Consider the following 115,343-nt stretch of genomic DNA (forward strand, 5'->3'; position numbering starts at 1 on the left):
GGTGGTTATTGCGGCGGGGCTCACCTCTTCCCATCCCGAACAGAGAAGTTAAGCCCGCCTGCGCAGATGGTACTGCATTATTGTGGGAGAGTATGTCGTCGCCTTTCTTTTGAAAACCCCGTTTCTAACGAAACGGGGTTTTTTGTTTTTGGGAATTTTTGGGAATTTAAATTCAAGATTACATTTTGTCAATTTGATTAATCTGTTTGAATAATTTTTATTCAGAGCTATTTGTCTTTATTCTTTTAGGAATGTGGCTTTAAAACGCTTAGAATGCATCGAAAAGCCTGGGTCGGATCTGTGTTTGTTTATTAAATTTAGTGTCGGAATAGGCTGGAGAAGTATCTGTTGAAGATTGGGTTAATGTTTAGTGGACTAACGGCTATACACCAATTTTAGGTTATTGGTGAAAATGATGTGATTAGTGGTTTAAGCCGAGTTGTTAAGAATATATAGTTACCAAATACGAACCTTTGAGATTTGATGGAGTAAATACTGTTGGTTTGAAATGAAAAGGATTTGAGAAAACAGTTGAACAGGATAAGATTCTAAACTTTGTTCGTCACTCCAAAAGGGGAATTATTAAAGGCTTTGATATTTAAATATATAAAAATGCTAAATTTATATGTTTAATAAATTAACTCATCATGACAAAATACAGCACAAATTCTAAGGTCGATTTTTATTTTGAAAAGGCAGAAAAATGGAAAGACGAAATCGAACAAATGAGGGAAATTGTTTTAGACTGTCATTTGTCTGAAGAATGGAAATGGGGATCTCCGTGTTATACGTTCGAAAAAGCAAATATTGTATTAATCCATTATTTTAAAGAATATTGTGCTTTTTTGTTTTTCAAAGGTGCTTTAATGAAAGATCCGGATAATATTTTGATTCAACAATCAGATAATGTACAGGCAGCGCGTCAAGTTCGATTTACGAATGTTGAAGATATTTTAGCTAAAAAAGAAATTCTAAAAAAGTATATTTTTGAAGCGGCTGAAATTGAAAGGTCAGGACAAAAAGTAGAGCTGAAAAAAGTTTCTGATTTTGAAATTGCAGACGAGCTTCAGCATAAATTTGATTCTGATGCTGTTTTTAAAAAAGCTTTTTACGCTTTAACTCCAGGAAGACAGCGAGCGTATTTGCTTCATTTTTCCCAACCTAAGCAATCTAAAACAAGAGAGGCTAGAGTAGAAAAAAATATTCAGCGAATTCTGGATGGAAAAGGATTGAATGATTAAAAAATATCAATAAAAAGAAAAAACTCCTTTAATGAAAAGGAGTTTTTTTTTGTTTTATAATTTTAAGAGATTTGTTGCTCTACTATATTTTTCTTTCGAATAGAAATAATTGATTGCAGTAAAACAGAAGTCATGACCAAGCTTATTCCTATGTAAAAAGAGAAATTAACGGATTGGCCTTCATTAAAAAATAAAAAAGCTAATATTATTGAATAAATTGGCTCTAGGTTGAAAGTTAGATTGATGGTAAATGCTGGAATCTTTTTAAGTGATTCTGCGAACATAACATAAAGGGCAACGGTACAACATGATGCTAAGATTAATAGATAGAAAGTATCTGTTAAGCTTGGAATGAAAGTTTGGTCTGGAAAATTGTAAAAATAAAAAGGCAATGCGAATCCTAGAACTAAAGTTCCGCCAAGCATCTGATAAAAATTAATTAATTTACTGTCATAAAATTGTACCAGTCTTTCGTTGTAAATAGTATATAAGGCAGCAAATGCAGACGACATTACTCCAAGTAAAATTCCTAGTTGATACGAAGAATCAAAATGGAAAATTAAACTTATCCCTAATAAAGTTAGCATACTTAATAAAACCTGACCTAGATTAAATCTTTTTTTATTGAGAATAGGTTCAAAAAAAGCTGTAAAAAAACTAGTCAGACAATAACAAACAACACCTATAGATATGTTAGAATACTTAATGCTGGCATAGAAAAAAATCCAGTGAATGGTGATAAGAACTCCAGCTTTAGAAATTTTTGCTATTTCAGAAAATGATTTGAGCGTTTTAATATTGTATATTTTTAAAATAAAAAATAGGATAATAGAAGCAAATAATACTCTATACCAAACTAAGGTAATTTCGTTAAGAGAAATAAGTTTTCCGAAAACGCCTGTAAAACCAGCAAGTAAAACTGCAGTGTGCAGTATCAAATAAGATTTTTTCATAAGAGGTTGTCTATCCTTTTTTGGAGGATATATTTTTGAATATTAATAATGTGATTGAGGTAAAGACACAAAAAATCGGACTGAAGATTCAGTCAAGTGTCAATACTAAAAAGAAGTAGTATTAATTTTCTGGTGGTGAAAGACAACCTGCTACGTGCATGTTTAAATTTGAATTTTAACAAACTTATAAAAATGATGGGGAATGAAAAAGTTAAAAAAGTTATTTAAATGTGAAACTTTAAACAATTTAACAACTGAATTGAATAAATCTGATTTTGATTTGAGTATTTATTTGTAGAACTTGCAACGTCACCAAATTACGTAATTTATAAGTATACTATAATCTAATGAGTACAAGCCAGTCAACCACAGCGGTTCTTGAAACAAAACAGCATTTTGAAATTTTAGACGGACTAAGAGGCATCGCAGCATTTGCTGTTGTGGTGTTTCATTTTATGGAATGGATTTTTACAGATCCAAGTCAAAACTTTATTGGGCACGGATTTTTAGCTGTTGATTTTTTCTTTTGCCTTTCTGGATTTGTAATTGGATATGCTTATGATGATCGTATTGCAAAAATGGGTCTTCACAATTTTTTTATATCCAGAATTATAAGATTGCACCCTTTGGTTATAGCGGGATCAATATTAGGGTTATTGGCTTTTTTGTTTGATCCGTTTGGGGGGCATTTGGAATTGTATAGTACAGGAAAAATTATTTTAACATTTATATGTTCCTTATTTCTTATTCCGTTTCCGGTTATTGAAGATCGCGGATTTAATTTATTTAGTTTTAATGCGCCTGCATGGTCTCTTTTTTGGGAATATATTGCTAATATTGTTTATGCACTTGTACTTTATAAAATTCGCAAAAACTTTTTAGTTGTTCTTACTTTAATTTCTGCAGTTGCAATTTGTTATGTTGGATATAGTTCTGGAAATTTAATAGGCGGATGGAGTGGACCAACTTTTTGGGACGGCTGCGCGAGAATATCGTACTCTTTTTTGGCGGGATTGCTAATTTACCGATCCAATTGGATTATCAAAAATAAATTGGGATTTGCCGGATTGACTATCTTATTGCTTTTGGCTTTTGTAATGCCTTTTTCAAAGTGGAATTGGCTGACTGAACCTTTTGTGGTTTTATTTTACTTTCCGTTATTAATTTCTTTGGGTGCTGGCGCTCATTTAAAACCTTGTTTGAAAAAGATATGCACATTTTCGGGTAACATTTCATATCCGTTATATATGACACATTATGCTGTACTATGGATGTTCGGGAATTACTATGTCAATTATAAACCAAATACAATACAGCTTACATTTATCGTAACAACGAGTGTGATACTTTTAGTTGGCTTTGCTTATTTTGTAATGAATGTTTATGATAAGCCATTAAGAAAATATTTGACAGACAGGAGAAAAAAATCATTGTGAAAAGAATAATCTTTCAATATCATAAAATTTAAGATGAAAGAATATTACTTAATTTTAATGCTTGCATTGTTTTTTAATTATTCAAAATCACAAATCAAAAAAAATCAATCTAAAATGAAAGCAGAAGCGACAGTTAGTTTAATTAATATTTGTAAAAGTAAGCTTGATATTTTTGATCGTTTTATGAATAAAGGAACAACCGATGTTGAAATACAGGAACTGGAAAAATTTACAGATCAAAAATTACCTGCATCTTATATTCAATTATTGAAAACTTATAACGGAGAAAAAAGAAGTTTGGGTTTCTTGGGAGGATTTGGATATTTAGGTGTTGAAGAAATTAAAAGTGAATGGCTATTTTTTAAAAATGCTCCTGACACAAAACCTGAAGCTATTAATCAGGTCAAAAAAATTACTGATATTTTGTATTCCACTAAAAGAATCCCATTTGCCCACGATGGCTCGGGAAATTTTCTTTGTATAGATTTTATTCCAAATACAGACGGTATTTTAGGGCAGATTATCTATCTTCCATGCGGAGATCCTGAGCCGGTTTCGGTAATCGCAGATAACTTTGAAGATTTTCTAAATTTAATGATAGGAAAAATTGAGTCTGAAAAATTGAAACTAGTTGATGAAAGAGAAGATTGGGACGCAAAAGACTGGGAGAAGGCAGATATTTATTTTGAGAGTACATGGAATGATGATTGGAGTGATATTGCAGAAGAATATAATACAAAAAAATAGTTTCGTTGTTCAAAATACAGAACCAATTCGGAGATGTTGGAGCCGAGAAAAAGATGTCTGAAAAAAAGGATTAATGAAATTTTAGGAACAGCATCATTTAGAAACTACAAAATAAAAATGAATGGGCTTTAACCGATTAGAAATTCAAAAACCTGATGAATCGGGCTATTATGTTTTAGATGAAGAATATCTTCTTTCCTGTATTTACTCAGATGGCTGGACAGAACGTCTCTTAAGATTTGAAATTTTCGTTGATATTTATTATGAATGCAGGGGAGAAATTGGCTTTTATTCAGGAGAAAAAGATAGTAAAGAAATTGAAAGTTTATTGGGGTTTGAATTGCCTACTGAAATCAAAAAACTGATAGATCTTTTAATGAATCAAAAAGAATTGCAATTAAAAAAGTACTATTCTGATTTTTTTATGGAAGATTCTAGCAGACTTCATTTTGTTATTAATCGTGACGGAATTTCGCATAATTCAGGAATTGGAATTATGTTGAAAAAACTCGAAAATCCAAACGAATCAGAAAAGTTACTTTTTCTTTTGAAAGAAGAATTTGAAAAACTTCGAGAAGGCCTTTACAACAAAATGCTTTTAGAACGAGGTCTGATTAAAGAAGTTGTGACATCTAAAAAGAAACGAAACAGGCGCTTGTAAAATATCTTATATTTATAAAACGTTATTCGAAATCTAAACTTTTACTGCTAATAGAAATTGCATGAAAAACACATTTTTGCTGGTTTTTTTATTATTAAGTTCACTTTCATTTGGGCAAAATCCTTCTTTTAAAATCAAATATTCTGAACAACTTGCGGTTTTTGTGTTCTTAGAGAATTTATCTGATTATTATCCAGATAATGTTTTTAAAACAGAATTTCAAAAATCAAAGTACAATGTCGAGAAGTATAAAAGCTTAATCTCAAAATTTGATCAATTGTCTATTTCGTATAGTTTTCGGTTCGAAGATTTTCCGTACGGCTCAAAGAAAACAATGCAGACAAAAGATATCTTGAAAAAGAATTTAATAGAGACAGATAATTTAAATGATTTCAAACTTCGTTCTGCTGGAATGATTCCTAATAAAACTTTGAGTGATTTAGGCGAATGTATTTCTGAATTTACACCAATCTATAATGAACTGATTTATAATTCGAACAAAGAAAAATTTGAAAAACAGTTGGATGAAATTATCAAATATTCTGATGAACATCACATTGAAGATTACTTTAAAACAGGATTAGTATTTTATAATTCTAGTTGGGATAATTCAATTCCGTTTGAGGCAGCCTTTTATCCTTTACCCAATTCAAAAGGTTTTACCGCTTCTGCATTCTGCAATAATTTCGTTAGCGCCATTCAAACCGATTTAAAATCTCATAAAGATTTGTTTAGTGTAATGATGCACGAAACATATCACATTGTTTATGACGAACAATCGCTTGAAGTTAAAACGGCAATTGATACTTATTTTAAAGAAAATAAATCGAAATGCAGCAATTATGCTTATCAGCTCATGAATGAGGTTTTGGCGACGGTATTGGGTAACGGTTATGTTTACGAAAAATTAGATAATAAAGTTGATGAAGGAGAATGGTATAATAATAAATATATCAATTTGATGGCACGAAAAATTTATCCGTTAACTCAAGAATATATCGAACAGAAGAAACCGATTGATAAGAATTTTATAGATCAGTACATTGAGCTTTATGAGACCAATTTTCCAGATTGGATAAACGAAATGAATAATATTATGACGTATCGTTATGTGATTACTGAAAATGAAAAAGATTTTAATGTAATAAACAAAATGTTCCGTTATCGCTCCAGAACAGAATACGAAGATCAAATTACAGAAAGCAGTATTGAAAAAATGAAGCAGACACCATTGACCAAAATGGTAATTATTTCAAAAGATAATAAAGAAAAGATAAAACTCTTAAAAGGCAAGTTTAAAGAACTGAAAAACTGGAAAGGAAATCCAGATAAAGAATTTGCAGATAAGATTTTCTTAGATGACAAAAGTCAATTGATAATTATAAATCAGAAAAAAACTGATTTGGAGGTATTGATTAAACTAATTGAATTGTGATTTTGGTTAGAAAAAATGGAAATATTCTGTCATTCCTTTTGTTTTTTATTTTTTTTCAAAATATTCAAGCAAAAGAAATAGTGGCTATAAATCATAAATGTGAAGAAATAAAAGTTATTCAAAAGATTGAATTTAAGTCTAAGTACAAATATTTCTTTTTTAGAAAAACTAATCACAAAAAGGTTACACGAATTGATAAAATTATTGATGAAAATGGAAAAACATTAATAAAAGTCAAAATGAAATCAACCGAAAGAGGTGATGAGTATCTGTTTCGAAAATTTCATAGGATATTAATTATCAATAAAGAAATACATGAAGTTTCTTGTGTTGTTGGTCAAGAATCAGGAAAGGTAATAGTTTATAATTTTTGCGGCGAAAAAGTAAAAGAGTTTAGTTTAAAGTCGGAAGAGCTATTCGAAAAGTATAAGTTTTAGTGCTTGAAAATGTAAAACCAAAAAAACTTCCTAGCAATTAAGAAAGTTTTTTTTGACTTAAACTATATTATAAATTATCCTTAATTCGTTTTGTTATTTCTTCAATTGTTCCCATTCCGTCAAAAGTCAAGACTTTAATTTTTGACTTCATATATTCAATTGCTGGTCTGGTTGAACTTTCAAAAACTTCAATTCTTTTAAGATGAATATTAGCATCTTTGTCATCTTTTCTATTAGAAGTTTCGGCTCTTTTCTGTGCTCTTTTTAAAAGTTCTTCTTTGGGAACATCGATATTAATTACTTTTCCAATTTCCAGATTTTACGAGTTCCAACAAATCATTTACTTGCGGTTCAGTTCTTGGGTAGCCATCTAAAATAATTCCGTTTGCATTTATGTTTTCATCCAATATTTTGCTGAAAAGATTTTTCATTATAGAATCAGGAACCAGATCTCCTTTTTCTTCATATTGAGACATTATTTTTCCAATTTCTGTTTCATTTTGTTTTTCCAAACGGCATCTGTCACCAGTCGAAATATGCTCAAATTTAAGTTCGTCTTTTAAAATTTCGCATTGCGTGCCTTTTCCAGAATAAGGAGGCCCAGTAATTATTAATATTTCCATTTTATTTATAAAGTTTTTAATTTTCTTTTGATTCTTTAAAGTTAAGGATGATTTGTTCTAACCTAGCAAGGAGTCGTAAAATTTAAAAGAAAAATATCTCTTTTCTCTGATAATGCAAAACCTCATTATGAGATATTGATAAAAAAATTGTCGAAGAATGCGACAATTCATCAGCTGTAAATGACAATTCGGTCAATAAAAATTGAATGTTTTATTGAATAAAAATACTTTTACATCAAAATCAAAACAACCATAATCCATAACCATGAAGAAAATTTTAAAATTTATCAAAATCACGTTTATTAGCCTTTTGAGTATTATTTTGCTTTTTATTGCTTATTTATATATCAGCAACAAATTATTTTTAGAATCGAAAAATGATGATAATGTAAAGTATTTGGCAGAAAATAAAGTTCAGATTGGAGCTTCTATCGACGGAAAAATATTTGATGATGAGTTTTATAAGTCACAAGTTTTTTTACTAGGAGAAATTCATGGTTATGCAGATAACCAAAAGATAGATCTGGAAATGCTTTTTTTCCTGAATAAAAAATTAGTAATCAAGTATTATATTGCCGAAATGGATAGCTTGACAGCTAAAAAATTGAATGCTTTTTTATTCTTAGAAAAAGAAAAGAATAAAGTGGCTTTGAGAGAAGTTGTTGAATCTATCAAAAGAAGAATTCCGCAACAGTCAAGTCAGGAATTATTTGATAAATGGAGTGCGGTGCATGATTACAATCAAAATTTGGCTGATTCTTTAAAAATTACTGTAATAGGAATTGATAAAAATTTTGATGATGAATCGAAAGGTTCTAGAGACGAAGCGATGGTGAGCAATTTTAAAAATGCAGTTCAGGAAATGCACCTTGAGAATGAAAAGTTTTATGGCCTTTTCGGATATTTTCACGCACTGCAAAAGAAAACAGAATCGGGTAGAGCAACTTTTGCAGCAGGATTAAAAGACTCGGGAATAAAAGTGACAAGTTTTGTAAGCTATACTATTGATAGCGAAATGTATCTTCCGAAAAATCCTCAGTTTCCAACTCCTAAAAATGAAAAAATAGATTGGATAAATGCCGATGGTCCATTAATGCTTGTAAAAGGAATTAATGATCTAAAGGAATTGAGCAAGCCAGAATCTATTACACTTTTTAAACTTAATTCGAAAAATTCGCCTTATTTGAAATCACAAAATTTGATAACAGTAAAATCTAGAGCTTTTGGAGAAAATATTGTGCCTCTCAAAGATGCTTCTGCAGCTGATTATTTTCAATATGTGTTTTTACTGAGAAATTCTGCAGCATTGACGAAATTGAAATAAGAATTTCTTTGTAATTTTTAGAAACTCCATTAGAAATAATGGAGTTTTTTTTATGTAAAAGCTCATTTCTCGTGTTTTAAAATTTTAAAAGTAAAAACAATTAGTATATTTGTAACTTATAAGTATAGACTATACTCTATGCTTTATTGTTTTTTCATCAAAAAAATAAAATTATGCTTGTAAACGAATTGTCGAAAAGAACAGGATTGTCAATCCACACTATTAGATATTATGAGAATTTAGGAATGATTAAGGGAATGACTGATGAGAATGTGACTTCTAATAATTACAAACATTATGATGCTAATACTATTGAGCGTTTAGAAATTATAATAGAAGCAAGAGAAGTCGGGTTTACTTTGGCAGAAATAAAAAAAATATTAATTAGCTGGTTTGAGACAACTGACTCTAAACCAGAAACATTGGAACTTTTTCAAGCGAAAATAAAAGAGATCGATGATAAAATGAAATATTTTAAACAAACCAAAAGTCTTCTTGAAAAAGTATGCGAGAAAATACAAAGTAATAATGATTGATTATTAAAGTGTAAAAGCGTGTAGAGAACTCCTTAAGAATTTAAGGAGTTTTTTTATGGTTCTTATTTTAACTATTTAAGAAAAGTTTTATGTGGAATTTAAGAAATTAACAAGAGATTTTGCAAATAGTCTTATATTCGCTTTTGAACTCGTAGAATGAAATAGCATACTAAAATAAACTATAGATAACAACTAGAATTAAAATTAGAAAACTAAATTATGCAAGAAGAAATAACCAAGCATTCAAACAAAATTTACAAAGCAGTGAAAAAGTCAGAACACACGTTGGGTGAGAAAGTAAAAGAGATCATTATAGAAATATGCATAATCGTTTTTGCTGTTACACTTTCAATATCATTACACAGTTGGAGTGAACATAGGCATCAGCAAGAAGAAGTGCGTGCGTTTCTTGCTAATTTAAGAAATGATCTAAAGAATGATGTAGAAAGTATTGACAGAGAATTGGGAATGTACCAAAAGACAAACGCAGACTACGAAAAAATTCTGGCATTAACGACTTCTCAACTTGACAGTATTTATAAATCTAAAGGTAAAGTAAACTTTCCAATTCATTCACATGGACAAACAATGACTATCGGTAATTACGAAAGTTTTAAGTCTAGTGGTAAACTTGGCTACATTGAAGACGAAAAATTGAAACAGAAAATCTTAAACTATTACCAAATATTTGTGCCAGCTGCTAATGAAGTTGATAAAATGTACACTGAATTTTTGTTTAAGTGTTTTGATAAAGAAATAGAAAATGCAGATAAGCCAGAAAAAGAATTGTATTCAGACCCAAAATATAAAAAGACACTTGCATATCTTGTTAAATTAGGTAAGAATAATATAAGGGTTTATAAAGAAAACACAAAACCACTTGCAGTTGAGCTTATTAAAGAAATTGACAAAGAGTTGGGTAAATAAAAAGAAAAACTCCATTAGAAATAATGGAGTTTTTTTTATGTCTAAACAGGATATTTTTCTTTTACCAATTCATAAGGATATCTTCGATTGTAATGTAGCCTAAAAGATAGAGAATAAAAAGGATTGTACTTAGTATTATTCCTCCTATACTAGTGTAGAAGCTGTTTATTGTCCAGTAAGAAGGGGAGTCTTTTTGATTTCTGTAAAGTTGTTTTAAATCCCCAATTCCCATAAAAAATAAAAGAAAAATGAAGATAAGAAAAGCATAAAGCGTTTCCATGTAGTTGTGTTGTTTGGTGTTGTTAAGGTTTGGGAAATTACAAAAAAAACTCCTAAATATCTTAAGGAGTTTTATGGTTGGCAATGATAACTTGTTTCGGTTTGCAAATGTGTAAAAGCAAAAAACTCCAAAATCAAATGACTTTGGAGTTTTTGGAATTTTGTGGGCGATGAGGGGTTCGAACCCCCGACCCCCTCGGTGTAAACGAGGTGCTCTGAACCAGCTGAGCTAATCGCCCTATTTTACTAGGTTGCTATCGTTTGTGATTGCGAGTGCAAATATACGTTTGTTTTTGAGTTCTGCAAACAATTTTGCTAAATCTTTACCGATTTTCGAGTAGGATTTCTCCTTTTAGTTGAAAAGACAAGAATGTATTTAGTTAAATGAAAAATGAAAAGTATATTGAGAATATTAATTATTTGATTAATAGCTCTTTCTTCAATTTGTCAAATGCAATTATATCTGCTCGTAAAACAAAAGGATTATTTTTAGAATTAATATCTATCCATTCTAATTTTTCCAATCCTGGAATTTGAACATTTAAATCTTCAATATTTAGTATTTTGACGGTATAATAAATATTAAGAATCTGTTTGTTGTCTTTAATGCGAGATTCAATGAAATCTTCTTGTGTATAATGATGATCTAATATTTCTATTTTTAAATTTAGTTCTTCATGAAATTCGCGATGAAGACATTCAATTGTTCCTTCTCCAAATTCAAGACCGCCTCCTGGTAATTTGCATATTGGTATTCCTGCATATTTTTCATGCAAAGCCAAAATTTTATTGTCATTTATGCAAAAGGCATAAACTCTAACATTAAATCCTATTAGTTCACTCATAATTTTGATTTTTTGAATTAGAAGAAATTTAAAAAAGGCATAAAAAAAACTCCTTAATTTCTTAAGGAGTTTCTTGGTGGGCGATGAGGGGTTCGAACCCCCGACCCCCTCGGTGTAAACGAGGTGCTCTGAACCAGCTGAGCTAATCGCCCTATTTTACTAGGTTGCTATCGTTTGTGATTGCGAGTGCAAATATACGCCTGTTTTTGAGTTCTGCAAACAAAAAACAATAAAAAATAAAACTTTTTTAAAAATAACTTATATCTGTTTGTTTATGAATTTGTTATTAAAATGAATTTTTTAAGTTTTTTTCTAAATCAAAAGTATATTTTAGTCTAAAGGCAATTCGGCAACGACAAAAGTGCTTCCACCAACATAAATAAAATCATTTTTGGAAGCATTTTTCTTTGCTTCCGTGAAAGCAAGGACAACAGAATCGAATTTATCTCCTATTAAATTGAAGTTTTCAGCCGCATTTTTTAAAGTTTCAGCAGGCAAAGCTCGTGACGAATTTGGATGACAAAAATAATATGTGGCCTCTTTTGGGAAAAGTGGCAAGATAGAATCCAGATCTTTATCGTTTACAACGCCCAAAACAATATGAAGTTTTTCGTATTTTTCGTTTTTCAGCTGATTCATTACAACCGATAATCCGTGTTTGTTGTGAGCCGTGTCGCAAATAATTTTTGGGTTTTCTCCCAATTGCTGCCATCTGCCTTGTAAACCAGTATTTTTTACAACATGCAATAAGCCTTCTTTTAATTGTTCAATCGAAATCTTAAAATCAGTTTCATTATTCAAAATCGAAATCGTCTGCTGTACCGTTTTTTTATTATGAAACTGATAATCTCCAATCAAGTCAGACAAATAAATCTGATCGATTAAATCTGATGCAAAATAAATCGGAGCTTTATTTTCTTCGGCTTTAGCCAAAAACACAGGTTTTGTTTCATCTGTATATTCACCAATAACAACAGGAACATTTGGTTTAATAATTCCAGCTTTTTCGCCAGCAATCGCTTCCAAAGTATTTCCTAAAAATTGAGTGTGATCTAAACCAATATTGGTAATTACCGAGACTAAAGGCGTAATTATATTTGTAGCATCTAATCTTCCGCCAAGACCTACTTCGATAATGGCAATATCAACTTTTTCTGCTGCAAAATAATCAAAAGCCAAACCAACCGACATTTCGAAGAAACTCATATCATTAGCTTCAAAAAAAGATTTGTGTTTTGCGATAAATTCAATCACAAACTCTTCAGAGATTTCTTTACCGTTTATTTTAATTCTTTCTCTAAAATCTTTCAAGTGCGGAGAAGTATATAATCCGACTTTATAACCTGCTTCCTGTAAAATAGAAGAAAGCATGTGCGAAGTAGAACCTTTTCCGTTTGTTCCCGCAACGTGAATGCATTTCAGCTCGTTCTGCGGATTATCAAGATGGGCTGCCAACAATTTGATATTCGTTAAATCTTCTTTATACGCAGAAGCACCTTGCAATTGGTACATTGGAAGTTGATTAAACATCCAATTGGTGGTCTCTTGATAGTTCATTTGTTTAGATAAAATGGTTGTTGATTGAAATAAATTTCGATTTTTGTAGTTTAATATTACAGCGAAAATTATCTTTATTGCAAATTTCAAATATTTTTTAGAATTAATTATTAAAAACCAGAATTAATATATGTTTACTTTTATTCAGTTACAAACAGATACAATCGCAAATGCTTCAAATGTAGTGGTCGAGAAGATCGCGGCACCGCAAAATGAAATTTCAATGTTTGGTTTCATTATGAAAGGGGGAGTGTTTTTGATTCCAATCGCGTTGTTGTTGTTTTATACTATCTACCTGATTTTTGAACGTTATATGTACATTAGCCGCGCGTCTAAAATTGACAGCAGATTAATGCAAGATATTGGCGAAAAATTACATTCTGGAAATATCGAATTAGCAAGAACAATTGTAGAAAGAAACAATACTGCTGCCGGAAATATTTTGAAAGAAGGGGTTTTGGTAATAGGAAGACCAATTGCAGAAATTGAAGCCAACATGGACCGTGCTGCCGATATCGAAATTGGCGAAATGGAAAGACATTTAGGCCATCTTGGACTTATTGCTGGTATTGCACCGACGTTAGGTTTCATCGGAACGATTTCTGGAGTTATTAAAATTTTCTACAGTATTTCGGTTACCGAAAATATTAGTATCGGAAATATTTCTGGAGGTTTATACGAGAAAATGATCAGTTCTGGATCTGGATTAATTGTGGGTATTATTGCTTATAGCGCTTACCACTTATTGAACGGAAAGATTGATAATTTTGCTTTAAAAATTCAGAAACAGATTTTAGAATTTGTCAATATAATTCAAAGAGCATAAGCCATGTCTATTAAAAGAAAAAGAAGATTTCACGCCGAAGTTGCGACTTCATCTTTGAGCGATATCATGTTTTTCCTGCTGTTGTTTTTCTTAATTATCTCAACACTGGCAAATCCGAATGTTATTAAGATGACATTGCCAAAAGCTAAAGCGAATGAAAAGACCAATAAACAGTTAATTAGTTTATCGGTTACAGAAGATAAAAAGTTCTACATTGACAAACAAGAAGTAGATTTTGAAAATCTAGAAACCAGCTTAATGTCTAAAATAGGAGCAGACAAAGAACAAACCGTTGTAGTTAGAATTCCGTTCAACCTGCAAGTTCAAGACTTAGTAGATGTTTTACAGATAGGAGTGAAGAACAATTTGAAGTTTGTAATTGCTACAAGTCCGAAATAGATTTATCATTAGGGCGTGACCACAATAAAAAAAATGGGCCAATCAGCTAAGTGTTGATTCGCCCATTTTTTTATTCTGGTCGGGCTATACGCGCTACTTCGGTAGCCAGCTCCTATCCCTCATGCGAACAAAAACATGAATTTTACACAACACTTTGTCATCCTGAGCGGAGTCGAAGGACACGCTAGAAGCTCGACAAAGATTGATGATTCTCTTTGTGGAATCACTTGTGTGTCCTTCGACTCCGCTCAGGAAGACAAGCTAATCGTAAGAATAAAAGCAACAAAAAAGGCTTTCAGAATTTTCTGAAAGCCTTTTTCTATTATAGCAGATTTAGTGTAAATCCGTGACTCGAGCCCGAAGGGCGAACAGACGAAGTAAATTCGTGTTTTAATTCAAGTTAAAATTATAAATAATTCTTCCAACTTGTTTTGGAGCAGCATTATCATCAGCAGACCATTTTGTATTTAATGCGGCAATTTTGGCTTGTTCTAATAAGCAACTTGCTTTGTTTGTTGTTCCTTTTATTCCGGCAGTCGCACTAACGGTTTTTCCAGTTTGATCAACTGTAACTTCAACCACAACAGTTCCTTCTTCATTGCAAGTATATTTTGGTGCAGGTTTAGATAATGCTTTTCTTCCATTCAAAGAATATCCAGATCCGCCACCAGAACCGCCACCACTTCCAGCTCCGTAACCGCTTCCGGTTCCAATGCCATTTCCAGTTCCGTTACCGCCTCCAGTTCCTCCGCCAGAGCCACCAGAACCGTAATATCCGCTAGAGTTTAGACTTCCGTTTGCTTTTCCTTTGTTTCCAGCCGCTTTATCGTCTCCGTCACCACCTTTATTCGAACCTTTCATTATGCTTGCTAGCGCATCATTTGTTGAGTTAGAAACTTTTGGTTTCTCTGGCACAGGTTTTTGTATTGGTTTTTCAACAGGAACAGGTTTTTTCGGTTTTTCTTTTGTTGGAATTACAACGTCATTTTCTGCAGTTGTATTTTCCTGTGTAATTATCGATTCCTCTTCTGGAGTTGCTTTTGCAGGAGCTTGTTTTACATTGTTTTTTACATCTAGAACTTCACTTTTATAATTAGCACCAGAACCTAAATCACTGTCTCCAAAATTTATGGTCACGCCACCTCCGCCACCTCCGCCATCAGCAAGAGCTACATTGTTTTCTGGATTATATGGTGGCCAGAAACGTATAAAAAACAGCAATAGAATTATTACTGCATATATAGCTGTTGTGAATAGCAATGATTTCTTTTGATTTGAAGAAATTGAGGAACTCATTTAAATTCTAAATTTTGAAATGTATTATTTTAAAAACGTTTAAAAGTAGTAAAAATTGTTTAGAATGAAAGAGTAAGGCGAGATTTAACCGCAAAGTTCGCTAAGAGTTTTTTAAAGTTAATTATAACGCAAAGCACGCTAAGTTTTACGCAAAGTAACGCAAAGTTTTAATTGACTTAAATTTGAGTGAATCTTAAGATTAAAAGTTCACAAAGCTTTGTCAAGATAAAGCTTTGCGAACTTAATATTTAGATATTGCTTGCGCTTCAAACAAAAAAAATCTTAGCGAACTTTGTGTTAAAAACTGCTAGCTATTTAAACGCAAAGTTCGCTAAGTTTTACGCAAAGAAACGCAAAGTTTAATTTTTTTTAATTTGAGTAAATCTCCGATTGAAGATCGCAAAGCTTGATCTAGATAAAGCTTTGCGAACTTAATATTTAGATATTGCTTGCGCTTCAAATTAAAATGCCTTAGCGTACTTTGCGTTAAAAAATCTACGCCACAAAAAAAACGAGCCAAATAGAAATCTGGCTCGTTTAGAATAAAGTAAAAAAAAATTACACTAACTGTTTCAATGCAATTTCAAAAGCAGTTGCACTGATATTTGTTTTAGACGAACTCAAAGCGTGAGCTTTAACAATCGCATTTTTAATAGTTTCTGAAGTATCATTAAAAATAGCCTCATCTGTCATTTGTACTTTTTTCTCCATGAAATAAGCAAAAACTCTTGCCATTCCGCAGTTTGAAATAAAGTCTGGAATCAAACTTACTTTGCTGTCAACTTCTTCCATAATAGAACCGAAGAAAATTTCTTTGTCAGCAAAAGGAACATTTGCACCACAAGAAATTACTTCCAATCCGTTTGCAACTAAACTGTCAATTTGAGCTTGTGTCACCAATCTTGAAGCAGCGCAAGGCGTGAAAATCTCAGCACCAATAGTCCAGATTTTAGAATTGATTTCTTCAAACGGAATCATGTTGTCGGCAACTAATTTGTTTCCGTCTTTATTTAAGAATAAAGTTCTGATTTCTTCAAAAGAAAAACCATCTTCTTTAATCAATCCTCCGTCGCGGTCGATAATTCCGATAACTTTTGCTCCCATTTCAGCTAAATAAAAAGCTGCTGCAGAACCAACGTTTCCAAAACCTTGTACGATCGCTTTTTTACCTGTAATGTCTCCTCCGTAAGTTGCATAAAAATGACGAACTGCTTCGGCAACACCAAAACCAGTAATCATATCAGCAACAGTATATTTTCTAGTTACGTCTGGTGAGAATTTTGGGTTTTCGATAACCTTAATTACACCTTGGCGCAATTGTCCAATTCTATTAATTTTATCAGCTTCTGTTGGTTTGAAGTGTCCATTGAAAACTCCTTCTTGCGGATGCCAAACACCGCATTCTTCTGTCATTGGAATTACTTCGTGAATCTCATCAACATTCAAATCACCTCCAGTTCCATAATAGCTTTTTAATAACGGAGAAACGGCTTTGTACCAACGCTGCAAAACACCTTTTTTGCGAGGATCGTTTGGATCAAAGTTAATTCCAGATTTAGCTCCTCCAATTGCAGGACCAGAAACTGAGAATTTAACTTCCATAGTTTTAGCCAATGACAAAACTTCATTCATGTCTAAGCCTTTTCTCATTCTTGTTCCTCCACCCGCAGCTCCTCCACGAAGTGAATTAATAACAGTCCACCCTTCGGCTTCTGTTTCAGAATCTTTCCAATTGAAAACAATCTCAGGTGCTTTGTTTTCAAATTGTTGTAATAAATCTTTCATTTTGTTGTGATATGTTTATTTTGCGTAAATGTATAAAATAGAATAATGCGAATAATGTATTTCGCATCAAATTTATAAAACAAAAAAGAAAAGCCGAAAACTATTTGGTTTTCGGCTTTCGGAATATTTAAAAAATTAAGACTTATTGTCCTAATAAGTGTTTTTTCAAAGTTTCGTCAACTGGTTTGTCAGAAAGCCAGATTCCGAATAATGCTTTTTTGAAATCGAATCCAGGAATTTTTCCTTTTAGAACTTCATTTTTACTCACATAAACATTTTGGTCTAGCGGATTGTATGCTAAAATGAAAACATCTTTTTCTGTAATGGCATCGCTTAGATAACTTTTTAACTGCTCAATTTTTGGACGCAATTGCTCAAGATTTGCTCCCGCAGATTTTTCAAAACCTGTGTTCATTGCTTTTGTCAGTTTACTTGAAGAAACCATAGAAGAAGTAATTTCGATTCTAACAGCCATTTCAGTATCGCTATCAATAATGAATTGTGGATCTTGAGTTAATTGAGATAAATACAATGCCTGAACATATACTTCTAACCACATTTTTGATCTTCCGCCTGCTCCGTTTAATTGTAATGACTTGCCTTGAAATTCTATTTTTCTAGGAACTGTCACGCCATTAACATCAATTTGAGTTTGGGCTGAAACAGTAGAAAATTGTAAACTTAAAAGGACTGTCAGTAAAAGTAAAATCTTTTTCATATTCTATCAAATTTTTATTTTTAAGGCAAAAATAATAGTAATTTATTAATATTTGGGTCATATTGAAAATGTTTTTTTACTAAAATTTTGTTGTTTGTACTTTGTATTACATTAACAATCAAATTAGTAAGAGTAGGTTTACGTACTTTTACTGATTTTAAGAATTGTTTAATTTTTTGAATGTTTAAAAATCGGATTTTTTAGATTTAAATGACCTTTTAAGTTAAATTTTTCAATTAGAAATTTTATAGAAATTGTTATCAAATTAATGCTCTTTTGAAAAAAAAGTTAAATAATCACGAAAACGTTATCGTAATCTTTGCTGATCTATTAATTTTATATGCGCGCATTGTAATTTAAACATTTAAAAAGTATCTTTGGAAGCCTTTGCATTAAAAAATAAGGCATCGAAAAATCACAAAAAAACATAAAAAAATCATCAACTAAAGAAATCTGTTTGAAATCTGGTTGAGAAAAACATTTAAAGTAAACTACTATGGATTTTAATCTTACCGAAGAACATTTAATGATTCAGCAGGCAGCAAGAGATTTTGCTCAAAATGAATTATTGCCGGGAGTTATTGAGCGTGACGAAAAACAAATTTTTCCAACTGAGCAAATCAAAAAAATGGGTGAGCTTGGATTTTTGGGAATGATGGTTGATCCTAAATACGGAGGAAGCGGTCTTGACGCTATTTCTTATGTTATTGCAATGGAAGAAATTTCTAAGGTAGATGCTTCTGCTTCTGTTGTTATGTCAGTAAACAATTCATTAGTTTGCTGGGGATTACAAGAATATGGCACTGAAGAACAAAAACAAAAATATCTTCCAGGTTTAGCTTCTGGAGAAATTCACGGAGCTTTCTGTTTAAGTGAACCTGAGGCAGGAAGTGATGCAACTTCACAAAAGACTACCGCAATTGATATGGGCGATCATTATTTAGTTAATGGTACAAAAAATTGGATTACAAACGGAAACACAGCTTCTGTATATCTAGTAATTGCACAGACGCATCCAGAATTAAAGCACAAAGGAATCAATGCTTTGATTATGACGAAAGATATGCCTGGTTTTTCAGTTGGTCCAAAAGAGCAAAAAATGGGAATCCGTGGATCTGATACGCATTCTTTAATGTTTTCTGATGTGAAAGTTCCAAAAGAAAATAGAATCGGTGAAGATGGTTTCGGATTTAAATTTGCGATGAAAACTCTTGCTGGAGGTAGAATCGGTATTGCTTCTCAAGCTTTAGGAATTGCTTCTGGAGCTTATGAGTTGGCTCTAAAATATTCTAAAGAGCGTAAAGCTTTTGGAACAGAAATCTGCAATCATCAAGCAATTGCTTTTAAATTGGCTGATATGGCTGTAAACATTGAAGCAGCTCGTCATTTATGTATGAAAGCGGCTTGGGATAAAGACAATCATAAAAATTACGATGTGAGTGGTGCAATGGCAAAATTATTTGCTTCGCAAGTTGCAATGGACACTGCAGTTGAAGCTGTTCAGATTCACGGAGGAAATGGTTATGTAAAAGAATACCATGTAGAGCGTTTAATGCGTGATGCAAAAATTACTCAGATTTACGAAGGAACTTCTGAAATTCAGAAAATCGTAATTTCTAGAGCAGTTATTGCTGGATAAATAAAATTTTAGAATTTAATTTTTAAACCCTTTCGGCTTTTAGTTCGGAAGGGTTTTTTTATGATTATTCTTTTACTTTTCATAAGTTTATACCTTAAAGTAATTTTTTGTTTCTTACACAATATTAAATCAAACCAAACATTATGAAAAAGCTATACTTTCTGCTTCCTCTTATTTTTTTAGCGTGCAAATCGGGAACTTCAACGAAAAAAGAAAATGAAGTAAAAACAGATTCGAAGCCAATAGAAATCAGTTATAAAGTAAAGGAAACTGAAATTTCAGATTTTCTAAAGTATCTTTCTTCTGATGAATTGGAAGGTCGTGAAACAGGAACTAAAGGAATTGAAAAAGCGGCAGTTTTCTTGGAAGATTTTTTAAAGAAGAACAAAATCAAACCTTATTTTAAAACCTATAGAGATACTTTGACAAATTTTGCTTCGCCAGCTTTTAATATTGTTGGGGTTATTGAAGGAACAGATCCTGAACTTAAAAAAGAATTTGTGGTATTGAGTGCGCATTACGATCATATTGGCATTGAGAAAAAAGATCAGGCTGATAAAATTAATAACGGGGCAAATGATGATGCTTCGGGCGTGACTTCTGTAGCGGCAATGGCAAAATATTTTAGTGAAACAAAATCGAATAAGAGAAGCATTTTAATTGCTTTCTTCGCAGGAGAAGAAAAAGGATTATTGGGATCTAAGAGTTTAGTTCAGAAATTGAAAAAGCAAAATTTCAATCTTTATACCCAATTAAATATTGAAATGATTGGTGTTCCGATGAAAAGGGATTATCTAGCTTATATTACTGGTTTTGATAAATCGAATATGGCGCAAAAAATAAACGAATATACAGGAAAAAACACAATCGGATTTTTGCCAAAAGAAGCAGAATATCAATTATTCTATCGTTCAGATAATTATTCGTTTTATGAGGTTTTCAAAAAACCATGCCAGTCTATAAGTACTTTTGATTTTGAAAATTTTGATTTCTATCACCATGTTTCAGATGAATTTAAAGTAATGGATATTCCTCATATTACTGCATTCACACAAGAATTATTGCCTGCTGTGACCAAAATTGCTGTTTCGCCTACGCAAGAAATAACCATGAATAAATAAGACGCTGTTTTACAGCATTTGATTATTTTTGCGACATGAAAAATATTATCGTTACAGGAACAAGCAGAGGAATTGGTTATGAATTGGCCTTGAAATTTGCTGAAGCTGGCCATCAAGTTTTGGCCATTTCCAGAAAAATACCGCAAGCACTTTTAGAAAATAAAAACATAACTTGTCTGTCTGTTGATTTGGCAGATGAAACAGCTTTAGATCAGGTTGACAGTTTTCTTTCTTCAACATGGAAGAGAGTAGATGCAGTGGTTCATAATGCTGGTGCTTTGCTTCTAAAGCCTTTTGCAGAAACTACTCAGGCAGATTTTGAAAACATTTATAAAGTGAATGTTTTTGCTGTTGCTAATTTAACCCGTATCTGTATTCCGTATTTGGAAAAAGGAAGTCATGTTGTGACTATAAGTTCTATCGGCGGCGTTCGCGGAAGTTTGAAATTCGCTGGATTAGCGGCTTACAGTTCGAGTAAAGGAGCTGTAATTACCTTGACGGAATTATTGGCAGAAGAATATAAAGAAAAGGGAATCTCCTTTAATGTTTTGGCTTTAGGCTCTGTTCAGACCGAAATGTTAAACGAAGCTTTCTCTGGTTATCAAGCGCCAATTTCAGCAGAAGGAATGGCAACTTATATTTATGATTTTACGCTTAACGGAAATAAATATTTTAACGGAAAAGTTCTTGAAGTTTCTTCAACCAACCCTTAATTAATTATAAAATGTCAGGCTGAGCGAAGTCGAAGCCTTTTGTTCTTTTAACCAATCGAAAAACTCAAAACTCATAATTCATAACTAAATTGAGCGAAACTTTAGCTAAATATATTCCCGAACATGCGGTAAAACCCGTTTTTGATTTGATAGTGGCCAATCAGGTTCACTTGAAGATTGTAAACGAGCGTCAGACGCGTCACGGAGATTATAGACGCGGTCCAAGCGGAAAGCATGAAATTACGGTTAATGCTAGTTTGAATAAATACCGTTTTTTGATTACGTTGATTCATGAAATTGCACATTTGGTTGCTTTTGAAAAATTTGGACGAAATATAAAGCCGCATGGGAACGAATGGAAATATACTTTTCAGCGTTTAATGGTTCCGTTTATTCGACCAGAAATATTTCCGGGACAGATCCTGCCTTTGCTTGCGAGACATTTTAAAAATCCTTCTGCAAGTAGTGATACCGATACGACTTTGTCTTTGGCATTAAAACAATATGACAAGGAAAATGATAAAAATTATGTTTTCGAAATTCCTTATGGAAGTATTTTTAGAATTAAAAATGGCAAAGTTTTTAAAAAAATAGCTGTTAGGACAAAACGTTTTGAGTGTTTAGAAATTAGTTCTGGAAAAACGTATCTTTTTAATCCGAATGCTGAAGTTGAATTGATTACTTTAAAAAACTCCAATACCTAAATTCCAACAATTGGAAAAATCAATAAAAAAATCCCAAATTCCAATAAGCAACTTGGAATTTGGGATTTTTAATATTTTGGAATTTAAAAGATTATAATCCTTTCAAATAAGCTTCACGTACTTTCTTAAATAAGTTTGAAGAATAAACGAACTTAACGATTGCTTCATTATCGGTTCTAAAGATTTCTTCTTTAGTTCCCTGCCAAGCTTTTAATCCTTTCTTTAAGAAAACAATATTCTCTCCAATCTCCATTACAGAGTTCATATCGTGAGTATTGATTACAGTTGTAATGTTGTATTCTTTTGTGATTTCTTGAATCAAGTTATCAATCAAAGTCGAAGTATTTGGATCTAAACCAGAGTTAGGTTCGTCACAAAACAAATATTTCGGATTGTTTACAATTGCACGAGCAATAGCCACACGTTTCTGCATACCTCCAGAAATTTCAGAAGGCAGTTTTTTGTGGGCATCAACTAGATTTACTCTCTCTAAAACGAAATCAACGCGTTCTTTGATTTGCGCTTTGTTGTTATTGGTAAACATTTTTAGTGGGAAAGCTACATTTTCTTCAACAGTCATCGAGTCAAATAAAGCACTTCCCTGAAATACCATTCCGATTTCGGTTCTCAGGTCGCGTTTTTCATCTTTGTCTAAATCTGAATAAACCCTTCCGTCAAATTCAATTGTTCCTGAGTCTGGCGTGTGAATTCCTAATAGCGTTTTTAATAGAACTGTTTTTCCAGATCCACTTTGTCCAATAATCAAGTTGGTTTTACCAGTTTCAAAAACAGTCGAAACGCCTTTTAAAACTTTACTGTCTCCAAATGATTTTTCTATATTTTTTACTTCTATCATTATCCTAATAATAATTGAGTTAATATGTAATTTAGAAGGATTATAGTGACAGATGTCCATATAAATGCTGTTGTACTTGCTTTACCAACTTCTAGTGCACCACCTTTCATATAATATCCATGAAAAGATGGAATTGTTGCCAATAACATGGCGAAGATTAAAGTTTTGATAAATGCATACGTAATATGAAAGGGAATGAAATCTTTTTGAGCTCCCATAATAAAATCTGCACCGGTTGAGAATCCACCATATGCACAAGCAAGCCATCCTCCAAAAATTCCTAAAAACATACTAATTCCGATTACGAAAGGATACATTAATAAAGCGACTATTTTTGGAAAAACTAAATAGTTTACGGAGTTTACTCCCATAACTTCTAAAGCATCAATTTGTTCTGTAACACGCATTGTCCCGATACTTGAAGTAATGTAAGATCCCATTTTTCCAGCCATAATTACCGAAATAAAAGTAGGCGCAAACTCCAAGACTACAGATTGACGTGTAGCAAAACCAATTAAATATTTTGGGATTAAAGGATTAGTTAAGTTTAATGCTGTTTGAATGGCAACAACTCCTCCGATGAAAAAAGAGATAAAGCAAACAATTCCAAGAGAGTCAATAATAAGATCGTCGATTTCTTTTAGAATTAGATTTTTCATAACAGGCCATTTGGTCTGTTTATTGAAAATTTCTTTCAGCATTAAAAAATATTTCCCAACTTGGGATAAATAACGAATTAGCATCATAATTTTTAAATATTGGCTAAGGTAAAAAGAAGTTACGAGTTATGAGTTATGAGTTCAGTTTTTTCGAGTGTTTTACTAATCAAATTAACTTTTCTTTCATTTTTTTTAAACGATAATTTCTAATAAACTTAGCTTGTTCGGGAGTTACTAATAAAGGAGTTTTTGCGCTTTTAGCTTTCATAAATCCTTTGATGTAATCTAAAAATAGAAATGGTTTTTTCTTCATCATGGCCAATTTTGCCGAAGCAATTGCTGTGATCCAGAAGCCATATCCTAAAGTGTAAAAAGCTTCACCTTGTTTGTAGCGAGCTGTTTTGTTGTAATTTGCACCAGTCGGTTTTAGATGCTTTACATGTAAAGATTGATCGGTAACAATTTTCCAATCGTAATATTTACATAATAATTCATCTACAGTATCCCAACCCATAGCAGGACGTAGGCCTCCAATTTGCTGAAAAGTTTCTTTTCTGTACGCTTTTAAGGCTCCTCGAATATGATCTTTGTCAGTAAGATTTTCTAGAACCCATTCGCCATTTTTATCAATGTAGCAGAATCCGCCGGCCATGCCAACTTTAGGATCTAATTCGAAATGTTTAATGATCGTTTCAAAATAGTTTGGAGGAAAAATTAAATCTCCGTCTATTTTTACAATGATATCATAATTAGAATCTAAAGTTTCAAAACCTTTCTGAAAAGCTTGGATCACCTTACTTCCTGGAAGATGTATTGCATCTGAAGTTTTATTTACAACAGAGATGTAGGGATTCTCTTTTGCAAAATCCAATACAACTTCTTCTGTTTTATCAGTCGAATTATCGTTTACAACTACAATTTTTGCTGGCAAAACAGTTTGAGTAACTAGAGACTGCAATGTCAAGCCAATCAAATCTTGTTCGTTGTGTGCGGGGATGACGATGTAATATCTCATATCAAATTCCAATTTTTAAATTGCTTCGCCAGTTTGCTAGCGCTCGTGTCCAAATTCCAAATCTCTGAGAATAAATCCCAATCTTCTAAAATTCCAAATTCCAATCTTACCTATATGGTTAAAATTGGAATTTGGAATTTTAATATTGGAATTTATTTAATCTTTTCCGCAACAACAATATAATATCTTGGAGTAAAATATCTTAATAATGGTCTGATTCCAAGTTTTTTTACTGGATGTGTAAATTGAAGACGGTCAGTTATTTTCCAACCAGTTTTTTCCAAAAGCCAGTCCAATTGCCAATCTTCAAATTCGTGGTAATGTCTGTCCCACATATCTGTTTTAGAACGATATGCTGGTGAAAACCATAAACGTAACGGAATTGAAATTAACAATTTATCACATTTTACATTTTGTAAAATAGTATATGGATTTAGTAAATGTTCGAAAATTTCAAAAGCTGTAAAAACAGTATAATCTTCTGTTTGTAAAGCTGTTTGATCGTTGTCTAAATCTTCGCCTTTTGTGTTTTTTACAGTATAGCCGTTTTCTTCCATTATTTTTGAAAACGGATTTGGCACGCCAAAATCAAAAATAGTTTCAGATGTGCTAACATGTTTTTTTAAAAACTCTAAAGTAAGTTTGAATCTTTTATTCGGAAACGTTTTTTCGTACATAGTCATTGCGAACGAACTAATCTTTCGTTCATGAATTGTTAATTAGGTCGCAAATATACTAAAAAAGTCCGCACTATTAAGATGCGGACTTTTTTAAGTTTTCAGTCTCAGTCATAGTTTGCAGTCAGTTAAACTGAATACTGTGACTGTAAACTGCGACTAGTATCGATAAACAAAAGCATTAATGTTCATTCCTGCTCCGACTGAAGCAAAAATAAGAACATCGCCTTTATTGATTTCATGATTTTCAACTTTTCCCTGAAGAATTAAATCATATAATGTAGGGACAGTTGCAACACTACTGTTTCCTAAATCGTGAATGCTCATTGGCATAATATCTTTAGGAGCTGTTTTGTCGTATAGTTTGTAGAAACGTTCTATAATCGCCTCGTCCATTTTTTCGTTTGCTTGATGGATAAGGATTTTTTTCACTTCGTCAATTCCGATGCCGCTTTTGTCCAAACAGCTTTTCATTGCACAAGGAACATTGCTTAAAGCAAATTCGTAGATTTTACGTCCATACATTTTAATGTATTTCGTATCTGGATCTAAATCTTTATTGTATGATTTTCCGAAGAAAAGGTAACCAGCTTCATCAGTTGCATAAGTAGCACTTTCGTATGCTAATAATCCAGTTTCGTCTGTTGAAGCTTCTAATATTGAAGCACCTGCACCATCAGAATAAATCATAGAATCACGGTCGTGATCATCTACAACTCTCGATAGCGTTTCAGCTCCAATTACCATTACTCTTTTTGCCATTCCAGATTTGATGAAAGCATTGGCTTGTAAAACACCTTCGATCCATCCTGGGCATCCAAAAATAATATCATACGCTACACATTTAGGATTTTTGATGCCTAGTTTGTTTTTAACGCGTGTTGCTAAACTTGGTAAAATATCAGATTGAGTAGTTCCTGGTTTTACATCTCCAAAATTATGGGCGATGATAATATAGTCTAAAGTTTCTGCATCAATTGCAGCATTTGCAATTGCTTTTTCAGCAGCAAAGAAAGCTAAATCGGAGGCATTGTATTGTGGTTCGGCATAACGGCGATTTTCAATTCCCGTAATACCTTTAAATTTTTTAATTACAACTTCATTAGGATAACCAAAAGGAGTTCCGTCCTCATTTAAAAAAACATGTTTATCAAAATCTGTGTTTTTTACTTCTAGATTAGGAATATAGCTCCCAATGCCAATAATTTTTATTTTCATTTTTCCCTTTATTATCCGATAAATTTAGTGCTAATGTATAAATAATATTATGATAACAATCATAAAAAATAGTATGCGTGCATATAATTATGAAATAACTATTTTTCGCTTGATATATTGTTTTTCTTCTAATGATTTTTTAATATTTCCTATATTTCAAACGATTGAAGACGATTTTGGAGGTGAAGTTTTTTCGAAGTTTTTTCGATTTTATAAAAATAATTTCACAAAACATTGGCTAAAAGTTATGTTTCTTTAAATCAGATTGCTTCTTTGTTGTTTGGTTTAATAAAAGTTTCAAGTTTCAGGTTTCAAGTTACGCTAGAACCTGAAACCTGAAACTTGAAACCTGAAACTAAAAAATAAACCCGACAGAGTTTTAAAATCTGTCGGGTTTGAATATCTATAAGAAAACTAAATTTTAGCTTTCCATGTAAGCTTCAATAGGAGCACAGCTACAAACTAAATTTCTGTCACCATAAGCATCGTCTACACGACGAACAGATGGCCAGAATTTATTGTCAGCGATGTAATCTAATGGGTAAGCTGCTTTCTCTCTAGAATAAGGGAAATCCCAAGCATCCGTAGTTAACATTGCTAATGTGTGAGGTGCATTTTTTAATACATTGTTTGTGTCATCAGCAGTTGCTGCTTCAATCTCTTTTCTGATTGAGATAAGAGCATCACAGAAACGATCTAACTCAGCTAAATCTTCAGATTCAGTTGGTTCAATCATTAAAGTTCCAGCAACTGGGAAAGAAACCGTAGGAGCGTGGAAACCGTAATCCATCAAACGTTTTGCGATATCACCAACTTCGATTCCGTTTTCTTTAAATGAACGGCAATCTAAAATCATTTCGTGAGCCGCTCTTCCGCATTCTCCTGTATAAAGAATAGGGTAGTGTCCTTCGAAACGTGCTTTCATGTAGTTAGCATTTAAGATTGCGTGTTCTGTAGCACTTTTTAATCCTTCAGCACCCATCATTGTGATGTAGCCGTAAGAGATTAAACATACTAATGCAGATCCGTAAGGTGCAGATGAAATAGCAGTAATTGCTTGCTCACCACCAACTTTTAAGATTGGGTTTGTTGGCAAGAACGGAACTAATTTTTCGTTCACACAAATTGGTCCAACTCCAGGTCCACCACCACCGTGAGGAATAGCGAATGTTTTGTGTAAGTTTAAGTGACAAACGTCAGCGCCAATAGTAGCAGGATTTGTTAATCCAACTTGTGCATTCATGTTTGCACCATCCATATATACTAATCCGCCGTTTTCGTGGATTAATTTTGTGATTTCAATAATTGAAGACTCATAAACTCCGTGAGTAGAAGGATATGTAACCATTAAGCAAGATAAGTCATCTTTGTGTTCAATAGCTTTTGCTCTTAAATCTTCTACGTCAATGTTTCCTTCTGGAGTTGTTTTAGTAACAATGATTTTCATTCCAGCCATCGCAGCAGAAGCAGGGTTTGTTCCGTGAGCCGATGAAGGAATCAAACATACATTACGGTGACCTTCGTTTCTTGACATGTGGTAAGCACGAATTGCCATTAATCCAGCATATTCTCCTTGAGCACCTGAGTTTGGCTGTAAAGTTGTTCCAGCAAATCCAGTGATTACATTTAATTGTTGCTCTAATTTTTTAAGCATTGTAATGTAACCTTCAGCTTGCTCAACTGGTGCAAACGGGTGAATGCTATTCCAGTTTGGCATTGAAAGAGGTAACATTTCAGAAGCTGCGTTTAATTTCATTGTACAAGAACCTAATGAAATCATTGAGTGATTCAATGATAAATCTTTACGCTCTAATTTTTTGATGTAACGCATCAATTGGCTTTCTGAATGATGATTGTTGAATACATCATGCGTTAAGAAAGAAGAAGTTCTTTCTAACGAAGCTGGTAATTGGCTAGCTTCAGTTAATTCAGAAACTGTGAAAGTTTCTTTTCCTAAAGCTTCAGCAAAAATGCTAATGATTTGGTTGATGTCTGCAATTGAAGTTGTTTCGTTGAACGAAATCGAAACGGAGTCAGCATCTGGATAGAAGAAGTTTACTTCATTTTTCTCCGCAACAGCTTTTACTTTTTGAGCATCAGCTTTTACTAAAATAGTATCAAAGTAAGCAGTGTTGGTTTGGAAAACTCCTAATTTATTTAAAGCTTCAGCGGTAGTAACTGCAGATGCGTGAACTTTGTTTGCAATATATTTTAATCCTTCTGGTCCGTGGTAAACGGCATACATTCCAGCCATAACTGCCAATAAAACCTGAGCAGTACAAATGTTAGAAGTCGCTTTTTCACGTTTAATATGTTGCTCACGAGTTCCTAAAGCCATACGTAAAGCGCGGTTTCCATTTGTATCAACAGAAACTCCAATAATACGACCTGGCATAGAACGTTTGTACTCATCTTTAGTTGCAAAGTAAGCTGCGTGAGGACCACCGTAACCCATTGGCACACCAAAACGTTGTGTTGTTCCAACAACTACTGCAGCGCCCATTTCTCCCGGAGAAGTTAAAGTAGCTAATGATAAAATATCAGCAGCAAAAGCAACTTTGATTTCGTTTTCTTTTGCTTTAGCAACAAAAGCACTGTAATCATTTACTTGACCATATTTTCCTGGGTACTGTAAAATAGCACCGAAAAATTCATTTGAAAAATCAAATGTTTCGTGGTTTCCAACAACTAATTCAATTCCAATCGGAGTCGAACGTGTTTGAAGTACAGATAAAGTTTGTGGTAAAATTTCTTCAGAAACGAAGAATTTGTGTGTATTGTTTTTCTTTTGATCTCTTGTACGAACGTCAAATAATAACGCCATAGCTTCAGCAGCAGCAGTTCCTTCATCAAGTAAAGATGCATTTGCAATTTCCATTCCTGTCAATTCAATAACAGTAGTTTGGAAATTTAAAATAGCTTCCAAACGACCTTGAGCAATTTCTGCTTGGTAAGGCGTGTAAGCGGTGTACCATCCTGGGTTTTCGAAGATATTTCTCTGAATTGGAGCTGGAACAATAGTTGGATGATAACCCAAACCAATGTACGATTTGAATACTTTATTTTTCTTTCCTAATTCCTGAATATGATTTGCAAATTCATATTCTGTCATTGCAGGATCTAAATTCAAAGGTGCTTTTAAACGAATATCATCCGGAAGGGTTTCGTAAACAAGTTGCTCAATTGAGTCAACTCCAATTGTTTTCAGCATGTGCTGAAGATCGGTTTCTCTTGGACCAATGTGTCTTAAAGCAAAAGCATCTGTTTTCATGTAGCTATCTAAGTTTTTTAAATTAATGTGTTCGTGCACTTTTGCTACACGAATCACATTTAAAAGTAAATGTGTTGTTTTTTTGTGGCGCAAAATTAAGTATTATTAATAATTTATTAGGTATTTTTAACTTCATTTTTTGTCAAATTTCCAACTAATGGTATCATTTGTTAATAAATGATTAGATTTGAGGTATGATAGTATCAAAACGCTTCTTAGATTTTTACTTGAATAGCAGTATTCATGTGGCTTTGTCGTGTTATGCACTTGTGCGAATAACGTTTCATGTATTTCATATTCAATATGATGAGCCAATGGCTCTTTTTGTTTTTTTTGGAACAATTGTAGGATATAATTTCGTAAAATATGATGCGTTGGTTCGCGTAAAAAAAAATCCGATAGGAACTCAGCTAAAAATTATTGCTGTTTTGAGTTTCATTTCTGTCGTTTTAGTCGGGTATTATTTTTTCCATTTAAAGAGAATTACGCAAGTAGTCTCGGTCGGAATTTTTGCCATAACGGCGCTTTATACTTTGCCATTTTTTCCAAACAGAAAAAATGCCAGAAACTGGGCAGGTGTAAAAATTTACATTGTTGCACTCTGTTGGGTTGGAGCAACTTTAGTTTTGCCATTAATAAATGCTGAAATTCCGTTTACGATAGATTTCTTCATCAAATGCATTCAGCGGTTCATTTTGGTTTTTGTATTGATTTTGGTTTTTGAGATTTTAGATTTGGCCAATGACGATCCTCATCTTCAAACCGTTCCTCAGACAATCGGAGTGAAGAAGACCAAGCTTTTAGGATTTTTATTATTGATACCCTTTTGGTTTTTAGAAGTTTTTATTTCAACTTTCAATATTCATGACGCCATTATAAATTTGATTATGGTCGTCATGCTGATGTTGTTTATTTTTTTCGCCAATCCAAACCGTTCCAAATATTACACTTCTTTTTGGGTAGAAAGCGTTCCAATTTTTTGGTGGCTGATGGTCGTTTTTCTATAAAGAAATTTTGGGCGTGCCCCCAATAATACAAACGGGCAAAATTACTTTGCGCTTATTCGCCCGCTTGTATTATCGGGGTCGGGCTATCCGCGCTACTTCGGTAGCCAGCTCCTATCCCTCACGCAAACCGTAAAACATGGAGATTCATTTGTAAAATATAATTAAGAACATTACAGATGGTTGAAACCGAGAGCTATGTTTGAATTATCTTTTTTATCTGCTCAATTTGTTGAATCTGCGAGAGGAAAAATTATTTCGTTTTCTGCTCCGCCAAAGCTTTATTCAAATCAGCTTTTGCTTCATTTAGTTTTTTTCTTTTTTTATCGATTTTTTCTTTGCTTTCCTTGTCTTTAATGGCTTCGTTTAAATCGGCAGTTCTTTCGTTAACTTTTTGCTGTTTTTCTTTTACCTTTTTGTCAAGATCTTTGTTGACTGTTTTAGTCGTGCAATTTTTTTTGGTTTGCGCAATAGCTTCTTCAACACCTTTTATCTGATTTTGATTTCCAGCTTTTTTTGCAGCAGCCAATTTTGTGTTCAATTCACATAATTTTCTTTCGCATCCTTTTAGAGTTGCACAATTAGTTTGGGAAAACCCAATAAAAGAAAGGGTAAAAAAAGCTACTGTTAATATCGTTTTTAATTTCATAAGTATGTTTTGATTAATTTGTTTAAATCATTTAGAAGTGGATTACTAATAAAAGTAAGAAAATTATCTTAACTAAGTTTTTCCGATACTTCTTTCAAAACTTTATTTCTTTCCAAAAGAAAATTAGTAAGATGTTTTTCTAAAAATAAAATATCGAAAAGTTCTCCAAATATCCCGAACGGAGTTTCGTATTGTAATACATCTTTCATGATTGTTACGCCATTTTGTTCCTCAAAAATATGTTCATGTCTGAACGATTTGAATTTTCCTTCTTCCATTTCATCTACAAAATAATCGTAAAAAGCCATTACAGGAATTCGGGTTTTGTGTGTGAGATAAACCCCGAAATGTTTACCACGCCAAGTCACCGTTTCGTTTAAATTAATCAAACCAGATGTTACACCGGCAATTGCTTTTTCTTTTGTAAGACTTGCAGATTGTTGGTGAATATCGATATTTCTAGAAGCATCAAAAACGATTTGTTTTGGTGCTTTTATTTTGGTTGTGAGGTTTATTGTTGTCATTTTGTTGGTTTAACAAAACCCGACAGGTTTTTAAAACCTGTCGGGTTTCAGTGTAAATTATGAGATTTAACTTTGCCAAAGTTGTTTAGAGTAATAAATCTTCAAAAGCCTCATCAATCTCCCCAAACTTAAATTGAAACCCATTTTCCAAAAGTCGTTTCGGAATTACATTTCTACTTTTTAAAACTAATTCTGTTTCTGTGCGAATAACAAAAGATCCAATTTCTAGAAAGAATTTATTTAACGGAATTCCAAAAGGAAAGCCAACAGCATTTCGAAGTTTCTGCATAAAATCCGCATTTCGAATTGGTTTAGGAGAAACGATATTTATAATTCCTGAAATTTCTTTTTCAATAATAGAATCAATCGCATTGGCAAAATCTACTTCATGAATCCAGCTTACAAACTGATTTCCTTTTCCTTGTTTTCCTCCAAAACCAATTTTTGCCAAAGTTTTTAAAGGAATTAAGGCACCACCATTTTTTCCTAAAACTATTGAAGTTCGAAGAGCCGTTTTTATTGTCTTTGGAGTTTCGGTTTTAAAGAATGCTTTTTCCCAAGATAAAGCGACATTTATAGAAAAGTCATTTCCAATTTCGCCATCAGTTTCATCCATTTGTTTGTCTAAAGAGAACCGATAAATAGTTGCCGTTGACGAATTCAGCCAATGTTTCGGCGGATTTTGGCAATTTAAAACCGCTTTATTTAAAATCTTTGTGCTTTCAATCCTAGACCAAAGAATTTCTTTTTTGTTCTTTTTTGTATAACGGCAATCAACAGATTTTCCTGCGAGATTAATTAAAACCGTAGCATTTTCCAATTCCTTTTCCCAGCCCGAAAAAGTTTTAGCATCCCAGTTTACATATTTAATTCCGTCTACGGTTTGAGATTTTCCGCGTGTTAAAATTACAATTTCATCAAATTTATTTTTGAAATGATTTACTAAAACTTGTCCTAGAAAACCTGTTCCAGCGGAGATTATGAGTTTTTTCATTAGCGTAATTTTATAGCCACGAATTCACGAATTATTATTTAATTAGTGAATTCGTGGCGAATCTTTTTAATTAAGAATTAAAATCAAAGCAAGAATTCTATAAAGAACCCAAGTGAAAGATAGATAAAATGGAAGTTTTAAAATTTTAATTCTTCTAAAATGTTCCAAAAACATAATCAAAACCGTTACTCCAAACCAGCCTAAAATTATCATCTGCGGAAGCTGAACAATCTGACTCAAAATTAAAATCGGCGTTAAAATTAAACTTCCCATCAAAGAAACCGTCATTAAATTTCCAGCATAATTGAGTATGGTTTGTCTATCAAATTTGAAAAGAAATGAACTCTGAAAAACAATTTGTCCAAAAGCTAAAATAAGTTCTCTTGTAATTGTGCTTTTTGGAAAATTCAAGATCAAATTAGAATATCCAAATAAAACGAAAGTTGTTATAGTCAAAGCAAATCCGAGGAATAAAAAACGGTATTTATAATTGAAATCGGGAATGCATTGCAATTTGTTTTCCTCTTTCGCATTTCCTGGAATAATTACTTTTCGATTATAAGAAACAAAAGAATATAGCTTTTTTAGAATGTAATGAATCGGTTTTATGGTTGCAACTTTTTCAATTAAGGGAAAAGAAAAACCAATAACTTTTATTAAACTATCGATTCCGTATTTTACCGTTTTATTTTTATTATCTACTAAAGCAATTTCGTTTAGAGCGCGTTTCAAGTCCACAAAATTTTGTTCTTCGGCAGATAATTGACAATAAGATTTTCTTCCGTTTTCATCAAGCATGCCACTTTTTACAAATCCAGTAGTATATAAATTGCAAAGTGGGCAATCTTCATCATAAAGTAAAGTTTGGTTTTCTAACGTTTTCATGATTTTTGGTTTTAAAGATGAATAGTTTTAAGCATATAATTTTTCTTCTGTAGAGATCAATTCAATTTTTCTTTTATTCTTCACCGTAATTTTTGATCCTTCAGCCAGAAAAACAGAAGTTGGGTTTTGAGTTTGAAGGAATCCAAAATCACTTCCATAATTTTTTTCGAAATCAATATCAATTTTATGATTTACAACTTCAAATTGTTCCCATCTTGGATGTGTTACTTCATATTCAAAAGTGGTTTCTTTATCGATTTTTGTATATCCGAAGTAATGTTCTGTAATGAATTCAGCTTCAGAATCGATTTCGATTTTACTTAAAACTTTTTTGGTTTCAATTTCGATTGTATTCCATTCTTTGTCATTTTTCCATTGATAAATAAAAGTATTTGTATTTTCATTTTCAATAATTTTATGTCTCATTTTCTGAGTTTCATAATGTTCTTGATACAAAGTATTGGCAATAAAAGTGATGGCTTTTTTAGGAACAATTTCTTTTATGAAAACTACTCCTCGTTTCCATTCGCCATTTTCAAAACGTTTTACATAAAATCTCAGATTTACTTCCTCAAAATTGATATGAAATGGAACTTTTAATCCCAAAACTTTAGTGTTTTTAAACATAAATCCCACTAAGCTCACATAACATTTGTTGTTCCAGATATCGATCTCGGTTCCTGTGGGAAGATATTTTTCTAATATTCTAGCATCAATTTCATAATTGAAAAGAGCTAAGTTTTGCCATTCTGCTTTTAAGAAGTTCATAATTTCTTTTTTTGATTGTAAATAATAAACGTAAGGAAGAATATCAATGAAATTGGCAACAAGAAAAGCCAGCTAAATTCTCCATTCCAAATCAGGAAGAAAAGAATGACCAAACCAAAATAAATATAGATTAGTTTGTTTTTTGGAAATGTTAAAACAAACAAAATAGCAGCTAAAACTTGTAGTGCTCCCGTAAATGCTATTCCATAAGCTCCTGCCAGTAAAAACGTTAATGCGCAAATATTGATAATTTCCACTATTTTAAAAGTTATTTTCATAATTACTGTTGTTTTTAAACTTTCAGAAAAAAATGAAAGTTTGAATTAAATTTTTTTTATTTCATCATTTTGATAACCAATTTCCCTAGCCAGTTTTCGTTGAATTCAGTCATTTTGTCCAGCATATTATCAGCTTTTAAAACGAAATCATACAATTTAGTTGTCTGATCCACAAAATGTTTTTCTTCTGCAGAATCTTTTGCTTCAATTGTCGAAACTTCTTTTAAGATTTTAAGTGCTGGTTTTATTTCTCTTTTGCTTCTTTCTCTGGAGATTTTTGCAGCCAATTCGTCTAAATCTTTTTCAGCTGTGAAAAATTCTTTTCTTTCTCCAGCTTTAAATTCTTTATAAACAATTCCCCAATCCATTAATGCTCGTAGGTTCATGCTGGCGTTTCCGCGAGAAATTTGCAATTCTTCCATAATGTCTTCCATAGAAACAGGCTGGTTCGAAACCATTAATAAAGCGTGGATCTGTGCCATCGTTTTATTAATTCCCCACTGAGAACCTAATGCTCCCCAGGTTTGTACAAACTTATTTTTTGCTTCTTTGAATTCCATGGATCAAATGTAAGTAAAAGTTTTTAAACTTTCAAAAATAATTGAAACATATTTAACAAATTATAAAGTTGTGTTAATTCGACGCTTGAAATTTTCGATTAAATAATGAGAAGGATATTTTTGTAAAAATCACTTTTTATGGAATTATACTACACATTTTCGGTGCTGATTGTATTGGCATCTTTCTTCGCCTATTTAAATTTAAGATTTTTAAAACTTCCGGGAACCATCGGAATTATGATTATTGCCATGTTGGTTTCAGTAGGAATTCGTCTTTTAGGAGATTCTTACTTTCCTGCGACGACAAAGCATTTTTTTGAATTGATAAAAGAATTTGATTTTAACGAAATCCTAATGGGAGCGATGTTGAACTTTCTTTTATTTGCAGGAGCTCTTCACGTAAATATGGCTGATCTGAAAGAACAAAAAGTTCCTATAATGATTTATTCTACGGTTAGCGTTGTGCTGTCAGCTTTAATCATTTCGATGCTTTTATATTATATCGCACCACTTTTAGGAATAACAATACCTTATATATTTTGTTTAGTTTTTGGAACCTTAATTTCTCCAACCGATCCGATTGTGGTTTTAGGAGTTTTAAAAGAAGCAAAAGTCCCAAAAAGAATTGAAACCAAAATTGTTGGTGAATCTCTTTTTAATGATGGAGTAGCGGTCGTAATGTTTGCTGTTGTTTTAAAAATGGCAACCGATCCAACATTTGATGCGACTTTTAATTCAATCACTTGGCTGTTTATTAAAGAAGGAATCGGCGGACTTTTATTAGGAGCTGTTTTCGGATTTACAGCTTCAAGAGTAATGAAAAAAATCGATGATTATAAGGTTTCGGTTTTAATTACGCTTTCTATCGTGACAGGAGGATTTTTAGTTGCTCAAGCGTTGCATGTTTCTAGTCCGCTTGCAATGGTGGTTTCTGGATTGATTATTGGAAATTATGGTAAAAAAGTTGCGATGAGCGAAGTAACTAAAGATTATCTAGGAAAGTTTTGGGAGCTTATCGATGAGATTTTAAATGCCGTTTTATTCCTTTTTATAGGTTTTGAACTGTTGTTGCTTCCAAATTTAGACAAACAGTTGTTGACAGGCGTTATTGCCATTTTTATTGTGTTGTTTTCAAGATTAACTGCTATAGTTTTACCGTGGAAATTCTTCGATATTTTTAAGTTTTTCGGAATCAAATCTGCTTACAACAAAGGTTCTCTAATGGTTTTAGTTTGGGGAGGAATTCGTGGTGGAGTTTCTATTGCGCTAGTACTTTCTATGCCGGAAGGAGAATACAAAAATCTGCTTCTTGAAGTTACTTATATTGTTGTGCTGTTTTCAATTGTAGTGCAGGGGTTGACGGTTGGGAAATTAGCGAAAAGAGTTTTGGAGAAAGAGTAGAGAAAATAGAATATAGAACCAAGAGTAAAGATTTTATTTTTAAGTTATTTGAAAAAAGATCTGCAAGAATATTTGCAGATCTTTTTTTTATGATTTTTTGTTTTGATATTTTAGTAAGACGTGTTTTGTTTGAGAGATTTTTCTTATTTTTAATTTCTGATTCAATTTGCAACTAAATTTTAGTTGCAAATTGAAGATTTAATGATAAATTTGTATGAGTAAGATTGATAAACTTATTGAAAGATTAAAATCAAAACCAAAAGATTTTTCTTGGGATGAAATGTTGAAAGTTTTAAAGCATTTTGGTTACGAACAAATTTCACAGGGAAAGACTGGTGGTTCAAGAAGGAAATTTGTAAATGAGAACAAACAGATTATAAGTCTTCATGAACCGCATCCACAGAAAGTTTTGAAGGGATATCAGCTTGATATTATTATTGAACATTTGGAAATGTAAGATGAAAAACTATTTAGAATATAACGGATACATTGGTACATTAGAATTTTCTGCAGATGATAAAATATTCTTTGGAAAAATTCATGGTATAAACGATTTAATAACTTTTGAAGGTTCTTCGGTTACAGAATTGGAAGAATCTTTTAAAGAAGCTGTTGATGATTATTTAGAAACATGTAAATTATTGAATAAGACTCCAGATAAAACTTATAAAGGATCTTTTAATGTGAGAGTTTCCCAAGAATTGCATCAGAAAATAGCTCTTTTAGCTTCTAGAAAAGGAATAAACTTAAATGAAATTGTAAAAGAAGCTTTATCTTATGTTGTTAAACATGAAGAAATTTTAAATTAAAAAACCGAAACAGAAAGTGTTTCGGTTTTTTCTTTATCGTTTATCGTCTTTAGAATAATTAGATTCTCCATTAATATTAATTTCTCCACCTAAAAAACGAGGTTCGCGATTTCTTAAAACATCAAAAAAAGATTTAAAAACTGAACCATATTCTCTAAAACGAACATAATTGTAACCCAAATATTCTCCTTTATTGGCAGAATATCCAGAAGATTTAATACCGAGTTTTTGTCCAATATAAATTGCTCGATTCAAATGATATTCCTGCGAAATTAAAGTTGCTTTTTTAATCTTAAAAATATGTTTTGCACGGTACATGGTCGAATACGTATCAAAGCCAGCATAATCAATGAAAATCTTTGTTGTATCAACACCGTGATTGTAACAGTAGTTTTTCATAACCGTTAATTCATCATATTCATCGCGACCATTATCACCCGAAAGTAAAATTTTATTGATTCGTTTTGCTTTCCAAAGCATAATTCCCGCATCAAGACGATCTTTTAAATACTTGCTTGGCTGATTTCCATTAATTCCCGCACCAAAAATAATTCCGACATCATTCTTTGGGAACTTTTTTATTGAATAATAAATGTTCTTTTTGGTTGAAGATTTGACGTAGTAATTTACCGAAACAATGGCAATCAATCCGATAATGGCAAGATAAAGTGCTATTTTAAAATATTTTTTCACGGCTTGTATTTGTAAGATTAAGATTTAATATCGCTAAGATAGCTAAAGTAAAATCAAATAAAAAACCGAAGCATTTCTACTTCGGTTTCAAAATTCGGTTCTCTAAGAGGCTTAGCAACTTAGAACCTTAGTATCTTAGAATCTTTACAACAATCCTGCTCTTTTCAATAAAGCTTCAGGTTTTGGTTCTTGACCTCTAAAACGTTTGTACAAAGTCATCGGATGTTCTGTTCCTCCTTTTGAAAGTACATTGTCTTTGAATTTCTTCGCAATTTCGTCATTAAAGATTCCGTTTTCATGGAAATATTCAAAAGCATCAGCATCTAGAACTTCTGCCCATTTGTAGCTGTAATATCCAGAAGAATATCCACCTTGGAAAATATGAGAAAAAGCAGTACTCATAGCATTTTCTTTTACATCAGGATACAATTGCGTGTTCGCAAATTGTTCGGTTTCGAAAGCTTTTAAATCTGTAATCGAAGTTGGATCTTGTCCATGCCAAGCCATATCTAATAATCCAAAACTTAGTTGGCGCAATGTTGCCAATCCTTCCTGGAAACTTGCACTTTCTTTAATTTTCTGCACATATTCAATCGGAATAATTTCTCCCGTTTCATAGTGATTTGCAAACAGGGCCAAGGCTTCCGGCTCGTAACACCAGTTTTCCATAATCTGACTTGGTAATTCTACGAAATCCCAATAAACAGAAGTTCCAGATAAACTCGGATAAACTGTATCGGCTAACATTCCGTGTAAACCGTGTCCGAATTCGTGGAATAAAGTTGTTACTTCATTAAAAGTCAATAACGAAGGTTTTGTTTCAGTCGGTTTTGTGAAATTACAAACGTTAGAAATATGTGGTCTTTCGTTTACGCCTTCTTTTACATATTGCGATTTGAATGAAGTCATCCACGCACCGTTTCTTTTTCCTTTTCTTGGGAAGAAATCAGCGTAGAAAATCGATACTAAATTTCCATCATTATCTTTTACTTCATAAGTCGTAACTTCTTCATGGTATTTATCGATATCAAAAACTTCCGTAAAAGTTAAACCGTATAATTTTTTGGCAACGGTAAACGCTCCGTCCAAAACTTTTTCTAACTGAAAATAAGGTTTCAGTTTTTCATCGTCTAAATTAAAAAGCTGCTGCTTTAATTTTTCAGAATAATAAGCGCCGTCCCATTTTTCCAATTGTTCGATTCCGTCTAGTTTTTTCGCGAAAGCAGTTAATTCTGTAAATTCTTTTTGAGCTGCAGGTTTTGCTTTTGCTAATAAATCATTAAGGAAAGAAAAAACTTTTGCTGGACTTTCGGCCATTCTTTCCTCCAAAACAAAATGAGCATGCGTTTTATAACCTAATAAATTGGCTCTTTCGTGACGAAGTTTTGCAATTTTCAGAACGTTTTCTTCATTGTTGAATTCGTTTTTTTGGAAACCTTTTGCACCAAAAGCTATTGCCATTTTTTTACGCAGTTCACGATTATCAGCATAAGTCAAAAACGGAACATAACTTGGATGATCTAAGGTAAAAATCCATCCTTCTTTTTCCTGATTTTTGGCTAATAATCTCGCTGCTTCGATTGTTCCTTCTGGAAGGCCAGACAAATCTTTCTCATCAGTTAAATGCAATTCGAAGTTGTTGGTTTCGGCCAAAACATTTTCGCCAAATTGTAAACTCAATTTCGATAATTCTTTGTCGATTTCTCTTAATTGATTTTTCTTGTCTTCTGGCAAATTAGCTCCGTTTCTCGAAAAACTTTTGTATTTTTTGTCTAATAAAGTCGTTTGTTCTGGATTCAGATTTAAACTTTCTTTTTGATCATAAACAGCTTTTACTTTCGCAAACAATTCCGCATTTAAGCGAATGTCATTTCCAAGTTCTGAAAGCCAAGGCGAAACTTCCTGTGCAATTTTCTGCATTTCGTCATTCGTTTCAGCCGAATTTAAATTGAAGAAAATGCTAGAAAGACGATCTAAAATATCACCCGAATAATCCATTGCCACAATTGTGTTTTCAAAAGTTGGCGCTTCCGGATTATTTACAATAGCATCAATTTCGGCTTTAGCCAAAGCAATTCCTTCTGTAAAAGCAGGAACATAATCTTCGATTTTAATTTGCGAAAAAGGTGCAGTGTTATGTTTGGTATTGAAATATTGTGTTAAGACACTCATATTGCAGTTTTTTATCCTGCAAGGTTTTCAAAACCTTGTAGGTATTTTTGAAGTATTTTAATTTTGATTGCGATAATCAGACCTACAAGGTTTTGAAAACCTTGCAGGAATTTATGGAAGAATTATTTCTTCAAACCTTCAGCCGCTTTATTAACTGCCGCTTTCAGTTCTTCTTTATAAGAAATAATAGTATCTAAAACTTTTTTATCGTGGCTTCCGATGATTTGAGCCGCTAAAATTCCAGCATTTTTTGCTCCGTTTAAGGCAACAGTTGCAACAGGAACGCCACCTGGCATTTGCAGAATCGATAATACAGAATCCCAACCATCAATAGAATTGCTAGATTTTACAGGAACTCCAATTACAGGAAGCGGAGACATTGAAGCTACCATTCCTGGTAAATGCGCCGCACCGCCCGCTCCAGCAATAATTACCGAAATACCGCGGTTGTGTGCATTTTTACTGAAATCGAATAATTTCTCCGGCGTTCTGTGTGCCGAAACGATATCTACTTCAACTTCTACATTAAATTGTTTTAATATGTCGATTGCATCCTGCATAACTGGCATGTCTGAGATGCTTCCCATTATAATAGCTACTTTGCTCATTTGTTTTTTGTTTGTTTTGTTTCAGGTTTAAAGTTTTAAGTTGTTGGAAACTGAAAACACTCTTTGTTTAGTTTTAACTGAATACTATGACTGCGACTGAAAACTGATTACTGAGAAATCACTTTAATAGTTTCCTTAACTTCCTGCGCAATTCTTCTTGCTTCAGCCATATTTTCATTTACGATGGTTACGTGGCCCATTTTCCTGAAAGGGCGAGTTTGTTTTTTGCCGTAGATATGTGGTGTAACGCCATCCCATCCTAAAATGGTTTCGATGTTTTCATACACAACATTTCCAGAATAGCCTTCGGCACCCACTAAATTTACCATAATACCAGCAACTTTACTGTCTGTGTTTCCCAACGGAAGATCTAAAATAGCGCGTAAATGATTTTCGAATTGTGATGTATAACTGGCTTCAATAGAATAATGTCCAGAATTGTGTGGGCGAGGAGCAACTTCGTTTACCAAAATTTCATCGTCCTGAGTCTGGAACATTTCAACTGCTAAAAGACCAACATGATTAAAATTCTCTGAAACTTTTAAGGCAACTGCTCTCGCTTTTTCTGCTACTTTATCATCAATTCTTGCTGGGCAGATTACGTATTCAACTTGGTTGGCTTCTGGATGAAATTCCATTTCGACAACTGGATACGTTTTCATTTCTCCCGACGGATTTCTAACCACAATTACCGCCAATTCATTTTTGAACGGAACCATAGTTTCTGCAATACATTCGACATTTGGAAGCGTATCTAAATCTGAAGCTTGGCGAACTATTTTTACACCATTTCCATCATAACCAAATTCGGTGCATTTCCAAACAAATGGCATCTCGACTCCGCTCGATGTGACAGAAGATTTCAATTTTTCTAAATTTTCGAATCTTTTATATGGTGCGGTTGGGATATTATTTTTAGCGTAAAAATCTTTTTGAACACCTTTATTCTGAATTCCTTTTAAGGTTTTTGGAGATGGATATACTTTTAAGCCTTCATTTTCCAATTGCGTTAAAGCTTCAAGATTTACCAATTCGATTTCGAAAGTCAAAACATCGACTTGTTTTCCGAAATTGTAAACCGTTTCATAATCCATTAAATCACCTTGAAAAAACTTGTTGCAGGCAATTTTACTTGGCGCTTCGTCGCTTGGATCCAGAACGTAAGTTTGTATATCAAATTTTCGGGTGTCGAACAAAAGCATTTTACCTAATTGTCCGCCGCCTAATATTCCTAATTTAAAATCAGAAGAAAAATAATTCATTTTGTGTTGTGTTTTTGCAAAGATACTTTTTAATCTTTTTTTAGCCAAAATTTAGTTTTTTCTGCCACAGATTAAAAGAACTAAAAAGGATTTTTTTGTTTGTCACGAATTACACCAATTTGCACGAATTTTTCTTTAACTCAATTTTAAAATTAATTAGTGAAAATTGGTGTAATTCGTGGCAACTAAAAACTATTTTATTTTCTTCAAAACTTCTTTGGCGACGGCTTTGTACGCGGCGGAATGGTCTCCGAAATCTTTATCGATTATCACTTTGAGTTCGGGATGAATCCAGTCGTAATAATTTCCTAGAATATATAAAGTGCGAATAGAGTAGGCTTTTGTAGCTACTTTGGTATCATTGATCAGCCAATCAAATGAAGCTTCAATGCAGTCTTGCAGATTTTCTTCCGAGAATTTTATGCCATTTTCATTTTTCTTGTAATGGGATTTTACCAAAAGCTGTGTCACTTTTGCAATAGGACGCATGGCACTTTCGTCTTTTAAAACTTTTAAATTTGAACAGAAAAAATCTAGATGAGGTTGGAGCCAATTTAATTCTTCGTAAGAAACAAATTCTAGAATCCAGCAGGCTTTATGATTGTTTTTGTCTTCGGGCGAAAAGCAAATTGAAATCAATTCATTAAAAAGTGAAGGATTTTCTAAAACATCTTGTGCTGCTTTGAGACGGTTTTCTCTGTAAGCATTAACATAATCCAGTTTTTTCTGAAGTTCGGAAAGCATTGTTTTGAGATTTAATACGTTGCTAAAATAGATAATTTAATGAGATAATTCCGTAATAGTTTATAGGTAATCCGGGATAGTAAAATCGTGGTTGCGCATTTCCAACTCCGGTTGCATTGGTCAGAATCATCGAAGCATATTTTTCATTCCAGACATTATTTATGCCTGCGTCTAAATGTGCCTTTAATCCATATAAAATCTCAAATTGATAGCCTGTTTTTAAATTTAATAAAGAATAAGCATCTGAAAAATTGGCATTGGAATCGTTCATTGGAATTTTATCTGTGAACTGAAAATCGGCTGAAAAGTAAAATCCTGAATTTGTATTTAAAATAAAACCTGCGTTTGCTGTATTAGCCGGAACTCCAGTTAATTTATTTCCAGAATAATCATTTCCGTTATCGACAAATTCTTTGAATTCATAATTTCCGATTGAAGCGCCGACATAAGAATTAAAATTGAACGTTCGATTTATTGGCCAATTGTGATTTAGTGAAATTTCAATTCCTTCATGGAAAGTTTTTCCAGCATTTACGCCTTCGTATTGATCGTCTCCGATTCTTTTTGCAACCAATAAATCTTTAATTTCCATTCGATAAATGGCAATTTGTGTGTAAAGTTTTTTATTGAAGAAATGCAATTTTCCGCCCAACTCAAAATTATAACCTGTTTCTGGTTTAATATTTTGATTGATGTTTCCCGTTGAGGTTAAAGTTTCTTCGGTTGCGGGAAGAGAGAATCCTCTGCTTGCGGAAAAGTAGAAAGTCTGAATTTCATTTGGCTTGAATAAAAAAGAAAGTTGTGGCGAAAATATTCCATTAAAACTATATTTCTCCATCGGATTATTCGCGGAAGCGGGAAAATCATTCTGCAATTCAAATTTGGTTTTGTTGTAATTTAAACCTGCCTGAATCTCAAAATACTCAGAGAGCAAAGTTCTGATTTGAGAGAAAACATTATAAAAAAGCCTTTTTTGATTGCTTGCCGAAAGCTGGTCACCTTGCAAACTTCCATTTCCGTTATTTTGCAGATATAGGTTTTCGAAAGTATTGCCACTGTAATTATCTCTGAAATATTCTAAACCAGCAATAAACTGATTTTTGATTTTTCCGATATTGAAATCTCCTGAAAATTGTGTTCTCGCACCTGAAGCAAAAGTATATTGACGCAAAATATCAAAAGGACGCGGTTCGTTGCTGTCTTTATAATTAATAAAAACTGAAGTCGAATTATTCAAATGATCATTAATTTTAAAATCATAAGCTAATCCGCCCAAAGTCGATTTATATTCTTTAAATCCTTTTGAAGCAACCCAAGTTGGCGCTCCAGCCTGCGGATTATTTTCGAACGTTGTTTTGTTAATTGAACTAGGAATAAAAGCCTTCAAATATGTATAGTTAGAAAAGTAAGTCAGTTTGCTGTTTTTCTTTCTAAATAATTCTCCGCCGAGCGTAATTCCTTCTCGATTGTAAGCACTGTTTTCGCGCCAACCGTCTGTTTTTAAATTGTGATAACTCAGATTTATAGATGCACTTTTTTCATTCAAATTAAAACCTATTCTATTTTTCAATAATCCAAAAGAACCAAAAACAGAACTTATTTCCATTTGATAGTTGGATTTATTGAATGTTTCTGGCGAAATCAAAATCGCACCGCCCAATCCCGAGCCATAAATGCTCGAAAGAGGACCTTTTATAACTTCAACCTGATTGATATTTTGAAGATCAATATCATCAATAACTGTTTCGCTGTTTCCGGAAGTCAGCGGAATACTTCCGTAAAAAGCCCTTATTTTATTGGTTCCGTATGGAGTTCTCGCGCCAATTCCGCGAATCGAAATTCGGGTTGTCGTGATATTTGAAGATTGCATAAAAACACCCGGAATCGTATTGATTACATTACTGATGTCTGCAGTATTATTTCGAAGCAATTCTTTTTCGGATAAAATGCCAATTGAAGCTGGGCTATTTTGCAAATCCCGATTAATATGTAACGGACTTATTAAAACTTCATTCAGTTTTTGAGTTTTAACAGAATCAATATTTTGGACTTCTTTTTCTTGTGCGGTTAGATTTTGGATGATAGTAAATGCAAAAAGAAGAAGAAAATATTTTTTGAGGATCATGTATAGAATAAGATTAAGGGCGTATTAATTTAACACATAGAAACATAGTATTGATTGAGGCAAAAAAGGCGTTTCAAATTGTATAGTAACTTCTTTTTAAGCAAAAATCCATGTTTCTATGTGTTTAAAATTATCTTTTTTACAAGTTATCCCACAAAGTATTCGGATTGGGATTTGATATTAAAAAAATGAAATTTACTTTTTAACGGTAACTTTCCAAATCGTATTACTGCTGTCATCATTTACTAGAAGCGATCCGTCATTCATAACGGTTACTGCAACTGGGCGTCCATAAACTTCGGCCTTTTCATCATTCGAAATAAAACCAGTTAAAAAATCTTCTGGTTTTCCTGAAGGTTTTCCGTCTTTAAAAGGAACAAAAAGCACTTTATACCCAGAAATTTTAGAACGGTTCCAAGAACCATGCTGTCCTATAAATGCTCCGTTTTTATATTTTGCTGGGAATTTATCTTTAGTGTAAAAAGCCAATCCTAACGATGCAGTATGCGCACCAACAGGAACATCTGGCACAATTGTTTTTTCTACTAAATCTTTTCTTTCGCCTTTCATTCTCGGATCAGGAATGCTTCCAAAATAAGAATAGGGCCATCCGTAAAAACCATCTCTTTTTACACTTGTAATATAATCTGGAACCAAATCATCACCTAATTCATCACGTTCATTTACAGCAGTCCACAATTCTTTATTGATAGGATTCCAATCCATTCCAACAGGATTTCTTAATCCCGAAGCATAGATTTTCTCACCAGTTCCATCAGGATTAATTTCTAGAATTGCTGCACGACGAATTTCTTTGTCCATTCCATTTTCTCCATTATTACTTCCAGAACCTACAGAAACGTAAATTTTGCTTCCGTCAGAGCTTGCCAATAAATTTCTAGTCCAGTGATTATTGTAACCACCGGCAGGAAGTTCGAGGATTTTTTCGCCTTTTGTTTCCAATTTTAACGGATTGTTTTTATAAGGATAACGATATAATCCATCCGTATTAGCAATGTAGAAAAAGTCTTTAAGAACTAGCATTCCAAAAGGTTTATTCAAACCAGAAATAAAAACTTCTCGAGTTTCAAATTTTCCATCTTTCTCTTTATCTCGTAAAACAGTAATTTGGTTTTTACTGGTGCGCGTTCCGCTTTCTACTACAAAAATATCTTGGTTGGGAGCAATGTAAGTCCAACGAGGATTCTCAAATCCGTCAGCAAATTTAGTTACAGTAAAACCTTCGGGCGCTTTTGGAGTTTTGCCAGCTGGCCAGCCAATTACTTTACTGTTTTTGGTTTTAGATTCGGTTGCATAAGGTGCAGGAAGCGTAATGTCTCCAATGGCAGTTTTTACAATATTTCCAGGCTGTTTCGCCAAAGCTATTTTTTCTTCTTTTTTTACTTGCCCATTACAGGCAGTCATTAAGGCTAATACGAGTATATAAATTAAGGTTAAGGATTTTTTCATTGGTTTTTTGGAGTTAAATAATTACAGCACAACAATTTACGGAAATTTCAGACGCCTTCAAAAAATAATTTGTAAACATTAACTGATATTTAACATTCTTAAAAAATATCTCGATACAGTTTGTTTTGATAGAAGCTGTTAATTTCTAATTCTTTATCTTTGTCCATTATTTTAAAAAGAAAAATAATGATACAACTTCACGATAAACAATTTGTTCCGTTTATTTCGGCAAAAGAAATTGATTTTGCTTTGACTAAAATGGTTGCTCAGGTAGAAGACGATTTTGGAGATGACACGCCAATTTTTATTGGAGTATTAAATGGTGCTTTTATGGTCGTATCAGATTTTCTAAAAAAATATAAAAGACCATGCGAAATTTCGTTTATCAAAATGGCTTCGTATGAAGGGACAGAAAGCACAGATTCGGTTAAGGAATTAATTGGAATCAATCAGGATCTTTCAGGAAGAACGGTAATTATTATCGAAGATATTATTGATACCGGAAACACAATCGAAGAATTAAAGCACTTGTTTAAAGCGCAAAATGTAAAGCATTTTAAAATAGCAACATTATTCTTTAAGCCAGAAGCATATAAAAAAGATATTAAAATAGATTATATAGGAATTAGAATTCCGAACAAATTTATTGTGGGTTACGGGCTAGACTATGATGGTTTAGGAAGAAACTTAACTGAAGTTTACAAATTAGCAGAATAACAAAACACAACTAAATATTCATTTAAAAACTTCTGAAAGACAGAAGTAACAACACTCATTTCAATTATGATTAACATCGTTTTATTTGGAAAGCCTGGTGCAGGAAAAGGAACTCAGGCAGAATTTTTAAAAGAAAAATACAATTTAACACACCTTTCTACAGGAGATATTTTTCGTTTCAATTTAAAAAATGATACTGAACTAGGAAAAAAAGCAAGAGTTTTTATGGACAATGGTGAATTAGTTCCTTGCGAAGTAACAACTGCAATGTTAATTGATGAGGTAAAAAAACACCCAGATACAGCAGGATTCTTATTCGACGGTTACCCAAGAACAATTAATCAAGCTGAGGCTTTAGATAAATTTTTACCAACAATAGGATCTAGTGTAACAGCTACAATTGCTTTAGAAGCTGATGACGAAATTTTGGTGAAACGTTTATTAGAAAGAGGAAAAACAAGCGGGAGAGCTGATGATCAAGACGAGGAAAAAATTCGTGTTAGATATCAGGAATACAATGAGAAAACAGCTCCGCTTATTGGATATTACAAAGAACAAGGTAAGTTTCATGCTGTAGACGGTATTGGAACTATCGAACAAATTACAGAGCGATTAACGTCAGTTATAGATAATTTGTAGAAACTTATTCCAGCTGTACGTGAATCCTGATAGCTATCGGGACGCAAAAAAAACTATTTTTCTAACTCTAAAACGGGCTTTTCAAATGTTTTTGATGATCAATGTTTTTGAGTTAGAAAAATTAGTTTTTTAGTTCACAGCCATTTTTTAAGATTACAAATTATATTTAACTAGACCATTTTATAACGAATCCCCTATCAATTGGAAATACTAATTATATTTTTTCTAATTCTATTAAACGGAGTTTTCTCCATGTCTGAAATCGCTTTGATTTCGGCCCGTAAAAACAGGTTGGAAACAGCAGCGAAAAAAGGCAACAAAAGTGCTAAAACAGCACTCGATTTAGCCAATTCCCCAAATAAGTTTTTATCTACAGTACAAATCGGAATTACCTTAATCGGAATTTTGACAGGTATTTATTCTGGTGACAAAATCACCGCAGACGTTGAACTTTTTGTAGCTGGTTTTGCAGTTCTAAAACCTTACGCTCATTCAATTGCTGTTGGAATTGTAGTTGTAGTTTTAACTTTTTTCTCATTGGTTTTAGGAGAATTACTTCCAAAACGAATCGGATTAAATTATCCAGAAGCAATTGCAAAAATGGTTGCAATGCCAATGAAAGTAATTTCGATTATTACGGCACCGTTTATTTGGCTGTTGACTTCATCAACAGATTTTTTACTGAATGTTCTTCAGATAAAACCAACTGCTGACGGAAAAGTGACCGAGGAAGAAATTAAAGCCATTATTAAAGAAGGAACAGAAGTAGGAGAAGTTCAAGAAATTGAACAAGATATTGTGGAGCGTGTTTTTCATATTGGAGATCGAAAAGTAAACTCCTTAATGACGCACCGCAAGTCAGTTGACATGCTGCCATTAAAAGCAGATAAAGAAAAAATCAAAGAATTAGTAGTTCAGGATCTCCATGCGGTTTATCCTGTTTACAATGATAATTACGACGATATTGTGGGAGTTGTAACATTGAAAAATATCTTCGCACATATTGAGAAAGATAATTTTGATTTGAACTCAATTTTGTCTGATGCACCTTATTTGATGGAACAAACTACGGCTTATAAAGCATTAGAAAATTTCAAAAAAACAGGTGTTCATTATGCTTTAGTTTCAGATGAATATGGTGTTTTTCAGGGTATGATTACATTGAATGACATTTTAGAGGCTTTAGTTGGTGATGCAGCTGAATTTTATAAAGATGAATTCCAGCTTATAGAAAGAGAAGATGGTTCGTGGCTGGTTGATGGACATTATTCGTTGCACGATTTCTTAACGTATTTCGAATTGGACGAATTAACGAACGATTATGAAGTAAATACCGTAAGCGGAATGATTATGACTGAGCTTTCTCATATTCCAAAGGAAGGAGAAAAACTAGTTTGGCAGAAATTCGTCCTAGAGGTAATCGATATGGACGGTGTTAAGATTGATAAAGTGCTTGTAAGAGCATTAAAAGAGTAGAGAGAAAATTTGTTTCAGGTTTCAGGTTTCAAGTTTTAGGTTATGTATTAAGCAACTTGAAACTTGAAATCTGAAACTTGAAACTTTACATAAACAAAGAAAATGACAGAAGGAAATTTTGTAGATTACGTTAAAATATTTGTTTCTTCCGGAAAAGGAGGCAAAGGATCTACGCATTTGCATAGAGAAAAATTTATTCAATATGGTGGCCCTGATGGAGGGGATGGAGGCCGTGGTGGGCATGTGTATTTAGTTGGAAACAAAGGACTCTGGACATTATTTCACTTAAAGTTTGCGCGTCACATTAAAGCGGGTCATGGTGGAGATGGTGGAGGTGATCGTAGTACTGGTGCAGATGGAGAAGATAAGTTTATTGAAGTTCCGTTAGGAACCGTCGTAAAAGACAAAGAAACAGGCGAAACACTTTTCGAAATAACAGAAGATGGCGAAAAACAAATTCTGGCAAGAGGAGGAAAAGGAGGTTTAGGAAACTGGCATTTTAGAAGTTCAACCAATCAAACACCTCGTTATGCACAGCCAGGTTTGGCTGGTGTAGAAATGGATATTATTCTGGAACTTAAAGTTTTGGCAGATGTTGGCTTAGTTGGTTTCCCAAATGCAGGAAAGTCTACTTTGTTGTCTGTTTTAACTTCAGCAAAACCAAAAATTGCCGATTATCCGTTTACGACTTTAAAACCAAATTTAGGAATCGTAGCTTACAGAGATTTTCAATCTTTTGTAATTGCTGATATTCCTGGAATTATTGAAGGTGCAGCTGAAGGAAAAGGTTTAGGACATTATTTCTTGCGTCATATTGAGCGTAACTCAACGTTATTGTTTTTGATTCCGGTTGACACGGCAGATATTAAGGGAGAATATGATATTTTGGTTAACGAATTAACGAAGTACAATCCTGAAATGTTAGATAAAGAACGCCTTGTGGTAATTTCAAAATGCGATATGTTAGACGATGAACTAAAAGCTGAATTGAAAGCAGAATTAGATGTTTCTTTCAAAGGTGTTCCTTATATGTTTATTTCGTCTGTTGCACAACAAGGTTTGACAGATTTGAAGGACAGACTTTGGAAAATGCTTAACGAATAAAAAGATATTTTTTTAAATATAAAAAACCACTAACAATTCATCGTTAGTGGTTTTTGTTTTTAAATTGGAATGTTTTTGTATTCAAAAGCATACTAATTTTTGTAATATTCTATTTTCCTTTCTGCTACAGCATCTGGAATCGCATTTTTTTGATTGACATACATTTTACAAAGCGTCCAGTTATTTTTACTGTCAAAAGTGTAATCAAAAAGTATTGAAATAAGGATTTCTTCTCCCACCTCATTGTCATAAGACGTCATGGAACTTACATTACCAAAGTCATCGTATTTATAAACGACCTTATCACTATCAAATTCGTTGTGGGTATTTTCACTGTCGATGTGTTTTTCCATTTCGATTACTTTATTGTTCTCGATTTTGTAAATTTCTTCATATAAGAATTCTTTTCTTTTATAAATCGTCATTTTTGTGATTTGGCCTTGATCATTATAAGTGTAATTGACATTTAATGTATTGTCGTTAAAAATCTCTCGATCGTAGAATGTTTCTGTGCTGTGACTACTATATTGGTCAAGCGGAATAATAATCTGCTTTTTAACAACCTGTCCTTTCGGATTGTAGAAAAACAAAGTCCTACGGTCGAATTTTAAAGTATCCTCCTTTGGAAATTCATCGCTAGAATAATCATTAAAGTAGAGTTCTTCAGTGATCTTTTGATTTTCTGTTTTGTACTCATATTTGATCTCTTCTTTTGAATCGTCATATGTGTGTGTTCTGTTTGGATTCATTCCGAACAAAAAGTTGCATTGCGAAGCGATTTTTTGTTTGTTAAAAAAATCAACTGAATCAATTTGAAATTTAAAAACCTGACCTTTTTCAAATTCTTCATTTAAATTGGAAATTCTTTTATCAGAACGTTCAATAATCATTCCGTAGGTATTGAATTTTTTGTAATACAATTCACGATCATATTCGTCAGTAGCATAGTAATTATGCAGAACTGGATTGTATTTATAAAACAAATTCGAATTCCAGCGCTCGTCATTACTAACTTTTATAGCCGTTTTTACTGTTTTTACATTTCCTTTTAGACCAAATTTTTCCCAGTCATTCTTAAAAATATATTCAGAACCAACTTGTGAGAAACCGTAATTTATAAATAATAAAACTACGATTAGAGTTTTTATTTTATTCATAGTAAGTGATTTCTTTGGTTACTAAAGTCTCTTTTTTAATTGTTTTTTTTCCATTTTCAGAAATAGTTGTTGAAATGTTTAATTTGATCCAGTTTCCGGTTGCATCAAATTCGTATTTATAAACTCTGCTTTCTATATAATTATTTTTATTAGTAACGGTTCGCTGACTTATTAAGCCATTTTTAAGTAGAGCTGTATCCGTTTTGCCTTTTTCTGTATAAATTTGTTTTATTAAAATATTATTACTGTCGTAATTATACGTCGCTTTATATACTGGGTCTTTATAAAAGCAATTCTCTTCAATGAGATTGTCTTTTAGGTCGTATTTATAACTAAATGTAAGAGGTGTTTCTTTTGGTTCGATCAAAAAACTCAGCAACTCTCCGTATCTGCTTTCTTCTATAAGTCTGTTTTTAGCATCGTACTTGTAATAAGATCGCACCTTTGCTTTTTTCGGATCCTTTTTATTGTCATCTGATGAATATTCTATGGCCTCTATTTTATAGCCTGCTGTATTATATTTGTAAGAATAATAGTTGTTGGCCCCAAAATAAGTATCCTCATCTTTTTTGATTTCTTCCTGAGAGATTTTATCTTCCTTATCATTAAATTTTTTGATAAAATCCACTCCGATTGCACTTGTATAAAAAGATTTTTCAAGTTTTCCTTTGTTGTTATAAACCAGACTGTCTCCACCAATAGTGTCTATTGGGAAATAAACAGGAGGATGTAAGTTTATTTTTTTTGTCAATCTTCCCGATGCATTAAAAGTTTCGTACAAACCATAAATATTTGGATTAAGTAGTTTTTTAATGTTTTGCTGTTTTGGGGTGTTTTCGATTGTAAAGAAACAGGTTTTAATTGTTCTTACTTTTCCGTTTAAATTTCTTTCTTTTAATTGAGTTTTGGATTCAGGCTTCTCGATCAAAAATTCCTGAATTACTTGAGCATTCATATGAGCGCTTACAAGAAAAATGACAAATAAAATCAGTTTTTGAAAAGAACTGTGCTGTGGTTTTTTTATCATAGAATAAATATGATTTTTGGGTTGCGAGACTTTTTTGTTTTTTGGAAAGATAGAAAATTTCTTTTTTGTAATACAGATTTGAAACTCAATATTATTTTTTGATTATAGAATATTAAATTCGTAATAAACAGTTAAAAATCTATTCTCATATTTAATTTTAGAATCGTTTAAGATGGAATAATTGTCAAAATGGCTTATATTCGCATCACTTAAACAAAATAACATGAAAAAAGTAATTTTATTCTTGACCATGTGCCTTATGGCTTTCCCGATGAGAGCCGATGAAGGAATGTGGTTTTTGATGTTTATCGAAAGATTGAACCATAGAGATATGGAAAAAATGGGCTTGCAATTGACAGCCGAAGAAATTTACAGTATCAACAATCATAGTTTGAAAGATGCTATTGTGCAGTTCAATGGAGGATGTACAGCTGAAATTGTTTCAAATAGCGGATTGGTATTGACTAATCACCACTGTGGATACAGTGCGATTGCAGAACTTTCGACTGCAGAGCAAAATCATTTGAAAAATGGTTTTTGGGCAAAAAATCGTTCTGAAGAATTAAAGCCTAAATCTTTGTTTGTTCGTTTCTTCGTTCGTATGGATGATGTTTCAAAAAGAATCTTGTCAAAAGTAAATGATACTATGACAGAAACGGAGAGAAATAAAGTTATTCAGCAAGAAATCGCTTTGATTGAAAAAGAAAACAGCGAAAACGGAAAATACACTGTTTCTGTTCGTCCTTTCTTTCAAGGAAATGAATATTACTATTTTGTTTACCAAGATTATACAGACGTTCGTTTAGTAGGAACTCCTCCTGAAAGCGTAGGTAAATTTGGTGGAGATACTGATAACTGGGAATGGCCTCGTCAAACTGGAGATTTCTCTATGTTTAGAGTTTATGCCGATAAAAATGGAAATCCAGCAGCTTATTCTAAAGACAATGTTCCATTGCAACCAAAACACCATTTACCAGTAAGTTTAAAAGGAGTAAAGGAAAATGATTTTGCAATGATCTTAGGCTATCCAGGTAGAACAAACCGTTGGATGCCAGCTGGAGGAATTGAGCAAAACATTAAATATGCTTATCCTGCATGGGTTGAAGGTGCAAAAACCGGAATGGATGTAATGAAAAAGTATATGGATAAAGATGCAACTGTTCGTTTACAGTATGCTTCTAAATATGCTTCGACTGCAAACTACTGGAAAAACCGTCAGGGTATGATCGATGCTTTAACAAAAGCAGGTACGGTTGATACTAAAACGGAACAAGAAGATAAATTCTATGAGTGGGCTACAAAACCTGCAAACAAAGAAAAGTACGAGAATGTAATTCCGACTATTAACGATTATTACAGAGAAACAAACTTAAAAGCGCGTCACGATAACTATTTGACACAGCTTTTACGTACTTCTGCTTATGCAACTGCACCAGCTAATTTAGGAAACGCTTTAATTGCTTATTACAAAGAAAATGATGCAAAGAAAGCAGAAATGCTTCCTAAAATCAATGCAATGGTAGAAAGCATTTATGGAGATTTTTATGCGCCATTGGAAAAAGATGTTTTAACAGCACAATTGAATTTATATGCTGCAAAAGCTGCAGAATACGGACTTGCTCCAGAAATTGCAAAAATGAAAACGGCTAACAGTGGTGATTTTACTGCTGATGTAGCAAAAGCAACTGAAGTTAGTTATTTTACGACTAAAGAAAAAGTATTAGCATTTTTGGCTGATCCGAAACCATTAGCAATTGTACACGACCCGTTGTATATTATTTCTAATGATTTATTGACAAAATACCGTTCTAAAACAGACGATCAAGCAAAAGCTGATGACGGTTTTGCAACTGCTTACCGTAAATTGGTTGAAGGTTTAAGAGAATCTAAATTGAACGCAATTAAATATCCAGATGCAAACTCTACGTTGAGGTTGACTTACGGAAAAGTTCGTGCTTTACCTGCAGATCCTCGCAACGATGCTAAAATCAATAACTATACTACAATGGAAAGTATGGTTAAAAAATACAAAGCAGGAGATCAGGAATTTGACTTGCCAGCTCGTTTATTAGAATTAAACAAGAAAAAAGATTTCGGACAATATGCTGATAAAGCGGGTTACATGCCAGTAAACTTCTTAACTGATAATGATATCACTGGAGGAAACTCTGGTTCGCCAGTTCTTAACGGAAAAGGAGAATTAATTGGTATTGCTTTTGACGGAAACATCGAAGCAATGGCTGGAGACGTTATTTTTGATTCTAAATTACAAAGAACTATCAACGTAGATATTCGTTATGTGCTTTGGATTATCGACAAATACGCTGGTGCTAAAAACATTATCGATGAATTGACTATTGCGAAATAATATTCAGTTTTTTTATAAAATTAAACCCGACAGTTCTAAGCTGTCGGGTTTTTTATTGTTTTTTACTTTTGTGCAGTATGTCATCCTGAGCGAAGTCGAAGGCTTACCAATTGGAGTGGGTCTTCGACTTCGCTCAGACTGACAAAAATATAGATTGTATACTTTCGTTGGAATTTGGACACGAGCGCTAGCGAACTGGCGAAGCAATTTAAAAATTGGAATTTCTAATTCACTTTCACTCGAATTCCTTTTGTATGACTTGCAAATTCAGGCGCATACATACTTTGAATTGTCGTGATTCCGTTTGAGAATTCTCCGCTGTTATTTACTCGAATATCATATTCTAAAACATACGTTCCTTTATTGATTTGATCAAAGAAGAAATGTGTTGCGGCATCTTTTGTACTCATATAATAGCCCAAACCATTTCTGTATTGATATTCAGAAAGAACATTGACAGGTTCAAAACACGAAGCACGCATATCTTTCAAATGAATATATTCAGAATCTTCTTTGGCAGTGATAATTAATCGAACAGTAACTAAATCGCCAGTTTTCAGTGGGTTTTTAGATGTTATTCGCTGTAATTGATCACCTTTTAAAGTGTTTTTCTTCAAATACAATTCTTTCGAAACAGATAAAACAGCGCCAGTATTATTTTTAATTTTATCTAAATCCTCAAAATACTGCCAATAAACACCACCAAAAGCAGGAACTTTAGATTTGTTCTGAATTTTGATTACGGCCATATCTTTTTTAACTTCTTCAGCTTTCCAGTTTAATTTGATATAACCCGTTTCGGCTTCTTTTTGGTTTTCGACTAATTTTTTGGTTAAGATTTTTTCATCTCCCAATTTAATAACGGTATTGTCTTTTACCGAAAGCCAATCGGTTCCTTGCATTAGTAAAGCATAAATAGCTTCAGTCGTTGATTTTGTTGTTGGCCAATTTTTGGTTTGTTTGTTTTTTAATAACCAAACTTTCATCGCGTCAACAGATTTTGTGTCATTGTTTATTTCGGTGAAAGCCTCAATCAACAACGCCTGAGTTTCTATAGGCGCCTGATACCAATACCAACCTGCTTTATTGGCAATCCAGTACATTCCCCAATCTTCATTGTTTGATGAAGTTTCTTTTAAACTTTCGATGATTTTCTTGGCACTTTCCTTTTCTCCAAAACGATTTAAAGTTAAAGCAGCCAATCCTTTTTCATAAATAGAATAATTCAGCCATTCTTTTTTGGCAGTTTCCAGATATAATTTAGTTGCTTTTTTCAACGTATCAGAAAGCGGATATTTCTCTAAATAAAAACTTCTTGTATATAAATAATGTAAATCAGAATAAGGATTAACCCAGATTAGTTTATCAATTTCTTTTAATTTTTTTGTTCGGGTTTGATAATATTCTAAGAACTTATTGTCTAAAAATGGAATTCCAGTTTTAGTGATTTCATCAATTTTAGAAATATTGTTTTTAGTTAGTTTTTCTAAATGACCTAAACCAGCCAATATATGTCTGGTAATATATTCACTTTCAGAACCGCCGTCAAACCAGCCAAATCCACCAGATGATTTTTGTTTTTGTTTTAATTTTTCGAAAGTTGCCTCTTGAGAAGTTTTCATTTTTTCTAAATCAAACAAAAGAGCTAGATTTTTTTTCTTTTCATTTTCATTTTGAGCATCATTTAGCCACGGAGTTTCTGCCAAAATGAGCGATTTTAATTCTTCATTTTCTTCTAGTTTAGAAGTAGATTTTCCGTTTTTTCTCCAATCTTCAAAAACAGTAGCAATCTTCGGATTACTCGAAATGATTTCTGTTGCCAAAGCATTGGCATAATAACGCGCAAAAGTCTGTTCGGCACATTCGTGTTCGTATTCCATTAAATACGGTAAAGACTGAACGGCAATCCAAGTTGGATTAGAAGTATATTCCAGGGTAAATTGATGATTTTTTAAAGTAGCTGAATTGTTGTTTTTTAAGTTTTCGAAAGTATATTCTTTAGTAGAATTTTCTCGAACCCAAATCGGAATACTTTCCGTAACCAACATATTATTTGTCAAAACTGGAATAATATTTTCTTCTCCATCCGAAAAATTACCTGCTTTTGCCACAATTCGATATTGAACGCCTTGCAAACCTTCAGGAATTGTAATGGTCCAATTTGCTGTAGTATTTCCGAACGCTGGAATTGTAAAGTTTTTGATGTTTTTTACGTTTAGCATTTTGGTATCAATCGGCTTCATGGTTTCGGCATCAAAAAACTGTAAACTTGCGATTCCCGTTTTCGCTTCAGCGGTAACATTCGAAATTTTAGCGCTAATAACAATAGTATCTTTTTCTCTAAAGAATCTCGGGAAATTTGGCATCACCATTAATTCTTTCTGAGTAACAACACTTTTTTCTAGATAACCAGAAACAGCATCTTTATTGTGCGCCAGCAAACGAAGTTTCCAAGCCGTTAACGCTTCGGGAGAAGTAAAATTGAAACTTACTTTTCCTTTAGAATCTGGTTTTAAATTCGGGAAAAAGAAAGCGGTTTCTGAGAGATTTTTTCTGGCTTTTACTTGAGTTAGAGCTTGCATTGCTTTTTGGGTTGTCACAATGATTGCTCCATCTTTTCCTCTAGAACCATATGCTAAACTTGCTTCCTTGGGAGCTAAATAATCAATAGATAATAGATCTTCAGGATTAATCTTTTCAAAATTAATCTGTGAAGAAATATCTCCATCAATTATATATAATATAGATGAATCTATAGCAATAGAAGTCAATCCACTAATTATTTTTTTGCCAGGAATGAACTTTATTTTGTTGGTTTGATAATAATATTCAGAATTTTTAGTCGTTTCCTGCGCGTACGCGAGAACAGGCTTAACAAATTTAACCATGCTTACATTTACCGCTGCAGAATCGACCACTCTTTCACTTACCGCTCCCGCACCAACTGGTTCATCAATAGTTAAAACGGCATCTGGATCTCCTTTTATGGTTTCGCTTCCGACTTTTTTATCTTTAATATCAGCAATTGTGATACCCAGCGCTTGGCCATATCTACTATTGTAAAAATTGAAGCCAAACCATTTTAATCTTATTTCTTCATTAGTAATTCTTGAAAAAGGCAATCTTTCGTTTAAGTTTTCAACAGAAAGATACGTCATCTCAAAACCTAATTTTGTTTTATAGATTGCATTATTAAAATTGTAACGATTTACAACATTTAACGGATTCCAGTTTTCTTTTGCAAATTGATCTAAAGAGCTGTCGTACATAGACGCCAACACTTCTGCTTCATTTTTTGTATAAAGACTATTTAATTTAAATGACCAGTTTTCTGTCGTTCCAGGTTGTAACTTGCTTCTAAAACTTTCTACGCTCCATTCTAATTTCGGCTGTTGTGTTTTTAGAGCAACAGAAAGATCAGTTGTAAAAGAATCATTTTCAAAAACACTTTCAAATGTTAATCGTACTTGATTTTCGAATTCATTTTTTACAGGTATTTTAATCGTTGATTCGTGGTTTTGTAAATGAATATTATTTTCAAAATAAACTTTGTTATTATAATTTCCATTAGCTGTAATGTATAATTCTGGAATAACTGATGATAGTTTTACAAGAACAAAACCATCTTTTTTCGGATCTTTATTCAGCTGCTCGGCAGTAAATAATTTACTTGGATCAAATTTGTCTTTACTTTGTTTAAGACTAAAATTCGTAGTAGTTTCTATCGGATTATCAAAACTATCTTTGGCAGAAAATACAATTTTGTAATTTCCAGATTTATAATTCGAAATAAAATCGAGTACTAATTTTTTGTCTTTTTGAGTATCTATGTTTTTTGAAAACAGTAAAGTTTTGTTAGATTTTGAAAGTGTATCTTCTTTTAAAATTTCATAAGGAAATAGTTTCTCAAGTTCTTGTGCTGAAATAGTTTGAACTTCGGGTTCGTCTAAAACTCTGTTTTTAAATTTATTAGAAAACGGACTTACAAAATATAATTTAATTTCGCCTTTTGCAGCTAAAAATTCTCCGTTTAAATTGGTACTGTTTAAAATTATTTCGTTTTTATTTTTAGTTTCAATTTTATTCGGAATCTGTGCATTTAAGATCAAATCGTGATAACCAACTTTTATAATGGTTTCTGCTGAATGCGTTTCGCCGTTTATATCTGTAACAGTAGCTTCAATTTTATAATTAAAAACAGGTAATTGTTCTTTAAGGTTATTTTTTGACGGTAGTGCAGTAAAATCAATGCTAAATTTACCAGATGCGTCAGTTTTTGTTTCACCAACAGCTAAAGTTTCATTATTATCTCCTCCATAATAATTTCTATAAAAAGTGGTGTATCTCGTTACAGAATATTTTACAATTGCGTCAGAAATATTACTTCCGGCAAAAGCTATTGCGTTTCCTTTAACCTTAATTGGCTGGTTCAATTGAAAGCTTTCTTTTTTAGTATCAAAAGTAACTTCAAATTTTGGACGTTTATATTCCTCCACAATAAAGTATTGGGTAGCGTTTTCTAATTGTACATTATTCCAGTAATCAATATTGCTGTCTGCGATTTTATCTGGTCTTTGTGCTTTAATATGAAAAGAACCTGTCAATCTATTTTTAGGCAATATAAATTCACCAGAAAACGAACCGTATTCATTCGTTTTCACGTCAAATTCTTTTATGTTCTGATAATTAATATCTGTAACTAGAATTTTGAATGATGTATTTGCGTTTATACTAGTTTTGTTGTTATTTTTTTGAATAGCAATTCCTTTATAATAAACCGTCTGGCCAGGTCTGTAAATAGCGCGGTCTAAATAAAACTGAACTTTACCGCTAGGTTTTTCATCGCTAGAAAGCTTATATGTTTCTGTATTTCGAATATAATTTTTGTGAAATACAATCGTGTCATTATCTTTTGAAAGTTTAACGATTCCATAGTATGAATCATTATTAGAAACTTCAAAAGATGCTTTTCCGCTTGCATCAGTTTTTACAATTTTAGTCGCAAATTCAATAGTAACATTTTCGAGAGGTTTTCCTGTTTTTCGATGCAAAACCTGATAGGTTTCGGTTTGGTCATTTTTTGAAACAAGAGTAGACAAATTTGAAACCGTGATAATTTGATAACCTTCTGCTTTTTTGTTTTTTATTTCAGAATCGCTTTCTACATAAACCAAATAATGTCCTATTGCTAGTTTTGGCAATATTATTTCTGTAGAAGATTCGTAATAATCATTTTTGTTCGGAAGATTGTAAGTTTCAGAACTAACTTTAGTTTGTTTTTTAAGAATTGAATTTACTAAACTGTCTTTTTTGAGTTCAGATAAATCATAAAAATCAACTGTTTTAGATTGCGCAATTTTGTAAAAAGATACGATGGTATTATTTACGTTTTTGAAACGAATTAAAGCCCTAGTATTTTCGTTTTCGTAACTGTTTTGCAGAAGTTCAATCGACAACTCTTTAGTAAGAATCTGTTTTTTTTGTATTGAAGCAAGTTTTGCAGTATTCGATTTGTCATTAATCTTTATGATTTCATCAAGAATGACAAGCGCTTCGATATTATTATTTGGCTTTGTTTCTTTTGAAGCATTATCGGTTAAAAAAGTGGCTTTGTCTAATTTAATATCTTGAATAAGATCTTTATCCTGAACTTGTTTTTCGAGTTTATCTAAAAATGCATAGTAATCAAAAGGGTCTTTTGTTAGGTATGTGTAACAAAATTTTGCACGGTCAAATTGATTTTTGAGTGAAGGATTACTAGTTTCTTTTTTTTGGTACAAAGACAACACTTTTTTGATGTTTTCATCTTTCACAAAATCAAGATTGAGTTTTGTAAACAAGTCAGAGTTTCCTAATAATTGTTCTTTATATACTAAGAAATCACTGGATCGAATATCCCAACTGTTTATTTTTTCTGTATAAAATTCGATGTTTTCTTTCAGTAAAAAATCCCATAAAGTTTCTTCTTTAAATTTTTCTAAAGATGAAAATTCAAAAATAGCTTCATATTTACTTAATGGAGTCGCTTTTAATACGGCTTCATTTTCTAATGTTTTTTCAAAAGCGCGGACAACATCTTCTTCTGGTATAGGAATTTGAGGAACATAATCTGAATGCGGAACTTCTACAGAATCAATCGCGGTGTCGCCATAATCTACAACAGCGGCAGAATCTACAACAGCTGCTGCTTCGTCAACTTCTACTACGGCTGAATCTACTACAATAGTGTAATCATAATCAGAATAATCTTTTAGGTATTTGGCGTAAATTAAATTTAAAATCGCTTTAGAAGGTATAGAAACGCGATTAATATCTCTTTTGAGATTCTCTACAATTTTAGTTTTAGAATTTTCATCTAGAACTTGCAAATATTTTGACTGATAAAAGAAGCATTTTATCATCTGTACTTCATCTTTTTTGGATACAGATCTTTTGTAGATTTTGGCTACAACTTCATTTGCCGATTTTATTTTGCCTTCGTTTTCTAATGATATGGCTTTAGACCATTTTTTATCATTCTGTTGTCCAAAAATTACTGAAGAGATTAATAAGAATACAAAAAGTATATTTTTCATAAGAAAGTTTTAATCTTTAGATGAATTAATTTGCCGTTTGGTTGGGAAGATTTCAAATTATTTTTAAAAATAGTTTTCGTACAAATTAATAATTTATTTTTAAAACCAAATAGAGCATTCTATATTTCCTTATTTTTGAAAAATAATTAACTGGTTTAATCGTTGAATTGTGTATTCGTTTAATAGAATAAACGATTCAACATCTAAACGATTCAACGTATTCAATGAAGACACATTTCATCGCAATTGGCGGAAGCGCTATGCACAATCTGGCATTAGCATTACATAATAAAGGATATCAAGTTACAGGAAGTGACGATGCTATTTTTGAACCTTCAAAATCAAGATTAGAGAAAAAAGGAATTCTTCCTGCAGAATTGGGTTGGTTTCCAGAAAAAATCACTTCAGATATTGATGCGATTATTTTAGGAATGCATGCAAAAGCAGATAATCCTGAATTATTAAAAGCGCAGGAATTAGGTTTAAAAATTTATTCATATCCTGAATTTTTATACGAGCAATCTAAAAATAAAACGCGTGTTGTAATTGGTGGTTCTCATGGAAAAACTACAATTACTTCTATGATTTTGCATGTAATGCATTATCATAATATTGCAGTCGATTATATGGTGGGCGCGCAATTGGAAGGTTTTGATACCATGGTGCATCTAACAGAAGAAAATGATTTTGTGGTTTTGGAAGGCGATGAGTATTTATCTTCGCCAATTGACAGACGTCCAAAATTTCATTTGTATCAACCAAATATTGCTTTGATTTCTGGAATTGCTTGGGATCATATTAATGTTTTCCCAACTTATGAAAACTATGTGGAGCAGTTTGAGATTTTCATCGAAAAAATTACAAACGGCGGAATTTTAGTTTATAACGAAAATGACTCTGAAGTAAAACGTGTTGCTGAAGCGGCGACAAATCCGATTAGAAAAATCGCTTATTCAACTCCAGAATATTCTGTGAGTGATGGAGTAACTTTACTAAAAACTCCAGAAGGCGATATGCCGATTGAAGTTTTTGGAGCTCATAACTTAAATAATTTGGCAGGAGCAAAATGGATTTGCCAAAATATGGGTGTTGACGAAGCAGATTTCTACGAAGCAATTGCGAGTTTTAAAGGCGCTTCTAAACGTTTAGAAAAAATTGCGGAAGGAAAAGGAAAAGTTGCTTATAAAGATTTTGCACATTCGCCAAGTAAAGTGGCTGCAACAACAAAGGCAGTAAAAGAGCAATATTCAAATAGAACTTTAGTTGCTTGCCTAGAGTTACACACTTATAGCAGTTTAAACGCTGAGTTTTTAAAGGAATATGAAGGCGCTTTAGAATATGCTGATGTTGCTGTTGTTTTCTATTCTCCAGATGCTGTTAAAATTAAGCAATTGGAAGAGGTTACTTATGAGCAAATAGCGACTGCGTTCAATAGAAAAGATTTAATTATTTATACCAATCCAGCTGAGTTTAAAGAGTATTTATTCAATTTAAATTTAGATAATTCTGCGCTTTTATTAATGAGTTCAGGAAATTATGGGGGTTTAAATTTCGATGAGGTTAAAGGTTTGATTGCCTAAATTCGTCAATTAGAAAATTAGAGAATGTGCCAATTGTTTTTCAGTTGGCACATTTTTTTATAATTATCTAATTGAAAAATTTTCTAATTATTTAATTCAAAGTTCCTTCGTATTTAAAATGTCCCACTATTTTGTAATCAAATAGACAATCTTCTAAAACTTGTCCGCCGCCGACATTATGAACAATTAAATTACGTTTTCCGTCAGCAGATTTTTTATTGGTTACAATTCCAATATGCGGAAGTTTATCGTTAATCATCCAAGTTACTAATTCTCCAGTTTTGTAATCTTTTGTATTTTGAGTTACAGGTAATTTGGTTCCTTTTCTTTCAAAGAATACTTCAAGGTTCGGAACTCTTCTATGGTCAATATTAGTATCGGTTTTTGTCATTCCCCATTTTTTTAGATTTGGATAAAGAGAAAAATTTTCGATCATATCTTCATGGACTTCTTTTTGCAAATCGATGTTTAAAATTCGATACGAACGAATTATAACATCTGTACAAACTCCCTTGTCTTTTGGAACATCTCCATTTGGGTAATCAATTTTGAAATAGGCGGGATCATAATCAATCGACGGATCAATTATTGAAATTGCGGCTTGAGATAATTTTTCGCCAAAAGTTTTGGGTTCGTTATAATTTGAAACAGCTACACTTTTGTTTTCTTTTTGGTGGCATGATAGAAAAAACAATAAAATAATGCAGGAGATTAATGGTTTCATTTTCAGATAATTTAGTTTTTAAAGATACTAAAATTTAAAAACGCCTGATATTAATTGAGAGATTTTTCTTCTTTTTTAAATATCTTCGCTTCTTAAAATTATAATTATGGAAGTGGGACATTTTGCTATAAAAAATTGGTCTGATGATGACAAACCTCGCGAAAAATTAATGCTCAAAGGAAAAGAGGCTTTGAGTGATGCTGAATTATTAGCAATCTTAATTGGCTCAGGAAGTCGTAATGAATCTGCGGTTGCATTAAGCCAGCGTATTTTAGCTAGTGTTGGCGGATTAAATTCATTGGCAAAATTATCTATTGCTCAATTAATGAAATTTAAAGGAATAGGAGAGGCGAAAGCTGTTACAATTGTTGCTTCTTTAGAGTTATGTGCACGTCGGAGATCAGAAAAAGCAGTTGAAATAACTAAAATAACCTCAAGTAAAAAAGTTTTCGATTTAATGCAGCCCATAATTGGTGATTTGTCTCATGAAGAATTTTGGGTGCTTTTTCTTAATAATTCCAATAATGTGATTTCTAAGGTTCAATTAAGCAAAGGAGGAATTGGCGGTACAACTGTAGATGTCAGATTGATTTTTAAATTGGCGTTTGAGAAATATGCTACCGCCCTGATTCTGTGTCATAATCATCCTTCTGGAAGTTTGATGCCTAGTGATGCCGATAAACAAATTACTAGAAAAATTCGCGAAGCAGGAAACAAGTTAGATGTTAAAGTTTTAGACCATATTATTATAACTGAATCAAAATATTATAGTTTTGTAGATGAAGGAATTTTTTAATACATGAATACCAATATTACAGACATCTTTTTTGATTTAGATCACACGCTTTGGGATTTTGATAAAAACTCAGAAATGGCTTTTGATCGAATTTTCAAAACTAAATATCAAGAAATCGTTACTCAAGATTTTATTAAAGAATATATTCCGATCAATCAAGAATGCTGGAGATTGTATCAGAATGACAAGATTACACATCAAGAACTGCGTTATAATCGTTTGAAGTATTCGTTTGAAGCTTTGAATTATGTAATTTCAGAAGAGAATATCTTGGAAATTGCTAATGATTATATTGAATTTCTTACTGATAATAATTATCTTTTTGATGGAGCAATTGAAGTTTTGGAATATTTAAAGCCAAAGTATAAACTTCATATCATTACAAACGGATTTGCCCATGTTCAGGAAAAGAAAATTAATAATGCTTCGCTTGGAGATTATTTTAGCACAATTACAAATTCCGAATTAGCTGGAGTTAAAAAGCCAAATAGTATTATATTTGATTATGCATTAAAACTGGCAAATACTTCAAAAGAAAACAGCATAATGATTGGAGACGATTTTGAAGCTGATGTTAATGGGGCTTTAAATGCAGGTTTAGATGCTATTTTCTTTAATGAGAAAAAAGTTGACGTTTCAGAAAACTATAAACAAATTAACCATTTATTAGAACTAAAAAAATATTTATAATGATGAGAATTAAAATTTTACTTGCTGCAATTTTATGTTCAGTTGTTGGATTCGCGCAGTCTATTAATGATTACAAAGCTGTAATTATTCCGTTGAAATATGAGTTTATGAAGACTGATAACCAATATCGTTTGGCAACTTTAAGTAAACAAAATTTAACTAAATCTGGTTTCGAAGCTTTTTATGCAAATGAGCAACTTCCAGATGGTTACACAGATCGTTGCCAGGTTTTATATATTGATGTAATAAAAGATAGTGCATTTTTAGTAACTAAGCTTATCGTACAATTTAAGGATTGTTTTGGTCAAGTTGTTTATACTTCAGAAGTAGGAAGAAGTAAGGAGAAGGATTATGATTTAGCTTACAAAGAAGCATTGGATAATGCTTTTAAGTCAGTCATTACTTTACATTATAAATACAGCGGTAATCCAGTCGCGACTTCAAAAACACCTGTTCCAGCAAAAACTGTTGCAGCTACAGCAGTTACTACTGTTGCAGCGACACAAATTGTTGCTGCATCTACACCAGATTTGAAAGATCCAAATTTGTTATATGCTCAACCAACTGAATCTGGTTACCAATTGATCGATAAAACGCCAAAAGTAGTTATGAAACTTTTCAAAACTTCACAACCAAATGTTTATATCGCTACAAAAGATAATGTTCAAGGTTCTTTGATCTTAAAACAAGATGGACAATGGTATTTTGAGTCTTATCAAAACGACAAATTAGTTTCAGAAAAAATTGTAGTAAAATTCTAAATACAAAGTACGACTTAATAGCCGTATTTATCTTTCCAACGGTTCTTTAAAAATTCGCGGGTACTGTTCTCTCTAGAATTGTTTCCAGGATTGTAAAGAACCGTTTCTTTTATGGCATCGGGCAGAAATTCCTGTTCTGCAAAATTATTGGCATAATCGTGCGAGTATTTATATTCATCTCCATATCCTAATTCTTTCATTAGTTTAGTTGGTGCATTTCGCAAATGAATAGGAACTGGCAAATCACCAGTTTGTTTTACCAATTGTTGAGCAGAACCTATTGCCATATACGAAGCATTGCTTTTTGGCGAAGTAGCCAAATAAATTGCACATTGGCTTAATATAATACGGCTTTCTGGGTATCCAATTGTAGTTACAGCCTGAAAAGTATTATTGGCCATTATAAGTGCAGTTGGGTTAGCATTGCCAATATCTTCGCTAGCCAAAATAAGCATTCTTCTGGCAATAAATTTTACATCTTCACCGCCTTCAATCATTCTTGCCAGCCAGTAAACAGCTCCGTTGGGGTCACTGCCACGAATAGATTTAATAAAGGCAGAAACTATATCGTAATGCTGTTCGCCAGTTTTGTCATAAAGAACCGTATTTTGCTGCACAAGTTCTAAAACGCGATTGTTGGTAATAGTAATTTGATCACCAGCCGAAGCATTAACGACAAGCTCAAATACATTTAAAAGTTTTCTTCCGTCACCGCCAGAAATACGCAGTAAAGCTTCTGTTTCTTTTAAATTTATTTTTTTTGTCAGTAAGTAAGTGTCAGTTTTCATTGCACGCTCTAAAAGAGCTTCTAAATCGGCTTTTGTAAAAGCATTTAATATATATACTTGGCAACGTGACAATAATGCAGGAATCACCTCAAAACTTGGGTTTTCGGTTGTTGCACCGACTAAGGTGATCCAACCCTTTTCTACGGCAGCTAAAAGTGAATCTTGTTGTGACTTGCTAAATCTATGAATCTCATCAATAAATAGAATAGGATTTTTAGCAGTGAAAAGTCCGCCACTTTGTTTTGCCTTTTCAATAACATCTCGTATGTCTTTAACGCCAGAATTTATGGCGCTTAGGATATAAAAAGGTCTTTTTGACTCTTGAGAAATAATTTGAGCCAAGGTTGTTTTTCCTGTTCCGGGAGGTCCCCAAAAAATCAAAGAAGGAATTATTCCTTTTGATATTTGCTGTGTTAAAGAACCAGTTGGGCCAACCAAATGCTGTTGGCTTATGTAATCTTCTAATTTTTGCGGACGAATACGCTCTGCTAAAGGTGCTTCCATAGATACAAAATTACTATTTTAAGATTTAAATTTCATTTATTCAAAAGTTAAAACAGTTCATAGAGAGAAGGATTGTTCCGATTTGGGACATTTTTTTATCTCGATATGACAAAATATCAGTAAATTATTTTTGGATAGTTTTTTGAGTTCTATTAGATGTTATTTTATAAAAATATGAGCGACACTAATTTTAAGTTTTCAAATTCGGTTATTGGACTTCCATTATTTTTTGTCCTTTTTTTATGGGTTGTATATTGGCTTCAAATACGGTTCGATTTTGATTTTTACCGATACGGAATTTATCCTCGAGATTTTTTAGGACTTCGTGGTGTTTTGTTCAGTCCTTTTATTCATGAAAATTTAGATCATTTATATAATAATAGTATTCCGCTTTTAATATTACTGGCAGCGATGCAGTTTTTTTATCCAAAACAGACTTTAGGAGTTATTGGGTACGGGATTCTATTTTCAGGATTGATTACTTGGGTAATAGGAAGAGAGAATTTCCATATTGGAGCCAGTGGATTAATTTATGTTCTGGTTAGTTTTGTTTTCTTTAAAGGTATTCAAACTAAATACTATAGATTGGTAGCTTTATCTTTAACGGTGATTTTGCTCTATGGCGGAATGATATGGTATGTTTTTCCAGATGTTGACCAATCTATTTCTTGGGAAGGGCATTTAGCCGGACTTATTACAGGTTTTGTGCTTTCATTGTTTTACAAAGCGCCCGAATATGCCAAGCCAATTGTTTACGATTGGCAGCGTCCAGATTTTGATCCAAGCAGTGATCCGTTTATGAAGCATTTTGATGAAAATGGAAACTTTGTTGTTTTTCCTAGTGAAGAGGTAGAAGATAATTTGGGATATTTTTTGTCTAGTCATCCAGTAAATTATATTATGACCAAAAAAGAAGCTCCTGAAGAAGATGCCACTCCATAATTTTCGTTAAGATAAAAAGATTAAATTTGTTAGGTAACAAGTTAATTTTTGTGCATTATGAAGAAAATGAAGTTTTTAGTTTTGTTCTTGTGTTTTGTTTTTAATGTAAAAGCTATTGCTCAATGCGAAATCAAAAATAGGGTGCAAGCAGATGGAAGTATGGTTTATTTTTTTGAACCTGCTGTGTTTTATGCTACGAAATCAAAATCGTTAAAAATTAATATTGTTACAGACAAAGAGCATTATTTTGTTGCATTACAACCTACGCCATTTCCTGAAAAGAAAGTTGGAAAAAAGATTAAAGATGATTTAATAATTCATCTTGCAGATAATAAAACCTATAAACTAGCACATTACGATACACAATATCGACGTAACGATTCTATAATGCAAGTTCTTTATTTGATTGATAATAAGGATCTCGATGCTTTTTCTAATTACGAAGCTGTTAGCGCAGAAATCAATATGCAAGGGACTGAATTCGTTAGAAGTTATAATTTTAAACTTCATAAAAATGCTATTATCGAACAGCTTAAATGTTTTATAAAGAAAGAAGAAAACTAACTTATTCTTCGTCTTTTATTTCAGAATGCTTTTTGGCTTTTATTTTCTTTTGAAGGTTTCGAAGAAGATTGTTGAAAGTTACAGTAAGCGAGGCAGCATTGGTTGTTTGATTTCCACCGCTTCGCGGAAGATATTCGTTACAATAAGTTAGTTCGACCTGAAAATCATCTGAGAATAAATAACCAGCTCCAATATTGAAACGATTCCTGTCAAAAAAACTTTCACCTGTAACATTTGCTCCAGATTTAAAATAAACTTCGTCTGATGCAATTGCATATACGACACCGCCCCTTAATATTTTACTATTGATTGGTTGTATGTATTTAATTTGCTGACGGTATCTAAAAACATTCTCATAATCATCGTCTTCATTTCGAATATGACGATATTCAGTACGCATTCTAGTACTTAAAGTATACCCAGTTTTATGAAAGTAATAAATGCCCTGAAGAGCAAAACGCCATTCGGGAGATTCAAACTGACCAATTTCGGGGACATCTCTGTTGTTGAAATAGGCAACAAAAGCCGAGAATTTCCATCTGGGAGAAAAGTAATAATGGCCCCAGCCTCTAATAGATCTCTGAATAGTGTTTTCGAATAAGTTTGGGGATGATTCAGTACTGCTGTAAGCTGCAGCAAAATCTATTTCAGTTGCCCATTTTTTACTTAAAGTTTGGTTAAACTGAATTTCGTTCCAAAACTGATTGTATGTAGTATTTTGTCCGTAGCTGTTTGTAATTAGTAAAATTACAAACAGGCATCGGAATATTATAATTTTTGATTTTGAATTAGATTTTGAAAGCATTAATTAAAGGTATTTAATTATTTCATTCGCATCTTAATCTTTTAATGGGTTTTTATGTTCTTTGGCGGACAGCTTCGTATAGAAAAGCGCCACAGGCTACAGATACGTTTAAAGAACCAATTGAGCCAAACATTGGCAATTTGGCTTTTTCATCTACTATTTTTAAAACAGAAGGATTTATTCCTCGATCTTCAGATCCCATAATAATTGCCACTGGTTCAGATAGTGATATGTCGTATATGTTCTGATCTGTTTTTTCGGTTGCTGCTACTGTTTTAACTCCAGAGCCTTGTAAGTAGAAGATAGCGTCTTTTATGTGTTCAACTTTGCAAATAGGCACATTGAATACAGCTCCCGCAGAAGTCTTAACTGTGTCTCCGTTTACTGGTGCAGAACCTGCTTTTTGTATAATGATTCCATTCACACCAGTACATTCTGCAGTTCTAATTATAGCGCCAAAATTTCTAGCGTCTGATACTTGATCTAATATAAGGAAAAGAGGTTTCTTGCCTGATTCAATAGTAGATTCAACTAAATGTTCTAAATCAATAAAACCAATAGGAGAGATCGTTGCTACTGCACCCTGATGATTATTTGGAGTAAGGCGGTTTAGTTTTTCTACAGGAACATAAGAGAAATTAACGTTTGCACGCTTCATTACTTTCATTAAGTCTTTCATAAGCTCTCCCGAAATATCTTTCTGAATGAAAACTTTGTCTACTTCTTTTCCTGCTTGAATTGCTTCTATGATGGCTCTAATGCCAAATATTTGATGTTCTTTTTCCATTGGACAAATATAGGTAATATGTTTATATAAAAAAACCACCCCAAATTAATGGGGTGGTTTAAATAAACAGCTATAGATAGCTTTTTAGTGTTCGTCTTCAGGGAAACCAGTTCTCTTATATCCTTTTATTTCATAAACAGTTCCTGGATTATCATCATCTGAGAATGTAGCTTTAAACGAAATACCGTCAACAGTGTGACCTCCACTAGATTTAGTATCATTCTTAGTGACTTTTCCGTCTGTGATATTTACAGTAACATCATAGCCATCAACACTGCTTGCTAAATTGCTTCCTGCAAATGATAGTGAGCTTACTGTTGCTGGGGACTTAACTTTAAAATCCCAAACGTTACCGTGATCGTCAATCCAGAATTCTTTCCCATCATTTGCTGCTGTATTGTAAGTAGAAATAAGTGCATAGTCATGCACAACCACTCCGTTAACTAATGTTTGAACGTACCAGTCTCCAGCCATTGATTCAGTTGATGTTCCTCCTGGATCAGTATCTCCTACCTCGTCACAAGCTACAAATGACGTTAGTACAAGTATTGCTACAAGTACACGCGTTATATTTAATTTTAATTTTTTCATTGTAATAATTTTAAAGTTGTACTTGAGTTAATGTTGCAGTAAAAGTATAATTAGTACTTGCATCTGCCGCCCAAAGATCTGTTAGAACAAGAGTTTTTGTATTTGCATTAACAGTTAAACCAGTAATTTTAGAGGATCCTCCGAAACCTGAGTTTGCTTGGGTTCCAGGAAATGTAAAATCATTAGTAGCAATATCATTAGCGATAATTTTTGCTCCAGGAGTGATATATCCAATGCCAAGAGCTCTACCATAAGCGTACCATCCTCCAAATGAATCAGAAATCTCATAACTTCCATCTGTATTTTTCCAGATATAGATATATTTAATATTTCTGTATGCATTAGATGGAATTGTTCCGTTTCTAGCAATTGTACAAGTATAAACTCCTTCAATGCTATTCACTAAATCCCCAGTTTTGTACACAATTACTTTTCTAGTTGCAGCTCCTTTAAAGCCATCAACATTTGTAGCGCTATATGTTTGTGTGTACTCGTCCATTGTGTTTGTATCGAGGGTTTTAGCTCCTCTGTAATTTCCAGAAAATGTTATATCTGTTGGAATTACAGCGCCATTTTCAGTGGCTACAACTCCTGGGTCGGTGTATGTCCCGCCTAGTGGTACAAAAACCGTGCTTTCGCCATTGACTTCAAATACAGGATAGTTTGTTACCCTAGATACGTTTGCGCTTGAATCAGCATCGCAAGAAGTAAGTAGCAAACCACTAACTACTACTGTCATCAGTTTTATGAATATATTTTTCATTTCGTAAATTTTAATTAGTTAACATCCCACCAAACTGGGTCTGTGATCGCCTTAAGAGCAGGTGCATTTGGATTTCTTGTTTTTACACTATTAGGTAAAACAACTCTTTTTGGGAATAAATTTTCTGTTTGGCTGTTTACAGAAATTGCAAATTGTCCAGGTACATAAGATTCACTTGTTTGTGGCACTGCAGATACTTTAGGGTATCCTGTTCTGTTTTGTTCAAAGAAAGATTCGTATCCGTTTCCAGGGAAACTAGCAATCCATTTTTGAGTAATAATAGCTTCGATTTGTTGTGCAGTTGTTCCTGTTGTTGGGAATTCATATTTTCCTCCAGCAGCAAGCAAAGCAGCAGGGCTTCCAACTGGTGGAACAGTAACTGAACCAATAGTAGTGCTTGTTTGGTACTTATTAAAATTAGCAGTAACACCTAAATCATATTTTTCTTTAGCACCGGTTCCTCCATAATATCTAACAAGAGCCTCAGCTTGCAAGAAATAGCTTTCTTCAGCACTGATAAAATAGAAAGGAGTAGTTGCCCATAGAGATACTAAAGATAGATTAGTGGCACTGTTTAAGAAATCACCTTGGTTATTAGGGTTTCCAACTCCATAATATTTATTTAAACGCGGATCTGCATTTGTTTGCAAATAAGAATATAATGTTTTACTAGCTCTAAGGTTTCCAGTAGTATTTAACTGTCTTCTGTCAGTTTCATATAATGGGTTACTTCTGTCTGCAGCATCTTCAAATTGAGTCATTGCAGCATCAACATCTAAAAATTTAGCACCTGAATTAATTAATGTAGTAATTCCTGTTTGAGCTAATGAAGGGTCTACTTCTGTTAATCTTGTATATAATTTCAACAATAAAGTATTACCAAATTTTGTCCATTTTTCCATATTTCCACCAAAGATGAAATCATCACTACCTGGATCGTCACCAACAGAAGCATTTAGATCTTTTGATAATGCTAATTTTAAATCAGCAATCATTAAGTCATAAGTTTCTTTACCTGTATTGAATTTAGGATATAAGATGCTTGTATTGTTTGCCTCTGTGTAAGGAATGGCATCGTATGTATCTGTTAAAACTTGTGAAGCTTCAACTTCTAATACAGTAGCCATTAAAAAATATTTTGTATTTCCTTCAGCAAGAGCTTGTTGTTTTACAGTTCTAATATCATTTAACGCATCATACATTGCAGCATATGCAGCTTGATAATCGTTAGTTCCAATACTGTACTGGTCAACGTCTTTGTATTGATTAGAAGTATTGTTTTGTGTCCAGAATTGAGACCAAAATCCGCCAATTAAAGCGTAATATGATCCCTGTGCACCTGCTAAACCTGCGATTCCTGCAGGAAAAATAGTGCTATTTGCTTGCCCCGGAGGTAATAAATCCGGATCTCTATTAATGTCAAATGTATCATCACACGACACTAGTAAGAAAAGAGCTGTTATTATTGTTGCTATCTTTTTCATTTTACGATATATTTTTTTAGAATGATAATTTTAAAACTCCACCTACTGATCTTTGTGATGGGTTAGCTCCAAATTCTCCTAAATCTGAAAGTACACCAGTTCCGTAAGTACTTACCTCTGGATCAACATAAGGATTGTCTCCTGGAGTCCACATAAATAAGTTTCTTGCATAAACTCCAACTGTAATTTTGTTTAATCCCATGTTTTTGCTAAGTGCAGAAGGGAAGTCGTAGTTTAAATTTACCTCTCTTAGACGTACAAAAGTTTTGTCAATTACGTGATTTTTCTCGTATCCAGGGTTAGTTTGTGTATTGTAATAGTTAGCTACGTTATCAAAAGAAACTGGAGTTGTGTTTTCTACATAAGTTACAGAACCGTCAGCAGCAACAACTTCGTTTACAGAATTTGGTACAATGAAAGGGTTTCTATCGTTGTAAGTAGTTTCAATACCATTTCCTACGAAATGCGCCAATCTTTTTGTGTAAGAATACATTTCTCCTCCCTGTTTCCAGTCTAGAGAGAATCCTAAATTAAAGTTTTTGTATTTGAAAGTGTTTTGTAATCCCATTACGAAATCGCGTTGAGAGTTTCCAATATTTTGAGCTTCAGAGCTAGCTAAGTTAACACCATTTGCTTTGCTTACAATTGGTTGACCAGCTTCATTTGTTTTTGGTACTAGTGAGTAGTATGATCCAATAGGCTGTCCTTTTACAGCTCTAAAAAATACGTTATATGCTGGTGCTAGATCAACGTATGGAAGTCCACCGTTTATTTCAGTTACTTCGTTCCAGTTTTTAGTAAACGTGTAAGTTAAATTCCAAGTAAAGTTTTGGTTTTTGATTGGACTTGCACTAAGAGAAAGCTCTATACCTTTATTCTCGATTGTAGCAGCGTTAATTGTTTTTTGTGTATAACCTGTAGAAGGATCTAAAGGTAAGTTAACAATCGCGTCTTTAGTTGTTTTGTGATATACGGCAACATCATAGCTGATTCTGTTTTTTAAGAATGATCCTTCAGCACCAAGCTCGTATTCAACTGTAGTTTCTGGTTTTAACTCTGGGTTTCCAAGTCTACCGTTAGATTCGTAAAAACTAACTCCTCCAATTGGAGATGCAATAATACCAAAGTTAGCAGCAGCAGATCCAGGGATGTAAGAGTTTGCTGTTCTATAAGGGTCTGTGTCATTCGCAATTTTAGAAGCAGCACCTCTTAATTTCAAGAAAGTATCTCCATTATCGATTACAATTGCACCTAAAGATAACGATGGGTAAAAATAAGCATTGTTTCCTATTGGTAATGTAGATGTAATATCTTCTCTACCTGTAATAGTAGCAAAATATCTGTTTTTGAAAGCAAATTCTGCAGAAGCATAAACCGCTCCAGTTTTTCTTACACTATTAGATTGCGTAATTGTTGGTCTAACAGCAGAGTTAGAAAGTTCATAATATCCAGGGATACCTAAGTTGGTAATTGTATTGAATAATTGATCAGACTCTCTTTTGTTGAAGTTAACACCACCTAAAAGGTTTAGTGTCCAATCTTCGCTTAAGTTTGTGTTGTAGTTTAAGTTGAAGAATGTATCAAATTCAGAAAACTCAGATCTTCCTTCAGTAACTCCACCTACTGTTAAACTTCCAGCAGCAGCTTGTGGGCTTCCTGGTAAATAGTCAACAATAGCTCCATAACTTTTAAATCGTTCAGTTCTAACATTACCACCAATTTGCCATGTAGCAGTTAATTTGTCAGTAATTTTGTAGCTTAAGTTAGCGTTACCAAAAAAGTTACCACCATAAATTTTTGTGCTATTCTCATTAATTGAGAAATATGGATTTGTAGCGTAAGGAGTAAAGTAATAAGATGGAGAGTTGAAAGGATTATTTTTGTAATCTTTCAAGTCTACAATACTTATATCAGTAGGGATTTGTAGCAAATCTTGTTGTAATGTAGAACCTTGCCCTGCATCATCACCCTGACCAGTGTTTACAACACTTTGATCTTTGTAGATATAGTTTAGCGAAGTTCTTAAAGTAAATCTTTTACCTTTTAAACCTCCATTGAAACCAACAGATTGTTTTCTATATTCATCAGCATCAGTTGGTACAACACCATCACTGTTTACATTTGAAAATACTAAAGAGAAATCAGATGTATCTCCACCACCGCTTAAGTTTACAGATTGTGTAGACATAACACCTGTGTTGTAGAAGTCTCTAACATTGTTTTTTAAAGCGACATAAGGTTTAATTTGTTGGCTGTTGTTGTAAACAGATCCCCATGGTCTTATTTCTCCATTGAATGCAGGTCCCCAAGAACCATTTTCGTTGCTGTAAGAGTTAGATCCTGAGTAGCTTACCCCGTTCCAGCCTTGTCCAAATTGAGTTTGGTTATGTGGAACTCTAGCTACTTCACTTAACTCTGTAGAAGCTAGCATGTCAACTTTAATTCCACTGTTTGATTTTCCTTTTTTAGTTGTAATGATGATAACACCACCTCCAGCTCTTGATCCATATAAAGCAGAAGCTGCAGCACCTTTAAGTACGGTCATGCTTTCAATATTGTTAGGGTCAAGGTCACTAACACCATTACCAGCATCGTAAGATCTTGTAGAAGTTGCTACTCCATTATTTCCTGTACCTGTTGGTGTATTGTTGATTGGTGTTCCGTCAATTACATAAAGAGGGCCGTTATTTCCCGTAATTGTGTTCAATCCACGAATAACAACTTTTGTAGAAGCTCCTGGTTGAGATGGAGCAGTAATGTCAACCCCAGCGATTTTTCCAGAAAGAGTTTCAAAAGGGTTCGCATTAACTACTTGAGTAATTGCGTCTGATTTTAAAGTTGTTGTTGCGTATCCAAGAGATTTTTTCTCTCTTTTGATACCAAAAGCTGTTACAACAACACCTTCAAGTTCTTGTGCTCCTGCATCTGCCATTTTAACATTTACAGTAGAAGAACTTGCAGCTACTTCTTGAGTTTTCATCCCAATGTAGCTAAATACCAAAATTTGGCTTGGTGACACTTTGATCGAGAATTTACCGTCAAAGTCAGTTTGTGTTCCTGTTTTAGTTCCTTTAACTAATACACTAACACCCGGTAAAGGCATTCCTGCATTATCAGAAACTGTACCAGAAACAGCTCTTTCTTGCGCAAAAGAAAGTTGCGCGACTAGTACTAATAACAGTACTAAGAATCCATTGAACTTTAGTTTCATTTTTAAATATTTTGAATTAGTCCGACAAAAATCTTAATAATTTGTTAATCTACCTAATATAAAAAGCTTTTTTTTTAGTTAAATAATGATTTTAAGGTTAGATTTTGTCATTTTATCGATTATAATCGGCTTAAAATTACAAAACCGTAATTTTTAGTGTTAAATTTGACAATAATTAAAAATTTTATCAACCCTTTAAATGTTAAATTTATGGATGAAGGGTGTTTAAATGTTTTTTTTATAACTTTTATCTTAAAAAAACGTCAACGCAAACTGATGAATTTTGTAAAAAAAACCGTGAAGCTTTAATATTCAGTATCAATAAAGGTATAAAGTATTTTAGGGCGGTATGTTTTTTTAAGTATACAATAAAAATTTTTGAGTTTTATATGGATGGAAAATATTAATTTTCTTTTTAAGAATTTCGATTTTTTTTGTTCATGTTTTCTGATTTCATTCTGATAATTTTAACCCAATGTGAAATTAAAGTTAAGAGGGGTTGAAAGTAAAAAGTGGCCGCATAAGACATGCAGCCACTTTTCGTTTATTATGATTTTATAGATTAGAATTTATCCCAAAACAATTTTGTTTCTACAGCGTCACCACCAATTGCGGCGCTTGCTTCTGTGTAGCTAGCTTTGTTTAATGACTGCTCAATAATTGGATAGGTATAGCGCATTGGAAAACCTGATACGGCATCTGGCGGTGCAACTAACACCGGGAAGTCTAATCTTCTGTAGAACGACCATCCTTCAAATGAGTTGTTATAGAAAGCGATCCAGCTTTGAGTTCCTATTTTCTGTTTCCAAGTTCCTGTGGCAGTTGTATAGGCAACATCAGGATTCGCTAAGTAAGTTGTAGCATCAGCTTCAGTTCCTCCCCAATCTAAAATAGAAGCGGTTATTGCGGCGTTATAGTGTGCCTCTGCATTTGCAGGAGTTCCATATAAAGATCTTTCGGCAGCTTCTGCTAATAGAAATTCAGCTTCAGCGTAGTCTAAAATTGTTCCTGGAAAGTCCGGAGCTTGAATTGTTGGTGTGATGTGTGTGTTTTGTGAAAATGAATTTGCAGATCCATTCTCTCCGCCTATATATTCTATTTCCGGAGTAGATGGATCATCCATATTGTTGTCAAAGTATTTTGCACGTCTTGGGTCACTCAAATTATTCATTATATCTATTATGGTGCTAGTTGGGACAAAATCGTCACGACCACTTGCAACAAGATCTACATATAATGGATTGGTGTTTGGTGTAGCCGTAAGATATTTTAGGTCTGCATTGTCAAGATTTGACGTAAATACAAATGGAGCGGCACTTGATACAGTAGCTTGAGCCAATGCGCTTTCGGAAGGAATATCAGAAATCGTTATACCCAATCTTAATTTTAGAGTGTTTGCAAACTTAATCCATTTTGCGACATCACCTCCATATATCCTGTCATTGTCCCCGAAACTTTTGCCACCAGTGTTTAGTTTGGCAATTGCATTGTTTAGTCTGCTGATCAAATCTTTGTAAATTGTCAGGCCATCATCGTATTTTGGTGTTTTGTAGTTAAGATCTATAGCTTGAGAATATGGAATGTTGCCGAATGTCTCAACTAATACCGCATAAGTGTAAACATTTAAAACTTCGATGATTGCAAGTTTGTTTTGTTTGTCTAAAGGGTTTTCTGTTAAGCCAAGCGGAGTATTGGTTATATTGATAGCGCTTTGATCTAAGTCTTTTAATACATCTTTATATAAGAATTGCCAGTGTTGTTCTGGGATTGTTCTTGTAACTAAGTCGTAATTGCTTTCGTCTGTGTAAACTGTCTCTGTAAAATATTGATTAATTAGTCTGAATATATTATTATTGACATTTGTGTTTGTCATTTGGTCTACCAAACTTTTTTGCGCACTTGTAAACAGAGCTTCTCCTGGAACATTTGATGGGTCTTTTACATTCACATTTAATTTTTCTATATCATCAGAGCAGGACGAGAATGTTACTGCGGTTAGTATGATTATAAATATCTTTTTCATGATTTCTTGTTTTAAAATTGGATTTTAATGTTGAAGCTGATGTCTCTTGTAGATGGTAAAGATCCTGTTGAGTAGCCTTGCAAGTTACCTGCTCCTAATCCTGATTCTGGATCTGCATCTGGTAAGTTTTTGTGTATAATCCAAAGGTTTGTTCCGACAACGCTAAAAGTCATTCCGTTGATGAATGTATTTTTTAGTACTTTTTCTGGTAACGAATATGTAATTGCTGTTTGTCTTAGTTTGATATAGCTTGCATCGTATACAAATGCTTCGTCTGGTAGACCTCTTCTGTAGCCTTGAGCGCCAAATCGGCTTGCTTCAATTCTGGTAGTGTTTACTGAGCCATCAGGATTTACTCCTGGGTTTATAAATCCTCCACTGTCAGATCCAGAAGTCAATGGATTTCTGATAGGGTTTCCAAGTTCATTTAAATATGCTGTGTCGTCTGGCAGACCTGTTGCTAAACCATAATAACGGTCTAGTGAGAATATCTGTCCGCCTTTTTGCATGTCGATTAAGAATTCAAGTGAAAAGTTTTTGTATGTGAATTTGTTGTTTAAACCTCCTGTGTAATCTGGATTTGCATTTCCAATTGCATTATCAGATGTTGAAGTTTTTATATATTGGCCATTGCTTGGGTCAACAACTCGTTGTCCGTTTAGGTAAGTGTATTTTGTGCCATATATTACACCATATGGTTGTCCGACAGCGGCATTTATTGTTACGCCTCCTTGAAAAGATCCTAGTTGTAGATTGTCAATTCCGTCTAAAAGGTCTAGTACTTTGTTTCTGTTTCTGGCAAAGTTTAAATTTACTTCCCATGAAAAAGTGTCTGTTTTTATCGGAGTACCATTTAAAGATATTTCAATCCCTTTATTTTCAATTTCTCCTGCATCAATCAATTCGTATAGGTATCCTGTAGAGGCAGTAAGTCTTAATGGAATTATTTGGTCAATTGAATTTGATTTGTAATAAGAAAAATCAAATCCTAATCTCTTTTTGAAGAAAGAAAGTTCTAGACCTGCTTCGTAACTTTTTGTGCGCTCTGGTTTTAGATTCGGGTTGTTTTTGGTATCTTTTACCGATGCTGATGCTGCTCCAAATGCTGTATTAACTGCATATGTATCTAGGACTCTGTCAAAACTAGGGCTGTTTCCAACTTCTGCATAATTAAGTCTTACTTTTCCAAAAGATAACCAATCTGCTTTTACAAATTTGGAGAATACAAAACTGGTTGAAACGGATGGATAGTAGTAAGTGCTATTTGCTTCTGGAAGAGTTGAAGAGTGGTCTCTTCTGATTGTCCCTTCAAGAAATAAGTAATCTTGATAACCAAAAGATGCGCTCCCGTAAAGACCGTCTACGCCTATTGCTTCATCTCTTTCAACAGGTGCTAATAGAGGGCTTACCGTATTTTGTAGTGAATATAATTTTGGTATAGCAAGTCCGCCGTTTGTTGCTGCGAATATCGAATTGTAGTAGCTTCTTCTAATGTTTACTCCGACAACGCCTTTTAGATTTAGTTTTTCTGTAATGTCTGTGTTGTAGTTTAGCATGAAGTCATAATTGTATTCGCTGAATCCAATGTTTTTACGTGAGTAACCTGATGATGCTGGGTTTCTATTAAGAGAGCCGTCGCCACCTCCAGTTCCAATACCAAAATCGACAGGTACACTTCCAATTGCTCTTCTTTCTTCTTGTAGTTCGTCATAAGTGTCAACAGAAATTCGGCCAAAAGCATCTAGCCAACTTGCAATTTTATAGTTTAAAGAAACGTTTCCAATGAATCTGCTTCTGCTATCTGATTCGTAATTTTCATAGCGTTGAAAGTATGGGTTATCCCAAAATGCTGGAGTAGGCTCCTGGTAAGATTTTGGATTCCATGTTACATTTCGTCCTGTAAGTTCATAAGCTTGTCTTAGACTTTTTATGTCAACATTGGTTTGCCACCATTGTCTAAAATTACCAGCAATATTGTCATTGTATCCTGTGCTGTTTCTACCAATTGTACTTGTTTTTGTAAAGTTTCCATACCCGGCTACAGTCAATCTTTCATTGATAAGAGTAGATGCGTTCAAGGTGAAAGTATTTCTCTTTAAGCTACTGTTTGGCAATAAACCAGTTTGGTCAAGATTATTGGCTCCTAATCTTAGATAGCCGTTTTCCAAACCTTTATCAATAGAAATAGAATTGGTAAGAGCTACTGGTTTTTGGAAAAAGGTAATTGGACCATTTTTTGCTGCCACCCAAGGCGTGGCTTTCATATAATTTGGGGATTCTGGGTAAAAAGCATCCCATTGATAGACCATTAAATTTGGATCAAAAGCTTGCCCATAAGAAGCATCTTCGGTTAATGGAGTTACATTGTCTAGTACTCCGTCTCCATTTATATCGATACGATCTAAATAGGAATCTTCGTCCGGTCCGTAATAAGGGCCATATCCAGCACCATATTGGTTTTGGTATTTTATAAAAGTGCTTTTGTCGACAGAGCCAATTGTTACGCCTGAATTAACGGTGATAGAATAGCCTTTAGCTTTTTTATTTCCTTTTTTCGTTGTTATAACAACAACACCATTAGCGGCTCTTGATCCATAAAGTGCGCTGGCCGCAGAACCTTTAAGTACGTTGATAGATTCGATGTCTTCAGGATTAATGTCTGATGCTGCGCTTCCGTAGTCATAACCTGCTCCCGATTGTTCCTGATCTCTTGTGTTTGAATTGTTGTTGCTTACAGGAACTCCATCAATAACAAATAGAGCTTGGTTGTTTCCTGTTAGCGAAGAATTTCCTCTGATTACAATGTTAGTGGAACCTCCAAAGTTTGTTGTTCTTTTTACTTGTACTCCAGAGACTTTTCCTGATATTGCATTTACGAAGTTGTCGCTTTTAACGGCGGCTAGATTTTCTCCTTTAACTTCTTGAGTTGCATAGCCAAGAGATTTTTTCTCTCTTGATAATCCTAAAGCTGTAACAACAACTCCTTCTAGTTGTTGTGCATCGCTTGATAGTTTAGCATTAATTTTTGTTGAGCTCGCTGGGAATTCTTGGGATTTCATTCCAATGTAGCTAAAAACTAAAACTTGGCTCGGTGTTGCTTTGATAGAATATTTTCCATCAAAATCTGTTTGTGTTCCAGTTTTTGCTCCTTTTATTAACACACTTACGCCAGGTAATGGCATATTTGCATCATCGGTAACAATGCCTGAAACAGTTCTTTCTTGCGCAAAGGTTAGCTGCGCGATTAGTGCTAGTAAAAACACTAAGAATCTGTTAAACTTTGGTTTCATATTTGTCAAATATTTTGAATTAGTAATGTAATATTCGTAATTTCTTACTAAAATTCCTAATATTTTGTTAACAGATTTTTGTAATAGATTAAAATTTAACATTATAACAGATTGTGAGTATACTGTTATAAAATTTTATTTCGGTTTGATTTGTGCTACCATTTGCTATAATTATTTTTAATAAACCATTTTTTGTTAGTAGTCCTAAACCTACACCAGCGCTAATTAAGCTGTTGAATTTTTCGCTATTTTTTATTGAGGTTTGATCTTGGTAAATTCCATAATCAAGTATGGTGTGTATGTATAAATTTGAGCTAAGTAAATATCTGTATTCGGTAATGAATAGATTTGCAATGTTTCCTTGAAGACTATTTTCTGAGAAACCTCGAATTGAATTTAATCCTCCAAATCTAAAAAGTTCATTTGTTATGTAATTTTCGCTTTGTAGATATAAGATTTGTGGGTTGATATAGACAAAGTTTTTTTTGTTTAACTCGAAATTGTATGAGAAATTTAGGTTAGTGTAAAACTGATTTGTTGTTTCTTTAATTTCGGTAGTATTGTTTGCTGTTCTTTTTCCGTAACCAAATAATAGATTTGCATATGATTTTCTTAGAAATAGATAGTTGGAATTATTGTTTTTTTTGTATTCTAGGGTGGATGTAAAGTATGAGTTTTTGAAATCACTAATTGTTGCGTTATTGGTGTTTTGAATATCGCTTGATTCTGTTGATTGGTATCCTATATATACTTTAGAATTGTAGTTTAAATAATAACCTAGATCTATTGCGGTTTTTGTGTTTTGAAATGTGCTGTCCTGTTTGAAAATATTTAACTGAGCTTTTATTCCTAGAGCGGTTTTAAAAATGTATGGAACTTCAAGTCTTGTATTGAATGTTGTTTGTTTATTGCCATCACTTTTCCAGTACAATGAAAATTGTTCACCTGCATGAAGGGTGTTGATTAAAGAGATGTCTAAATATCCGTTAAGCTGTATTTTTTTGCTATCATCGTTTGAAAAACCGATATAGCCATCAAAAGTGTTTGCTTTTCTTTTGTCTAAATAGGTGTATACTTTTGTTGAGTCTTTGGTAAATAAGATTTCTGGGTATTTAGCTTGAGAAACAAACTCAAAATTATTGATGTCGTCAGAAAGTTTTTTAACGGTTTCTTGGTTGAAAGTTTTATTGATGTATTTCCTGTTCAGTTGTTTTAATGCTCCTTTTGGAAAATAATCTTTTAAAGAAGGATTTGTATAATTTATAATAATTGAGTTGAGGGTTCTTTTGATTTCAGAATCAAAATTTAAGTCAGCGTAAATTGTTGAATTCTTTTTTTTAATGTTTTCAAGTTTGATTTTTGAAAACGCAAAGCCGGCTTTTTCTTTCTCTGATATTTCTTGGTTTAAGAAATTCTCAAGCTCAGTGTAGGGAATGATTATGCTGTCTTTTGTGTTTTCTTTTGAATTATAAAAAAAACTATTTGCTCCTATATATATATGTATTTCCTTGATTTTTGTTTTTAAATCGATCAGAGCAGTATAAGTGGAGTCGTTTGTTTTTTTGTTTTCTAATATTTTAGAATCTGTATAGCCTTGTTTTGTGAGTTTGTTTAATACAGCTGAAATTTCGTTATTTAGCGATTTTATGTTAGGGTGTTTTTTTATGTAAAGAATCGAGTCAATGGTTTGGTTTTGTTTTTTGTTGATTCCATTTATGTTAAGGTAGAAAGATTGCGCAAAACAATTTGATGATAGGAGTAAAATGAATATGTAATATAATTGTTTCAAATGCAATCGGTTTGTTAGTTAAATGTAAAGCAAATATCTAATGTTTCTTTGTGAAATCATAGATATAAATAATGTTGTTGAAAATTAATGATTTAACGTTTGTATAGTGAAAAATATTTTATACATTTGCAACCCCGTAAAAAGCGGGAATTTAATAAACATAATAATTTTTAGTATTAATTATGCCAACAATTCAACAATTAGTAAGAACAGGAAGAACTCAGATCACTAAGAAGAGTAAATCGGTTGCTTTAGATTCTTGTCCTCAAAGAAGAGGGGTTTGTACGCGTGTTTACACTACTACACCAAAAAAACCAAACTCTGCAATGCGTAAAGTTGCGCGTGTACGTTTGACAAATGGTAATGAGGTGAATGCTTACATCCCAGGAGAAGGACATAATCTACAAGAGCACTCGATAGTATTAGTGCGAGGTGGAAGGGTAAAAGATTTACCAGGTGTTAGATATCATATCGTTCGTGGAGCGCTTGATACGTCAGGTGTTGCAGGAAGAACGCAAAGAAGATCTAAGTACGGTGCTAAACGCCCAAAAGAAGCAAAAAAGTAATTTAAAAACTTTTAAGAAAAAGACATGAGAAAAAGAGCGGCAAAGAAAAGACCACTTTTACCGGATCCAAGGTTTAATGACCAATTAGTTACACGTTTTGTGAACAACTTAATGTGGGATGGTAAGAAATCTACAGCTTTTAAAGTATTTTATGATGCAATTGATATCATTGAAACTAAAAAGCAAAATGATGAGAAGACTTCATTGGAGATCTGGAAAGATGCTTTAACAAACGTTATGCCTCACGTAGAAGTACGTAGCCGTAGAGTTGGTGGAGCTACATTCCAAATTCCAATGCAGATTCGTCCAGACAGAAAAATTTCTATGGCAATGAAGTGGTTGATACTTTATTCTAGAAGAAGAAATGAAAAATCTATGGCACAGCGTTTAGCTTCTGAGTGTTTAGCAGCTGCTAAAGAAGAAGGTGCTGCAGTTAAGAAAAGAATGGATACTCACAAAATGGCAGAAGCTAACAAAGCATTCTCTCACTTTAGATTTTAATTCGTAAGAAATGGCTAGAGATTTAAAATATACAAGAAATATCGGAATCGCTGCTCATATTGATGCTGGTAAGACAACAACAACTGAGCGTATTCTTTTTTATACTGGAAAGTCACATAAAATTGGTGAGGTGCACGATGGTGCTGCAACAATGGACTGGATGGCTCAAGAGCAGGAAAGAGGTATTACAATTACTTCTGCTGCTACAACTTGTACTTGGAACTTCCCAACTGTACAAGGTAAAGTTATTCCAGAATCATTGCCTTACCACTTTAATATTATTGATACTCCTGGACACGTTGACTTTACTGTAGAGGTAAACCGTTCTTTACGTGTACTTGATGGTTTAGTTTTCTTATTTAGTGCTGTTGATGGTGTTGAGCCTCAATCAGAAACTAACTGGAGACTTGCTGATCAATATAGAGTTCCTCGTATGGGATTCGTAAATAAAATGGACCGTCAAGGTGCTAACTTCTTGGCTGTATGTGGACAGGTTAAAGATATGTTGAAATCGAATGCGGTTGCAATTACTTTGCCTATTGGTGATGAAGCAGATTTTAAAGGTATTGTTGACTTAGTTAAAAATCAAGCTATTGTATGGCATGATGAAACTCAAGGGGCTACTTTTGATGTTGTGGATATCCCAGCTGATATGGTTGATGATGTTAAGCATTACCGTTCTATTCTTATCGAAGAGATTGCAACTTATGATGAAAATCTTTTAGATAAGTACATGGAAGATGAAAATTCTATTACTGAAGAAGAAATCAATAACGCTTTAAGAGCGGCTACTATTGATATGGCAATCATTCCAATGCTTGCTGGTTCTTCATTCAAAAACAAAGGTGTTCAATTTATGTTGGATGCAGTTTGTAAATATTTGCCATCTCCATTAGATAAAGAAGGTATTGAAGGGATTCATCCCGATGATGCTGAGTTATTAGAAGAAGATCAAACTAAGATCATCCGTAGACCAGATGTAAAAGAGCCGTTCGCTGCTTTGGCATTTAAAATTGCTACTGACCCATTCGTAGGTCGTTTAGCTTTCTTCCGTGCTTACTCTGGACGTTTAGATGCTGGTTCTTATGTTTTAAATACTCGTTCTGGTAACAAAGAGAGAATCTCTCGTATTTACCAAATGCACGCTAACAAACAAAATCCAATCGAATTTATTGAGGCTGGGGATATTGGAGCTGCTGTAGGATTTAAAGATATCAAAACTGGAGATACTTTATCTGATGAAAAACATCCAATTATCTTGGAATCTATGAAATTCCCAGAGCCAGTAATTGGTATCGCTATTGAGCCTAAAACTAAAGCGGATGTTGATAAAATGGGTATGGCTTTAGCTAAATTAGCTGAAGAGGATCCAACGTTTACTGTAAGAACTGACGAGGCTTCAGGTCAAACTATTATTTCTGGTATGGGTGAGCTTCACTTAGATATCTTAGTTGATCGTATGAAACGTGAGTTTAAGGTAGAGGTTAATCAAGGTGAGCCGCAAGTAGAGTACAAAGAGGCGTTTACTAAATCTGCTCAACATAGAGAAACTTACAAAAAACAATCTGGAGGTCGTGGTAAATTCGGTGATATCGTATTTAGAATCGAACCTGCTGATGAAGTTGACGGTAAAGTTCCTGTAGGATTACAGTTTGTTAATGAGGTAAAAGGTGGTAACGTTCCTAAAGAATATATCCCTGCTGTTGAAAAAGGTTTCCGTGAGGCTATGAAAACAGGTCCGTTAGCTGGATATGCTGTTGATAGTTTAAAAGTGACTTTATTAGACGGATCTTTCCATCCTGTGGATTCTGATGCTCTTTCTTTTGAATTAGCTGCTAGAATGGGTTATAAGGAATCTGGACGTGCTGCTGGAGCTGTTATTCTTGAGCCAATCATGAAAATCGAAGTTATTACTCCTGAAGAAAACATGGGTGATATCGTTGGTGACTTGAACCGTCGTAGAGGTCAGGTTAATGATATGGGTGATAGAAATGGTGCTAAAACTATCAAAGCTGATGTGCCTTTATCAGAAATGTTTGGTTATGTAACTACATTAAGAACATTATCTTCTGGTAGAGCTACTTCGACAATGGAGTTTTCTCACTATGCAGAAACACCTTCTAATATTTCAGAAGAGGTAATCAAAAAAGCAAAAGGTAACGCTTAATTTTAAGAAAATGAGTCAAAAAATCAGAATAAAACTAAAATCTTACGATCACATGTTGGTAGATAAATCTGCTGAAAAGATCGTAAAAACAGTAAAAACTACTGGAGCAGTTGTAACAGGTCCAATTCCGTTGCCAACTCACAAAAAACTTTTCACTGTATTGCGTTCTCCGCACGTTAACAAAAAAGCGAGAGAGCAATTTGAAGTAATGTCATACAAGAGATTGATTGATATTTATTCATCTTCATCTAAAACTATTGATGCTTTAATGAAACTTGAATTGCCAAGTGGAGTTGAAGTTGAGATCAAAGTATAATTTTTTTTATATTTTTTTATATAAAAAGCGAGACATTTTTTGTCTCGCTTTTTTTGTTTTTAAAAGTCGCTTTTTGGATTTTGAGAAGTTAAAGTTTTGTATTTTTTAGAATCTTTTGAATTTTGGTAAAGTCCTTTGTTATAGGGGTGTTCGAGTTTTTTTTGTTGCGAATTTACTAGCTAATTGTTAAGTGAAAAATATTTTTAGGGTGAATAAATGGGCTTTGGTTTTGGTGTGAATATGGTTTGTTTTTGTGTTGTTTTGATGCTTGGATTTTGATAATGAGCGATTTAATTTTTGTAACTGTTTGGTTTATTCAATTTTAATATCTACTTTTGCACTCCCTGTTTGGAAATTTCTGTTATTTTCAAATTGAAGGGAATTTTAGTAATTAATAATTAATATTTATGTCTGGGTTAATTGGTAAGAAAATCGGCATGACTAGTATTTTTGACGAAAACGGGAAAAACATTCCTTGTACAGTAATCGAAGCTGGTCCATGCGTTGTTACCCAAGTCAGAACCAACGAGGTTGACGGGTATGAAGCGTTGCAACTTGGTTTCGATGACAAAAACGAGAAACATTCTACTAAAGCTGCTTTAGGGCACTTTAAAAAAGCTGGAACTGTTGCTAAGAAAAAAGTCGTTGAATTCCAAGATTTTGCAACTGAACAAAAATTAGGAGATCTTATTGATGTTACTATTTTTGAAGAAGGAGAATTTGTAGATGTACAAGGTGTGTCTAAAGGTAAAGGTTTCCAAGGTGTTGTTAAACGTCACGGTTTTGGTGGTGTTGGACAAGCTACTCATGGTCAGCACAACCGTTTAAGAGCGCCAGGTTCTGTAGGAGCTTCTTCTTATCCATCTAGAGTATTCAAAGGAATGCGTATGGCTGGAAGAATGGGAGGAGAAAATGTAAAAGTTCAAAACCTTAGAGTTTTAAAAGTAGTTGCTGAGAAGAATCTACTTGTTGTTAAAGGATGTATTCCTGGGCATAAAAACTCTTATGTAATCATTCAGAAGTAATGGAAGTAAAAGTATTAGATTTCAACGGAAAAGATACTGGAAGAAAAGTTCAACTTTCTGATTCAGTATTCGCAATTGAACCAAACAATCACGCTGTATATCTTGATGTTAAGCAATATCTTGCTAATCAAAGACAGGGTACTCATAAAGCTAAAGAAAGAGCTGAAGTAACTGGAAGTACACGTAAGATTAAAAAACAAAAAGGAACTGGTACTGCGCGTGCAGGAAGTGTTAAGAGTCCATTGTTTAAAGGTGGTGGAACAGTTTTCGGACCAAGACCAAGAAGTTATTCATTTAAATTGAATAAAGGCTTAAAGAGATTAGCTAGAAAATCAGCTTTCTCAATCAAAGCAAAAGAGTCAAATATTGTAGTTTTAGAAGACTTTAATTTTGAGACACCAAACACTAAAAATTTCATTAACGTTTTGAAAGCTTTAGGGTTAGAGAATAAAAAATCTTTATTTGTGTTGGGTGAGTCAAATAAAAACGTATATTTGTCGTCACGTAATTTAAAGGCTTCAAATGTCGTAACTAGCTCAGAATTAAGCACTTACGCAATATTAAACGCTAACAATTTAGTGCTTTTGGAAGGTTCTTTAGAGTTAATTGAAGAAAATTTAAGTAAATAATAGGAATATGAGCATTATTATTAGACCTATAGTAACGGAAAAAGTAACCAAAGAAAGTGAAGTTCTAAACCGCTTCGGATTCGTTGTTAACAAAAAAGCGAACAAAGTTGAAATTAAGAAAGCTGTTGAGGCTGCTTATGGAGTAACTATCGTTTCTGTTAACACTATGAATGTGAGACCAGATAGATCTACTAAATACACTAAAAGTGGTTTAATCAGTGGAAAGACAAATGCTTATAAAAAAGCAATTGTACAAGTACAAGAAGGAGAAACAATTGATTTTTACAACAATATCTAAGATAGAAAAATGTCAGTAAGAAAATTAAAACCTATTACCCCGGGTCAGCGATTTAGAGTTGTGAATGGTTATGACGCTATTACAACTGATAAGCCGGAACGCTCTTTGATAGCGCCGATAAAAAACTCAGGAGGTAGAAATAGTCAAGGAAAGATGACCATGCGTTATACGGGTGGTGGTCACAAGCAGAGATATCGTATCATCGATTTCAAAAGAACTAAAGATGGAATTCCAGCTACAGTGAAATCAATCGAATACGATCCAAATCGTACTGCATTTATCGCTTTATTAGCTTATGCTGATGGAGAGAAAACTTATATTATCGCTCAAAACGGATTGAAAGTTGGTCAGAAATTAGTTTCTGGACCAGAGTCTCAACCAGAAATCGGTAATACATTACCTTTAAGCAGAATTCCTCTTGGAACTGTTATATCTTGTATTGAGTTACGTCCAGGACAAGGAGCTGTTATTGCTCGTTCAGCTGGAACTTTTGCTCAGTTAATGGCAAGAGACGGGAAATACGCAACAATTAAAATGCCATCAGGTGAGACAAGATTAATCTTGTTAACTTGTTCAGCTACAATTGGAGCTGTTTCTAACTCTGACCACCAATTAGTTGTATCTGGAAAAGCAGGTAGAACAAGATGGTTAGGAAGAAGACCTAGAACTAGACCAGTAGCGATGAACCCTGTTGATCACCCTATGGGAGGTGGTGAAGGACGTTCTTCTGGAGGGCACCCACGTTCAAGAAACGGATTGCCAGCTAAAGGTTACAGAACTCGTTCTAAGAAAAACCCGAGTAACAAGTATATCGTAGAACGTAGAAAGAAATAATAAGATATGGCACGTTCATTAAAAAAAGGACCTTTCGTTCATTATAAATTAGACAAGAAAGTTCAAGAAAACGTAGAGAGTGGTAAAAATGCAGTTGTTAAGACTTGGTCTAGAGCTTCAATGATTACTCCAGATTTCGTTGGACAAACTATCGCAGTTCATAACGGTCGTCAATTTGTACCAGTTTACGTAACAGAAAACATGGTAGGTCACAAATTAGGAGAGTTTTCGCCAACTAGATCTTTTAGAGGTCATGCTGGAGCAAAAAATAAAGGTAAAAAATAAAAGAAGCAATGGGAGTTCGTAAAAGAGAAACAGCAGATGCGAGAAAAGAGGCTAATAAGTCTATCGCTTTCGCAAAATTGAATAACTGCCCTACTTCACCTAGAAAAATGCGCTTAGTAGCGGACTTGGTAAGAGGTCAGAAGGTAGAAAGAGCACTTAACATCTTAAGATTCAGTTCTAAAGAAGCTTCAAGAAAATTAGAAAAACTATTATTATCTGCAATCAATAACTGGGAGCAAAAAAATAGTGAAGGTAATTTAGAAGAAGCTGGATTATTTGTTAAAGAGATCAGAGTAGATGGTGGAATGATGTTGAAAAGACTTCGTCCAGCTCCACAAGGTCGTGCACACAGAATAAGAAAACGTTCTAACCACGTAACAATCGTGCTTGGAGCTATCAATAACACACAAAGCAATTCTTAAGCAGCATGGGACAAAAGACAAATCCAATTGGAAATAGACTTGGTATCATCAGAGGATGGGACTCAAACTGGTATGGTGGAAATGATTACGGCGATAAATTAGCTGAAGATCACAAAATCAGAAAGTATATCCATGCTCGTTTATCAAAAGCTAGTGTATCAAAAGTAATCATCGAGAGAACTTTGAAACTTGTAACCGTTACTATCACTACTGCTAGACCTGGTATCATTATCGGAAAAGGTGGACAAGAGGTAGACAAGTTAAAAGAAGAACTTAAGAAAGTTACTGACAAAGAGGTTCAAATTAACATCTTTGAAATTAAAAGACCTGAGCTAGATGCTTATCTTGTGGCTACAAGCATCGCTCGTCAAATCGAAAGCCGTATTTCTTACAGACGTGCAATCAAAATGGCTATTGCTGCTTCTATGCGTATGAACGCTGAAGGTATCAAAGTTTTGATTTCTGGTCGTTTGAATGGTGCAGAGATGGCGCGTTCAGAAGGTTTCAAAGAAGGTAGAATTCCTCTATCAACTTTCAGAGCTGATATTGATTATGCTTTGGCTGAAGCTCACACTACTTACGGTAGAATGGGTATCAAAGTATGGATCATGAAAGGTGAAGTTTACGGTAAGAGAGAACTTTCTCCACTTGCTGGAATGGACAAAAAACAATCTGGTACAGGTGGTGGAAAAGGTGGAGATGCTCCTAGAGGCAAATCTAACTTTAACAAAGGTGGAAAACCAGACGCTCGTAAAAGAAAGTAAATTTTTAAACTAAAGAAAAATGTTACAGCCTAAAAGAACAAAATACCGTAAGGTACAAAAAGGTAGAATGAAGGGTAACTCTCAAAGAGGGCATGAACTTTCAAATGGAATGTTTGGTATTAAATCTGTACATGAAGATGGAATGTTCTTAACATCTCGTCAAATCGAAGCTGCGCGTATCGCTGCAACTCGTTACATGAAGAGAGAAGGACAATTGTGGATTAAAATTTTCCCAGACAAACCTATCACTAAGAAGCCTCTTGAAGTACGTATGGGTAAAGGTAAAGGAGCAGTTGAATATTGGGCTGCTGTTGTTAAACCAGGAAGAATTATGTTTGAAGTTGGAGGAGTTCCATTGTCAGTTGCAAAAGAGGCTTTACGTCTTGCAGCTCAAAAACTTCCAGTAAAAACTAAGTTCGTCGTTGCTAGAGATTTCGAAGCATAATTTATATTTATTATGAAACAATCAGAAATAAAAGATCTTTCTGCAGCGGAGTTGCAAGAAAAGCTTAGTCAAACTAAGAAAGTATATGCTGACCTAAAAATGGCTCACGCTATTTCTCCAATTGCTAACCCACTTCAAATTAGAAGCGTTAGAAGAACAGTTGCAAGATTGGCTACAGAGTTAACTAAAAGAGAGTTACAATAATTGTATTCTGCTGAAAGATGGAAGAAAAAAGAAATTTAAGAAAAGAAAGAATAGGTGTTGTTACTTCAAATAAGATGGATAAATCTATCGTTATTTCAGAAGTAAGAAAAGTAAAACACCCATTATACGGTAAGTTCGTGTTGAAAACTAAGAAATATGTTGCACACGACGAAACAAACGACTGTAACATTGGAGATACTGTAAGAATTAGCGAAACGCGTCCTTTAAGTAAAACAAAATGTTGGAGATTAGTTGAAATCTTAGAAAGAGCTAAATAATTATGGTACAACAAGAATCAAGACTAAAAGTAGCAGATAACACGGGAGCTAAAGAAGTTTTAACTATTCGTGTTTTAGGAGGTACTAAAAGAAGATATGCCTCTGTTGGTGACAAAATTGTAGTTTCTATCAAAGATGCAACTCCAAACGGAAACGTGAAAAAAGGAGCTGTTTCAACTGCAGTTGTTGTACGTACTAAAAAAGAAGTGAGAAGAGCTGATGGTTCTTATATCCGTTTCGATGACAATGCATGTGTTCTTTTGAATGCTGCAGGGGAAATGAGAGGAACTCGTGTTTTTGGTCCGGTAGCAAGAGAACTTCGTGAAAAACAATTCATGAAAATTGTATCATTAGCACCAGAAGTGCTTTAATTCGTTTTAAGATGATAAAGCTAAAAATAAAATCAGGAGATATCGTAAGAGTTATTGCTGGAGACCATAAAGGTGCTGAAGGTAAAGTTTTACGTGTTTACCGTGAAAAAAACAAAGCGATCGTTGAAGGTGTAAACATGGTTTCTAAACATACTAAACCAAGTGCTAAAAACCCTCAAGGTGGTATCGTTAAGAAAGAGGCTTCTATTCAAATTTCTAACATTGCTTTAATTGATCCTAAAACTAAGGAGACAACTAGAGTAGGTATTAGAGTAGAAGGAGATAAGAAAGTAAGATTTTCAAAAAAATCTAATCAAGTACTATAGTAATGGCATATACACCTAGACTAAAAGAAGAATATAAGAGTAGAGTAATCTCTGCTCTTAAAGAAGAGTTCGGATATACAAACGTAATGCAAGTTCCTAAACTTGAAAAAATCGTTTTGAGCCGTGGAGTTGGTGCAGCTGTATCTGATAAAAAACTTATTGACTATGCAGTTGATGAGTTAACAAAGATCACTGGACAAAAAGCAGTTTCTACAATCTCTAAAAAAGACGTTGCGTCTTTCAAATTGAGAAAAGGAATGCCTATTGGAGCAAAAGTTACTTTACGTGGAGAAAGAATGTATGAGTTTTTAGATAGACTTATTACTTCTGCTTTACCACGTGTTAGAGATTTTGGTGGTATTAAAGCTACTGGTTTCGACGGAAGAGGTAACTACAATCTTGGAGTTTTAGAGCAAATCATTTTCCCAGAAATTGATATTGACAAAGTAAACAAAATTTCAGGAATGGATATTACTTTTGTTACTACTGCAAAAACAGACAAGGAAGCAAAGTCATTATTGGCTGAATTAGGATTACCTTTTAAAAAGAATTAAGACATGGCTAAAGAATCAATGAAAGCCCGCGAGGTGAAAAGAGAGAAAACGGTAGCTAAGTATGCTGAGAAGAGAAAAGCTTTATTAGAAGCTGGAGACTACGAAGGTTTACAAAGATTACCTAAAAATGCTTCACCAGTTCGTTTACATAATCGTTGTAAATTAACAGGTAGACCTAGAGGTTATATCCGTCAATTCGGTATTTCACGTGTAACTTTCCGTGAAATGGCTAACAATGGATTAATTCCTGGTGTGAAAAAAGCCAGCTGGTAATTTAAAAAAGTTTATAAATTGATTAAAGGTTCAGGAGGCAGAGTGCTTCCTGAAAACCATAATCGCAATCAAATACATATGTATACAGATCCTATTGCAGATTATTTGACTAGAGTTCGTAATGCTGTGGCTGCAAACCACAAAGTTGTTGAGATTCCAGCATCTAATCTAAAAAAAGAAATAACTAAGATCTTATTTGATCAAGGTTACATCTTAAGTTACAAATTTGAGCAGAACACAGTTCAAGGTTCTATCAAAATTGCTTTAAAGTACGATAAAGATACTAAAGAGCCTGTAATTAAAGATATTCAAAGAATTAGTAAACCTGGTTTACGTAAGTACGCAGGTGCTGCCAAATTACCAAGAATCCTTAACGGATTAGGAATTGCGATCGTTTCTACATCAAAAGGTTTGATGACTGGAAAACAAGCGAAGCAGTTAAATGTAGGTGGTGAAGTAATTTGTTACGTATACTAATTTTAAACACTAGATAAGATGTCAAGAATAGGTAAAAGCCCAATTGTAATTCCTGCTGGTGTAACTGTTGAAGTTAAAGACGGTAGTATTACAGTAAAAGGAAAAAAAGGTCAACTAACTCAGGAGTTTTCGGACGTAACTGTAAATGTTGAAGGTGATCAAATCGTAGTAGAGAGATCATCTGATTATAAAGACCAAAGAGCAAAACACGGATTATACAGAGCATTAATCAGTAACATGATTGTTGGTGTATCTGAAGGTTTTACAAAAGAACTTGAATTAGTTGGAGTTGGTTATAGAGCTTCAAACCAAGGACAAAAGTTAGATTTAGCTCTTGGATATTCTCACAATATTGTTTTAGAAATTGCTCCAGAAGTATCTTTAGAAACAATATCTGAAAAAGGTAAGAACCCAATCGTAAAATTAACATCATTTGATAAACAACTTTTAGGACAAGTTGCTGCGAAAATCAGAGGTTTCCGTAAGCCAGAGCCATACAAAGGAAAAGGTGTTAAATTTGTGGGTGAAGTATTAAGAAGAAAAGCAGGTAAATCAGCTTAAAATATAAGATTATGTCATTAACAAAATCTGAAAGAAGACAGAGAATTAAATTCAGAATTAGAAAATCGGTTAGTGGTACTGCTGCAAGACCTAGACTTTCTGTTTTTAGAAGTAATAAAGAAATTTACGCTCAAATCATTGATGATGTAAATGGAGTTACTATCTTAGCTGCATCTTCTAGAGAAAAAGAAATAGGAAAAGGTACTAACGTTGAAGTAGCTGCTGCTGTTGGAAAACTAGTTGCGGAGAAAGCGTTAAAAGCTGGGATTGATACCATCACTTTTGATAGAGGTGGATATTTATATCACGGTCGTATTAAATCATTAGCAGAAGGCGCAAGAGCCGCTGGACTTAAATTCTAATATATTATGTCTAAATACAAAAATGTAGAATTGGTAAAACCTAGTGGTCTTGAATTAAAAGATCGTCTAGTTAGTGTTAATCGTGTTACTAAAGTTACAAAAGGAGGTAGAGCTTTCGGTTTTTCTGCTATTGTAGTTGTAGGTGATGAAAATGGAGTAGTAGGTCACGGATTAGGGAAATCTAAAGACGTATCTGAAGCAATTGCGAAAGCAGTAGAAGATGCTAAGAAAAATTTAGTTAGAATTCCTTTAAATGGTCAATCTGTTCCTCACGAACAAAAAGGTAAATTTGGTGGTGCACGCGTATTCTTAATTCCAGCGTCTCATGGTACTGGAGTTATTGCTGGTGGAGCTGTTCGTTCAGTTCTTGAGTCAGTAGGTATTCACGATGTATTGTCTAAATCTCAAGGATCATCAAATCCACATAACGTAGTAAAAGCAACTTTTGATGCTTTATTGCAAATGAGAAGCGCTCACACTGTTGCAAAACAAAGAGGTGTTTCTTTAGAGAAAGTTTTTAAAGGTTAATTCAAGGAAATTATGGCTAAATTATTAGTAAAACAAGTAAGAAGCAAAATCAACTGTCCTCTTTCTCAAAAGAGAGGGTTGGAAGCTTTAGGTCTACGTAAAATTGGACAAGTTGTGGAGCACGAGTCAAATCCTGCTATCCTTGGGATGATAAACAAAGTTAAACACTTAGTTTCTGTTGAAGAAGCTAAATAACAAATACTGTTATGAATTTAAGTAACTTACAACCTGCTGAAGGATCTACACACAATCAAAATAAAAGATTAGGTAGAGGAGAAGGTTCTGGAAAAGGTGGTACCGCTGCACGTGGACACAAAGGAGCAAAATCTCGTTCTGGTTATTCTAAAAAGATCGGTTTTGAGGGAGGGCAGATGCCACTTCAAAGACGTGTACCTAAGTTTGGTTTCAAAAACATCAACCGTAAAGAATACGAAGGTGTTAATTTAGATACTCTTCAATTATTAGTTGATAACGGTGCAATTACTGATTCTGTTTCTATGACAGATTTCGTAGCAAATCGCTTAGCTTCTAAAAATGAAATCGTAAAGATTTTAGGTAGAGGAGAATTGAAAGCAAAATTAAAAGTAACTGCCCACAAATTTACTGCTACTGCAAAAGCTGCTATCGAAGCTGCTGGTGGAGAAGCTGTAACTATATAACTTATCTATTAAGATGAAGAAATTTATTGAATCAATAAGTAATGTTTGGAAAATCGAAGAACTAAAGAATAGAATCTTAATTACTTTAGGATTACTTTTAGTATATCGTTTTGGAGCACACGTTACGCTTCCTGGAATTGACGCAACGCAATTGACTGGTTTAGCGGGACAAACTAAAAATGGTCTAGGATCTATTCTAGACATGTTCACCGGGGGTGCTTTCTCTAAGGCTTCAGTTTTTGCCTTAGGTATCATGCCTTATATTTCTGCGTCTATTGTTGTTCAGTTGATGGGGATTGCGATTCCATATTTACAAAAACTTCAAAATGATGGGGAAAGTGGTAGAAAAAAGATTAATCAAATCACTCGTTGGTTGACAATCGCTATCACATTGGTTCAAGGTCCAACTTATATCTATAATTTATACAGAACATTGCCTAGTAATGCATTTTTGCTAGGCTTTAATTCTCCTGAATTTTTGTTCTCGTCTGTTATCATTTTAGTTACTGGTACAATTTTTGCTATGTGGCTGGGTGAGAAAATTACAGATAAAGGTATTGGAAATGGTATTTCATTGTTAATTATGGTTGGTATTTTAGCTCGTTTACCACAAGCTTTTATCCAAGAGTTTACAACTCGTGTTACCAATAACAATGGAGGTCCAATGTTATTAGTTATTGAAATTATTGTGTGGTTATTAGTTATCATTTCTTGTGTATTGCTTACAATGGCAGTACGTAGAATCCCTGTTCAGTATGCGCGTCGTACAACTACAGGAGATTACGAGCAAGATTTGGCAGGAGGTAATAGACAATGGATTCCTCTAAAGCTTAATGCTTCTGGAGTTATGCCAATTATTTTTGCTCAGGCAATTATGTTTATTCCTGCGGCTGTAGCTGGATTGTCTAAATCAGATACATCACAATCTATTGTTGGTGCATTTAGTAATATGTTTGGTTTCTGGTATAATTTTGTTTTTGCAACTTTAATTATTGTATTTACATTCTTTTATACTGCGATCACTGTACCTACTAACAAAATGGCTGATGATTTAAAGAGAAGCGGCGGTTTTATCCCTGGAGTTCGTCCTGGAGCAGAAACTTCTGATTTCCTTGATAAAGTGATGTCTTTAATAACTTTCCCAGGATCTTTATTCCTTGCTTTGATTGCTGTGTTCCCAGCTATTGTTGTAAGTATTATGGATGTACAACAATCTTGGGCAATGTTTTTTGGAGGTACCTCATTAATAATTATGGTTGGTGTTGCAATAGATACTATTCAACAAATCAATTCATACTTGTTAAACAAACATTATGATGGTTTAATGAAGACTGGTAAAAATAGAAAAGCGGTAGCTTAATATATTTATGGCAAAACAATCAGCAATAGAACAAGACGGATCAATCATTGAAGCATTATCAAATGCGATGTTCCGTGTAGAGTTAGAAAATGGACATATTGTAATTGCTCATATTTCTGGTAAAATGCGAATGCATTACATCAAATTATTACCTGGTGATAAAGTGAAACTAGAAATGAGTCCTTACGATTTGTCAAAAGCAAGAATTACTTATCGATATTAAAGGATATTCACTATGAAAGTTAGAGCATCAGTAAAAAAGAGAAGTGCCGAGTGCATTATCGTGCGTAGAAAAGGGAGACTGTACGTAATAAACAAAAAGAATCCTAGATTTAAACAAAGACAAGGATAATTATGGCAAGAATAGCAGGGGTAGATATCCCAAAAAACAAAAGAGGTGTTATCGCACTTACCTACATCTTTGGATTAGGAAAAAGTAGAGCTATTGAGATTTTAGAAAAAGCTCAAGTTAGCCAAGATAAAAAAGTTCAAGATTGGAATGATGATGAGATCGGAGCAATTCGTGAAGCTGTTTCATTTTACAAAATCGAAGGAGAATTACGTTCTGAAATTTCTTTAAACATTAAACGTTTAATGGATATTGGATGTTACAGAGGTATTCGTCATAGATCTGGTCTTCCATTAAGAGGACAAAGAACTAAAAACAACTCAAGAACAAGAAAAGGTAAAAGAAAAACTGTTGCTAACAAGAAAAAAGCAACTAAATAATAAGTAATATGGCTAAAGCAACTGCAAAAAAACGTAAAGTTATCGTTGAATCAACGGGTGAGGCTCATATTTCTGCCACTTTTAATAACATTATTATTTCTTTGACTAATAAGAAAGGTGAAGTTATCTCTTGGTCTTCAGCTGGTAAAATGGGTTTCAGAGGTTCTAAAAAGAACACTCCTTATGCAGCTCAAATGGCAGCAGAAGATTGCGCTAAAGTAGCACTTGAGGCAGGACTTAAAAAAGTGAAAGTTTATGTAAAAGGACCAGGTAACGGACGTGAGTCTGCTATCCGTTCTATTCATAACGGTGGAATTGAAGTTACTGAAATTATTGATGTTACTCCAATGCCACACAACGGATGTCGTCCTCCAAAAAGACGTAGAGTTTAATTTTTTATTTTTATAGTATAAACAAGGTAGAACATAGATTATCGAAGGATTAGACCTGAATTCATAATTTCTACCTTAAAATTTTTTTTAAAATGGCAAGATATACTGGTCCTAAAACCAAAATCGCTCGTAAATTTGGCGAGGCAATCTTCGGAGATGATAAATCTTTCGAAAAAAGAAATTACCCACCTGGACAACACGGGATGGCTAAAAAAAGAGGAAAAAAATCTGAGTACGCTGTTCAGTTAATGGAAAAGCAAAAAGCTAAATATTCTTACGGAATTTTAGAAAAACAATTCAGAAATTTATTCGAAAAAGCATCAGCGACTAAAGGAGTAACTGGTGAAGTTTTATTACAATTATGCGAAGCAAGATTAGATAATGTTGTTTTTAGAATGGGAATTGCTCCATCTAGAAGAGGTGCGCGTCAAATCGTTTCTCACAGACACATTACTGTAAATGGAGAGGTTGTTAATATTCCTTCTTACCACCTTAAGCCTGGTGATAAAGTTGCAGTTCGTGAAAAATCTAAATCTTTAGAAGCTATCGAACGTTCTTTATCAAATTCAAGTCATGTTTATGAATGGATTACTTGGAATAATGATCTTAAAGAAGGAACTTTCGTTTCTGTACCTGCGAGACTTCAAATTCCAGAAAACATTAAAGAACAATTAATCGTAGAGTTGTACAACAAATAATAATTGACTTAGTCGAAATTTATGGCAATATTTAATTTTCAAAAGCCCGATAAAGTTATCATGATCGATTCAACCGATTTTGAAGGTAAATTTGAGTTTAGACCTTTAGAACCTGGTTACGGATTGACAGTTGGTAATGCACTTAGAAGAGTTTTGCTTTCAGCGTTAGAAGGTTATGCAATTACATCTGTTCGTATCGAAGGTGTAGATCATGAGTTTTCTACTATTTCAGGTGTTGTTGAGGATGTTACCGAAATTATCCTTAATCTAAAACAAGTACGTTTCAAACGTCAGATTGAAGATATCGATAATGAATCAGTTACTATTTCTGTTTCTGGTAAAGATCAATTAACAGCAGGTGATTTTCAAAAATTTATCTCAGGTTTTCAAGTTTTGAATCCAGACCTTGTTATCTGTAATTTAGATTCTAAAATCAAATTGAACTTCGATTTAACAATCGAGAAAGGTAGAGGATACGTTCCTGCTGAAGAGAACAAAAAACAGAATGCTGCAATTGGAACAATTTTTACAGATTCTATTTTTACTCCGGTAAAAAATGTAAAATATGCAATCGAAAATTTCCGTGTAGAGCAAAAAACAGATTACGAAAAATTAGTTTTTGAAATCAAAACTGATGGATCTATTAATCCAAAAGATGCTCTTACTGAAGCTGCTAAAGTTTTAATTCACCATTTCATGTTATTCTCTGACGAAAGAATTACACTTGAGGCTGACGAAATTGCACAAACAGAATCGTATGATGAAGAGTCATTGCATATGAGACAATTGCTTAAAACTAAGCTTGTTGATATGGATTTATCTGTGAGAGCATTAAATTGCTTGAAAGCGGCTGAAGTTGATACACTTGGTGATTTAGTATCGTTCAATAAAAATGACCTAATGAAATTCCGTAATTTTGGTAAAAAATCTTTAACTGAACTTGATGAACTTGTTGCAGTGAAGAATTTAACTTTCGGAATGGATTTAGCTAAATACAAATTAGATAAAGAATAATTTACTTCATATTTTGCTCTCCATGGTGGATCGTAGCAAGATGAAGATAAAAAAAACACGTCATGAGACACGGAAAAAAATTCAACCACTTAAGTAGACAGACTGGACATAGAAAAGCTATGTTGGCTAATATGGCTTGTTCTCTTATCGAGCACAAACGTATTAACACTACTGTTGCTAAAGCTAAAGCGCTTAAACAATTTGTTGAGCCTTTAATCACAAAATCAAAAGAGGATACGACTCACAATCGTCGTATTGTTTTTGCTTACTTACGTAACAAATACGCTGTAACTGATTTGTTCAGAGATGTTGCTGCTAAAGTAGGTGACCGTCCAGGTGGATACACTCGTATCATTAAAGTTGGAAATCGTTTGGGAGATAACGCTGATATGGCGATGATCGAACTTGTTGACTTCAATGAACTTTACAACGGAGGTAAAAAAGAAGTTAAAAAAGCTAAAAGCCGTCGTGGTGGTAAAGCTAAAAAAGCTGAAACTGCTGCTCCAGAAGCTCCTGCTGCTGAAACAGAAACGACTACTGAAGCTTCTGAATAATTATGAAAGTAATCATTCTATAAAAATCAAGGATAAACTAATTTTTAGTTTATCCTTTTTTTTTGATTTTTTTGAAACGGCAGAAATGTAACTTATTTAAAATGATAGGTTTTATTTTTACGAATGAAAGTTTTAAAAAATCTTGGAAGGGCTATTTTAAAGAAGTAAATTTGCAAAATTCTAATTACATTTAAAACCGTTATTTTGGTTTTATAACTTGATTAAAAAAACAATACAAATTAAATAATGAAATACACAACACGACAAAGCGCCATTTTATTACTTAGTGATGGAACAATCTTTCACGGAAAATCTATCGGAATCAGCGGTAAAACTTTCGGTGAAGTTTGTTTTAATACGGGAATGACTGGATATCAGGAAATTTTTACTGATCCTTCTTATTTCGGGCAAATTATGGTTGCTACAAATACACATATCGGAAACTATGGTGTTAATGATTCTGAAGTTGAATCTGATAGTATTAAAATTGCCGGTTTAGTTTGTAAAAACTTTAGTTTTAATTATTCTAGAGAAAATGCTTCTGGAAGTTTAGAAGATTATTTCACTAAACAAAATTTGATCTGTATTTCTGATGTTGATACGCGTGCACTTGTAAGCTATATCCGTGACAATGGCGCAATGAATGCTGTTATTTGTACAGATGGAACTTCAATCGAGGATTTAAAGAAGGAATTGGCTAATGTGCCAAATATGGAAGGTTTAGAGTTAGCTTCTAAAGTTTCAACTAAAGAGCCATATTTCTTTGGGGATGAAAATGCTACCTACAAAATCTCGGCTTTAGATCTTGGAATTAAAAAGAATATTTTGAGAAATCTTGCTAAAAGAGATTGTTATATTAAAGTATATCCTTTCGACTCAACTTATAAAGATATGTCTGAGTTTAATCCGGATGGATATTTCTTGTCAAATGGACCTGGGGATCCAGATCCTTTATTCGGAGCAATTCAGGTTGCAAAAGAAATTTTGGCAGATAACAAACCTTTATTTGGAATCTGTTTAGGGCACCAAGTGATTGGTCTTGCAAATGGTATTGAAACTTATAAAATGTTTAATGGCCATCGAGGAATTAATCATCCAGTTAAAAACATCATTACAGGCAAAGGTGAAATAACTTCTCAAAATCACGGGTTTGCTGTTAGAAAAGAACAATTAGAAAATCATCCAGAGTTAGAAATTACTCACTTGCATTTAAATGATGGAACTGTTGCTGGAATGCGAATGAAAAATAAAAATTGTTTTTCAGTTCAATATCACCCAGAGGCTAGTCCAGGACCACACGATTCGTCATATTTGTTTGACCAATTTGTGGAGAATATTAAAAGTAGCAAAGTCTAAAACGATGTAGTTAATAAATAAACGGGTTTAATGACTAAAGCTCGTTTATAGTATTAAATATTTTTATAATTTCGAAAAAAAAATATAATTTATTAATAAAAAACAAAAATAATGAGTATTATAATTAAAGTTCACGCAAGACAAATTCTTGATTCTAGAGGTAATCCTACTATTGAAGTTGATGTAGTAACTGAAAATGGAGTTTTAGGTAGAGCTGCTGTTCCATCTGGGGCATCAACTGGAGAGCACGAAGCTGTTGAATTACGTGATGGAGGTAAAGCTTATCTAGGTAAAGGTGTTTTGAATGCAGTGAATAATGTAAATACTATTATTGCTGAAGAATTAGTTGGAACTTCTGTTTTCGAACAAAACACAATTGACCAATTAATGATTGATTTAGATGGTACTCCAAACAAATCTAAATTAGGAGCTAATGCTATTTTAGGTGTTTCTTTGGCTGCTGCAAAAGCTGCTGCTAACGAACTTGGTTTGCCATTATACAGATACGTAGGTGGTGTTTCTGCTAATACGTTGCCAGTTCCAATGATGAACATCATCAACGGTGGTTCTCACTCTGATGCGCCTATCGCATTTCAAGAGTTTATGATTTTCCCTGTAAAAGCAACTTCTTTTACACATGCAATGCAAATGGGGACTGAAATTTTCCACAACTTGAAAAAAGTATTACACGATAGAGGTTTAAGTACTGCTGTAGGTGATGAAGGAGGTTTTGCTCCAAACTTAGCAGGTGGTACTGAAGATGCTTTAGATACTATCAAACTTGCGGTTGAAAAAGCTGGATATTCTTTTGGTGATGAAATTATGATTGCTCTTGACTGTGCTGCTTCTGAGTTTTATGTAAACGGTAAATACGATTACACTAAATTTGAAGGAGAAACTGGGAAAATCAGAACATCTGCTGAGCAAGCTGAATACTTAGCTGAACTTGTTGCTAAATATCCAATTATCTCTATCGAAGACGGTATGTACGAAGATGACTGGGATGGATGGAAAGCTTTAACGGAAAAAATCGGAGATAAAGTTCAATTAGTTGGAGATGACTTGTTTGTTACTAATGTTGCTCGTTTGTCAACTGGTATCGAGAAAGGAATTGCTAACTCTATCTTGGTAAAAGTAAACCAAATTGGTACTTTAACTGAAACTATTGCTGCTGTAAACATGGCGAAAAATGCTGGATATACATCTGTAATGTCTCACCGATCTGGAGAAACTGAAGATAATACAATTGCAGATTTAGCTGTTGCTTTAAACTGTGGTCAAATTAAAACAGGTTCTGCTTCTCGTTCAGACCGTATGGCTAAATACAACCAATTATTGAGAATTGAAGAAGAATTAGGAAGTACAGCTTATTTTCCTGGTTTAAATGCTTTTAAAATCAAATAATTGAACAAATTATATATTGGAAAAAACCATCCGCCGCCGCGGATGGTTTTTTTTTGGACTTTTAACAAATTCATAGCAGTATTCTTTTTTTAATTAGTCTTAAATTCATTAGATTTGATAAATTATTATTTAAAGAATTATTTCCAGTATATTATGTCAAAAATAGCTACATTAGAAATAGATGGTAAGAAGGTTGAACTTCCAGTAATCACAGGGAGTGAAAACGAATCAGCTATCGATATCAACAAATTACGTGATTTAACAGGTTATATTACTCTTGATCCAGGGTATAAAAATTCAGGATCTTGTACAAGTGAAATTACTTTCCTAGATGGAGAAGAAGGAATTTTGCGTTACAGAGGATATTCAATCGAAGATCTTGCTGAAAAAGCAAGTTTCTTAGAAGTTTCATATCTTTTGATTTTTGGTGAATTACCTACAGCTAAGCAATTAGAAGATTTTGAAAATGGTATTAAAAAACATTCTTTGGTAAACGAAGAAATGAAAAATATCATTGACGGTTTCCCTAAAACAGCTCACCCAATGGGAGTGTTATCTGCTTTAACAAGCGCTTTAACAGCTTTTAATCCAAAAGCAGTTAATGTAGATAATGAAAAAGAAATGTACGAGGCTATTTGTAAAACAATGGCAAAATTTTTAGTGATTGCTACATGGACTTACAGAAAGTCTATGGGTTATCCTTTAAATTACTATGATAATACAAAAGGTTATGTAGAAAGCTTCATGCAATTAATGTTTAAATTGCCTACAGGACCTTATGCTGCAAATCCAGTAATTGTAAATGCTTTAGATAAATTGTTTATTCTTCACGCTGATCATGAGCAAAACTGTTCTACTTCTACGGTTAGAATGGTAGGTTCTTCTCATGCTGGTTTATTTGCTTCAGTTTCTGCAGGGGTTTCTGCACTTTGGGGACCACTTCACGGTGGAGCAAACCAAGCTGTGCTTGAAATGCTTGAAGAAATTAATAAAGACGGAGGAGATACTGATAAGTTTTTAGCGAAAGCGAAAGATAAAAATGACCCATTCCGTTTAATGGGATTCGGACACAGAGTTTACAAAAACTTCGATCCAAGAGCTAAAATCATTAAAAAAGCAGCAACAGAAGTATTAGAGACTCTAGGTGTTGAAGACCCGATTTTAGAGATCGCAAGAAAATTAGAAAAAGCAGCTCTTGAAGATGAGTATTTCAAATCAAGAAACTTATATCCAAACGTTGATTTCTACTCTGGAATTATCTACAGAGCTTTAGGAATTCCAACTGATATGTTTACTGTAATGTTTGCAATTGGAAGATTGCCAGGTTGGATCGCGCAATGGAAAGAAATGCGTGAAAACAAAGAGCCAATTGGAAGACCAAGACAAATTTATACAGGACATCCTTTACGAGAGTTTAAGTCTAATAAATAAAAAAACGAAAGCTTCACTTACATGTGAAGCTTTTTTTATCTTTGCTCAAAATATAATAAAGTTATGTTGCAATTAAATGTAAAGAACGAAACGTCTCGGCTTCGTGCTGTAGTTCTGGGTTCTGCTGTTCATAATGGTCCAACTCCAACTATAGAAGAGGCTTATGACCCTAAATCATTGGAACATATTAAAGCAGGAACTTATCCTGTAGAAAAAGATATGGTTGCTGAAATGGAAGCTTTTAATGCTGTTTTTCAGAAATATGATGTAACTGTTTATCGTCCAGAAATGATCGAAAATTATAATCAGATTTTTGCTCGTGATATTGGATTTGTAATTGATGATGTTTTTGTAAAATCTAATATTCTACCAGACAGAGAAAGAGAATTAGATGCTATTCAATATGTAATTGATCAGATTGATCCATTAAAAGTTGTTCGCCCTCCAGAAGAAGTTCATATAGAAGGTGGAGATGTTATGCTTTGGAACGATCATATTTTTATAGGAACTTATAAAGGAAGCGATTATAAAGATTACATTACTGCGCGAACAAATATGCATGGTGTAAATTATATCAAATCTTTGTTTCCTAATAAGATTGTAAAAGAATTTGATTTAGTAAAATCTAAATTAGAGGCAAGGGATAATGCGTTGCATTTAGATTGTTGTTTTCAGCCGGTTGGGAAAAATAAAGGAATTATCTATAAAAGGGGCTTTCGCGAAGAAGCAGATTATCTTTATTTAGTGAAACTTTTTGGAAAAGAAAATCTATTTCATATCGAAAGAAACGAAATGTATAATATGTTTTCGAATGTGTTTTCAATTGATGAGAATGTGGTGGTGTCTGAGAAGAATTTTACAAGATTGAATAACTGGCTTCGTGAAAATGGCTTTATTGTTGAAGAAATTCCATATGCTGAAATTTCAAAACAAGAAGGTTTGTTGAGATGTTCAACTTTACCATTAATTAGAGACTAAAAGAGTTTTTTTGTTTCAAGTTTCAGGTTTCAAATTTTTATAAGACGTGAAACCTGAAACTTAAAGCTTGACTCGAGGCTTTAGCCGAATTGGCGAAGCAAACGAAAAAATAAAAAAAAATGAAACAAACTACTAATGCTATCGTGATGATTCGCCCAGTTGCATTCAGAATGAATGAACAAACGGCTGTCAATAATTATTATCAAAAAGTATTAGACGGACTTTTGCCAAGTACTGTCAATGCTAAAGCACAACAGGAATTTGATGCTTTTGTAGAAAAACTTAGAGCAGTTGGTGTTGATGTAACTGTTGTTGATGACAATTTAGAGACTGATACTCCGGATAGTATTTTTCCAAACAATTGGGTTTCATTTCATGAAAATGGAGATGTGGCATTGTATCCAATGTTTGCTGAAAATCGTCGTCAAGAACGCCGCGAAGATATTTTAGATACTTTGGAAGAAAAAGGATTTGAAATTTCTAATATTATGGATTATACTTCTGCAGAAGAAGATGGTATTTTCTTAGAAGGAACAGGAAGTTTGCTTTTAGATAGAGCCAACGGAAAGGCATATTGTGCATTGTCTCCAAGAGCAGACGAAGAATTGTTTATAGAGTTCTGTGAAGATTTTGATTATGCTCCTGTAATTTTTGAAGCTTTTCAAACTGTTGATGGTGAGCGTAAATTAATTTATCACACTAATGTGATGATGTGTTTAGGTGAGACTTTTGCCGTTATCTGTGCAGATTCTATTGATGATAAGAAAGAACGTAAAATGGTTCTGGATAATCTTAAACAAGATCAGAAGGAAGTTATTTTAATTACAGAAGATCAAGTGAATAATTTTGCTGGAAATATGCTGGAAGTTCGCGGTAAAGATGATAAGAGATATATTGTAATGAGTGCTTCTGCGCATCAAAGCTTAACTCCGAAACAAATTGCCCAATTGGAAAACCATGCAGAAATTTTAAGTTCAAGTTTAGATACAATTGAAGCTTGCGGAGGAGGAAGTGCTAGATGTATGATGGCGGAAGTTTTCTTGCCAAGAAGCTAGAAACAATATTTTAAAAAAGTGGGGATGAAATTTATTGAAAATTTCATCCCCACTTTTTTTTTGGAAATTTTTTATTTTAATTAAAAATTCCCTTTAATAATATTAACTATGGCACTTACAATATATTGAATGCCGATTGAAATAACAATAAAGCCGACAATTCTTGAAATAGCAACAATTCCGGAAGCGCCTAAAATTCTAGCTAAATAATGAGCGCTCTTTAAAATGGCAAAAATTGCTACCGCAATTGCTAAAATCGCTAAGGAAGATATTATGATTTCGTTTATTTCGTGGTGTTCTTGATAAAAAGCAATTAAAAGCGACATTGATCCAGGGCCAGCAAGCATTGGTATTGCTAAGGGAGTTAGTGCAATGTCGTTTCTGTGCTGTGCTTCGTTTTCAATTTTTTTGTTGATTCCTCGTTTCTTGTTGAATTTACCTGAGAGTAAAGAAAAGCCAGAATTTACAATTACGATTCCGCCTGCAATTCTTAAAGCGTCTATGCTAATGCCGAAAAAAGTTAGAACATATTGACCAATGAAATAAGATACCAATAATATGATGAAAACATTAATAGCAGTCCAAAGAGAGATTCGGGATCTTTCTTTTTGAGAATCGTGTTGGGTTAATCCAACAAAAATTGGTACAGTCCCAATTGGGTTTAATACCGAGAATAAAGCAGCAAATAAGTAAATAAATAATTCCATAAAGTATTGGTTAGTGAAGTAAATGTAGTTATTTTTTAATGCTTTTGTGTGAAATTATGTTATAATAATGTTTTTTATTGTTGCTGATTCTGAATCAAAGATATAAAGTTAAATCGTTCTTTTTGATTACTTTTGCAGTCTAAATAAGAACCATGAAAAGTAAAAAAACATTAGTTATAGGAGCATCAACAAATCCTGAACGTTATTCATATAGAGCTGTAAATATGTTAGTAGGAAAAGGGCATTCAGTGTTGGCAATCGGACAAAAAACAGGCGAAGTAGCTGGAGTGAAAATTCAGACTAAGGCAATGCCAGTTAAAAATATTGACACTATTACTTTGTATTTAAATCCTGTTCGTCAAAGAGATTATTATAATTATATCGTCGAATCACACCCTAAACGAGTAGTTTTTAATCCAGGGACTGAAAATCCACAATTGTATCAATTGTTAGAGTCGAATGGTATTGAGGTAGAAGTAGCTTGTACATTGGTTTTGTTAGCTACAAATCAGTATTAAACAATAAGTTGCTGCTTTTGTTTGAGCCTGTAAAAGAAAGAGGTTTCGTAATAAATTTTAAATAGGATTAAGCCTTGAATTTAATGACTCTAATGTAGGCTAAATCATTAAAAGTATTACTTTTGTCGTCATGGAATTTTCATCAAAATTAATTGAAAAAGCAGTAAACGAGATGTCGCAATTACCTGGTATAGGTAAGCGTACGGCACTTCGGTTAGTTCTTCATTTGTTGAAACAGCCTAAAGAACAAACCGCTTTTTTGTCTCAAGCATTATTAAATATGCGTGAGGATATAAATTTTTGTGAAAGCTGCCATAATATTTCTGACACCAAAATTTGTGAGATTTGTGCTAATCCAGTTAGAAATCATGAAACAATCTGTATTGTGGAAGATATTAGAGATGTGATGGCAATAGAAAATACTGGACAATTTAAAGGAATATACCATGTGCTTGGTGGAAAAATTTCTCCTATTGAAGGAGTTGGACCAAATCAGTTAAATATTTCTAGTTTGGTAGCAAAAGTAAAATCTGGAAATGTGGCAGAGATTATTTTTGCGTTAAGCTCGACGATGGAAGGAGATACAACAAATTTTTATATTTATAAGCAAATTGCAGATAGTGAAATTATAATCTCAACAATCGCGAGAGGAATATCGGTTGGAGATGAATTAGAATATGCAGACGAAATAACACTAGGACGAAGTATATTGCATAGGGTTCCTTTTGAAAAAACATTTAAAAATAATTAACTAAACCCCAAATAGCAGTTAGGTTTTTTTTGATATTAAAGGAAAAGATCTTTGCGATAACATTGAACGAATGACAAAAAACAGTTTTTTTCTATTCTTATTAATTTCAACATTATTTACCTCGTGTATTCCTATCAAAGATTTGGTTTACCTTCAGGATAAAAATGATTCAGGTGAGCAAAAATCAATTGCAGCGGTAGAATCAAAACCATATAGATTGCAAGTAAATGATATTATTAGCGTCAATATAAAAGCGATTGATCCAAAACTGGTTTCTATTTTTAATACATCAGAAAGTCAAAGTGGTCAAATGTCAAAGACAGAATCAGGACTTTACTTTGATGGGTTTACAGTTGATGATCACGGAAATATTAGAATGCCAATTCTGGGAGAAATTAATGTAATTGGATATACTCTTGAAGAAGTTCGTGTTAAAATTGAGAAAAAATTACTGGAAGAATATTTTAAAAGTGAGGCCAATATTTTTGTTACAGTTAAGTTAGCCGGTTTTAGGTATACTATCAATGGAGAAGTTGGAAATACAGGGACTAAAACATTATTTAAAGATAATGTAACTATTTTGGAAGCTGTTGCTAATGCAGGAGATATTACTACTGTGGGAAATAGAAAAGAAGTGACAATAATTAGGCAAACTCCAACTGGAGCTCAAATGCATAATATTGATCTTACAGATGTAAATGTGATGAAGTCACCTTATTATTATTTGCAGCCAAATGATTATATATACGTAAAACCATTGAGACAAAAAACTTGGGGAACTGGACAAACGGGAATACAGTCTATAGGAACAATAATTACATTGTTATCTTTGGCGACAACAGTTTATCTAATTATAAAATAAAAATAGATTTTTAAAATGTTAGACATTAAAGATTTTGCCATTTTTGAAAATCATTCACATTTTGATTTTAAAGGATTTCTGTTGAAAATTGCAAGTTACTGGAAATGGTTTCTTGCAAGTTTGGTTATTACATTCACGATTGCTTACCAGATAAATATTCGTAAAGAAAAAATTTACGGAATGCAAACCATGATTTCTATTAAAGAAGAAAGTAATCCTTTTTTTACATCAAATACAAGTTTAGTTTTCAATTGGGGAGGTATTTCAGATCAAGTAAACGGTATTTCTACAATTTTACAATCAAGATCTCATAATGAACGTGTCGTAGATAAACTTCAATTTTATATTGATTATTTAGAACAAGGAAAATACAATTTAATAGATTCTTACGGAGCAGTACCATTTTATGTAGAGATTGACAAAACAAAGGGACAGCTGGCAAACACATTAGTTGGTATAAAATTTCTAAGTGAAAATGAATATCAAATTCAAATTCCGTTTGAAAACAATTCGGTTTCGTTAATCTCTTACAGTAATAACTCTTACAGCAATACATCAGTACAACCTATAACTTTTGTTAAAAAGTACAAGACAGGAGAAAGTGTTAATCTTCCATTTTTGAATTGGAAACTTCAAATCGTTGATAATCCAGGATTTTATAAAGGGAAAGAATATTTTGTTAGGTTCAATGATTTTGACGGAACCGTATCTAGATATAAAGGAATAAATGTAGATGCAGGAAAAACTAGTGGATCGTTATTGACCTTATCAATGCAGGGAACAAATAAAAAAAGAATGGTTGATTATTTGAATTCTACTGTAAAGATGCTTATGAAATTGCAATTAGATGGTAAAAACCAATTTGCAACAAATACCATTAGGTTTATCGATAGTACTCTTATTGCGATGGAGTCTCAGCTTAAGCAAACAGGTAACGAATTAAAATCTTTTCAAAAAGATAAAAATATTTATCAAATAGAGGATGGGGGCTCTAGGGTTTCAGAAAAAATAATGAATTTTGATGTTGAAAAAGATCAAGTTACCAGAAAAATAGCTTATTATAATTCGTTAAGATCTTATTTAAATAGTAGTGACGATTATTCTAGATTACCAGCGCCCTCTGTTGCCGGAATTGAAGATCCTAATATTATTGCTAATGTTTCTAAACTTATTGCGCTTTCCACTCAAAGATCAGAAATGGCTTATGCTGTAAAAAGTGAAAAAATATTTAAAGATTTTGATAATCAAATGGCTGCGGTAAAAAATGTTCTTCAAGAGAATATTGTTACGGCAAAGTCTTCTTTGGTTTATGATTTATCAATGTTAAATGCCAAAATTGGCCAAGCAGAAAGCACTGTTAAAAAACTTCCTGCTGAACAGCAGGAATTGCTGAAGATTAAAAGAAAGTATGATTTGAATGACAATATCTATACAGAGTTTCTTCAAAAAAGAAATGAGGCGGAAATTGTAAGAGCATCTAATCTGTCTGATATTCATTTTATTGATCCTGCAAAAGATATTGGCGGGGGGTTAATAGGGCCAAAGACTTCTGTAAATTATGTAATGGCTTTGTTTTTAGGGATTTTAGTGCCTTTGTTATTTGTTCTAATAATATTTTTTATTAATAATTCTATTCAGAATAGCGAAGATATTAGTAAATTAACTCAAATTCCATTACTTGGAGTAATTGGTCTTAACAAAGACTCTGGCAATATGGCTGTTTTTGAAAAACCAAAATCAGCTCTTTCGGAATCCTTTAGAGGTATAAGGTCTTCGCTTCAGTTTTTATATAAAAAGCAACAGGTTAGCGGATCTAAAACGTTAATGATAACGTCTTCAATTAGTGGTGAAGGAAAAACATTCTGTTCTATAAATATAGCTACTGTTTTTGCTTTAAGCGAAAAGAAAACAGTAATTGTTGGTCTAGATTTAAGAAAACCTAGATTAGCAGATGAATTTCAATTAAAGTCATCTTTGGGAGTTGTTAATTATTTGATAAAGCAAAATAGCTTGGAAGAAATCACTAATTCAACACAGATTCCAAATTTAGACGTAATACTTTCGGGGCCAATTCCTCCAAACCCTTCTGAGCTGATTTTAAGTGATGCAATGAAAGAGCTGATTGACGAATTGAAACAGAAATATGATTATATTGTTTTAGATACTCCTCCAGTTGGCTTAGTAGCTGATTCATTAGAATTAGTTCAGTTTGCAGATGTAACATTGTATATTGTAAGACAAAATTATACTAAGAAAGATATGATAACGTTGTTAAATACTAGAATTAAACGTGGAGAGTTAAGCAACGTAAGCATTGTATTAAACGGTTATGAAAATAAAGCTAAGTACGGTAGTGGCTATGGGTATGGCTACGGTTATGGAGCTTATTCAAATGGTTATCACGAAGAAGAAGTTAAAAGTGGATTTTGGAAAACATTTTTGAATCGAATTAGAAAAAGCTAAAGTTTGATAAATGGAAAGTAAAATAAAAAATACAATTTTAATTACGGGAGGAGCTGGATTTATTGGTTCAAATTTGACTGAGTATTTTTTAGGCTTAGGTTATAAGGTGGTTTGTTTAGATAACTTTTCTACAGGACATCGTCATAATTTAAAAGACTTTTTAGATAATCCAGATTTTAGATTAATAGAAGGTGATATTCGAAATTTGGCCGATTGTAATTTGGCAGTTGAAGGAGTGAATTATGTTTTGCATCAAGCGGCTTTAGGATCTGTTCCAAGATCAATAAAAGATCCAATTACAACAAATGATGTAAATGTTTCTGGCTTTTTAAATATGCTTACTGCAGCGCGGGATGCTGAAGTAAAACGGTTTATATATGCAGCGAGTTCTTCTACCTATGGAGATTCTCAAGGATTGCCAAAAGTAGAAGATGTTATAGGAAAACCATTATCTCCTTATGCAATTACTAAATATGTAAATGAATTGTATGCAGAAATATTTAGCAGAACATACGGATTAGAAACTATTGGGCTTCGTTACTTTAATGTTTTTGGGCGAAAACAAGACCCAAATGGAGCTTATGCCGCTGTGATTCCAAAGTTTGTAAAGCAACTTATGAATAATGAGAGTCCAGTTATTAATGGTGATGGAAATTATTCTCGTGATTTTACATATATAGACAATGTTATTCAGATGAATGAGTTAGCAATGACTTGTCAAAATCCAGAAGCCATTAACACTGTTTATAATACAGCGTTTGGAGATCGAAATACATTGAATGACTTAATTAAGTCTTTAAAGGAATATTTGTCAGATTTTGATCCGAAAATAAAAGATATTCCAGTTGTATATGGTGAAAATCGAGTAGGAGATATTCCTCATTCTTTAGCAAGTATCGAAAAAGCAAAAAGAAATCTTGGTTATAATCCAAAGTATTCTTTGCAAGACGGATTAAGAGAAGCTGTTGAATGGTATTGGAATAATTTAAAATAATTTAAGATCAAGATAAAACAGATCAAATGAAAATTACAAAAATTTGCTGCATTGGTGCAGGATATGTTGGTGGACCTACAATGGCTGTGATTGCTCAAAAATGCCCCAATATTCAGGTTACGGTTGTTGATTTAAATGAACAAAGAATTGCAGATTGGAATGATCCGAATCCTGAAAATATTCCGATATATGAACCTGGACTTTCTGAAATTGTAGCTGAAGCGAGAGGTAGAAATCTGTTTTTTTCTACTGATGTGGATAAAGCAATAGACGAAGCTCAAATGATTTTTATTTCGGTAAATACGCCAACCAAAACTTATGGAAAAGGAAAAGGTATGGCAGCCGATTTAAAATATATCGAATTATGCGCTAGACAAATTGCAAGAGTTGCAAAACAAAATAAAATTGTAGTAGAGAAATCTACTTTGCCGGTTAGGACTGCTGAGGCTATAAAAAGTATTTTAGATAATACAGGAAATGGCGTTCAGTTTCAAATTTTATCCAATCCAGAGTTTTTAGCAGAAGGTACTGCAGTTACAGATTTATTAAATCCAGATCGAATTTTAATTGGTGGAGATACCACCCAAGAAGGAGAGGAAGCTATTAATTCATTAGTAGAAGTTTATTCAAATTGGGTAAGCAGAGATCGAATTTTAACTACAAATGTTTGGTCATCAGAATTATCTAAACTTACAGCAAATGCATTTTTAGCGCAACGTATTTCTTCAATTAATGCAATGTCAGAACTTTGCGAGAAAACTGGTGCAGATGTAAATGAAGTTGCAAAAGCAATAGGTATGGATAGCAGAATTGGACCTAAATTCTTAAGGGCTTCTGTGGGGTTCGGCGGTTCTTGCTTTCAAAAAGATATTTTGAATCTAGTTTATATAGCAAAATCATACGGATTGAACGAAGTTGCAGATTATTGGGAACAGGTTATTATAATGAACGATCATCAAAAAAGAAGATTCTCAAGTAAAATTGTTCAGACATTGTACAATACAGTAGCCGATAAGAAAATTACTTTTTTAGGTTGGGCTTTCAAAAAAGATACAAACGATACTAGAGAATCTGCAGCAATTTATGTTGCCGATGATTTAATAAATGAGCATGCAAAAATCTCAGTTTTTGATCCGAAAGTTTCAGAAAATAAGATGTTAAGCGATCTTAACTATTTAGAAACAAGATCAAATGAAGAAAATGCAAAAGCATTAGATGTGTTTGAAGACGCCT

115 protein-coding genes, 2 tRNA genes and 1 rRNA gene (1 of these 118 running past the window's edge) are annotated in these 115,343 nt (G+C 33.2%); 74 read left to right on the forward strand and 44 right to left on the reverse strand.

All coding sequences use genetic code 11. The features are described 5' to 3' along the window. Both rrf and RB618_RS09810 read left to right on the forward strand, forming a co-directional pair. A 5S ribosomal RNA gene (gene rrf / locus RB618_RS09805) occupies positions 1-107 on the forward strand; the annotation flags it as partial. A gap of 540 nt (positions 108-647) precedes the next feature. After that, the gene (locus RB618_RS09810; RefSeq protein ID WP_308068583.1) at positions 648-1,241 is read left to right on the forward strand and encodes a DUF1801 domain-containing protein; all 594 of its coding nucleotides are present in this window, start codon (positions 648-650) and stop codon (positions 1,239-1,241) included. A gap of 62 nt (positions 1,242-1,303) precedes the next feature. Here RB618_RS09810 and RB618_RS09815 read toward each other — a convergent pair whose 3' ends face one another. Further along, positions 1,304-2,194, reverse strand: a complete 891-nt coding sequence (locus RB618_RS09815; RefSeq protein ID WP_308068584.1) for a DMT family transporter — start codon at positions 2,192-2,194, stop codon at positions 1,304-1,306. Between the two features lie 347 nt (positions 2,195-2,541). On the opposite strand from RB618_RS09815, the gene RB618_RS09820 reads away from it, so the two are divergent. The 5 genes from RB618_RS09820 to RB618_RS09840 all read left to right on the forward strand — a co-directional run bounded on the left by RB618_RS09820 (position 2,542) and on the right by RB618_RS09840 (position 6,910). Continuing rightward, positions 2,542-3,630 (forward strand): acyltransferase, encoded by a 1,089-nt coding sequence (locus RB618_RS09820; protein ID WP_308068585.1) that lies wholly within the window; start codon positions 2,542-2,544, stop codon positions 3,628-3,630. Between the two features lie 33 nt (positions 3,631-3,663). Beyond that, the gene (locus RB618_RS09825; RefSeq protein ID WP_308068586.1) at positions 3,664-4,377 is read left to right on the forward strand and encodes an SMI1/KNR4 family protein; all 714 of its coding nucleotides are present in this window, start codon (positions 3,664-3,666) and stop codon (positions 4,375-4,377) included. A 121-nt stretch (positions 4,378-4,498) separates the two neighbouring features. Continuing rightward, the gene (locus RB618_RS09830; protein ID WP_308068587.1) at positions 4,499-5,038 is read left to right on the forward strand and encodes a hypothetical protein; all 540 of its coding nucleotides are present in this window, start codon (positions 4,499-4,501) and stop codon (positions 5,036-5,038) included. A gap of 61 nt (positions 5,039-5,099) precedes the next feature. Further along, on the forward strand, positions 5,100-6,473 hold the full coding sequence (locus tag RB618_RS09835; protein ID WP_308068588.1) for a hypothetical protein: 1,374 nt from the start codon (positions 5,100-5,102) through the stop codon (positions 6,471-6,473). Next, positions 6,470-6,910, forward strand: coding sequence for a hypothetical protein (locus tag RB618_RS09840; RefSeq protein WP_308068589.1), 441 nt, complete (start codon positions 6,470-6,472; stop codon positions 6,908-6,910). Before RB618_RS09835 ends, RB618_RS09840 begins: the two co-directional genes overlap by 4 nt. Before the next feature lie 293 nt (positions 6,911-7,203). On the opposite strand, the gene RB618_RS09845 is transcribed toward RB618_RS09840, so the two are convergent. Continuing rightward, positions 7,204-7,533: a nucleoside monophosphate kinase gene (locus tag RB618_RS09845; RefSeq protein WP_308068590.1), complete on the reverse strand. Its 330-nt coding sequence runs from the start codon at positions 7,531-7,533 to the stop codon at positions 7,204-7,206. A gap of 265 nt (positions 7,534-7,798) precedes the next feature. On the opposite strand from RB618_RS09845, the gene RB618_RS09850 reads away from it, so the two are divergent. From RB618_RS09850 to RB618_RS09860, 3 genes are all read left to right on the forward strand, one after another. Further along, the gene (locus RB618_RS09850) at positions 7,799-8,857 is read left to right on the forward strand and encodes a hypothetical protein (protein WP_308068591.1); all 1,059 of its coding nucleotides are present in this window, start codon (positions 7,799-7,801) and stop codon (positions 8,855-8,857) included. 173 nt (positions 8,858-9,030) lie between these two features. Continuing rightward, the gene (locus RB618_RS09855) at positions 9,031-9,393 is read left to right on the forward strand and encodes a MerR family transcriptional regulator (protein ID WP_308068592.1); all 363 of its coding nucleotides are present in this window, start codon (positions 9,031-9,033) and stop codon (positions 9,391-9,393) included. 219 nt (positions 9,394-9,612) lie between these two features. After that, positions 9,613-10,320, forward strand: coding sequence for a DUF6090 family protein (locus tag RB618_RS09860; RefSeq protein WP_308068593.1), 708 nt, complete (start codon positions 9,613-9,615; stop codon positions 10,318-10,320). A 443-nt stretch (positions 10,321-10,763) separates the two neighbouring features. Here the strand turns inward: RB618_RS09860 and RB618_RS09865 are convergent. The 4 genes from RB618_RS09865 to RB618_RS09880 form a co-directional block, all read right to left on the reverse strand. Beyond that, positions 10,764-10,838: transfer RNA gene (locus RB618_RS09865), tRNA-Val, on the reverse strand. A gap of 177 nt (positions 10,839-11,015) precedes the next feature. Continuing rightward, positions 11,016-11,444, reverse strand: a complete 429-nt coding sequence (locus RB618_RS09870; RefSeq protein WP_308068594.1) for an NUDIX domain-containing protein — start codon at positions 11,442-11,444, stop codon at positions 11,016-11,018. Between the two features lie 74 nt (positions 11,445-11,518). After that, positions 11,519-11,596 (reverse strand) — tRNA-Val (locus RB618_RS09875). Positions 11,597-11,774: 178 nt separating this feature from the next. Continuing rightward, entirely contained in the window at positions 11,775-13,001 is a 1,227-nt protein-coding gene (locus tag RB618_RS09880; protein WP_308068595.1) for a folylpolyglutamate synthase/dihydrofolate synthase family protein, read from the reverse strand. Positions 13,002-13,131: 130 nt separating this feature from the next. On the opposite strand from RB618_RS09880, the gene RB618_RS09885 reads away from it, so the two are divergent. Further along, positions 13,132-13,827 carry a MotA/TolQ/ExbB proton channel family protein gene (locus RB618_RS09885; RefSeq protein WP_008464191.1) on the forward strand — a complete coding sequence of 232 codons (696 nt, stop codon included), beginning with the start codon at positions 13,132-13,134 and terminating at the stop codon, positions 13,825-13,827. A gap of 3 nt (positions 13,828-13,830) precedes the next feature. Next, positions 13,831-14,226, forward strand: coding sequence for a biopolymer transporter ExbD (locus tag RB618_RS09890; RefSeq protein WP_308068596.1), 396 nt, complete (start codon positions 13,831-13,833; stop codon positions 14,224-14,226). Positions 14,227-14,616: 390 nt separating this feature from the next. Here RB618_RS09890 and RB618_RS09895 read toward each other — a convergent pair whose 3' ends face one another. The 3 genes from RB618_RS09895 to RB618_RS09905 all read right to left on the reverse strand — a co-directional run bounded on the left by RB618_RS09895 (position 14,617) and on the right by RB618_RS09905 (position 18,025). Further along, on the reverse strand, positions 14,617-15,522 hold the full coding sequence (locus tag RB618_RS09895; RefSeq protein ID WP_308068597.1) for an energy transducer TonB: 906 nt from the start codon (positions 15,520-15,522) through the stop codon (positions 14,617-14,619). A 558-nt stretch (positions 15,523-16,080) separates the two neighbouring features. Further along, positions 16,081-17,307, reverse strand: a complete 1,227-nt coding sequence (locus RB618_RS09900) for a Glu/Leu/Phe/Val dehydrogenase dimerization domain-containing protein (RefSeq protein ID WP_308068598.1) — start codon at positions 17,305-17,307, stop codon at positions 16,081-16,083. 142 nt (positions 17,308-17,449) lie between these two features. After that, on the reverse strand, positions 17,450-18,025 hold the full coding sequence (locus tag RB618_RS09905) for a chalcone isomerase family protein (RefSeq protein ID WP_308068599.1): 576 nt from the start codon (positions 18,023-18,025) through the stop codon (positions 17,450-17,452). A gap of 496 nt (positions 18,026-18,521) precedes the next feature. Between RB618_RS09905 and RB618_RS09910 the strand changes: the two genes are divergently transcribed. The 4 genes from RB618_RS09910 (at position 18,522) to RB618_RS09925 (ending at position 22,202) form a co-directional block, all read left to right on the forward strand. Continuing rightward, a complete protein-coding gene (locus RB618_RS09910) occupies positions 18,522-19,664 on the forward strand; it encodes an acyl-CoA dehydrogenase (protein ID WP_111379678.1) in 1,143 nt (380 codons plus the stop codon). A 143-nt stretch (positions 19,665-19,807) separates the two neighbouring features. After that, complete coding sequence (locus RB618_RS09915) at positions 19,808-20,785, forward strand: M28 family peptidase (protein ID WP_308068600.1); 978 nt, start codon at positions 19,808-19,810, stop codon at positions 20,783-20,785. 35 nt (positions 20,786-20,820) lie between these two features. Further along, on the forward strand, positions 20,821-21,498 hold the full coding sequence (locus RB618_RS09920) for an SDR family NAD(P)-dependent oxidoreductase (RefSeq protein WP_308068601.1): 678 nt from the start codon (positions 20,821-20,823) through the stop codon (positions 21,496-21,498). A gap of 89 nt (positions 21,499-21,587) precedes the next feature. Further along, entirely contained in the window at positions 21,588-22,202 is a 615-nt protein-coding gene (locus tag RB618_RS09925; RefSeq protein ID WP_308068602.1) for a SprT-like domain-containing protein, read from the forward strand. A gap of 91 nt (positions 22,203-22,293) precedes the next feature. Here the strand turns inward: RB618_RS09925 and RB618_RS09930 are convergent, their stop codons facing one another. The 6 genes from RB618_RS09930 to gcvP form a co-directional block, all read right to left on the reverse strand. Then, positions 22,294-23,058, reverse strand: coding sequence for an ATP-binding cassette domain-containing protein (locus RB618_RS09930; protein WP_308068603.1), 765 nt, complete (start codon positions 23,056-23,058; stop codon positions 22,294-22,296). After that, a complete protein-coding gene (locus RB618_RS09935) occupies positions 23,058-23,804 on the reverse strand; it encodes an ABC transporter permease (RefSeq protein ID WP_248728307.1) in 747 nt (248 codons plus the stop codon). The genes RB618_RS09930 and RB618_RS09935 overlap by 1 nt, the downstream gene beginning before the upstream one ends. A 79-nt stretch (positions 23,805-23,883) precedes the next feature. Further along, positions 23,884-24,732: a glycosyltransferase family 2 protein gene (locus RB618_RS09940; RefSeq protein ID WP_308068605.1), complete on the reverse strand. Its 849-nt coding sequence runs from the start codon at positions 24,730-24,732 to the stop codon at positions 23,884-23,886. A 152-nt stretch (positions 24,733-24,884) separates the two neighbouring features. Next, positions 24,885-25,409 carry a methyltransferase gene (locus RB618_RS09945; protein ID WP_308068877.1) on the reverse strand — a complete coding sequence of 175 codons (525 nt, stop codon included), beginning with the start codon at positions 25,407-25,409 and terminating at the stop codon, positions 24,885-24,887. A 159-nt stretch (positions 25,410-25,568) separates the two neighbouring features. Beyond that, positions 25,569-26,627, reverse strand: coding sequence for a ketoacyl-ACP synthase III (locus RB618_RS09950; RefSeq protein WP_308068606.1), 1,059 nt, complete (start codon positions 26,625-26,627; stop codon positions 25,569-25,571). 421 nt (positions 26,628-27,048) lie between these two features. Then, positions 27,049-29,898: an aminomethyl-transferring glycine dehydrogenase gene (gcvP, locus tag RB618_RS09955; RefSeq protein ID WP_308068878.1), complete on the reverse strand. Its 2,850-nt coding sequence runs from the start codon at positions 29,896-29,898 to the stop codon at positions 27,049-27,051. 194 nt (positions 29,899-30,092) lie between these two features. On the opposite strand from gcvP, the gene RB618_RS09960 reads away from it, so the two are divergent. Further along, a complete protein-coding gene (locus RB618_RS09960; RefSeq protein WP_308068607.1) occupies positions 30,093-30,905 on the forward strand; it encodes a hypothetical protein in 813 nt (270 codons plus the stop codon). Between the two features lie 250 nt (positions 30,906-31,155). Here the strand turns inward: RB618_RS09960 and RB618_RS09965 are convergent, their stop codons facing one another. The 7 genes from RB618_RS09965 to RB618_RS09995 form a co-directional block, all read right to left on the reverse strand. After that, complete coding sequence (locus RB618_RS09965; RefSeq protein WP_308068608.1) at positions 31,156-31,551, reverse strand: DUF1090 family protein; 396 nt, start codon at positions 31,549-31,551, stop codon at positions 31,156-31,158. A 68-nt stretch (positions 31,552-31,619) separates the two neighbouring features. Further along, positions 31,620-32,075, reverse strand: coding sequence for an SRPBCC family protein (locus RB618_RS09970; RefSeq protein ID WP_308068609.1), 456 nt, complete (start codon positions 32,073-32,075; stop codon positions 31,620-31,622). 85 nt (positions 32,076-32,160) lie between these two features. After that, the gene (locus RB618_RS09975) at positions 32,161-33,069 is read right to left on the reverse strand and encodes a TIGR01777 family oxidoreductase (protein WP_308068610.1); all 909 of its coding nucleotides are present in this window, start codon (positions 33,067-33,069) and stop codon (positions 32,161-32,163) included. Positions 33,070-33,135: 66 nt separating this feature from the next. Beyond that, the gene (locus RB618_RS09980; protein WP_308068611.1) at positions 33,136-33,954 is read right to left on the reverse strand and encodes a hypothetical protein; all 819 of its coding nucleotides are present in this window, start codon (positions 33,952-33,954) and stop codon (positions 33,136-33,138) included. Between the two features lie 27 nt (positions 33,955-33,981). Next, complete coding sequence (locus RB618_RS09985) at positions 33,982-34,722, reverse strand: DUF2071 domain-containing protein (RefSeq protein ID WP_308068612.1); 741 nt, start codon at positions 34,720-34,722, stop codon at positions 33,982-33,984. Then, positions 34,719-35,000, reverse strand: coding sequence for a hypothetical protein (locus RB618_RS09990; RefSeq protein WP_308068613.1), 282 nt, complete (start codon positions 34,998-35,000; stop codon positions 34,719-34,721). The genes RB618_RS09985 and RB618_RS09990 overlap by 4 nt, the downstream gene beginning before the upstream one ends. A gap of 56 nt (positions 35,001-35,056) precedes the next feature. Then, positions 35,057-35,560 (reverse strand): MarR family transcriptional regulator, encoded by a 504-nt coding sequence (locus tag RB618_RS09995; protein ID WP_308068614.1) that lies wholly within the window; start codon positions 35,558-35,560, stop codon positions 35,057-35,059. Between the two features lie 138 nt (positions 35,561-35,698). On the opposite strand from RB618_RS09995, the gene RB618_RS10000 reads away from it, so the two are divergent. The 3 genes from RB618_RS10000 (at position 35,699) to RB618_RS10010 (ending at position 37,770) form a co-directional block, all read left to right on the forward strand. Further along, positions 35,699-36,961 carry a sodium:proton antiporter gene (locus RB618_RS10000; protein WP_308068615.1) on the forward strand — a complete coding sequence of 421 codons (1,263 nt, stop codon included), beginning with the start codon at positions 35,699-35,701 and terminating at the stop codon, positions 36,959-36,961. A gap of 214 nt (positions 36,962-37,175) precedes the next feature. Beyond that, complete coding sequence (locus RB618_RS10005) at positions 37,176-37,418, forward strand: type II toxin-antitoxin system HicA family toxin (RefSeq protein ID WP_308068616.1); 243 nt, start codon at positions 37,176-37,178, stop codon at positions 37,416-37,418. Position 37,419: 1 nt separating this feature from the next. Beyond that, the gene (locus RB618_RS10010) at positions 37,420-37,770 is read left to right on the forward strand and encodes a type II toxin-antitoxin system HicB family antitoxin (protein ID WP_308068617.1); all 351 of its coding nucleotides are present in this window, start codon (positions 37,420-37,422) and stop codon (positions 37,768-37,770) included. A 33-nt stretch (positions 37,771-37,803) separates the two neighbouring features. On the opposite strand, the gene RB618_RS10015 is transcribed toward RB618_RS10010, so the two are convergent. The 7 genes from RB618_RS10015 to RB618_RS10045 form a co-directional block, all read right to left on the reverse strand. Further along, positions 37,804-38,463 (reverse strand): ElyC/SanA/YdcF family protein, encoded by a 660-nt coding sequence (locus RB618_RS10015; RefSeq protein ID WP_308068618.1) that lies wholly within the window; start codon positions 38,461-38,463, stop codon positions 37,804-37,806. A 144-nt stretch (positions 38,464-38,607) separates the two neighbouring features. After that, entirely contained in the window at positions 38,608-40,635 is a 2,028-nt protein-coding gene (locus RB618_RS10020; protein WP_308068619.1) for a M3 family metallopeptidase, read from the reverse strand. A 122-nt stretch (positions 40,636-40,757) separates the two neighbouring features. Further along, positions 40,758-41,243, reverse strand: coding sequence for a 5-(carboxyamino)imidazole ribonucleotide mutase (gene purE, locus RB618_RS10025; protein WP_073418297.1), 486 nt, complete (start codon positions 41,241-41,243; stop codon positions 40,758-40,760). A 107-nt stretch (positions 41,244-41,350) separates the two neighbouring features. Further along, a complete protein-coding gene (locus RB618_RS10030) occupies positions 41,351-42,505 on the reverse strand; it encodes a 5-(carboxyamino)imidazole ribonucleotide synthase (RefSeq protein WP_308068620.1) in 1,155 nt (384 codons plus the stop codon). Positions 42,506-42,697: 192 nt separating this feature from the next. After that, the gene (locus RB618_RS10035; RefSeq protein WP_308068621.1) at positions 42,698-43,249 is read right to left on the reverse strand and encodes a hypothetical protein; all 552 of its coding nucleotides are present in this window, start codon (positions 43,247-43,249) and stop codon (positions 42,698-42,700) included. A gap of 22 nt (positions 43,250-43,271) precedes the next feature. Continuing rightward, positions 43,272-45,374, reverse strand: coding sequence for a TonB-dependent receptor domain-containing protein (locus tag RB618_RS10040; protein WP_308068622.1), 2,103 nt, complete (start codon positions 45,372-45,374; stop codon positions 43,272-43,274). A 195-nt stretch (positions 45,375-45,569) separates the two neighbouring features. Next, positions 45,570-46,844 carry a sorbosone dehydrogenase family protein gene (locus tag RB618_RS10045; protein ID WP_308068623.1) on the reverse strand — a complete coding sequence of 425 codons (1,275 nt, stop codon included), beginning with the start codon at positions 46,842-46,844 and terminating at the stop codon, positions 45,570-45,572. A 186-nt stretch (positions 46,845-47,030) separates the two neighbouring features. Between RB618_RS10045 and hpt the strand changes: the two genes are divergently transcribed. From hpt to obgE, 4 genes are all read left to right on the forward strand, one after another. After that, complete coding sequence (gene hpt / locus RB618_RS10050) at positions 47,031-47,561, forward strand: hypoxanthine phosphoribosyltransferase (protein WP_308068624.1); 531 nt, start codon at positions 47,031-47,033, stop codon at positions 47,559-47,561. A gap of 66 nt (positions 47,562-47,627) precedes the next feature. Beyond that, a complete protein-coding gene (locus tag RB618_RS10055; RefSeq protein ID WP_144338078.1) occupies positions 47,628-48,200 on the forward strand; it encodes an adenylate kinase in 573 nt (190 codons plus the stop codon). A gap of 201 nt (positions 48,201-48,401) precedes the next feature. Then, complete coding sequence (locus RB618_RS10060) at positions 48,402-49,676, forward strand: hemolysin family protein (RefSeq protein ID WP_111364494.1); 1,275 nt, start codon at positions 48,402-48,404, stop codon at positions 49,674-49,676. 102 nt (positions 49,677-49,778) lie between these two features. Beyond that, entirely contained in the window at positions 49,779-50,780 is a 1,002-nt protein-coding gene (obgE, locus tag RB618_RS10065; protein ID WP_308068625.1) for a GTPase ObgE, read from the forward strand. Positions 50,781-50,872: 92 nt separating this feature from the next. Here the strand turns inward: obgE and RB618_RS10070 are convergent, their stop codons facing one another. Together RB618_RS10070 and RB618_RS10075 are read right to left on the reverse strand one after the other, a co-directional pair. Continuing rightward, positions 50,873-51,937 carry a hypothetical protein gene (locus RB618_RS10070; RefSeq protein ID WP_308068626.1) on the reverse strand — a complete coding sequence of 355 codons (1,065 nt, stop codon included), beginning with the start codon at positions 51,935-51,937 and terminating at the stop codon, positions 50,873-50,875. Beyond that, positions 51,930-52,964 carry a hypothetical protein gene (locus RB618_RS10075; protein ID WP_308068627.1) on the reverse strand — a complete coding sequence of 345 codons (1,035 nt, stop codon included), beginning with the start codon at positions 52,962-52,964 and terminating at the stop codon, positions 51,930-51,932. The genes RB618_RS10070 and RB618_RS10075 overlap by 8 nt, the downstream gene beginning before the upstream one ends. Positions 52,965-53,187: 223 nt before the next feature. On the opposite strand from RB618_RS10075, the gene RB618_RS10080 reads away from it, so the two are divergent. Then, the gene (locus RB618_RS10080) at positions 53,188-55,332 is read left to right on the forward strand and encodes a S46 family peptidase (protein WP_308068628.1); all 2,145 of its coding nucleotides are present in this window, start codon (positions 53,188-53,190) and stop codon (positions 55,330-55,332) included. A gap of 224 nt (positions 55,333-55,556) precedes the next feature. Here RB618_RS10080 and RB618_RS10085 read toward each other — a convergent pair whose 3' ends face one another. After that, a complete protein-coding gene (locus RB618_RS10085; RefSeq protein ID WP_308068629.1) occupies positions 55,557-61,907 on the reverse strand; it encodes an alpha-2-macroglobulin family protein in 6,351 nt (2,116 codons plus the stop codon). A 224-nt stretch (positions 61,908-62,131) separates the two neighbouring features. On the opposite strand from RB618_RS10085, the gene murC reads away from it, so the two are divergent. Then, entirely contained in the window at positions 62,132-63,487 is a 1,356-nt protein-coding gene (murC, locus tag RB618_RS10090; RefSeq protein WP_308068630.1) for a Mur ligase family protein, read from the forward strand. A 91-nt stretch (positions 63,488-63,578) separates the two neighbouring features. On the opposite strand, the gene RB618_RS10095 is transcribed toward murC, so the two are convergent. Further along, on the reverse strand, positions 63,579-64,211 hold the full coding sequence (locus tag RB618_RS10095) for a DUF1287 domain-containing protein (protein WP_308068631.1): 633 nt from the start codon (positions 64,209-64,211) through the stop codon (positions 63,579-63,581). 106 nt (positions 64,212-64,317) lie between these two features. On the opposite strand from RB618_RS10095, the gene radC reads away from it, so the two are divergent. The 3 genes from radC to RB618_RS10110 are packed head-to-tail and all read left to right on the forward strand — an operon-like array spanning position 64,318 to position 66,458. Beyond that, a complete protein-coding gene (gene radC, locus RB618_RS10100; RefSeq protein ID WP_308068632.1) occupies positions 64,318-65,007 on the forward strand; it encodes a DNA repair protein RadC in 690 nt (229 codons plus the stop codon). A 3-nt stretch (positions 65,008-65,010) separates the two neighbouring features. After that, positions 65,011-65,697 (forward strand): YjjG family noncanonical pyrimidine nucleotidase, encoded by a 687-nt coding sequence (locus RB618_RS10105; protein WP_308068633.1) that lies wholly within the window; start codon positions 65,011-65,013, stop codon positions 65,695-65,697. After that, positions 65,697-66,458, forward strand: coding sequence for a hypothetical protein (locus tag RB618_RS10110; protein WP_308068634.1), 762 nt, complete (start codon positions 65,697-65,699; stop codon positions 66,456-66,458). The genes RB618_RS10105 and RB618_RS10110 overlap by 1 nt, the downstream gene beginning before the upstream one ends. Positions 66,459-66,472: 14 nt before the next feature. Here the strand turns inward: RB618_RS10110 and RB618_RS10115 are convergent, their stop codons facing one another. After that, positions 66,473-67,750, reverse strand: coding sequence for a replication-associated recombination protein A (locus RB618_RS10115; protein WP_308068635.1), 1,278 nt, complete (start codon positions 67,748-67,750; stop codon positions 66,473-66,475). A 174-nt stretch (positions 67,751-67,924) separates the two neighbouring features. Between RB618_RS10115 and RB618_RS10120 the strand changes: the two genes are divergently transcribed. Then, positions 67,925-68,692 carry a rhomboid family intramembrane serine protease gene (locus RB618_RS10120; RefSeq protein WP_308068636.1) on the forward strand — a complete coding sequence of 256 codons (768 nt, stop codon included), beginning with the start codon at positions 67,925-67,927 and terminating at the stop codon, positions 68,690-68,692. Positions 68,693-68,749: 57 nt separating this feature from the next. Beyond that, entirely contained in the window at positions 68,750-69,256 is a 507-nt protein-coding gene (locus tag RB618_RS10125) for a hypothetical protein (protein ID WP_308068637.1), read from the forward strand. 1 nt (position 69,257) lies between these two features. Here the strand turns inward: RB618_RS10125 and RB618_RS10130 are convergent, their stop codons facing one another. The 9 genes from RB618_RS10130 to RB618_RS10170 all read right to left on the reverse strand — a co-directional run bounded on the left by RB618_RS10130 (position 69,258) and on the right by RB618_RS10170 (position 83,999). After that, positions 69,258-70,061, reverse strand: coding sequence for a DUF2490 domain-containing protein (locus RB618_RS10130; RefSeq protein ID WP_308068638.1), 804 nt, complete (start codon positions 70,059-70,061; stop codon positions 69,258-69,260). 52 nt (positions 70,062-70,113) lie between these two features. Further along, on the reverse strand, positions 70,114-70,848 hold the full coding sequence (gene rlmB, locus RB618_RS10135; protein ID WP_308068639.1) for a 23S rRNA (guanosine(2251)-2'-O)-methyltransferase RlmB: 735 nt from the start codon (positions 70,846-70,848) through the stop codon (positions 70,114-70,116). Between the two features lie 84 nt (positions 70,849-70,932). Next, positions 70,933-71,439: a lipid-binding protein gene (locus tag RB618_RS10140; RefSeq protein WP_308068640.1), complete on the reverse strand. Its 507-nt coding sequence runs from the start codon at positions 71,437-71,439 to the stop codon at positions 70,933-70,935. Positions 71,440-71,449: 10 nt separating this feature from the next. Further along, entirely contained in the window at positions 71,450-72,202 is a 753-nt protein-coding gene (locus tag RB618_RS10145; RefSeq protein WP_308068641.1) for an immunoglobulin-like domain-containing protein, read from the reverse strand. Between the two features lie 14 nt (positions 72,203-72,216). Beyond that, positions 72,217-73,686: a SusD/RagB family nutrient-binding outer membrane lipoprotein gene (locus RB618_RS10150; RefSeq protein ID WP_308068642.1), complete on the reverse strand. Its 1,470-nt coding sequence runs from the start codon at positions 73,684-73,686 to the stop codon at positions 72,217-72,219. 16 nt (positions 73,687-73,702) lie between these two features. Continuing rightward, complete coding sequence (locus RB618_RS10155; protein ID WP_308068643.1) at positions 73,703-76,897, reverse strand: SusC/RagA family TonB-linked outer membrane protein; 3,195 nt, start codon at positions 76,895-76,897, stop codon at positions 73,703-73,705. A 562-nt stretch (positions 76,898-77,459) separates the two neighbouring features. Continuing rightward, positions 77,460-78,920, reverse strand: coding sequence for a SusD/RagB family nutrient-binding outer membrane lipoprotein (locus tag RB618_RS10160; protein WP_308068645.1), 1,461 nt, complete (start codon positions 78,918-78,920; stop codon positions 77,460-77,462). Positions 78,921-78,931: 11 nt separating this feature from the next. Continuing rightward, complete coding sequence (locus RB618_RS10165) at positions 78,932-82,210, reverse strand: SusC/RagA family TonB-linked outer membrane protein (RefSeq protein WP_308068646.1); 3,279 nt, start codon at positions 82,208-82,210, stop codon at positions 78,932-78,934. Between the two features lie 88 nt (positions 82,211-82,298). Continuing rightward, entirely contained in the window at positions 82,299-83,999 is a 1,701-nt protein-coding gene (locus RB618_RS10170) for a hypothetical protein (RefSeq protein WP_308068647.1), read from the reverse strand. Between the two features lie 182 nt (positions 84,000-84,181). Here RB618_RS10170 and rpsL point away from each other — a divergent pair, with 182 nt between their 5' ends. The 37 genes from rpsL (at position 84,182) to ctlX (ending at position 107,815) form a co-directional block, all read left to right on the forward strand. Next, the gene (gene rpsL / locus RB618_RS10175) at positions 84,182-84,565 is read left to right on the forward strand and encodes a 30S ribosomal protein S12 (RefSeq protein WP_007136570.1); all 384 of its coding nucleotides are present in this window, start codon (positions 84,182-84,184) and stop codon (positions 84,563-84,565) included. A 24-nt stretch (positions 84,566-84,589) separates the two neighbouring features. Next, positions 84,590-85,066, forward strand: a complete 477-nt coding sequence (gene rpsG / locus RB618_RS10180) for a 30S ribosomal protein S7 (protein ID WP_026727879.1) — start codon at positions 84,590-84,592, stop codon at positions 85,064-85,066. Between the two features lie 10 nt (positions 85,067-85,076). Beyond that, the gene (fusA, locus tag RB618_RS10185) at positions 85,077-87,233 is read left to right on the forward strand and encodes an elongation factor G (RefSeq protein ID WP_026727878.1); all 2,157 of its coding nucleotides are present in this window, start codon (positions 85,077-85,079) and stop codon (positions 87,231-87,233) included. A 10-nt stretch (positions 87,234-87,243) separates the two neighbouring features. Further along, positions 87,244-87,549: a 30S ribosomal protein S10 gene (gene rpsJ, locus RB618_RS10190; protein WP_007803605.1), complete on the forward strand. Its 306-nt coding sequence runs from the start codon at positions 87,244-87,246 to the stop codon at positions 87,547-87,549. A 407-nt stretch (positions 87,550-87,956) separates the two neighbouring features. Then, positions 87,957-88,574: a 50S ribosomal protein L3 gene (gene rplC, locus RB618_RS10195; RefSeq protein ID WP_144217592.1), complete on the forward strand. Its 618-nt coding sequence runs from the start codon at positions 87,957-87,959 to the stop codon at positions 88,572-88,574. Further along, positions 88,574-89,203 carry a 50S ribosomal protein L4 gene (rplD, locus tag RB618_RS10200; protein WP_274254397.1) on the forward strand — a complete coding sequence of 210 codons (630 nt, stop codon included), beginning with the start codon at positions 88,574-88,576 and terminating at the stop codon, positions 89,201-89,203. Before rplC ends, rplD begins: the two co-directional genes overlap by 1 nt. Positions 89,204-89,210: 7 nt before the next feature. Beyond that, positions 89,211-89,501 (forward strand): 50S ribosomal protein L23, encoded by a 291-nt coding sequence (gene rplW / locus RB618_RS10205; RefSeq protein WP_008464286.1) that lies wholly within the window; start codon positions 89,211-89,213, stop codon positions 89,499-89,501. Positions 89,502-89,510: 9 nt separating this feature from the next. Then, the gene (gene rplB / locus RB618_RS10210) at positions 89,511-90,335 is read left to right on the forward strand and encodes a 50S ribosomal protein L2 (RefSeq protein WP_008464287.1); all 825 of its coding nucleotides are present in this window, start codon (positions 89,511-89,513) and stop codon (positions 90,333-90,335) included. Positions 90,336-90,341: 6 nt separating this feature from the next. Beyond that, positions 90,342-90,620, forward strand: coding sequence for a 30S ribosomal protein S19 (rpsS, locus tag RB618_RS10215; protein WP_008464288.1), 279 nt, complete (start codon positions 90,342-90,344; stop codon positions 90,618-90,620). Positions 90,621-90,628: 8 nt separating this feature from the next. Continuing rightward, positions 90,629-91,042 (forward strand): 50S ribosomal protein L22, encoded by a 414-nt coding sequence (rplV, locus tag RB618_RS10220; RefSeq protein ID WP_007803631.1) that lies wholly within the window; start codon positions 90,629-90,631, stop codon positions 91,040-91,042. 5 nt (positions 91,043-91,047) lie between these two features. Further along, complete coding sequence (rpsC, locus tag RB618_RS10225) at positions 91,048-91,806, forward strand: 30S ribosomal protein S3 (RefSeq protein WP_008464292.1); 759 nt, start codon at positions 91,048-91,050, stop codon at positions 91,804-91,806. A 19-nt stretch (positions 91,807-91,825) separates the two neighbouring features. Continuing rightward, positions 91,826-92,251 (forward strand): 50S ribosomal protein L16, encoded by a 426-nt coding sequence (gene rplP, locus RB618_RS10230; protein ID WP_008464295.1) that lies wholly within the window; start codon positions 91,826-91,828, stop codon positions 92,249-92,251. Between the two features lie 12 nt (positions 92,252-92,263). Beyond that, positions 92,264-92,455, forward strand: a complete 192-nt coding sequence (gene rpmC, locus RB618_RS10235) for a 50S ribosomal protein L29 (protein WP_008464297.1) — start codon at positions 92,264-92,266, stop codon at positions 92,453-92,455. Positions 92,456-92,472: 17 nt separating this feature from the next. After that, entirely contained in the window at positions 92,473-92,733 is a 261-nt protein-coding gene (gene rpsQ, locus RB618_RS10240) for a 30S ribosomal protein S17 (protein ID WP_012022485.1), read from the forward strand. A 2-nt stretch (positions 92,734-92,735) separates the two neighbouring features. Then, a complete protein-coding gene (gene rplN / locus RB618_RS10245; RefSeq protein WP_007803649.1) occupies positions 92,736-93,104 on the forward strand; it encodes a 50S ribosomal protein L14 in 369 nt (122 codons plus the stop codon). A gap of 11 nt (positions 93,105-93,115) precedes the next feature. Further along, the gene (rplX, locus tag RB618_RS10250) at positions 93,116-93,430 is read left to right on the forward strand and encodes a 50S ribosomal protein L24 (protein WP_026727873.1); all 315 of its coding nucleotides are present in this window, start codon (positions 93,116-93,118) and stop codon (positions 93,428-93,430) included. Positions 93,431-93,432: 2 nt separating this feature from the next. Continuing rightward, the gene (rplE, locus tag RB618_RS10255) at positions 93,433-93,984 is read left to right on the forward strand and encodes a 50S ribosomal protein L5 (protein WP_012022484.1); all 552 of its coding nucleotides are present in this window, start codon (positions 93,433-93,435) and stop codon (positions 93,982-93,984) included. Between the two features lie 3 nt (positions 93,985-93,987). Next, positions 93,988-94,257 carry a 30S ribosomal protein S14 gene (gene rpsN, locus RB618_RS10260; RefSeq protein ID WP_008464305.1) on the forward strand — a complete coding sequence of 90 codons (270 nt, stop codon included), beginning with the start codon at positions 93,988-93,990 and terminating at the stop codon, positions 94,255-94,257. Positions 94,258-94,335: 78 nt separating this feature from the next. Continuing rightward, complete coding sequence (gene rpsH / locus RB618_RS10265) at positions 94,336-94,734, forward strand: 30S ribosomal protein S8 (protein WP_008464306.1); 399 nt, start codon at positions 94,336-94,338, stop codon at positions 94,732-94,734. Positions 94,735-94,752: 18 nt separating this feature from the next. Then, positions 94,753-95,295 carry a 50S ribosomal protein L6 gene (gene rplF, locus RB618_RS10270; protein ID WP_308068653.1) on the forward strand — a complete coding sequence of 181 codons (543 nt, stop codon included), beginning with the start codon at positions 94,753-94,755 and terminating at the stop codon, positions 95,293-95,295. Positions 95,296-95,306: 11 nt separating this feature from the next. Continuing rightward, entirely contained in the window at positions 95,307-95,657 is a 351-nt protein-coding gene (gene rplR, locus RB618_RS10275; protein WP_008464310.1) for a 50S ribosomal protein L18, read from the forward strand. Positions 95,658-95,660: 3 nt separating this feature from the next. Beyond that, on the forward strand, positions 95,661-96,185 hold the full coding sequence (gene rpsE, locus RB618_RS10280) for a 30S ribosomal protein S5 (RefSeq protein WP_085949269.1): 525 nt from the start codon (positions 95,661-95,663) through the stop codon (positions 96,183-96,185). Between the two features lie 12 nt (positions 96,186-96,197). Then, entirely contained in the window at positions 96,198-96,380 is a 183-nt protein-coding gene (gene rpmD, locus RB618_RS10285) for a 50S ribosomal protein L30 (protein WP_008464315.1), read from the forward strand. An 11-nt stretch (positions 96,381-96,391) separates the two neighbouring features. Continuing rightward, complete coding sequence (gene rplO, locus RB618_RS10290; protein WP_306158220.1) at positions 96,392-96,844, forward strand: 50S ribosomal protein L15; 453 nt, start codon at positions 96,392-96,394, stop codon at positions 96,842-96,844. A 13-nt stretch (positions 96,845-96,857) separates the two neighbouring features. Next, entirely contained in the window at positions 96,858-98,204 is a 1,347-nt protein-coding gene (secY, locus tag RB618_RS10295; RefSeq protein ID WP_007803669.1) for a preprotein translocase subunit SecY, read from the forward strand. Between the two features lie 7 nt (positions 98,205-98,211). Next, entirely contained in the window at positions 98,212-98,427 is a 216-nt protein-coding gene (infA, locus tag RB618_RS10300; protein WP_007136545.1) for a translation initiation factor IF-1, read from the forward strand. 12 nt (positions 98,428-98,439) lie between these two features. Then, complete coding sequence (gene ykgO, locus RB618_RS10305; RefSeq protein ID WP_002987490.1) at positions 98,440-98,556, forward strand: type B 50S ribosomal protein L36; 117 nt, start codon at positions 98,440-98,442, stop codon at positions 98,554-98,556. A gap of 2 nt (positions 98,557-98,558) precedes the next feature. Further along, positions 98,559-98,933, forward strand: coding sequence for a 30S ribosomal protein S13 (gene rpsM / locus RB618_RS10310; RefSeq protein WP_008464322.1), 375 nt, complete (start codon positions 98,559-98,561; stop codon positions 98,931-98,933). 8 nt (positions 98,934-98,941) lie between these two features. Then, complete coding sequence (rpsK, locus tag RB618_RS10315) at positions 98,942-99,325, forward strand: 30S ribosomal protein S11 (protein WP_026727866.1); 384 nt, start codon at positions 98,942-98,944, stop codon at positions 99,323-99,325. Between the two features lie 92 nt (positions 99,326-99,417). Next, a complete protein-coding gene (rpsD, locus tag RB618_RS10320; protein ID WP_008464326.1) occupies positions 99,418-100,023 on the forward strand; it encodes a 30S ribosomal protein S4 in 606 nt (201 codons plus the stop codon). Positions 100,024-100,044: 21 nt separating this feature from the next. After that, positions 100,045-101,037 carry a DNA-directed RNA polymerase subunit alpha gene (locus RB618_RS10325; RefSeq protein WP_008464329.1) on the forward strand — a complete coding sequence of 331 codons (993 nt, stop codon included), beginning with the start codon at positions 100,045-100,047 and terminating at the stop codon, positions 101,035-101,037. Positions 101,038-101,099: 62 nt separating this feature from the next. After that, positions 101,100-101,591 (forward strand): 50S ribosomal protein L17, encoded by a 492-nt coding sequence (gene rplQ / locus RB618_RS10330; protein WP_198857779.1) that lies wholly within the window; start codon positions 101,100-101,102, stop codon positions 101,589-101,591. A 246-nt stretch (positions 101,592-101,837) separates the two neighbouring features. Further along, on the forward strand, positions 101,838-102,947 hold the full coding sequence (gene carA / locus RB618_RS10335; RefSeq protein WP_111379750.1) for a glutamine-hydrolyzing carbamoyl-phosphate synthase small subunit: 1,110 nt from the start codon (positions 101,838-101,840) through the stop codon (positions 102,945-102,947). 111 nt (positions 102,948-103,058) lie between these two features. Then, complete coding sequence (eno, locus tag RB618_RS10340) at positions 103,059-104,351, forward strand: phosphopyruvate hydratase (protein WP_308068654.1); 1,293 nt, start codon at positions 103,059-103,061, stop codon at positions 104,349-104,351. Positions 104,352-104,504: 153 nt separating this feature from the next. Next, positions 104,505-105,782 carry a citrate synthase gene (locus RB618_RS10345; protein WP_308068655.1) on the forward strand — a complete coding sequence of 426 codons (1,278 nt, stop codon included), beginning with the start codon at positions 104,505-104,507 and terminating at the stop codon, positions 105,780-105,782. Between the two features lie 63 nt (positions 105,783-105,845). Further along, complete coding sequence (locus tag RB618_RS10350; RefSeq protein ID WP_308068656.1) at positions 105,846-106,760, forward strand: arginine deiminase family protein; 915 nt, start codon at positions 105,846-105,848, stop codon at positions 106,758-106,760. Between the two features lie 119 nt (positions 106,761-106,879). Continuing rightward, entirely contained in the window at positions 106,880-107,815 is a 936-nt protein-coding gene (gene ctlX / locus RB618_RS10355) for a citrulline utilization hydrolase CtlX (RefSeq protein WP_308068657.1), read from the forward strand. A gap of 80 nt (positions 107,816-107,895) precedes the next feature. Here the strand turns inward: ctlX and RB618_RS10360 are convergent, their stop codons facing one another. Continuing rightward, positions 107,896-108,522 (reverse strand): MarC family NAAT transporter, encoded by a 627-nt coding sequence (locus RB618_RS10360; protein WP_095931487.1) that lies wholly within the window; start codon positions 108,520-108,522, stop codon positions 107,896-107,898. Between the two features lie 152 nt (positions 108,523-108,674). Here RB618_RS10360 and RB618_RS10365 point away from each other — a divergent pair, with 152 nt between their 5' ends. The 6 genes from RB618_RS10365 to RB618_RS10390 form a co-directional block, all read left to right on the forward strand. Next, positions 108,675-109,040 (forward strand): CoA-binding protein, encoded by a 366-nt coding sequence (locus RB618_RS10365; RefSeq protein ID WP_308068658.1) that lies wholly within the window; start codon positions 108,675-108,677, stop codon positions 109,038-109,040. A gap of 130 nt (positions 109,041-109,170) precedes the next feature. Then, positions 109,171-109,791 carry a recombination mediator RecR gene (recR, locus tag RB618_RS10370; RefSeq protein ID WP_308068659.1) on the forward strand — a complete coding sequence of 207 codons (621 nt, stop codon included), beginning with the start codon at positions 109,171-109,173 and terminating at the stop codon, positions 109,789-109,791. Positions 109,792-109,861: 70 nt separating this feature from the next. After that, positions 109,862-110,653: a polysaccharide biosynthesis/export family protein gene (locus RB618_RS10375; RefSeq protein ID WP_308068660.1), complete on the forward strand. Its 792-nt coding sequence runs from the start codon at positions 109,862-109,864 to the stop codon at positions 110,651-110,653. A gap of 15 nt (positions 110,654-110,668) precedes the next feature. After that, on the forward strand, positions 110,669-113,116 hold the full coding sequence (locus RB618_RS10380) for a polysaccharide biosynthesis tyrosine autokinase (protein WP_308068661.1): 2,448 nt from the start codon (positions 110,669-110,671) through the stop codon (positions 113,114-113,116). Positions 113,117-113,126: 10 nt separating this feature from the next. Next, entirely contained in the window at positions 113,127-114,110 is a 984-nt protein-coding gene (locus tag RB618_RS10385) for an SDR family oxidoreductase (protein WP_308068662.1), read from the forward strand. A 26-nt stretch (positions 114,111-114,136) separates the two neighbouring features. Continuing rightward, positions 114,137-115,343, forward strand: the 5' portion of a protein-coding gene (locus RB618_RS10390) for a UDP-glucose 6-dehydrogenase (RefSeq protein WP_308068663.1). The gene runs 185 nt beyond the window's last position; only the first 1,207 of its 1,392 coding nucleotides appear in the window; the start codon lies at positions 114,137-114,139; its stop codon lies off the right edge, out of view.

The sequence above is a fragment of the Flavobacterium sp. LHD-85 genome, assembly GCF_030929595.1.
Classification (GTDB): Bacteria; Bacteroidota; Bacteroidia; order Flavobacteriales; family Flavobacteriaceae; genus Flavobacterium.

Bases quoted from the DNA above. Each gene is read 5' to 3' on its own strand.
- RB618_RS10030 (WP_308068620.1), bottom strand. From the start codon at position 42,505: ATGAATTATTTTTCTTCTGATTTTAAATTAGGAATATTAGGCGGCGGA.
- RB618_RS10150 (WP_308068642.1), bottom strand. From the start codon at position 73,686: ATGAAAAAGATAGCAACAATAATAACAGCTCTTTTCTTACTAGTGTCG.
- rpsN (WP_008464305.1), top strand. From the start codon at position 93,988: ATGGCTAAAGAATCAATGAAAGCCCGCGAGGTGAAAAGAGAGAAAACG.
- eno (WP_308068654.1), top strand. From the start codon at position 103,059: ATGAGTATTATAATTAAAGTTCACGCAAGACAAATTCTTGATTCTAGA.
- RB618_RS10120 (WP_308068636.1), top strand. From the start codon at position 67,925: ATGAGCGACACTAATTTTAAGTTTTCAAATTCGGTTATTGGACTTCCA.
- RB618_RS10110 (WP_308068634.1), top strand. From the start codon at position 65,697: ATGATGAGAATTAAAATTTTACTTGCTGCAATTTTATGTTCAGTTGTT.
- rpsM (WP_008464322.1), top strand. From the start codon at position 98,559: ATGGCAAGAATAGCAGGGGTAGATATCCCAAAAAACAAAAGAGGTGTT.
- RB618_RS10085 (WP_308068629.1), bottom strand. From the start codon at position 61,907: ATGAAAAATATACTTTTTGTATTCTTATTAATCTCTTCAGTAATTTTT.
- ykgO (WP_002987490.1), top strand. From the start codon at position 98,440: ATGAAAGTTAGAGCATCAGTAAAAAAGAGAAGTGCCGAGTGCATTATC.
- RB618_RS10070 (WP_308068626.1), bottom strand. From the start codon at position 51,937: ATGAATAAAATAAAAACTCTAATCGTAGTTTTATTATTTATAAATTAC.
- RB618_RS09910 (WP_111379678.1), top strand. From the start codon at position 18,522: ATGGATTTTAATCTTACCGAAGAACATTTAATGATTCAGCAGGCAGCA.
- gcvP (WP_308068878.1), bottom strand. From the start codon at position 29,898: ATGAAAACAGATGCTTTTGCTTTAAGACACATTGGTCCAAGAGAAACC.
- rlmB (WP_308068639.1), bottom strand. From the start codon at position 70,848: ATGGAAAAAGAACATCAAATATTTGGCATTAGAGCCATCATAGAAGCA.
- RB618_RS10020 (WP_308068619.1), bottom strand. From the start codon at position 40,635: ATGAGTGTCTTAACACAATATTTCAATACCAAACATAACACTGCACCT.
- RB618_RS09980 (WP_308068611.1), bottom strand. From the start codon at position 33,954: ATGAAAACGTTAGAAAACCAAACTTTACTTTATGATGAAGATTGCCCA.
- rpsL (WP_007136570.1), top strand. From the start codon at position 84,182: ATGCCAACAATTCAACAATTAGTAAGAACAGGAAGAACTCAGATCACT.
- RB618_RS09860 (WP_308068593.1), top strand. From the start codon at position 9,613: ATGCAAGAAGAAATAACCAAGCATTCAAACAAAATTTACAAAGCAGTG.
- RB618_RS09990 (WP_308068613.1), bottom strand. From the start codon at position 35,000: ATGAAAATAACTTTTAAAATAGTGGAAATTATCAATATTTGCGCATTA.
- rpsH (WP_008464306.1), top strand. From the start codon at position 94,336: ATGTATACAGATCCTATTGCAGATTATTTGACTAGAGTTCGTAATGCT.
- RB618_RS10075 (WP_308068627.1), bottom strand. From the start codon at position 52,964: ATGATAAAAAAACCACAGCACAGTTCTTTTCAAAAACTGATTTTATTT.
- fusA (WP_026727878.1), top strand. From the start codon at position 85,077: ATGGCTAGAGATTTAAAATATACAAGAAATATCGGAATCGCTGCTCAT.
- rplN (WP_007803649.1), top strand. From the start codon at position 92,736: ATGGTACAACAAGAATCAAGACTAAAAGTAGCAGATAACACGGGAGCT.
- RB618_RS09960 (WP_308068607.1), top strand. From the start codon at position 30,093: ATGATAGTATCAAAACGCTTCTTAGATTTTTACTTGAATAGCAGTATT.
- RB618_RS10000 (WP_308068615.1), top strand. From the start codon at position 35,699: ATGGAATTATACTACACATTTTCGGTGCTGATTGTATTGGCATCTTTC.
- obgE (WP_308068625.1), top strand. From the start codon at position 49,779: ATGACAGAAGGAAATTTTGTAGATTACGTTAAAATATTTGTTTCTTCC.
- rplQ (WP_198857779.1), top strand. From the start codon at position 101,100: ATGAGACACGGAAAAAAATTCAACCACTTAAGTAGACAGACTGGACAT.
- RB618_RS09835 (WP_308068588.1), top strand. From the start codon at position 5,100: ATGAAAAACACATTTTTGCTGGTTTTTTTATTATTAAGTTCACTTTCA.
- rpsJ (WP_007803605.1), top strand. From the start codon at position 87,244: ATGAGTCAAAAAATCAGAATAAAACTAAAATCTTACGATCACATGTTG.
- RB618_RS09850 (WP_308068591.1), top strand. From the start codon at position 7,799: ATGAAGAAAATTTTAAAATTTATCAAAATCACGTTTATTAGCCTTTTG.
- RB618_RS10165 (WP_308068646.1), bottom strand. From the start codon at position 82,210: ATGAAACCAAAGTTTAACAGATTCTTAGTGTTTTTACTAGCACTAATC.
- RB618_RS10005 (WP_308068616.1), top strand. From the start codon at position 37,176: ATGAGTAAGATTGATAAACTTATTGAAAGATTAAAATCAAAACCAAAA.
- rpsQ (WP_012022485.1), top strand. From the start codon at position 92,473: ATGGAAGAAAAAAGAAATTTAAGAAAAGAAAGAATAGGTGTTGTTACT.
- RB618_RS09985 (WP_308068612.1), bottom strand. From the start codon at position 34,722: ATGAACTTCTTAAAAGCAGAATGGCAAAACTTAGCTCTTTTCAATTAT.
- carA (WP_111379750.1), top strand. From the start codon at position 101,838: ATGAAATACACAACACGACAAAGCGCCATTTTATTACTTAGTGATGGA.
- rpsS (WP_008464288.1), top strand. From the start codon at position 90,342: ATGGCACGTTCATTAAAAAAAGGACCTTTCGTTCATTATAAATTAGAC.
- murC (WP_308068630.1), top strand. From the start codon at position 62,132: ATGAAGACACATTTCATCGCAATTGGCGGAAGCGCTATGCACAATCTG.
- rplP (WP_008464295.1), top strand. From the start codon at position 91,826: ATGTTACAGCCTAAAAGAACAAAATACCGTAAGGTACAAAAAGGTAGA.
- infA (WP_007136545.1), top strand. From the start codon at position 98,212: ATGGCAAAACAATCAGCAATAGAACAAGACGGATCAATCATTGAAGCA.
- rpmD (WP_008464315.1), top strand. From the start codon at position 96,198: ATGGCTAAATTATTAGTAAAACAAGTAAGAAGCAAAATCAACTGTCCT.
- rplV (WP_007803631.1), top strand. From the start codon at position 90,629: ATGGGAGTTCGTAAAAGAGAAACAGCAGATGCGAGAAAAGAGGCTAAT.
- RB618_RS09815 (WP_308068584.1), bottom strand. From the start codon at position 2,194: ATGAAAAAATCTTATTTGATACTGCACACTGCAGTTTTACTTGCTGGT.
- RB618_RS09950 (WP_308068606.1), bottom strand. From the start codon at position 26,627: ATGAAAATAAAAATTATTGGCATTGGGAGCTATATTCCTAATCTAGAA.
- radC (WP_308068632.1), top strand. From the start codon at position 64,318: ATGGAAGTGGGACATTTTGCTATAAAAAATTGGTCTGATGATGACAAA.
- RB618_RS10035 (WP_308068621.1), bottom strand. From the start codon at position 43,249: ATGCTTTCCGAACTTCAGAAAAAACTGGATTATGTTAATGCTTACAGA.
- RB618_RS09970 (WP_308068609.1), bottom strand. From the start codon at position 32,075: ATGACAACAATAAACCTCACAACCAAAATAAAAGCACCAAAACAAATC.
- RB618_RS10140 (WP_308068640.1), bottom strand. From the start codon at position 71,439: ATGAAAAAATTAAAATTAAATATAACGCGTGTACTTGTAGCAATACTT.
- RB618_RS09895 (WP_308068597.1), bottom strand. From the start codon at position 15,522: ATGAGTTCCTCAATTTCTTCAAATCAAAAGAAATCATTGCTATTCACA.
- RB618_RS09870 (WP_308068594.1), bottom strand. From the start codon at position 11,444: ATGAGTGAACTAATAGGATTTAATGTTAGAGTTTATGCCTTTTGCATA.
- ctlX (WP_308068657.1), top strand. From the start codon at position 106,880: ATGAAACAAACTACTAATGCTATCGTGATGATTCGCCCAGTTGCATTC.
- RB618_RS09930 (WP_308068603.1), bottom strand. From the start codon at position 23,058: ATGATAGAAGTAAAAAATATAGAAAAATCATTTGGAGACAGTAAAGTT.
- RB618_RS10160 (WP_308068645.1), bottom strand. From the start codon at position 78,920: ATGAAAAAGATATTTATAATCATACTAACCGCAGTAACATTCTCGTCC.
- RB618_RS09825 (WP_308068586.1), top strand. From the start codon at position 3,664: ATGAAAGAATATTACTTAATTTTAATGCTTGCATTGTTTTTTAATTAT.
- RB618_RS10105 (WP_308068633.1), top strand. From the start codon at position 65,011: ATGAATACCAATATTACAGACATCTTTTTTGATTTAGATCACACGCTT.
- RB618_RS10365 (WP_308068658.1), top strand. From the start codon at position 108,675: ATGAAAAGTAAAAAAACATTAGTTATAGGAGCATCAACAAATCCTGAA.
- RB618_RS09940 (WP_308068605.1), bottom strand. From the start codon at position 24,732: ATGAGATATTACATCGTCATCCCCGCACACAACGAACAAGATTTGATT.
- RB618_RS10155 (WP_308068643.1), bottom strand. From the start codon at position 76,897: ATGAAACTAAAGTTCAATGGATTCTTAGTACTGTTATTAGTACTAGTC.
- RB618_RS10350 (WP_308068656.1), top strand. From the start codon at position 105,846: ATGTTGCAATTAAATGTAAAGAACGAAACGTCTCGGCTTCGTGCTGTA.
- rplX (WP_026727873.1), top strand. From the start codon at position 93,116: ATGATAAAGCTAAAAATAAAATCAGGAGATATCGTAAGAGTTATTGCT.
- RB618_RS10125 (WP_308068637.1), top strand. From the start codon at position 68,750: ATGAAGAAAATGAAGTTTTTAGTTTTGTTCTTGTGTTTTGTTTTTAAT.
- RB618_RS09945 (WP_308068877.1), bottom strand. From the start codon at position 25,409: ATGTACGAAAAAACGTTTCCGAATAAAAGATTCAAACTTACTTTAGAG.
- RB618_RS09900 (WP_308068598.1), bottom strand. From the start codon at position 17,307: ATGAAAGATTTATTACAACAATTTGAAAACAAAGCACCTGAGATTGTT.
- RB618_RS10055 (WP_144338078.1), top strand. From the start codon at position 47,628: ATGATTAACATCGTTTTATTTGGAAAGCCTGGTGCAGGAAAAGGAACT.
- RB618_RS10380 (WP_308068661.1), top strand. From the start codon at position 110,669: ATGTTAGACATTAAAGATTTTGCCATTTTTGAAAATCATTCACATTTT.
- rpsK (WP_026727866.1), top strand. From the start codon at position 98,942: ATGGCTAAAGCAACTGCAAAAAAACGTAAAGTTATCGTTGAATCAACG.
- rplR (WP_008464310.1), top strand. From the start codon at position 95,307: ATGTCATTAACAAAATCTGAAAGAAGACAGAGAATTAAATTCAGAATT.
- RB618_RS10040 (WP_308068622.1), bottom strand. From the start codon at position 45,374: ATGATCCTCAAAAAATATTTTCTTCTTCTTTTTGCATTTACTATCATC.
- RB618_RS10345 (WP_308068655.1), top strand. From the start codon at position 104,505: ATGTCAAAAATAGCTACATTAGAAATAGATGGTAAGAAGGTTGAACTT.
- rplE (WP_012022484.1), top strand. From the start codon at position 93,433: ATGGCATATACACCTAGACTAAAAGAAGAATATAAGAGTAGAGTAATC.
- rplB (WP_008464287.1), top strand. From the start codon at position 89,511: ATGTCAGTAAGAAAATTAAAACCTATTACCCCGGGTCAGCGATTTAGA.
- RB618_RS10115 (WP_308068635.1), bottom strand. From the start codon at position 67,750: ATGGAAGCACCTTTAGCAGAGCGTATTCGTCCGCAAAAATTAGAAGAT.
- RB618_RS10130 (WP_308068638.1), bottom strand. From the start codon at position 70,061: ATGCTTTCAAAATCTAATTCAAAATCAAAAATTATAATATTCCGATGC.
- RB618_RS09935 (WP_248728307.1), bottom strand. From the start codon at position 23,804: ATGATGCTAATTCGTTATTTATCCCAAGTTGGGAAATATTTTTTAATG.
- rpmC (WP_008464297.1), top strand. From the start codon at position 92,264: ATGAAACAATCAGAAATAAAAGATCTTTCTGCAGCGGAGTTGCAAGAA.
- rplW (WP_008464286.1), top strand. From the start codon at position 89,211: ATGAGCATTATTATTAGACCTATAGTAACGGAAAAAGTAACCAAAGAA.
- RB618_RS10385 (WP_308068662.1), top strand. From the start codon at position 113,127: ATGGAAAGTAAAATAAAAAATACAATTTTAATTACGGGAGGAGCTGGA.
- RB618_RS09915 (WP_308068600.1), top strand. From the start codon at position 19,808: ATGAAAAAGCTATACTTTCTGCTTCCTCTTATTTTTTTAGCGTGCAAA.
- hpt (WP_308068624.1), top strand. From the start codon at position 47,031: ATGATACAACTTCACGATAAACAATTTGTTCCGTTTATTTCGGCAAAA.
- RB618_RS10375 (WP_308068660.1), top strand. From the start codon at position 109,862: ATGACAAAAAACAGTTTTTTTCTATTCTTATTAATTTCAACATTATTT.
- secY (WP_007803669.1), top strand. From the start codon at position 96,858: ATGAAGAAATTTATTGAATCAATAAGTAATGTTTGGAAAATCGAAGAA.
- rpsC (WP_008464292.1), top strand. From the start codon at position 91,048: ATGGGACAAAAGACAAATCCAATTGGAAATAGACTTGGTATCATCAGA.
- rpsD (WP_008464326.1), top strand. From the start codon at position 99,418: ATGGCAAGATATACTGGTCCTAAAACCAAAATCGCTCGTAAATTTGGC.
- RB618_RS09855 (WP_308068592.1), top strand. From the start codon at position 9,031: ATGCTTGTAAACGAATTGTCGAAAAGAACAGGATTGTCAATCCACACT.
- RB618_RS09810 (WP_308068583.1), top strand. From the start codon at position 648: ATGACAAAATACAGCACAAATTCTAAGGTCGATTTTTATTTTGAAAAG.
- RB618_RS09830 (WP_308068587.1), top strand. From the start codon at position 4,499: ATGGGCTTTAACCGATTAGAAATTCAAAAACCTGATGAATCGGGCTAT.
- RB618_RS10145 (WP_308068641.1), bottom strand. From the start codon at position 72,202: ATGAAAAATATATTCATAAAACTGATGACAGTAGTAGTTAGTGGTTTG.
- RB618_RS10010 (WP_308068617.1), top strand. From the start codon at position 37,420: ATGAAAAACTATTTAGAATATAACGGATACATTGGTACATTAGAATTT.
- RB618_RS09975 (WP_308068610.1), bottom strand. From the start codon at position 33,069: ATGAAAAAACTCATAATCTCCGCTGGAACAGGTTTTCTAGGACAAGTT.
- RB618_RS09885 (WP_008464191.1), top strand. From the start codon at position 13,132: ATGTTTACTTTTATTCAGTTACAAACAGATACAATCGCAAATGCTTCA.
- RB618_RS10045 (WP_308068623.1), bottom strand. From the start codon at position 46,844: ATGAAAAAATCCTTAACCTTAATTTATATACTCGTATTAGCCTTAATG.
- RB618_RS09905 (WP_308068599.1), bottom strand. From the start codon at position 18,025: ATGAAAAAGATTTTACTTTTACTGACAGTCCTTTTAAGTTTACAATTT.
- RB618_RS09995 (WP_308068614.1), bottom strand. From the start codon at position 35,560: ATGGAATTCAAAGAAGCAAAAAATAAGTTTGTACAAACCTGGGGAGCA.
- RB618_RS10325 (WP_008464329.1), top strand. From the start codon at position 100,045: ATGGCAATATTTAATTTTCAAAAGCCCGATAAAGTTATCATGATCGAT.
- RB618_RS09880 (WP_308068595.1), bottom strand. From the start codon at position 13,001: ATGAACTATCAAGAGACCACCAATTGGATGTTTAATCAACTTCCAATG.
- rpsG (WP_026727879.1), top strand. From the start codon at position 84,590: ATGAGAAAAAGAGCGGCAAAGAAAAGACCACTTTTACCGGATCCAAGG.
- RB618_RS09820 (WP_308068585.1), top strand. From the start codon at position 2,542: ATGAGTACAAGCCAGTCAACCACAGCGGTTCTTGAAACAAAACAGCAT.
- RB618_RS10095 (WP_308068631.1), bottom strand. From the start codon at position 64,211: ATGAAACCATTAATCTCCTGCATTATTTTATTGTTTTTTCTATCATGC.
- rplD (WP_274254397.1), top strand. From the start codon at position 88,574: ATGGAAGTAAAAGTATTAGATTTCAACGGAAAAGATACTGGAAGAAAA.
- RB618_RS10080 (WP_308068628.1), top strand. From the start codon at position 53,188: ATGAAAAAAGTAATTTTATTCTTGACCATGTGCCTTATGGCTTTCCCG.
- RB618_RS09920 (WP_308068601.1), top strand. From the start codon at position 20,821: ATGAAAAATATTATCGTTACAGGAACAAGCAGAGGAATTGGTTATGAA.
- RB618_RS10360 (WP_095931487.1), bottom strand. From the start codon at position 108,522: ATGGAATTATTTATTTACTTATTTGCTGCTTTATTCTCGGTATTAAAC.
- RB618_RS09965 (WP_308068608.1), bottom strand. From the start codon at position 31,551: ATGAAATTAAAAACGATATTAACAGTAGCTTTTTTTACCCTTTCTTTT.
- recR (WP_308068659.1), top strand. From the start codon at position 109,171: ATGGAATTTTCATCAAAATTAATTGAAAAAGCAGTAAACGAGATGTCG.
- RB618_RS09845 (WP_308068590.1), bottom strand. From the start codon at position 7,533: ATGGAAATATTAATAATTACTGGGCCTCCTTATTCTGGAAAAGGCACG.
- rplF (WP_308068653.1), top strand. From the start codon at position 94,753: ATGTCAAGAATAGGTAAAAGCCCAATTGTAATTCCTGCTGGTGTAACT.
- rplO (WP_306158220.1), top strand. From the start codon at position 96,392: ATGAATTTAAGTAACTTACAACCTGCTGAAGGATCTACACACAATCAA.
- RB618_RS09890 (WP_308068596.1), top strand. From the start codon at position 13,831: ATGTCTATTAAAAGAAAAAGAAGATTTCACGCCGAAGTTGCGACTTCA.
- purE (WP_073418297.1), bottom strand. From the start codon at position 41,243: ATGAGCAAAGTAGCTATTATAATGGGAAGCATCTCAGACATGCCAGTT.
- rplC (WP_144217592.1), top strand. From the start codon at position 87,957: ATGTCTGGGTTAATTGGTAAGAAAATCGGCATGACTAGTATTTTTGAC.